Raw genomic sequence first — 115343 nt, forward strand, 5'->3', positions numbered from 1 at the left:
GCTCCGCCTTGCTTTCAGCAGCCCCCACAAAGCCAACGGGAAACCCAAGAATGAGGGCAGGCTTCACCGCCCCTTGGTCGAGCAATTCCAGCAGGCGAAACAGGGCCGTGGGCGCATTGCCAATGGCAATCACCGCCCCTTCCATCTGGCTTGCCCACAGATCAACCTGAGCGGCAGAGCGCGTGGTGCGGTTCCATGCCGCAAGCGGGCGCACGCGCACATCATTCAGCAGGCACACCACCTCATTGCCAGCGGGCAGCAAACGGCTGATAATGCCATGGCGCACCATCTCAGCATCACAGAAAATCTTGGCACCATCGGCCAGCGCCTTTGCGCCCGCTTCAAAAGCACCGTCGGAAAAGACAATATCGTCCGCCACATCCACCATGCCGCAGGCATGGATCAGACGAATGACCAAAGGCTGCATGCTCTCTGGAAACCGCGCCAGATCAGCCTCGCGCCGGATGGTTTCAAAGGACTGACGATAAATCTCGGCCGGATCGCGGATATAATCCAGACGTGATACCGGCGTCTCCTGCGTTGGCTCTTCGGCTGCCAGCACAGTCAAATTTTCATGGCCGATCCCCAAAACCCATCCCTCTTCTTTCAATGCAGCATCCACCTGCGCATCATTCAACATCAATGGGCGCGCAAACAACTCGCCCAACATCCCGGTGACATCAAAGCGCGCAAACTCTTGCGCGACTCGCCGCACCTGGGCCGCGTCTTTAACATCACCATCACTCAATGCCACATCAAACAGCGAGGGATAAATCTCGGCCAGCACCACAGCCTGCGTAAAACCGGTGCAAAACCCTGTTTCAAAGGGCCAAACCGCAATCTCCTTCCGGCTGGGGTGCTGATCGAGAAATGTGGATAGGCGGGCAATGCCCAACAGACTCTGGCTGCCAACCGAACCAGCATAGGCCAATTGCCAAACCGATTTGGCCCCTTTTGCATGATGCTCTGACAGCCGAAAAGCCAAGGGCGGGCCACTCGGTGCAGGCGGTTTGGTGTCAGTTAAACCGTCCAGTAAAAGCGCTCGCGGCCTGCCCCAAAAGCGTGCGCCATCGGGAAAATGGTGCTGGTTCCAGCGTGCCGCCACATCAAACCGGTTGTTGGTGTTGTCGGGACCATCTTGCACCGAACTGGCAATGGCCCGCCACAAGCTTTGCCAATCGGCTTTGCCTGTTATGCGTTCTGCTGTTCCGGCTGGATAACCGAAGGCGAAATCAAATCCGGCCAGCAAACGTCTCTTCGCGGCCAGTGCTTCACTGACCACCTCTTCAAACCGCACCATGAAGGCCGCACGGGTTGGGAAATTCTCCAGCCACAGGATTTCGGGGTCCGTCTGACCCTGCTCAATCAAGCAGGCCCAGATGGAGTTTTTGCCCTTCACCGGCTTGCTGGCCCCAGACCAGTCAACAATCAGGATGCGGTCAAACAACACCTTGGTTTAAGACTTCTTCATTGATTTTGGCCCCAGCGGGTGATCAGCATGGGGATAAGGCGCATGCGTATGCGTGTGTCCATGATCGTGGCTATGACCGTGGTGATGATGTCCATGATCGTGCCCATGACCATGGCTATGCCCGTGATCATGGCCGCAGCCGCAGTTTGGTCCGTGCTCATGGGCGTGGGCTTTACCGCTGGAAGGTGCGTTCATCACGGCATCCAGCGCTGCATCCGGGCTGGCATTCAACAGATGACCATATTTGCCGCCGAGTGTCGTGGAGGCACCATAGTCAAAAACCGGCTCAAGCGACGCGGGCTCTGCGTGGGAATGGAGCGGTGTAAATGGCAGGCCGTGTGTTTTGCAGAATTCCTCACTGCGGCAGGATGCATCACAATCGCCCTTGCACGGACAGTTTTCCAAACCGCCGCCAATACCTTCCACGTGATGGTGATGGCTCTCCTGCGGCTGGCCGATATCGGCTTCGAAGCCAAGAACCTGTTCACGATATTTGCACATCTGACAGTTCATCACCGCCGCACCTTCGAGGATTTCCTTGACCCGATCCTGAAAGGCATCCAGCACCAGCGGATGATCATTGAGATAGCTGGCCTTGACGAACTGAATGTCCGGATGACGCGCGGCCACCTCATCGGTGTAGCTGTAAATGCGCTTTACCAGAACGCCGGTGAAGAGGAAGTAAGGAAATACGATAATGCGCTTGTAACCGAGCTTGGCGGCATGGGTCAGGCCCGGCTCGACCAGAGGAAAAGTCACACCTGAATAGCAGGTCTCGCCCCAGCCAAAGCCCATGCCTTCCCAAAGCATCCGCATCACTTTCGTGGCATTGGAATTGGCATCGGGATCAGACGATCCACGCCCCACCACCATCAACAGCGTATCATGCTTATCCACCACGCCCATTGTGGCGTTGGCCTCATCGACGGCTGCTTGAATGCGATCACCGGCCGCGCGGATCATTTTCAGATCAATGCCAAGCTCGCGACCGTAATTGATCACCATGCCCGGATTTTGTGCCTGATAGGTGTTGAGAACCGATGGAATATCGTTTTTTGCATGGCCTGCCGCAAACAACATGCCGGGCACGGCCAAAACACGGGTTACGCCCTGTTCGCGCAAGCTATCAAGCCCTGCCGAAATCACTGGATTGCAAAATTCGAGATAGCCATATTCCACCGGCATATCGGGGTTTCGCGCGCGCAAGCCCTCTGCAATCACCGCGAATTCGCGTGCTGCATTCTGGTTACGGCTGCCGTGACCGCAGACCATGATTCCGAGTTTTTCTGCCATGAGATAAGGCCTCCATGCTTCGTTTCAGTGCATGTACGAAGCGCCGAAGCCACCCTTTTGGGGTAGCTCCAATGGCCTTTGGGACAGCTCCGGAATTGGCCCCCTGTTTGGGTCAGCCGCACCGGACTATTTCCAGCCTGTCGAACAGGCGCCGTCGCACATCTTGGCGACAGGAATAGCGAAGGCGGCTTGCCGGGTCAAACCAGAATTTTGCCCAACTGCCGTCAGGGCGGTTGCAGTTGCGTCCCACGTGTTGCAAAGAGAGTTTCCCTCCTTCAACGGATAGTCCCGTGGCCGACATTACGCTTCAAATTCTCCTGTTTCTGTTTCTTGCCGCATTTGTAGGTGGCTTTGTTGATTCGATTGCCGGTGGCGGCGGTCTCATCACCATTCCAGCGCTGTTGCTTGCTGGGATTCCTCCGCTCGAAGCCTTGGGCACCAACAAACTCCAAGGCCAGTTCGGCTCGGCGTCCGCCACCATCGCCTATGCGCGCAAGGGTCATGTGCAGCTCAAAACGCAATTGCCCATGGCAACCATGTCGCTGATTGGCGGTGTGATTGGCGCAACCACCGCGACCTACGTGCCTGGCGATGTGTTGAAAGTGATCATGCCGTTTCTGCTGCTGGCCATTGCCCTTTATTTTGCGCTGAAGCCAAATATTTCCGATGTCGACAGCCACCGCCGCATTACGCCCTTTCTTTTCGGTCTGATTTTTGCGCCTTTGATCGGCTTCTATGATGGCCTGTTTGGCCCCGGCACGGGCTCTTTTCTCATGCTCGGCTTTGTGTCCTTAGCAGGCTTCGGCATGCTGAAAGCCACAGCCCACACCAAACTGCTCAACTTCGGCTCCAATGTCGGCGCATTCGCGGTGTTCCTTTTCAACGGGGTTATCCTGTGGAAGGTCGGTCTCGTCATGGGAGCAGGCCAATTTCTCGGCGCGCAAACCGGCTCAAGACTTGCGATGAAAAGCGGTGCCAAAATCATCAAACCGCTGCTGATCATCACCTGCATTGCCATGGCCTGCAAATTGTTGCTTGATCCAGCCAATCCCATCAGAATGTGGATCGGCATCTAAATCAAAAACCTTTAAAATTAGGGGCTTGCAGAACACAACTGGAACATATAGCGTATGTTCTGTATTTGTTTCTCATTCTCAAGGGTTTTAAACGATGCTGACTCGTAAGCAACAGGAGCTTTTGCTGTTCATCCATGAACGCATGAAGGAATCTGGCGTGCCACCCTCGTTTGATGAAATGAAGGATGCGCTTGATCTTGCATCGAAGTCGGGCATTCACCGCCTGATCACCGCCCTTGAGGAGCGCGGATTTATCCGGCGCCTGCCGAACAGGGCGCGCGCGCTTGAAGTGATCAAGCTCCCCGAAGCGATGATGACCAGCATCCCGCCGCGCAAGAGTGGTTTTTCCCCCTCCGTTATTCAAGGCAGCCTTGGCAAACCGCAACCGGTTCCATCGCCCGCCCCCAAGTCGATTGATGACGGCAAAAACGCGGCCTCCATTCCTGTCATGGGCCGGATTGCAGCGGGCGTGCCGATTTCAGCTATTCAAAACAACACCCACGACATCTCCGTTCCCGCTGAAATGCTGGGAAATGGCGAGCATTACGCGCTTGAGGTCAAGGGTGATTCGATGATTGAGGCTGGCATTCTGGATGGTGACACAGTGATTATTCGCAATGTCACCACGGCCAATGCCGGAGACATTGTTGTTGCACTGGTTGACGACGAGGAAGCGACATTGAAGCGTTTTCGCCGTCGCGGTGCATCCATCGCGCTGGAGGCGGCCAATCCGGCCTATGAAACCCGCATTTTTGGACCTGACCGGGTGAAAATTCAGGGCAAACTTGTCGGTCTCATTCGTCGCTATCACTAGAATCGTCAGATTGATCCTCATCATCTTGTGTCGCCGGTTGGAGAGTATGATTTTGCGGCGAAAGATACGTGTTGGTGCGCCAATCGTAATAGCGGTGGCGCGTCCATGGTCTTAGTTCACCATGAAACGTCGTTGCCATTTGCAAAGAGCGAGTTGATCGATCTTGCAGTGTGATTTCAAGAGCCCCCGTTTGGCGCAACATGTCGCGGTCAATAAGCACTGGACCGGGGAGCGCTTGGCCGTTAAGCGCTGGGACAGACAGTGGATGGTCGGGGAGCAAAGCACCAGGTTCGTTGCTCTGGCCGATGCTTGTTGGCTGTAGTGAACTTGTGGATGGGGTGTTCGATGGAGCTGTGCACTTGGCATAAAAGCTCGATTGGGTTGAGACGATAAGATCGGCAAGCGCGCAGGCGGCAGCGCTGTAATCTCGATCCTGAACCTGGACGACAATCCAGTCGTTGCTGAGGGAGGACACGCAAAAGCCACCTGTGCGACAATAAAAGACATCGGGTTTGGCTTTGGCCTTTTCAAGCGCATCCACCATGGCACTCAGAGCGTCGGCGGGGTCGATTCGTGGCTTTTTGTCTTTCTTGTCCTGCTGCTTCCCGTCGGGCGTTTTGTTGGCATTTGCAGGCTTTTTATGGACAGGTTGGGGTAAATTTTCGGCAGCAATCGTTTCGGAAATATCAAGTGCTGTGGCCCATTGGTTGTAGATGAAGCTCGGCGGGCGTTTTTTATTGGTGGCAATTGTCACAGAATCAGAGCTTGAAGCACGCAAAATGCCAACCAGTTGCCCGTCCTCGGTGACGGTCAGTGTCGGCAATGGCGGTTGCTGTTTGAAGGCTTCATAGCCGCATGCGAAGGCAATGATGACGGCACCCATTGTTCGCAAACGTGTTTTGAGCAAGGTCAAAACCAGCAGGCCGATGGATGAGACTGGCAAAAACCACCATTCGAATCGTCCAAACGTAAAGCCCGCTCCCCAGCTTGCCACATGGCTTGCGACCGCCAATACGCCATCGAGGCCAAGGCCCATGAGCCGCAACGGCCATTCTTCCAGCCCAAGCGGCATAAGCAACACGCCAATCATGGCGAAGGGCATGACAATCATCGAAATAATCGGAGAGGCCAGAAGATTGGCCTCAAGGCCGTGCAGGCCAACCCGGTGGAAATGGGCCGCCGAGAACATTGCGGTGGAAAAGCCTCCCAAAGCAGATGTCATCAAAATGCCGCCAACCAGCTTCGTCAAAGGCACGAACGGTTGCAAAATGGCGATGCGGGGCAAGATCGCGGGTAACCTCGGACGCTGCCGCCACAGATCAAAGCCAGCAATGAGGGCGAAAGTCGCGGCAAACGACATTTGAAGGCTTGGTCCCATGACCTGCGAAGGAGAAATCACCACCACCAAAATGGCGGCAAGTGCCGTATTGCGCAAACTGAGAACCGGCCGGTCGAAAAAGGCGGCGGACAGCATGATCACCATCATCAGATAGGCGCGCTGTGCTGCAATTTCATAACCTGAAATCAGGAAGTAGCCGGTTGTTGTTGCAATCGCGCCTGCGGCTGCGATTTTCTTGACCGACAAGATTTCAGCAAGTCCCGGCACCAGGCTGAGTGCTCGTCTGATTCCGACAAAGAACAGTCCGCCCGCAAGCGCCATATGAAGGCCCGATATAGAGATAATATGGGCCAAACCCGAGACACGCAGATCATTATTGGCTTGCTCAGATAGACCACGCCGCTCTCCTGTGACAATGGCCACCCCGAAGGCACCGGCATCGCCGGGCACCCAAAACCGGATGCGCGATGAGATCGCGTTGCGCACCTCCTGCGTCGTATCGCTGAACGCCTGTAGGCTTCTGCTCCAAAGATCCGTCTGCGTGTTTAACTGAGTGTTCCAGGCTGTCGGCGGACGATAAAAATAGCCAATCGCCCCCGTGCCCGTGAAGTAGGAACTTTGCGCAAAGTCATTCAATCCGGGAAGCGCCGGACCAGAAGGCGGGCTCAGGCGCGCGCGACCTTCAATCTGATCACCCGGCTTGAATGGTGCGTGCTTGCCACGCGCCAGCAGCGCAACCTGCTGCGGCATGCGCTTGAGTCGAGGCTTGGCGGTTTCCTGAAGTGCGATCACATATCTTTGATGGCCACTGGCATTGATCTCCGCTGACATCACTCTGCCCCGCACAAGCGTGGTGACGGGTCCATCCAGGATGATGGTATCGAGTCGGTTGGTTTCGACATGGGCCAGAACCATGCCTGCCACTGCCAAAGCGGCAATGCCCAAAGCACCGGCCAGAGCTGGCTGCCGAAAGCGCGTTCGGGTCCAGAGAATCGCGCAAACGCCGCAGATGGAAACAAGCGGCGAGAGAGCCAGATCGTAAGGACGACTAAACCACCATATCGCCCCAAGCCCCAGAAAAACCGGCAGAAACAGAAATGCTCGTCCATAGACCAATTCCTGCTCAGCGCAGGTGCGCACCATAGTGCTGAATCGTTGCCAGGGTGATGTGGCAAGTGACGATGTTGGATAGACATCTGAGTCGTTTGTGTCGCCACCGTGCCCATAATCACGAACCGCCGGTGAGACCGGCAACGGCCATGGCGCTAGGCGGGCGCGCGGCCTTGGCGCTTGCGCTTCGCTGATCTGCTGCCACTCGTCCGCGTCCGGTGCCAAATCTGCCGCTACTCCTTTTTTGAGGCCAGCCAGAGGTGTAATCCCCCCTCAGTTGGCGAATGCACAAGTCCTTAAATCGGGATCAATTTAAGGTGACAATCATCCAGCAGATTTAGAGTGTTACAGCGTCCCTTGTCCGTTTCATAAAACGCAGGGCACTGTAAGCGAAACCACCATCCCTCTTGGCCCTTAAGCCCTCGAACGCCTTGAAATATCCGATATTTGCAAGACATGCGTCACAATATCAATCAAAAGCTGTGGTGGGTAGTGGCGAAAAAAGCCTTTACCATATTGCAAGAGAGATTTGCGTCTGCGGCATATTGCGGCGCACACTTTATCGCATCAATAGCTTGGCATTAACCTTCGGATCATATAGCTAATCCATAACGCTTAACCTGAGGCAAGGCGAAAGCCGCGCCTCCCCGCCTATTATCCGGAGGATCAGCATGACGGAACAAAGCGCAAACTTGAAGATTGATGAAAAGTCGGTTGACCTGACCGTCAAGAGCGGCACGATCGGCCCGGACGTCATCGATATCGCCGCTCTCTACAAGCATACAGGCAAGTTCACTTACGATCCGGGATTTACCTCCACGGCGTCATGCGAATCGAAAATCACCTATATTGATGGTGACGAAGGCGTTTTGCTGCACCGCGGCTACCCAATTGAGCAATTGGCTGAAAAAGGCGACTTCCTCGAAGTTTGCTACCTTCTGCTTTACGGGGAACTGCCAACAGCTGCACAAAAAGCAGATTTTGACCATCGCGTGACTCATCACACAATGGTTCATGAGCAGATGTCCCGCTTCTTCACCGGCTATCGCCGCGACGCCCACCCAATGGCTGTCATGGTTGGCACGGTTGGCGCGCTGTCTGCATTCTATCACGACTCAACAGACATTACCGATCCGCATCAGCGGATGGTGGCCAGCCTGCGCATGATTGCAAAAATGCCAACCATTGCTGCCATGGCTCATAAGTATCACATCGGTCAGCCTTTCGTTTATCCGAAGAACAATCTGGATTACGCCTCCAACTTCCTCCACATGTGCTTTGCCGTGCCTTGCGAGGAGTATAAGGTCAATCCGGTTCTGGCCCGCGCCATGGATCGTATTTTCATTCTGCATGCCGATCATGAGCAGAATGCATCGACATCGACTGTGCGTCTGGCTGGTTCGTCTGGTGCCAATCCGTTTGCATGTATCGCTGCCGGTATTGCCTGCCTCTGGGGCCCTGCTCACGGCGGCGCCAATGAAGCAGCGCTCAACATGCTGAAGGAAATTGGCACCGTTGACCGCATTCCGGAATATATTGCCAAGGCAAAGGACAAGAACGATCCTTTCCGCCTGATGGGCTTTGGTCATCGTGTTTACAAAAACTACGATCCACGCGCCAAAATCATGCAGAAAACCATGTATGAAGTGCTGGAAGCCACAGGCAATAGCGACAATCCGCTGATGCAGGTCGCGCTGGAGCTGGAAAAGATTGCTCTGAACGATCCTTACTTCATCGAAAAGAAGCTCTATCCAAACGTGGACTTCTACTCCGGCATTACGTTGAGCGCTCTTGGCTTCCCAACGGAAATGTTCACCGTGCTGTTTGCTCTGGCCCGCACCGTCGGCTGGATTGCGCAGTGGAACGAAATGATCGAAGATCCGCAGCAGCGCATTGGCCGTCCGCGCCAGCTCTACACGGGTGCGCCAAAGCGCGATTACACCCCTGTTGACAAGCGTTAAAATCGCTTGCCTGCCACATTGTCCAAGCCCGGCGTTTTGCGCCGGGCTTTTTTCATGGCCTTAGAGCTTCAATTTCCCATAAGTTTGCTTTAAGGAACGGCAACTGCTTCGCATCCAGCGAAGGAAATATGATGAGGTTCTCGTTCTGATGCTCGTTTTCCTGAGAAAAACCGCCGGTACATGGTTTGTAAAAGGGCTTCTCCTTCTCCTTGTCGCATCCTTCGGCGTCTGGGGCATTTCTAGCTCTCTGGTGGGGTCAACCTCCAACAAGGTCATCACCGTCGGTCAGCAGAGCGTCAATGTGAATGATTTCCAGCTGGCTTACAGACGCCAGATGTCGGACCTCAGCCGTCGCTTTGGCACCCAGCTCACCACAGAACAGGCGCGCTCGCTTGGCATCGAGCAACAGGTCTATTCGCAACTGGCAGCCGGTGCCGCCCTCGATCAATTGGCGGCAAACATGGATCTTGGTTTGTCGAAAGATCGCCTGGCGCAGTTGATTGGCGATGATCCGGCCTTCAAGAACAGCAATGGCCAGTTCGACAAGCAATTGTTCTCATCGCGCCTGCGCAATTCCGGTATCCGTGAGGAAGACTACATCACCGAACGCTCAAAAGTTGCTGTCCGCAGCCAGATTGTGGATGCGACAGCAGAGGGCTTTGTAGCGCCCAAGGTTCTGGTTGATGCGCTGAAGCTCTATCGTCAGGAAAGCCGCTCGATTGATTATCTGTTGCTGACAACCGCAACAATCGATCCGATCAAGGCCCCGGATGATGCAACATTGAAAACCTGGTTTGATACGGTCAAGGCCCGCTACCGCGCACCCGAGTATCGCAACTTCACGTATGTCAAGCTGGAGCCAGCCGATATTGCCGACACCAAGGCCATCACAGATGATCAGGTGAAAAAGGAATACGAGACCAACCTCAAGCGTTACGAGGTTGCAGGGACGCGCACCGTAGAGCAGCTGACCTTCCAGACCAAGGAACTGGCGCAGGCTGCCGAGCAGGCATTGAAGTCGGGCAAGACATTCGACCAACTGGTTGCCGATCAGGGCAAAACCGCAACAGACGTCTTGCTTGGTGATTTTTCTCAGGCCGACCTGCCTGACCCGGTTATCGCCAAAGCCGTGTTTGCGGTTGCAAAAGACGGAGAAACCACGCCCGTCGTCGAGGGTTCGTTTGGTCCGGTCATTTTGCGGGTCACCAATATCAAGCCGAACCACACCAAGTCCTTGGACGAAGTTAAGGCACAGATCAGGGAAGACCTTGCAGCAACAGCCGCGGCCGCACAGATCAATGACGTCCATGACCGTTTCGAAGATCTGCGCGCTTCGGGCTCAAGCCTGGAAGAAGCCGCCTCCAAGGTTGGTCTGCATGCCGTGAAGGTTGCGGGCATTGATGCGCAGGGCAACGACAAGGCCGACAAGCCCGTCGATGGTATCCCTGAAAAGCCTCAGCTTTTGAAAACCGTGTTTGAAACGGAAGTTGGAGCGGATCCTCTGCCGCTCAATCTCGGCCGCAGTGGCTACCTATGGTTTGATGTCACGTCTGTTGACGCTCCGCGCGACAGAACGCTTGATGAAGTAAAGGCGAAAGTCATTGCGGATTGGACCACTGAGCAGCAAAAGCAGGCCTTGGGCGCAAAAGCTGAAGCCCTGAAAACAAAGATTGAAAACGGCGAAAAGCTGTCGGATATCGCGTCGGAAACCGGAATTACTGTCGAAACCAAGACTGGCCTGCGCCGCCAGACGGATGATCCGGTGCTTGGCCCTGCCGCCGTGCAAGCTGCATTCCGCGGCCCGGTTGGCACAGTTGGTTCTGCGGTTGGTGCCGATCCGCTCACGCAGATTGTGCTGAAAGTAACCGATATTGAAACCCAACCGACAGGCGATGCTCTGGACCCGCAAGAAAAGCAGATCACGGCACTTGCGAACTCCGCTGGCGACGACATCCTTGATCAGATGGTCGGTGAACTCCAGACAAAATATGGCGTGACCATCAATCAGGCGCTGGCTCAACAAGCTATGGTTCGCTAAGTTCGAGCAAGATGACATCAATCCGGCTTTAGGACGAATTCGGATTGAGACATGAAAAAATCAAGCAGGCTTTGGGCTGACCTTCTAGCCTACAGCCTGTTCCATGCATTGGAGAGCGATCCATTATGAACGGGCTGAAACCATTCATAGCCAAAGTTGCCAACGAGCAGTCACTGAGCCGTGAAGAAGCGTCTGCGGCCTTTGAAATTCTGATGTCTGGCGAGGCAACGCCTGCGCAGATTGGCGGATTTTTGATTGCTCTTCGCATGCGGGGTGAGACCGTGCCGGAAATTGCCGGTGCGGTGTCTGTCATGCGGCAAAAAATGCTGCCGGTGATTGCTCCTGCCGATGCCATCGATATTGTTGGCACCGGCGGTGATGGTACCGGCACCTATAATATTTCGACGCTTGCCGCCATCATCGTGGCCGGTGCAGGCGTGACGGTTGCCAAGCATGGCAACAAGGCGCTCAGCTCCAAATCGGGTGCGGCTGACAGTTTGACAGCGCTTGGGGTTAAGCTTGATATCGACCCTGCGTTGATCGGCCGTTGCATCGAGCAGGCCGGAATCGGCTTCATGTTTGCGCAAATGCATCACGCGGCCATGCGCCATGTGGGTGCAGCCCGTGTTGAGCTTGGAACGCGCACGATATTCAATCTCTTGGGGCCACTGGCCAATCCGGCAGGTGTCAAAAGGCAATTGCTCGGTGTCTATGCACCGGAATGGGTCGAGCCCCTGGCCGAGACCTTGAAAGACCTTGGCTCGACCTCTGTCTGGGTGGTTCATGGCAACGGTCTGGATGAAATTACCACCACAGGCACAACAAAAGTGGCAGCCCTTGAAAATGGCGCAATCAGGACATTTGATCTGACACCAGCCGATTTTGGCGTCGAACAGGTGGACCTCGACAAGCTTAAGGGCGGCGACGGCGAATTTAACGCCAAGGCTTTGCGCGCCGTTTTGAATGGTGCGAAAAACCCTTATCGTGATGTTTCTCTTTGCAATGCCGCCGCAGCATTGGTGATTTCAGGCCGCGCTAAAACGCTTCATGAAGGCATGGAAATCGGTGCACAATCTCTGGACAGTGGTTCCGCGCTTCGGACTCTGGATAAACTGATTGCCGTTTCTAACGGAGGTTCTGTGGTATGAGCGACATTCTAACCAAGATCGAAGCCTACAAGCGCGAGGAAATCGCAGCAGCCAAAGCCGCCATTTCTTTTGCTGACATCAAGGCCAAAGCGGCAGATCAGCCGCCTGCACGCGGTTTCTATAACGCTCTAAAGTCGCGGCAAGACAAGGGCCAGTTTGGCTTGATTGCCGAAATCAAAAAGGCCAGTCCATCAAAAGGATTGATCCGACCCGATTTTGACCCGCCAGCCTTTGCCAAAGCCTATGAAGCAGGCGGTGCTGCCTGCCTTTCGGTGCTTACAGATGCGCCGAGCTTTCAAGGGGCACCGGAGTTTCTCGTGGCGGCCAGAGATGCATGTGCCCTTCCCGCTCTGCGCAAGGATTTCATGTTTGATGCCTATCAGGTTTTCGAAGCGCGGGCCTGGGGGGCTGATTGCATCTTGTTGATCATGGCATCTCTCAATGACGCAGAAGCGGCCGAACTGGAAGGTGAAGCGCTGTCACTTGGCATGGATGTGCTGATCGAGGTGCATGACGAAGCGGAATTGGAGCGGGCGTTGAAGCTCACCTCCACGCTGGTTGGCATCAACAATCGCAATCTGCGGACCTTTGAGGTCGATCTTGCTGTGAGCGAGAGGCTTTCCGCCATGGTTCCCTCAGACCGACTTCTGGTCGGTGAAAGTGGAATTTTTACCCACGACGATTGCAAGCGCCTGCAAGCCGCCAACATCACCACCTTCCTTGTGGGTGAAAGTCTTATGCGCAAAGATGACGTGGCGGCAGCCACCCGCGCGCTTTTGACTGGCTCAAGCCAGAGCATTCCGGCAGAATGAGCGGCCTTACCCATATTGGTGCCTCTGGTGAGGCACATATGGTCGATGTCGGTGACAAGGCCGAGACGGTGCGTACCGCAATTGCCGAGGGCCATATCAAGATGGCCCAAAGCACCCTTAGCTTGATCCGTGAAGGCAATGCCAAAAAGGGCGATGTCATTGGCACAGCAAGGCTGGCAGGCATCATGGCGGCCAAACGCACTGCCGATCTTATACCGCTGTGCCACCCCCTGATGTTGAGCAAGGTCAGCGTTGACATTGTTGAAGACGAAACTCTTCCCGGCCTGCGCGTCACAGCAACAGTGAAGCTGACGGGTAAAACCGGTGTTGAAATGGAAGCGTTGACGGCGGTGTCAGTCGCGTGTTTGACCATCTACGATATGGCCAAGGCTGCCGATAAGACCATGGAAATCGGCGGAATTCACGTGGCGAAGAAGACCGGCGGCAAATCTGGAGATTTTCATTTTCCGGAGACACTGTGATGGCATTACTGCCCGTGGAAGAGGCGCAAGCCCGCCTGTTGAGCACAGCAACTCCCATTGCGCGCGTGGAAACCCTGCCCCTGGCTTTAGCGAAAAACCGTATTTTGGCCGAAACGCTCACCGCCCACCTCACCCAACCGCCGTTTGATGCATCGGCGATGGATGGCTACGCACTGCGGGCCGAGGATGCTGCAAGCGTTGGCGCAGAACTTAAGGTGATCGGCGTATCAGCCGCAGGTCATGGTTTTGATGGAACACTCAACGCCGGGGAATGTGTACGAATTTTCACCGGCGCACCGGTACCGGCAGGTGCAGATTGCATTCTGCTTCAGGAAGATGCTGAAAAACTCGATGATGGCGCGCGTATCCGCACTGCATTTTCGGTTTCGAAAGGGCGGCATATTCGGCCAATGGGGCAGGATTTTCGCATAAGCGACGCGCTGCTGCCCGCTGGAGCGCGACTGGATTATACCCGGCTGATGCTGGCGGCTGCGACAAACAATGCCACCGTTAACGTCTATAAGAAGCCGCTGGTGGCAGTTTTGGCAACGGGAGATGAGCTGGTTTTGCCCGGCACCACCCCCGGCCCCAGCCAGATCATTGCTTCTAACAGCTTTGCGCTGCATGCACTGTGCGACGATTTGGGTGCAGACGTGCTGGATCTTGGGCTGGTTGCCGATCAGCATGATGCGATTAAGGCCGCTGTCCGACGTGCTGAACTGGCCGGTGCGGATGTGCTTGTCACCACGGGTGGCGCATCAGTCGGCGATCATGATCTGGTGCAGTCTGCCCTTACTGCCGCTGGCATGGTGCTGGATTTCTGGAAAATTGCCATGCGACCCGGAAAGCCGCTCATGGTTGGGCGGCTTGGCGGCATGCATGTTCTGGGCCTTCCCGGCAACCCTGTTTCCAGCATGGTGTGCAGCCTGTTGTTTCTGGAACCCTTGCTTTGCCATCTGGCCCACCAGCCTCTCCCCAAGCGGCGCGTGAACGTCAAAATCAATGCGCCCCTTCCTGCCAATGATCAGCGGCAGGACTATCTTCGTGCTCGCCTTGAAAGCCAGCAGGATGGTTCCTTTCTTGCCACGCCGTTTGGCAAGCAGGATTCATCGATGATGAATGTCTTGGCCAATGCCGATGCGCTTCTCATTCGCCCGCCCTTTGCACCTGAATTGACGCCCGGCGAGGACTGCACCGCTTTGCTTCTGCGGGTTTGATGGCGAAATAATAATGGCTTGCTCTTGTTGATATGCGCGCAATTCCTATCTCCCGATAAAACAAGGAGATAGGAATTGAAGTTTCTGCCCGTCATTGTCCGCGATAGAATTGAGCCACGCCTTCTTGCGAGCTTAACTGTGCTTGTGGGTCTCGTTTTGCTGTTTATCACGATAGCGGATGAGGTGTTTGAACAAGATACCCATGCATTTGACAAGGCCGTTTTGCTGGCGCTTCGCATCACCAGCGATCCATCCCAGATGATCGGTCCGCAATGGCTGGCACTGGCCTTTCGTGACATCACCAGCCTTGGCGGTTTCACCGTCATTACGATGGTGACATCCCTGAGCGTGCTTTATCTGCTGGTGGCTGGCAAAACGCGCAATGCTATCGTTCTGGCCTTGGCAATTTCACTGGGTGCCGTTGCCGAGAGCAGCCTGAAACTGCTGTTTTCAAGGGCAAGACCCGATGTGGTGCCGCATCTGGTCGAGGTGCAAACCATGAGTTTTCCGAGCGGTCATGCCATGATGTCGGCGATTACCTATCTGACACTGGGGGCGATGCTGGCGCGCGCACAACCCAACCGACGTTTGCGCATCTTCATCATCTCCGTCGGCGTCTTTCTAACCGTATCGATTGGCCTCAGCCGCGTGTTCCTTGGCGTACACTGGCCCACCGATATTCTGGCGGGATGGACGATCGGCGGTGCCTGGGCACTGGCCACATGGATGATCGCCGATGCTTTGTCGCGCCGCAAACCCGATCAACCTCAGCCCATCAACTGATCGATCCAGTCTCGATCAAGCACCGTTTCCAACTCCATCGCGACATCGTCCAGCGCACGCTCGACGCTGTCGCGATAATTTTCCGTGGTGTCGCTCAAACCGAAGCTACGCAGGAGCGCGGTTCGATAGGCGTCATTGGCAAAAAGTCCATGAAGGTAAGTGCCCATCACCCGACCATCAATCGATGTGGCACCATCATTTCGCCCCTGAATGCTCAAGGCGGGGCGTTGGCAATCTGGCCCCGTTGTACGCCCCAGATGAATTTCATAACCACTCAGCGCCACATCATAATCCAGCGCATGGGCGCGGCTATTGCGCACTGTTTTTTCCGGTGCCATTTCAGTCTCGACATCCAACAGACCCAGACCCGTCACCTGACGTGGCTCTCCCTCCAGTCCAAGTGGATCGGACACGGAATTACCCAACATTTGATAGCCGCCGCAAATGCCAATGATGCGCCCCCCACGACGACGGTGCATTTGCAAATCACGATCCCAGCCTTGGCTGCGTAAATCCTCTAAATCTCCAATGGTGGATTTCGATCCTGGCAAAATCACCAGTGCTGCATCTGAAGGCAAAGGTTCGCCGGGCCGCACATAACACAGCTCTACCGCAGGTTCAGAGGCAAGCGGGTCAAAATCATCAAAATTGGCGATGCGAGACAACACGGGAATGGCAATTTTCAACGCGCCATCGGCCCTGCGCGTAAGACGCTCAAGCGCCACTGAATCTTCTGAAGGCAGTCGGCTCGCAGATTTCAGCCACGGCACGACGCCAAAGCAGGACCAGCCGGTGAAACCATCAATGGCAGAGATACCTTCCCGAAACAGGCTTTGATCGCCCCTGAACTTATTGATAATATAGCCCGAAATCATAGAGAGGTCTTCGGCTGGCAAAATGGCATGGGTGCCCACCAGCGACGCAATAACGCCGCCGCGGTCAATATCTCCCACCAGCACAACCGGCACATTGGCCTTTGTGGCAAAGCCCATATTGGCAATATCGCCAGCGCGCAAATTGATCTCGGCAGGTGAACCAGCCCCTTCCACAATCACCAGATCAGCACCGGCCTTGACCTCCTCAAAGCTCTCGAGAACAGAACTCAGCAATTGCGGCTTCAACCTCTGATAGTCCCTCCCCTTGGCCTGACCAAAGACTTTTCCCTGAACGATAATCTGACTGCCCACTTCACTTTGCGGCTTTAGCAGCACCGGATTCATATGCACGGAAGACGGCACGCCGCAGGCCAGCGCTTGCAGCCATTGCGCCCGGCCTATCTCTCCGCCGTCGTCAGAAACCGCAGCATTGTTGGACATGTTTTGCGGCTTGAAAGGCCGCACCACCATGCCTTTCAGGCGAGCCAACCGGCACAATCCGGCCACCAGAACGGTCTTGCCGACATCAGAGCCAGTGCCTTGCAACATCACGGTGCGCGTCATGCTTCACACATCGTATTTCGTTCAAACCAGCATTTTGTCTTCAGCAAAATCATCGGGGCCGCGCACTCCAGAAGGCATTTTCCAACCGTTATGGCCCAGCCCAACAGCCAATGCAATGCGCCTTCGCTCAGCGACCTATCCCCTTGCAGGGCAAGGCAAAGCTGTCGAAACAATGGCTTTTCTGCGACATTATTTTGAATAAAATAACTCAGAGCGGTTGATTTATCTGACAAAACCCCTACCCTTAAAAAGGTCGCAAATAGATGAGGCGGAGTAAATCCCCGTCCGCGCCATTCATGTTGAGGCTATTGATTAGCCTTAACCATCAAACACACTCTGTGATCTGAGGCTGTTCTATCACCTCACGGTCCGTTTGTTATGAGACACTGAAAAAGGATATATCCACGACATGAGGACACTTCTCGTTTCCACAATACTCACCGCAGGATTCATTGGTTTGACCGGCACTGCGCAGGCCGCCGACTGTGGCAAAGTTTCCATTGCGGAGATGAACTGGGCCTCGGCTGGGGTTGCAGCAAACATAGATAAAATCATTCTGGAAAACGGTTATGGCTGCCAGGTAGAACTGGTCACCGGCGACACAATTCCAACATTCACCTCCATGACTGAGAAATCCGAGCCTGACATGGCGCCCGAATTGTGGGTCAATGCTGTTCAGGAGCCGCTTGCAAAGGCCATTGCTGACGACAAAATCGTCAAGGTCACGCAAATTCTGACCGATGGTGGCGTTGAAGGCTGGTGGATTCCGAAGTTCATCGCGGATGCCCATCCCGACATCAAGACCGTTGAGGACGCATTAAAGCATCCAGAGCTGTTTCCAGCACCGGAAGATGCATCCAAGGGCGCTGTTACCAATTGCCCGGCTGGATGGGGCTGCCAGATCACCACGGCTAACCTTTATAAAGCCATCAAAGCGGACACCAAAGGCTTTCAGTTGGTCAGCAGCGGCTCTGCTGCGGGTCTGGATGGCTCGATTGCCCATGCCTTTGAAAAGAAAATCGGCTGGCTTGGCTACTATTGGGCACCCACCGCCATTCTTGGCAAATATGACATGGTCAAGCTGAGCTTTGACACAAAATTTGACAAGGAGGCCTGGGACAAGTGCATCACAGTTGCTGATTGCGCCGATCCAAAGCTGAATTCCTATCCGGTTGCTGAAGTTGATACGGTTGTAACCAAAAAGTTTGCCGATCGCGCTGGCGTGGCCATGGATTACATCAAGGCACGCAAGTGGGATAACGCCACTGTTGGCAAAGTACTCGCCTGGATGAGCGACAATCAGGCCGATAATGCTGATACGGCAAAATACTTCCTGGAGACCTATCCAGATGTTTGGACCAAATGGGTTTCCCCTGAGGTTGCAGAAAAGGTGAAGGCTGAACTTTAAGTCTGAGCCATAGTCGATCAATAGGGAGTGGGCGAATATTTTGCCCACTCTTTTCATTCGAACGCGGTGTGGCGACAAGTTTGAAAAGGTGATGGTCTCGCAAAAAACGGCCTGAAACAGGCGCTTTAGCCCTCTGGCCCGGTGAAAGAACATCGATTTTCCAGACGTTGCCGCCATTGCATGCCTATCAAGCAAACCGCAAATTAATTAGACGCGGCCCCCGCGCGCCCAACATCTTGACGCGCGCCGGGTCTTTACTGAAAAGGAAAGCATATGGCACTTGCTATTTGCAGCTCCCTCCCCGCCGTACTCTGCCAGTTTCCGTCTATCGACAGCGGCAGCATGCGCATTTTCAAAAAAACAGTCGATACGGGGTTTAAAACGTTTGTTCGCGCTTATGGCGATTTTTTAGACAATCTTCTGCACCCGCTACAGCTGTTTCTCAATTGGCTGCAAAGCCTGTTTGTGAACACGCCATGGATCATCATGATCCTCGCGCTCTGCGCAATTGTCTATTTTGTGAGCCGTGATTGGAAAACCACCTTTGGCACAGCCATTGCCATGATGGTGATTGGCCTCACAGGCCTTTGGAAAGACACGATGGTAACCCTGTCCATGGTTACCGTCTGCACGATTTGTTCAATTGTCATCGGCATTCCCGTGGGCATCTGGATGGCCCGTTCCGATCGGGTTCAATCGATCTTCAATCCGGTGCTGGATGTCATGCAGACCATGCCGAGCTTTGTCTATCTCATTCCCGTGGTGATGATTTTTGGTATCGGCAAAGTGCCGGGTCTGATCGCGGTGGTGATCTACGCTGTTGCGCCGATTATCCGCCTGACCAATCTTGGTATCCGGCTTGTCAGCCGGGACGCCATTGAAGCGGCTGATGCCTTTGGCTCTTCCGAGCGGCAAAAGCTGTTCAATGTGCAGATTCCGCTGGCACTACCCAACATCATGGCGGGTATCAACCAAACCATCATGATGTCGCTGGCCATGGTGGTCATCGCCTCCATGATCGGCGTTGGTGGTCTTGGCAAGAATGTGTTGCAGGCGATTACCAATCAGTTTTTCACCATTGGTTTTCTCAACGGCTTTGCTCTGGTGGCCATTGCCATCATCTTTGATCGCACAAGTCAGGCCTATGGCCGTCGCCTGCAAAAACATACGGAGGTGATTCATGGCTAGTCACGGCATACAAATCCGCAATCTCTACAAAATCTTTGGGCCAGACGAGAAAAAGCATATCGACGCTGTTCGAGATGGCATCACCAAAGTCGAGCTCAATGATCGCTATAACCATGTCCTCGGCCTGCGTGACATCAATATCGACATGCCAGCCGGTGAGATTACCGTGGTGATGGGGCTTTCTGGCTCAGGCAAATCCACATTGATCCGCCATATCAATCGGCTGATCGATCCGACAGCGGGCGAAGTGCTCTACGATGGCGTGGATGTGTGCAGCATGAATGCCGCAGAATTGCAAAGCTTTCGCCGCCATAAAACCGCGATGGTGTTTCAGAAATTCGGCCTGCTGCCGCATCGCACGGTGATGGAAAACGTCGTCTATGGGCTTGATATTCAAGGCATGCCCCGCAGCGAAAGCACAAAAAAAGGTCAGCATTGGATTGATCGGGTGGGCCTTGCCGGATTTGAGACCAATTACCCCAACCAGCTTTCCGGCGGCATGCAGCAACGGGTCGGGCTGGCGCGCGCACTCGCCAATGATGCCGATATTCTGTTGATGGATGAGGCCTATTCGGCACTTGATCCACTGATCCGTGTTGATATGCAAACCGTGCTGCTGGATTTGCAGCAAGAGCTTAACAAAACCGTGGTGTTCATTACCCACGATCTGGACGAGGCCTTGCGGCTGGGCGACAAGATCGCAATTTTGCGCGATGGCGAGGTGGTGCAGCAGGGCAGCGGACAGGACATTGTGCTTCGCCCCGCCGACGACTACATCGCTTCCTTCGTTAAGGAAGTGAACCGTGGGCGCGTTATCAAAATTGGCACGGTGATGGAGCCTTTGAACCAGAACACCGGCAATCTTAAACTCTCATCGCGCACCACGCTGGAAGAGGCGGCGCGCACAATGGTAGAGCAATCTGCCATCAGCGCTCAGGTCACGGACCGTACGGGCAAGGTCGTCGGCGCTGTGGACCTATCCCTTATCATTTCAGCGATGGTGTCTCCGGCCAAGAGCCCCGAAATTCCAGTTGCGGCTGAGTGAATGAAGAGCGGGCGGCGGGATACTTGCGCTGCCCGCATTGATAGAATCACGACATAGAAATTGCCTGCCGAAAAAATGTTATATATCGGTCTTTCAAGCCGGCTTGTACGCGATCAATCAAGAGCAATGCCATTTGAAAACGCATGAAGCTGTCGCTTTCTTCCGCGATCATTTCGCACAAATAAAGGCACTCATTATCAAGACCCTGTGGTGCGGCGGATACCCTGCTGATAAAATCAAGCAAAAGACCGGAACTCAGCCGCGCCAACAAAGCCTGCTTCTCGTCCTGAGGTAAATCAACAACCGCCGACGACACCAGAACATAGAGATCAAGATAAACGAACAGGCGATCCCAGCGTGCTGCGGACGGAGGCAATCCGGCACCCACATAAAGATCAATCAACGCCTGCTGCGCTGCGGCAGGATCAGCCCAACGGCCCAGGGTGTAGCTGTAGAGAATTGATGGGTCGTGCAGCATTTTGCCACTTGCCAGCAGTGCCAAAGCCACCGCCCAATCGGTATAACTGCCACGGGTTGGATGATAGGCCGCTATAAATGAGATTGCCTGCAAAAAAGTCTGACGGCGATAGAGGCTGTAATATCCAGTATTATCGCCCTTTGCATTCTCCAGATAGAGCTTCAACCGCTCTGCCGGATCATCGCTCTCGAACCCGCAACCCTTTGTTTTCAAGACCCTGCCATCTTCACCGCGCAATTCGACAAGAGGAACCACGCCAGCAAAATCATTTGAAAGCCCCGTCAAATCAATTGGCATCGACCCAACTGAACTCGATATAAAGTCGTCGTCACCAATCGGCATGACAAAGGGCGTGTTGGCAGCGCTTACCGCGACAAGCAGATTGGCTATCGCCGTTTTTTCCTGGCTTTGAATATAAATCACGCGATCAGAGATTTGCTCATAATAAGCACGCTTTGCAGGGTCGCCGGAATTATCTGCAATCACAAGATAGCAGTTGCGTTGCTGGCAAAATTGCACGGCGCTGTCGATTGATGTTGCGGCCGAAGTCAAGGGCCTGTTGCTCGGCAAGCATAGCGTAAGACTGGTCATAGCTCTAAACTAAGCTCCATTTATCGCAGCTTGAATAAAGGCAATATATTTATCCTTGAGGCCCGGCTGCGCGCGTTCGATCATCAACAAACCAAGCTGAAACTGGGTGAAACTATCGCTTTCATCCAGCACCATTTCAGCGAGCGCACCAATGCCCTCTTCATATTGCTCGGGTGCCTCTGCCACATCGGCAATAAAGCGGGCCAGCAGGATATTAACGGCCACTTTGCCAAGCCGTTGGCGTTCATCAATCGACAGAGGAGATCCGACACGGTTGATCAGGACGAAAACGTCCAGAAACATGAAAAGCCGCTCATATTTCATAGCGCTTTGCGGCAAGCCTGCCCGGGCAAACAAATCTTTGCGATGGGCCAGAATTTCTGCTTTTGTTGCCCACTTGGCCATATTGTAGCGATAATGAATGCTCGGATCACTGGCCATTTTGCCGGAGGTGAAGAGCGAAATCGCCAGTGCCCAATCACTAAAACCTGCTAGCGTTGGATGGAATCGCAAGAACAAATCAAAGGTCGACAACCAGAGATCGCGGCGGAAGATCGAATAGAAGCCTCCGTTTTGCATGGCGGCAAAATCGAAATAGGCCAGCATGCGCTCTGAAGCATCGTCTTGCTCTAACGACAACACACTGACAGGGCCTTGCTGTTCTGGCGATAAGAAGGTCTCGATCGCAGGGAAAACACCAGCATAGTCAAAGGCGATATCCGCGAGATCGAAAGGTGTGCCTCCCTCTTCGGCGATAATCAGATCGTCATCGCCCATAAGCATGATGAACGGCGTTTCAGCCGCCTGCACGGCAAGCATCATATTGTCATTGGCGGTCTGGGCTTCGCTTTTCAGATAGGTAAGACAGGCCGATTTGCCTTCCCAAAAACGTCTCTTCTCATCGTCGCCGGAATTATCTGCAAGGTTCAGACACGCGCCGCGCTTTTCGCAAAAGGCAAGCGCGCTCTCGATTGCAGCAAAGGAGTCCTTCATATTTCGCCGGCTGGGCATGCAAATCGTCAATTCTGACATTCTAAAACTCCAAAGAACAATAAGCGCGCGGTCCGGCTCACTCGTTCAACAATCGAATCTGTTTTATAGCTCAAGATATCGTCAACCGACGGCTAGGGCATTGTCAACTCAGAGGCGACGGTACGGACAAGCTTCGCGCTAGCTTCAGTCGCCAGTTATCAGCCGATTGGAATCCGGGTCTGGTACCGATATGACAAATTCTCTGAAAGCAGCAATAGCACATTATACAGCAAAGGATTTCGAGGCCGCTGTCGCCATTCTCGAACGCTGCCTGCAAGCGAAACCACTGCCGTTGCAAGGCCTGCTGATGCTGGGACAAAGCTACACCAAGCTGGAGCGAAATGCCGAGGCCGCCCAGTGCTTTGTGGCGGCAGCAAAAGAGCCTGGAGCACAACCCGCGCTGCTTTTGTCGCTTGCGCTCGCCTTGCTGCGCCAAGCCGGAGACACCTGGCAGGCTTTTCTGGTCGCCCGTGAACTCCATCGCATAGATCCGCGCGACAAAGAAGCGGCGCATGTTTACCGCCACTTTATCCACCATTGGCTGAACATTGAAGAGCTGCGCCAATCCGATGCCAGACAACGCGAGGGTCTTCAAAGAAACGACGAAATTGCAATGGGCTCGGAAACCCTGCTTAATCACATTGCCTGGTGCGGCGATGAAGCGCTGAACCAAGCCGTGACGCAGATGCAAAACGCAACGCCCTTCACCGAAGACAGCCGGGCAAAACGCCGAGCGAGACCCCATATTTTTGGCGAAAAGCCGCGGATCGGCTATCTCTCGAACGACCTTTCCGATTGCCATGCCACAACAATCCTGATGCAGGGCATGTTTGATTATCACGACAGCGCGGCTGTGGAATTCACTTTCTTTTGTTTCACCTCTGACGCTTTGATTGCTGCCGATGGCCGATTTCGGCAAAGACATGCTTCAAGGATCGTGCAAATCGGCCATCTTTCGACCCAAGAGGCACATGATCTCATCCGCGCCCACAATATTGATATCCTTGTCGACTTGAAGGGGCATACTCTTGGCGCATGGATTGATCTGGTCAACAGCGGCCCTGCGCCCATTCAGGTGGCCTATATTGGTTTTCCCGGCTCCGGCAACGGCATTGATTGTGATTATATTTTGTCCGATGCCATTGTAACGCCGCCAACGAGCGCTCCATACTATCACGAAAAATTCTGCCTCCTGCCGGAGAGCTATCAGCCGAACGACAATATCAATCGGTCACTGTTGCCGCCAACGCCGCGCGCTCATCTCGGTTTGCCCGCGGATAAATTCATTTTCAACTCCAGCAATACGATCCGCAAGATCACGCCGGAAACATTCGATTTATGGATGGAGATCCTGAAAAGAACCGGAAACAGCCTGCTATGGATGATGGGCGAGCGCGAAGAGAGCAACCGCAATTTTCTCGAAAGCGTTGCTCATGCGGGTGTGGACCCGGCACGAATCATCCTTGCCTCCAAAGCCACGTATAATGATCACATCGCCCGCATGCCTGCGGCAGATCTTGGCCTCGACACCTTCCCGTACAATGGCCATACCACCACATCGGATGCGCTATGGGCCGGTCTGCCGGTTCTCACCAAGAAAGGCACCAATTTCGCCTCCCGTGTTTCAGAAAGCCTTCTCAAAGCGCTGGGCATTCCTGAACTGGTTGCCAAGGACGACGAGGATTTCATCAACATCGCCGTAGATTTGAGCCAAAATCGCAACGCGCTGCTGACAATCCGACAGAAAATCCACGATAATCGTTTTATGGCACCTTTGTTTGACAGCGAAAGAAGTGCGCGCCATGTGGAGGACGCCTTTCGCATGATGATTGAGCGCGCATCGCAAGGCTTGCCGCCGGATCATTTGCATGTCGCTGCCCGGCCGCCGCGAACAAAACCATTCATTCCGGGCAAAATGACAAGCTCGGCTCAAGCGTGAGCTGTATAAACGCAATAGATCATATAAAGACAGCAGCTTGAACAAAAAGCAGGAGATCGTCATGCCCACAGCCAACTTTCCAGATCGCGAAACCGTTGCTGCAAAACTCTCGACACTGGGCGACGACGACATTGAATTTCTGAAACTTCTGCTGGAAAATCCCGCTCAGGACGAGTGCCTGACGGAAGGCCTATTTGTATATCTGGAAAATGCTGCACAATCGCGCTTTTTGAACTCGCTCAAGCTCGGGCGTTGTGGTGAATGGCTTGGAAACAACGCCCCTGGACGGTTGCAAATTCGCCTGATGGAAATGGCGCGCTCCAGTCAACATGCCGCCTATCAGGCCTTTCGTGACGGGCTGGTCCGCTCCGGCGGTCTCGAGCGCGCCTACCCTAAATCGGCACTTTGAAACATGGCCCCTTCCAACAGTTTTGTGCAGGCGCTTCAAGCCTATAAAGCCGGCAATCTCACCAAATGCCTCCGTCTGCTGGCACCGCTTTTGAAAAATCGGGTGCTGGACGGCAATATTCTGCTTGTTGCTGCACAATGCCATGCAAAACTGGATCAGAAAATACAGGCCGCCGAGCTGTACATGCGCGCGGCGGAAGCTTTGCCGGACAATAAATCCATGTTTCTGTTGATGGCAGCAAGGCTGTTTCAACAGGCCAAAGACAATGACCGTGCACTGGAGACCGCAAAGGCTGCCGCCGCCAGCGGTCCCTTCTCCGTTGAGGTGCAAAATACTCTCAGGCGTCTGTTGCGCGATCAGCTCGCTCTTGTTGATATTCCGTTGAGCGATGCGGCTGTGATGAATGGGATAGCATCCGGCAATGCCGAATTTTTCGCGGTTGATGATCCTTATGAGCATCTGTTGTGGTGCGGAGACGAAGCAATCAACAGCCAGCAGACCCGAATGGCCGCTGGCACCCCTTTCACGCCTGTTTCAAAACAGCAAAGACGGGCCATGCCGCACCAGCATGGCGAAAAAATTAAGGTCGGTTATCTCTCTGCCGATTATTCGGATCAGCATCCGACGATGCGACTGTTTCAGTCGGTTCTGCTTTCCCACGATCCGACCCGGTTTGACATACATCTCTTTTGCCACACCGAAGCGCCCATCGTTGCCACCGATCGCGGCATGCGTCAAACCTACCCCAATCTGCATGTCATCACAGATATGGATGACGATGCGGCCTGCGCCTACATCCGCAGTTTCGATCTCGATATTCTGGTGGATTTAAAAGGCCACACCAAGGATGTCCGCGTGGATCTGATCAATAGAGGGCTTGCGCCTTTGCAGGCGGCTTACCTTGGCTTTCCGGGCTCGGCCTATGGCATTGATTGCGATTACATCATTTCCGATCCGATTGTGACGCCGGATAGCGCCCGCCCCTATTACCACGAAAAACTGTGCCGCCTGCCGGAATGCTATCAGGCCAATGATAACCGCCACCGGCTGCTGGTCCCGGCTGCATCACGCGCCTCCCTTGGTTTGCCAGAGGATGCTTTTGTGCTGGCATCCTTCAATGCCGCACGCAAGATTTCACCCTTTACCGCGCAATTGTGGGCGCGGGTGATGGCAACTATTCCTGATTCAGTTCTGTGGATTCTGTGCGAAGGTCAGTCGCGACAATCCAACCTGATTGATTTCATGGGAAAAAACGGCATTGCGCCAGACCGCTTGTTTTTTGCCGATACCGCCATCTACAGCGACCACATTGCCAGACTGCAAGCGGCAGACCTCGGGCTTGATACCTATCCCTATAACGGCCACACCACGACATCAGACAAGCTCTGGGCCGGATTGCCGGTGATCACCTTCAAAGGCAGCAATTTCGCCTCGCGGGTGTCTGAGAGCCTGCTGACAGCACTTGGTGTACCTGAACTCGTGGCAAACGACGCTGACCATCTGGTTGATCTTGCTGCCTCCCTTGCACAAGACCGTGCGCGTCTCGAAGCCATTTGGCAGAAAATAGCCGATAATCGCTTTGTCGCACCGCTGTTTGACACCGAGCGCTTCACCCGCCATCTGGAGTGCGCATTTGAGATGATGGTGGAGCGTGAGAAAGCTGGCCTGGAACCAGATCATATCGATGTCGCACCACTGCCGCCAAGAAATGCGCCTTTTCAGTGAGGCTCAATGGGGCACAGTGCCAATCACGGCAATAATCGGCCCCAAAGGATGGGCGTGATCGATACGTCCCTCTGTCGGTTCGGCAAGGCTCGATATGGTGCCATCCAGAAACAGCGCATTCGGTGTATCCAGTGAATCGCGAAAAAATGCGGCCATATCATAGAATCGCACCGGCTGATTGCTCATGACAAAGACAACCTGTTTGTTGCGATCCACGCCCACTCCGTTGCGAATTTTGAGGCTATCGCTGTCCGCTAGAAATTTCGGATGGATCATCCCATCAATCACCAGCATGGGGCCGGATTGGGTGGCAAAGTCTGGCTCGATTGATTTTGTCAGGTAGCTTTGCGTTTCCAGCACGCCAGCCTCGCCCCCTTTGACATAAAAAACACCATTGGGCTTCAAGAAAAAATTGCCCCAACCATCTTCTGTGCGCGCTGGCTTGCGGACTATGCCATAGCTGACAAACAGGCCAACTGGACTGAGATCAGGTTCATACATGCCGCCATTTGTGGCAAACAACAGCGTATGACGCTCTGCCCAAAGCTGGGTTATCAGCGGATAGAACCCACCAAAGGCTTCGCCACCGGGCGCTCTATCATAGATTCGGATGGTTTGCTGTGACGGATCAAATCGGCAGACGCGATAGCTTGCGTCCGAAAAGGTTTCATCGGTGCAGCCATCAGCAAGGGATGCAGAATATGCAGAGCCTGGCGAAACGGCCCACAGAATAGCCAATACAAATGCCGTATTTTTCAATATGCCTCTCTCACATTCGCAGCATGAAGGACACCTTCATCTATCAGGTTTAACGCCCCCTATAAGAGGCGAACATCATGATGGCAGGATGGCAACAAGACGAAAGCAGCGATGATCGTTCGCCAACAGCCCCGGTAAAAATTGCGATTCCTGTTCTTGTCTGCTATCGACCCATAATGATGATGGCAACACGCCATAACAAGGCCCGCAGGATTGATGATTTGCGTTCACAGTCACCGGGGAGGTTCCCGCGTGACGGAGACTGGAATGCTGTTTATTTTGCTGGCCAAGGGCTTTTTACTGGGTATCGCTGTGGCGGCTCCTGTTGGGCCCATTGGCACCCTCTGCATCAACCGCACGATTGAGCGCGGCTTTTGGCAAGGGGTCGCAACGGGAATCGGCGGCGCACTCGGAGACACGCTGTTTGCCATTGCCGCCGCTGCGGGCTTTGCCGCCATGCAGGATATTTTGCGTGAAATCTCACTGCCGTTGAAATTGTTTGGCGGCTTGCTGATCCTGATCATCGGCATTCAAACGCTCAAACCAAGACCCATACGCGCTGTAAAGACAGGCGATGTTGCCAGCGACATTGCAAGGGTTACCCTGTCAACCTTCCTGTTGACCATCACCAACCCAGCAACACTCTTCGGATTTGTGGCTCTGTTTGCGGGGGCAGGACTGGCAGACACCGGAGGCACCAGCCCATTCTTTCTGGTTGCTGGCGTGTTTTTGGGCTCATTGTCGTGGTGCTTTATGCTCTGCGGAGCGGTGCGCTGGATGCATAAAAAATTGCCGGACCATTTCACCGCCTGGATTTCCAAGGGTACGGCAATTTTGCTGATCGGTTTCGGCTTGGTCTCTTTGGCCCTCGCCGCCCGCCAAATGTGGGCGTAAATTCAGGCTGTTGCCTGTGCGCGCTGCTTGGCAAGCTCTGCCAGATCAGCGGCCTTCAACTCCACAGATTCACCGCAGCCACAGGCCGAGGTCTGGTTGGGATTGTGAAAGGTGAAGCCTGAGCGCAATGTTGTGGTTTCAAAGTCAATTTGCGTGCCAAGCAGATAGAGCACAGCGGCTGGCTCCAGCCACACTTTCGCGCCATCATGCTCAATCAGGTCATCCTTGGCATTGGGTTCGCGCACCAAATCGATGGTATATTCCATCCCGGCACAACCACCCTTTTTAATGCCAACGCGAATGCCTTTGGCGTCCGGACCGGAATTTTCGACGATTTCCTTCACGCGGTTTGCCGCCGCGTCGGTCATGGTCATCACTGCAAAGCCCATTGTCTTGTCTCCTTCTCACAACCGGGGTCAAGGTCCGGTGCTTCGATCATCAAGATGTAATGTCGGAAATGCCCACAAACAAGCAGCGCAGCTTAATACCAGCCAACCGCCACTTGTGCCTCTTCCGACATGCGATCTGGAGTCCATGGTGGATCAAAAGTCATTTCGACATTCACGCCCGAAACACCCTCAACCGAGCCGACAGCATTTTCGACCCAGCCGGGCATTTCGCCAGCAACAGGGCAGCCGGGTGCTGTTAGCGTCATCATGATTTTCACCATGCGGTCATCTTCGATATCGATCTTGTAGATCAGCCCAAGCTCGAAAATATCCGCTGGAATTTCAGGATCATACACGGTTTTCAATGCCGAGATGATGTCATCGGACAGGCGCGCCACTTCTTCGGGCGCAAGAGAGGTATGAACGATGCCCTCACGAACATCTGGCTTTTCCTGGTTTTCACTTACCGTCATCATCTTATCCTCAGGCAAAGAAGCCTTTTGCATAGTCCAGCGCATCCGCCAAGGCATCAACTTCTTCGCGGGTGTTGTAAAGCGCAAAGGATGCACGGCAGGTCGAAGTTACACCAAAACGTGTCAGAAGCGGTTGCGCACAATGAGTGCCAGCCCGCACAGCCACACCGCGCCGATCAATGATCGTTGACACATCATGCGCATGTATGCCCTGAAGTTCAAAGGAGAAAATGGCTCCCTTGCCGGGCGCATTGCCAATGATGCGAAGCGAATTGATCGCCGACAACCGTTGGTGAGCATAGGCCGTCAAATCCGCTTCATGGGCGGCAATGGCTTCACGGCCAAGGCTTTCCATGTAATCCAGCGCATGGCCAAGACCGATTGCCTGCACGATAGGCGGCGTACCCGCCTCAAACCGATGCGGTGGCTCATTATAAGTCACATTGTCTTGTGTGACATCAACAATCATTTCGCCGCCGCCCATAAATGGCTGCATCTGGCGCAGACGATCCATCTTGCCATAGAGCACACCAATGCCCGATGGGCCATAGAGCTTGTGGCCGGTCATCACGTACCAGTCACAATCAATATCGCGCACATCTACCGGCATATGCACGGCACCCTGACTGCCATCAATCAGCACCGGAATACCGCGCTCTTTGGCAATGCGGCACACTTCCTTGACCGGAACCACCGTGCCAAGGGCGTTGGACATATGGGTGATAGCAATCAGCTTGGTGCGCTCAGTGAGGCTCTTCTCAAACGCTTCAATGTGAAACGCGCCATCATCATCGACCGGCACCCACACCAGCTTGGCACCCTTGCGCTCACGCAGAAAATGCCATGGCACAATGTTGGAATGGTGTTCCATGATGGTGAGAACGATTTCATCACCTTCGCCGATTTCCTTCATGCCATAGCCATAGGCCACCGTGTTGATAGCTTCTGTGGACGACTTGGTGAACACCACTTCATCCACTGAGCCAGCATTCAAGAACCGCCGCACTTTCTCGCGCGCTGCTTCATAGGCATCCGTGGCAGCATTGGAGAGAAAATGCAGGCCGCGATGAACATTGGCATATTCGTTGGAATAGGCATGGGTGATGGCGTCAATCACGCTCTGCGGTTTTTGCGCCGAAGCACCATTATCGAGGTAAACCAGAGGCTTATTGCCATGCACCATGCGCGACAGGATGGGAAAATCCTGTCGCACTTTTGCAACGTCATAGGTGCTACCGGATGCGAGATGGTCAGCCATGGGTTTCCAGCCAATCGGAAATCACCCCTTCAAGGGCTTCCGTTAGCGCCTCATCTTCGAGTTCCTCGGCAACCTCGGCCACAAATGCCTTGACCAAAAGGCCACGCGCAGGCTTTTGCGGAATGCCACGGGCCATCAAATAATAGAGATGGTTGTGGTCAATATCGGCAACCGTTGCGCCATGCGCGCATTGCACGTCATCCGCAAAGATTTCCAGCTCTGGCTTGACGGAAAACTCGGCATCGTCCGACATCAGCAGCGTGTTGCAGGCCATGCGGGCATCAGTTTTCTGCGCATCCGGAGCAACCCGGATCTGGCCCTGAAACACGCCACGGGCGCGATCATACACCACGCTGCGGATTGTTTCCGTCGATGTAGTGTTTGGCACATCATGGGCGAGTGTCATGGTCACATCAGTGTGGCTTTCGCCAGCCAGAAGATTGACGCCGCGCAGCATGAAATCCGAACCTTCGCCGGCCGTTTTCACATGAATTTCCTGCCGCACCAGCTTGCCGCCAGCGTTGATGAAAAACAGCTTCAGCTTGGCATTTTTGCCAAGCGACACCTTGATCTGGGCAAGATGCGTATCCGACAAGCCTTGCTGCTGCACAATCACCCAGGTGATCTCTGCACCATCGCCCAAGGTCAAATCGCTAACGGTCGAGATAAAGCCCGCCGTATCACCGGCGTTGCGGTGGCGCTCGATAATGGTCGCTTTGGAGTTGGCACCAAAACGAGCGGGGATACGAGTGTGAACATGGCCACCGCCGTGACCCGCCTGAATCTCGATGGACTTTTCAATGTCAGCATCGTCTGCCACTGCCAAAACATAGCCGTCGCGCACAAAGCTACCGTTGATCCGGCCAATGGCATCGTCATTCGACAAGGCAACCAATTCAGGCGCTGCCGATCCATCCCGCAGGGCTTCAGCATAAGACGAAACGCTGACGCCTTCTATCGCCGAAACGTCATGGCTTACACCCTGACGAAGCTCAAACACCCGGCCCGCCTCGACAAGTGGGGAGATCGCTTTAGACACCACCGACGCTTCAGCATCAGGCAGCGCCCGCAGCAAGGTTTTCAGGTCTGTATAATGCCACGCCTCAATACGGCGCGTTGGCAGACCGGCCTTTTTCAAATCATCAAACAGGATATCGCGCTTGCCCAATACGGCACCATCGCCCGGCAAATCGCCGATATGTGCTGCATAGAATTCATTGAGCGCAGCTTCAGCCGGTGTAGACCGGTTGGCAGCTTGAATGTTCATAATAACACTCCCTCTCCCGACCAATCAGGCCGCTTCGCCAATGATATCAGCATAACCGTTTGCTTCCAGATCCAGCGCCAGGCTCTTATCGCCGGTCTTGATAATCTGGCCCTTGTAGAGAACGTGCACCGTATCGGGCACAATGTAATCCAAAAGGCGCTGATAGTGAGTAATCACGATTGTGGCACGATCAGGCGATTTCAGCGCATTCACGCCGTCCGCCACTATCTTCAGCGCATCAATGTCGAGGCCGGAGTCGGTCTCATCCAGAATGCAAAGCTGTGGAGCCAAAAGCGCCATTTGCAGAATTTCTGCGCGCTTCTTCTCACCACCGGAAAAGCCAACATTGAGCGGGCGCTTCAGCATATCCGGGTTGATCTTCAACTCGGCCGCCGCTTCCTTAACCAGACGGATAAAGTCCGGCGTGGTCAGTTCAGCCTCGCCGCGTGCCTTGCGCTGTTCATTCATCGCCACTTTCAGAAACTGCATGGTGGCAACACCCGGAATTTCAACCGGATATTGGAAGGCCAGGAAAATACCCTTGGCGGCGCGCTCGGCTGGGTCCAGCTCCAGAATGCTCTCGCCATTATAAAGGATGTCACCTTCCGTCACTTCATAGTCTTCGCGGCCCGACAGAATGTAGGACAGCGTGGACTTGCCAGAGCCGTTTGGCCCCATGATAGCCGCCACTTCACCGGCCTTTACGGTCAGGTTCAGGCCACGGATGATTTCTGTGCCGTCTTCGGCAATACGGGCGTGCAGGTTTTTGATCTCAAGCATTTTCTATATCCTATCGGACGAACGGTGTTGTGCGCTTTTGCGCAGAAATGGATGCTGGGATGCGCGGTCAGCCCTTAGCCGACCGAGCCCTCAAGGCTGATGCCAATCAGCTTTTGCGCTTCCACGGCAAATTCCATGGGCAATTCCTGAATAACGTCGCGCACAAAGCCGTTGACGATCAGGGCGATAGCCGCTTCTTCTGGAATGCCGCGCTGCAAGCAGTAAAACAACTGGTCTTCCGAGATTTTTGACGTTGTTGCCTCATGCTCGAACTGTGCCGAAGAGTTCTTGGCCTCAATATACGGCACGGTATGCGCACCGCACTTATCACCAATCAGCAAGCTGTCGCACTGGGTAAAGTTACGGGCATTTTCCGCCTTGCGATGGGCCGAAACCTGACCGCGATAGGTGTTGTTGGAAAAGCCTGCCGAAATCCCCTTGGAGATGATGCGGCTCGATGTGTTCTTGCCCAGATGAATCATCTTGGTGCCAGAATCGACCTGCTGGTGACCGTTGGACACGGCAATCGAATAGAACTCGCCGCGCGAACCATCACCCCGCAGGATGCAAGACGGATATTTCCAGGTGATGGCAGAGCCGGTCTCAACTTGAGTCCAGGAAATCTTGGAGTTTTTGCCACGGCAATCGCCACGCTTGGTGACGAAATTGTAGATGCCGCCCTTGCCTTCCTTGTCGCCCGGATACCAGTTCTGGACGGTTGAATATTTGATTTCGGCATCATCCAGCGCCACAAGCTCAACCACGGCGGCGTGCAGCTGGTTTTCATCACGCTGCGGGGCTGTGCAGCCTTCCAAATAAGAGACGTACGCGCCCTCTTCGGCAATGATCAGCGTACGTTCAAACTGACCGGTGTTTTTCTCGTTGATGCGGAAGTAGGTGGACAGCTCCATCGGGCAACGCACACCCTTGGGGATGAACACGAACGATCCATCGGTAAACACCGCCGAATTCAGCGTAGCATAATAATTGTCGGTGACCGGCACAACCGAGCCGAGGTATTTCTTCACCAGCTCTGGATGTTCGCGCACGGCTTCAGAGATCGACATGAAGATCACGCCGGCCTTTTTCAGCTCTTCCTTGAACGTGGTCACAACGGACACCGAGTCAAACACCGCATCCACAGCAATCTTCGGCTTTTCAACGCCCGCTAGAATTTCCTGCTCGCTCAATGGAATGCCAAGCTTTTCATAGACCTTCAAAAGCTCTGGATCGACTTCATCGAGAGACTTTGGCCCGGACGAGCTTTTCGGCGCGGCATAGTAATAAATGTCGTTGAAGTCGATCTTCGGATAATCAACGCGCGCCCATGTGGGTTCTTCCATGGTCAGCCAACGCTGATAGGCGTCGAGGCGCCATTGCAGCATCCATTCCGGCTCGTTCTTCTTTGCGGAAATAAAGCGGACAATATCTTCCGACAGGCCTTTGGGGGCCTTGTCGACTTCGATCATGGTTTCAAAACCATATTTGTACTGATCTACGTCGATCTGGCGGACCTGATCGATCGTTTCCTGTACGGCAGCCATTCGCGTTCTCCAATCTCGCCGGGTCCAAGGTCCGGCAGCTTGTCAACGTTGAAAGCGGGGTTCCGCTTCAATGTAGGTATTGAGGGCGAAGATTTCACCCTTGTTCTTGTTATTTGTGTTTGCGCAATTGTGACATCGCACAGACATTTCGAAACTTTACACGGCTTGGCCGGAGTGCTGGCGGCGCGCGGCAATTTTCGCAAATACCGCCACCACCTTCTCGACATCCGCTTGCGTCGTGGCTGGACCTATAGAGATCCGCAAGCCGCCAACACCCGCATCCAGCCCCATGGCCGTCAAAACATGGCTTTGCCCTACTTTGCCAGACGAACAGGCCGCCCCCGCAGAAAGCGCCACACCCTCCAGATCAAAGGCAATCTGCCCTGTCTCGGCTTTCAGGCCCGGCAGCGTGAAAAATGTTGTGTTGCCAATACGCTCAACACTCTCACCATGGATCACCAGATCATTCGCCGCCCTGCGCATGCCTGCTTCCATTTGATCGCGCAAGGTTTTGATCCCTAAATTGCGATTTATCAAGTCATTTGTCGCATAGTCGGCAGCCGCACCAAAACCTGCGATAGCGCTGAGGTTTTCAGTACCACCACGATGACCCTTTTCATGTCCACCGCCACGGATCAAAGGCTCGGGCATCAGCATTTCGCCACGCGCAATCAGCGCACCTGCCCCTTTGGGGCCGCCAAGCTTGTGCGCGGAGATAATGAGAAAATCCGCATCCAAAGCGTCCATATCAACAGGGATGCGACCTGCCGCCTGCACGGCATCCACCACCAAAACACCACCTTTGGCATGAACCAGCGCGGCAATCTCGGCAACCGGCTGAACAACGCCTGTTTCGTTGTTGGCCAGCATGACAGCAACCATCGGCAAACCGAGCTCAGGCGCATGATCGGCCAACATTGCTTCCAGCGCTGCAACATTTACGATACCGCTGGACAGGACGGGAATTTCAACAACACTGTCAAAACGACCACCCATTCTCACGGCAGGATGCTCGATGGCCGACACATAAAGCCTGCCAATAGGCAAAGCGGAACGCCCCATTTTAAAGCGCGGCGTCAGAACCATATTGGCGGCCTCAGTCGCGCAGGAGGTAAACACGACATTCTGGGCAGCAGCCCCAACAAGCGCGGCCACCTGACGGCGTGCTTTTTCGACCACCGAGCGCGCAGCGCGGCCTTCGCTATGCACCGAAGACGGATTGCCCGGCATGGCCATGGCAGAAAGCATGGCATCTCGCGCCGCTTCAAGCAGCGGAGCCGTGGCATTCCAATCCATATAGATGCGCTCAATTGCCATCTTCTTGTTCGGCTTCCCGTTTATTTGTCGCAATCACGGCCTCTTCAGCCACGAAAAGTGCATTTTTCTTGAATTTCTTACCAAGCTTGTCCTATGACACAATCCAACAACGTCGTTGAGTCATAAAATTTCGAATGGTTCTAAACTGCGTTTTAGAAAAGCTGACTGTCCCCGTCAAGTCATCTAACGGATGCACGTGGGCCTATACGCGAAAAAAAGACACGCAAGACCGGAGTATCTATGCCCGAAGTCATCTTTAACGGACCAGCAGGTCGGCTCGAAGGCCGCTATCAGCCCTCCAAGGAAAAGAGCGCACCGATTGCGATCATCCTGCATCCGCATCCGCAATTTGGCGGCACAATGAACAACCAGATTGTCTATCAGTTGTTCTACATGTTCCAGAAGCGCGGTTTTACGACACTCCGCTTCAATTTTCGCGGCATTGGTCGCAGCCAGGGCGAGTTTGACCACGGTGCGGGCGAATTGTCTGATGCCGCATCGGCACTCGACTGGGTGCAGAGCCTGCATCCTGATTCGAAAAGCTGTTGGGTGGCGGGTTATTCCTTCGGCTCGTGGATCGGCATGCAGCTCTTGATGCGCCGCCCGGAAATTGAAGGCTTTATCTCGGTGGCTCCCCAGCCAAACACTTATGATTTTGCCTTCCTCGCCCCCTGCCCGTCATCTGGCCTGATTATTCACGGCGATGCCGATAAGGTTGCTCCAGAAAAAGACGTTCAGGGTCTGGTGGACAAGCTCAAGACCCAGAAGGGCATTCTGATTACACAAAAGACCATGCCCGGTGCCAACCACTTTTTCGCAGGCCAGGTCGATAATTTGATGGCTGAATGCGAAGATTATCTGGATCGTCGCCTTGAGGGCGAACTGGTGCCAGAGCCAGCGGCAAAGCGCCTGCGCTGATCGCAGGTTGGTCCGCTTTCCGAGAGTCTGTCAGGTTCAGATTAAACCAGACAGACTCATCGTTCCTTTGTTTTCGTTTGTCTGATCAGAAAAACCGGATTCCACTTTTCCCTGACAAACTCGAAAGGACGGGCGGCCCACGCGAGGCAAATATGAATTTGCAGCCTCAAATCTGGAAAAATTGAAGTTTCATTAAGGTTTTCTGCCAGCAACCTGCCCTATTCCTTGACTTTCGCCCGTTTTGGGCCTATTCCGCGCTGGCGTTTACGCCTAATTTTATGGCGCTTCACATCAAGTTCGCAAGAACGGAACGGATATCATTTCCCTTTGACCACATTCGCTGACCTTGGCCTGAGCCAAAAAGTTCTTTCTGCTGTCACCGACGCCGGCTATACAGTGCCGACGCCTATTCAGGCGGGCGCAATTCCGCCAGCCCTGATGCGCCGCGACATTTGCGGCATCGCCCAGACGGGCACCGGCAAAACCGCATCTTTCGTGCTGCCGATGCTGACCTTGTTGGAAAAGGGCCGTGCCCGCGCGCGCATGCCGCGTACGCTGATTCTGGAGCCAACGCGCGAATTGGCGGCGCAGGTTGCTGAAAATTTTGAAAAATACGGCAAAAACCACAAGCTCAACATTGCCCTGCTGATTGGCGGCGTATCCTTTGAAGAGCAAGACAGAAAGCTGGAGCGCGGCGCAGATGTTTTGATCTGCACCCCCGGCCGTCTTCTTGACCATTGTGAGCGCGGCAAATTGCTGATGACCGGCGTTGAAATCCTCGTGATCGACGAAGCTGACCGCATGCTGGACATGGGCTTTATTCCCGATATCGAGCGCATTGCCAAGCTTATTCCATTCACCCGCCAAACCCTGTTTTTCTCGGCCACCATGCCGCCGGAAATTCAGAAACTGGCGGATCGATTCTTGCAAAATCCTGAGCGCATTGAAGTGGCGAAGCCGTCGTCAACGGCGCTCACGGTGACCCAGCGGCTGATTGCCAGCCCGACCAAGGATTATGAAAAGCGCGCTATTTTGCGCGAGATTATCCGCGAACAGACCGACCTCAAGAACGCCATCATCTTCTGCAATCGCAAAAAGGATGTGGCTGACCTGTTCCGCTCGCTGGAGCGCCACGGCTTTTCCGTTGGTGCCCTGCATGGCGATATGGATCAGCGTTCGCGCACCAATATGCTGGCTGGCTTCAAGGATAACCAGATCACGCTTCTGGTCGCGTCAGACGTTGCGGCCCGTGGCCTCGACATTCCAGATGTCAGCCATGTGTTTAACTTCGACGTGCCAATCCATGCCGAAGATTATGTGCACCGCATTGGCCGCACAGGTCGTGCAGGCCGCTCCGGGGCTGCCTTTACGCTGGTGACCAAATCGGACACCAAATACCTCGATGCCATTGAAAAGATGATTTCCAAGAAAATCGAATGGCATAATGGCGATCTTTCCAGCCTTCCAGCCCCGGCTGAAGGCGAAAAGGATGAGCGCCGTGGTCGCGGCAAAGGCCGTGACCGGGACCGTCGCCCGGCAGCAAAAGCCGCTGAGCCAAGTCATAAAGCTGACACGGCAAACGTGCAGGATAGCGTCGAATCGGCTGAAGAGGTCGTTGCAACCAAGGTGGATAGCGTGAAGCAAGAGCGCAAGGCAGACAATCGATCGAATCAGGGCAATCGGGACAAGCGTCATCAATCGCCAAACCCGGCCAACGACGATCATCGCGAGCGCCGTCGCAACCACTATCGCGATCAGGATGATGGTCCGACACCAATTGGTTTTGGCGACGACATTCCAGCGTTCATGCTGATTGTTGCCAACGCAAAGGCATAACGTGAAACCGGGTATTGATTTTCCCGGCGTTGGAGTAGGGCTTGCCATTCTTCGGGACGGCAAGCTTTTGCTTTATAAGCGCATGCGTCCGCCGGAAGTCGGCTATTGGAACATTGTTGGCGGTAAAGTCGACGTGCTGGAGCCTGCCGAATTGGCATCCAAGCGCGAAGCCGAAGAAGAAACCGGCCTCTCCATCGGCAAAATCGAATTCGTCTCTGTGACTGAGCAGATTGTCACGGCTGATCGCCAGCACTGGGTATCGCTGCTCTACAAGACAGATGATGTGACAGGCGAGGCGAAATTGACCGAGCCAGACAAGCTTTCGGATTTTGGTTGGTTTGATCTGGATGATTTGCCGGAGCCGCTCTCAGAGTTCACCAAAGCGATTCTACCGTTTCTTCGCTGAAGCCTTTTTCACATCCGGCTTATGGGTGCGAAAACCTGCCTCATAGGCCAGTGTCACCCATTTTGCCATCACATCCGGATCGTCAAATGCATCATCCGGGATTGTCCAGTAAGGCATGGCAACAGGCTTTTTGCCGTCACGCTGATACACCCATTGACGCGCACCGGCCTTCTCAAACTGCGGCGCTGTCTCTGCATCCGCTTTCAGCATGATCTCGTCAAACAGATCAAGCGCAATTATGACACCGTGGTGATAGATGCCCTTGCCGCCAAACATACGGCGAATGGAAACAGGCCCAAGAGCGCAGAACATCTCTTCAATATCTGCATTGTCCACGGCACTGCCTCTCACTCATTCAACCGTGTGGAAACCTCGATTAAGATAGAGCAAAGAGGCTGACTTGTCGCCCATGGCAAGCGCGACAACCTCGCCAAAAAGCACAGTGTGGGTGGGCGTCACTTTGCGGTCCACCACACGGCACTCGTAAGCCGCAATGGCATCGGTCAGCACGGGTGCACCCGTTGCTCCTGTCGTCCACGTGCCAAAAGCAAACCTTTCTTCGGCGGTCAATTTTCCAAACCCCGCAAAAGCACCCGCCAGCGCCTCGTGCTGCGCCCCCAGCGTGTTGAGCACAAAGCAATCGCTCTCAAAAAACGGCTGATTGTTCTCATTTTGATTGTTAATGCAGGCCAACAGCATGGGTGGCTGGTCAGAAACAGAGCAGGCGGCGGTGATGGTTGTTCCGCGAATGGTCTCGCCAAAGCGCGTGGTAACAAGCTGAACGTGACCGGCATAGCGGCTCATCGCTTCACGATAATCCAAAGCATCGATGGCCATTATGTTTCACTTACCCTTCATCGGAATCAATATCTCACTGGCTATAGAGCATGATGGGCCGTGATTAAACCATAGCGAAATTGCAGCCTCGCAAATTTTCGCTCCCTCTGCACATTTTACATTCACGAGAGCCATTACGCCCAGAGATTGGCTTTGGTTCACTGCGTCTATTGAGTCGTTTTCCGATTAAATCGATTCCGATTTCATACATTATGCAGTAAGATCAAAGGATATTCATCATGATCTGGACCATAATGACCTTTCGCCCTGCTCTATCTATTCTCGTCACAAGCACTTTTCTAAGCGCAGCCCCCGCTTTTTCCATGACAATCGGCTTGGTCGCTCCGCAACACGGCCCTTTCGCACTGCTGGGGCAGCAAATGGAGGCTGGTGCGCGGGCAGCATCACAGGTGGATGGTGACAAGCTGGTGGTGATTGATGAAAGCTGTGAAGCGGGCAGCGGAACGGCCATTGCCGATGCGCTTATTGCGGCCAGGGTGGAGAGCGCCATTGGGTTTCTGTGCAGTGAGAGCCTCGAAACCAGCCTGCCGAAATTGGCGGCGGCCCAGATTCCGGCCCTCACACTTTCCGTGCGCTGGCCAACGATTATGGAAGATGCATTGAAAAAACACTGGCCATTTTACCGGATGGCTCCGAGCAACAAAAATGAGACCAACAAAATTGTTGAGGTGCTTGTCAGCCAATGGCCAGGCTTTGCCTTCGCACTCATTGACGATGGCACGATAAGAGGCCGCGAACTGGTGGATTCGATCCGCTCGCCGCTTGAGCAACGCGGCATGAAAGCAGTGTTCAACGACACCTATCGCCCCGGACAAGAGCAGCAGATTTCGCTGGTGCGACGTCTTCAAAAAGCTGGCGCAACGCATGTTTTTGTTGGTGGCGACCGCGCAGACATCAGCATTATCGCCCGCGATGCCAAGGCTGAGAACATTCCGCTGACGCTGATGGGCGGCGATGGGATGCGGGCTGTGGACAAGCCCGTGCCGCTGGCAGACGGCGTTTTAGCTGTGACCACGCCAAACTACGCTGATCTGCCAAGCGCACAAGCCGTCACCGCAAACTTCCGCAAAACCAATATCGAGCCAGATGGCTATACCCTCCCCGCCTATGCTGCGGTGCAGTTTTTAAACGCTACTGTCAAGCAAGCGGATAACCAGCCGCTGGCTGATGCCATTGCCAAAACAACAGCGCAAACCGTGATCGGCCCTATCAGCTTTGATCTCCATCACGAATTAAGCGATAACCCCTATCAGTTGCTTGAATGGCGGGATGGGGCGTTTCAAACACCCCTCACCCAGTAATCTCACCCCTCATAGGGCCAGACGGGCCGGGTAAATACCCCGCCATCAACCCATAGGGTTTGCCCGGTGACAAAGCTTGCGGCTTCGCTTGCCAAAAACATCACCGGCCCAACAATGTCATGGGGCGTACCAACGCGCCGAAGCGGCGTGACCCTGCCCCAGGTCTCGGCGTAATCTGGCGCTTCTTCAAAGGTGCGCTCTGTCGCAATCGCGCCGGGTGCCACACAATTGACCCTGATTCCATTGGGGCCAAGCTCCACTGCCGCAACCTTGGTAAATTGCTCTACGCCGCCCTTGGAGGCCGTATAATCCACAAGATTGGGAAAGGCCGTCTTGTTGCAGCCAGAACCGATATTGATCACCGCACCACCTTGAGCCGCTGCAACCATGCGCTTGGCCGCAGCTTGGGTATTGAGAAAAGTGCCGCTCAGGTTTGTGCGAATAACGCGATTCCAATCCTCTTCTTTCAGATCCAGCAAACCCGACCATGTTTGCACACCCGCATTGTTAATGAGCACGTCGGGCGCACGGTCTGCCCAGGCACAGGCGGCATCAAAAAACGCCTCAACAGCAGCGCTATCGCCAACATCGGCCACCAGACCAAGCACTTCATGCCCCTCAGCCGCCAATTCGGCCACCAGGCTTTGCGCAAATCCGCTGTCGCCAACATAGCTGAAGGCTACCCGATCACCGCTGTGCGCAAAGGCTTTCACCAATTGCCGTCCTATGCCGGTGCTGCCGCCGGTGATCACAACAAGTCTTTTCATGTCTTCTCCCTTGTCCTGCTCCAGACGCTGTTTTTATCTTGCTCAAAGCGGCCTGTCCAACGAAGCAATTATCGCTTGCGAAAGCGCAACACAAAGCGATCAAACTTCTGCGCAATCAGTTGTCGCACGGGTATGGGAATGCTATGCAGCGGCAACAGGTTCTGCCGTTTCGGAGTATTGCACATATGACCCGCCCGCTGCTCATCGCCCCTTCAATCCTTGCGGCCAATTTTGCCAAACTGGGACAAGAAGTGACTGATGTGGTCGAGGCTGGCGCAGACTGGATTCATCTCGATGTCATGGATGGGCATTTTGTGCCCAATATCTCGTTTGGCCCCGCCGTGATCAAAGCGCTTCGCCCGCACACCAAGGCGGTGTTTGATTGCCACCTGATGATTGCCCCGGCAGACCCCTTTCTGCCCGCTTTCGCTGATGCGGGCTGCGATTATATTACCGTGCATGCGGAAGCAGGCCCACATCTGCACCGCTCATTGCAATCCATTCGCGCCCTTGGCAAGAAGGCAGGTGTTTCGCTTAATCCCGCAACGCCCGTATCCATGCTCGAAAATCTGATTGACGATGTTGATCTGATCCTGATCATGAGTGTCAATCCCGGTTTTGGCGGCCAAAGCTTCATTCCCTTTGCTGCCGATAAAATCCGTCAGGCCAATGCCTTGATTGGATCGCGCCCGATAGCACTTGAGGTCGATGGCGGTATAACTGTCGAGACTGCCCCGATTGTGACAAAAGCCGGTGCAAATGTGCTTGTCGCTGGATCGGCAATTTACAAAGGTGATGGCGTGGACGATTATAAAAAGACAGTATCTGCATTGCGGGTTGCCGCTGAAGGAGGCCGGGCTTGAGTATCTCCTGGCTTCGCGGCACGCTCGTTGCCATTGTCTCATTTGCCGCCCTGCCCGCATTTGCTGGTGATATCGCCAGCGTAAACCCTATTGGTTTTTCAAGCGACGGCAGTGTGTTTGCATTTGAGGAATATGGCATACAGGATGGGTCGAACATAGCCTATTCCAATATTTATGCGATTGATCTGACCAATAACACGTTTCTGCCGGATACACCGGTGCGCATTCGTGCTGACGACGACAAAACCGGGCTTGCTGCCACACGGCAAAAAAGCATGAATCAGGTGACCAAAATCATTCAGCAACGAGACCTGCTGAACCACCCTGGCGAGATTGTGGCCTTTAACCCGATCAGTCAGGTGGGGGTTGATGGTCACACGCTGAGCTATAGGCTGCATAAAGTGCAACCCGCCGTTGGCCAGCCCTATACGTTGAAACTTGAAGAGCTGGATGAAGGTGCGCCCGCCGCCTGCAAGGATCAGGTGCCGACCATCAAGGGCTTTCGCTTGCGCATGACCGAAGCGAACGGTGCAAAGCAGGACAAGGTTGTGTATGAAGACGGCCACGTGCCTGCCAGCCGCCGCTGTCCTACCGGCTACCGCCTTGGAGGTGTCGTGACCTACCAAATTCCGGGTGGTGCTGTGGTGCAGATTGCGCTGGTACTGGTGCTGAACCCATCAACTCAAGGCTCAGATGGGCGCTGGCTGGCTGTTCCCATCAAGCCCTGAATGACAATTCGCATGGCAGGCCGCGCCTGCTTCCAAACCGTTGAGACGGCATTCACCGCAGTATAAGAAGGCAAATTCATGATCCCGCGCTATTCCCGGCCAGAAATGGTCGCTATCTGGTCGCCCGAAACCAAATTCCGTATCTGGTTCGAGATCGAAGCTCATGCGTGTGACGCACTGGCCGAGCTGGGCGTGATCCCGAAAGAAGCGGCTCAGACCATCTGGGAAAAGGGCGGCGCTGCCGAATTTAATGTCGCTCGCATTGACGAAATTGAAGCCGTCACCAAGCATGACGTGATTGCCTTCCTCACCCATCTGGCCGAGTTCATTGGCCCCGACAGCCGCTTTGTGCATCAGGGCATGACCTCTTCTGATGTGTTGGACACCACGCTGAACATCCAGCTGGTCCGCGCTGCCGATCTGTTGCTGGCCGATATGGATCGCGTGCTGGCCGCCCTGAAAGCCCGCGCCTTTGAGCATAAGGATTCGGTGCGCATTGGCCGCAGCCATGGCATCCACGCCGAACCCACCACCATGGGCCTGACCTTTGCCCGCTTCTATGCCGAGATGGAGCGCAACCGCGCCCGTCTCGTCAACGCCCGTGCAGAAATTGCCACGGGTGCCATCTCCGGCGCTGTTGGCACCTTTGCCAACATCGACCCGCGCGTGGAAGAACACGTCTGCGCAAAGCTCGGCCTCGTGCCAGAGCCGGTCTCCACGCAGGTCATCCCGCGCGACCGTCACGCCATGTTCTTCGCAACCCTTGGCGTGATTGCCTCATCCATCGAAAACGTTGCGATTGAGATTCGCCACATGCAGCGCACCGAGGTGCTGGAAGCCGAAGAGTTCTTCTCTCCGGGCCAGAAGGGCTCTTCCGCCATGCCGCACAAGCGCAACCCGGTGCTGACCGAAAACCTCACCGGCCTCGCCCGCCTCGTGCGCATGTCGGTCACGCCTGCCATGGAAAACGTAGCCCTCTGGCATGAGCGCGACATCAGCCACTCCAGCGTTGAACGCGCCATCGGCCCCGACACCACCATCACGCTCGATTTCGCCCTCAACCGTTTGGCTGGCGTTGTTGAAAAGCTGGTGATCTACCCGGAAAACATGTTGAAAAACATGAACAAATTCCGCGGCCTCGTCATGAGCCAGCGCGTACTGCTGGCGCTGACCCAAGCTGGCGTTTCCCGCGAAGACAGCTACCGCCTCGTGCAGCGCAACGCCATGAAGGTCTGGGAACAAGGCAAGGACTTCTTGGAAGAACTGCTGGCTGACGCCGAAGTGCGGGCAGCCCTCACAGAAGAGCAAATCCGCGAGAAGTTTGACCTTGGCTACCACACCAAGCATGTGGACACGATTTTCAAGCGGGTCTTTGGGTAAAAATAGCCCTCAAATGCCGTTAAAATCTTCAAAGCCGCCCCAAATGGGCGGCTTTATGCATTATAGAGCGATCAAGACCGAAATAGCCGAAAAGCTGGAGAAAGCATGAAGTATCTATTGCGCTTGATGGGCATTCTTCTTCTCGTCATCTTGGCTTTGATTGCAGTGATCGCTACAGGGTGGATAACCTTAGCGCTGTGGTATCGCATTCCTGGATCAGACCTCGTGCGTAGTGCAGCTTCTGGTCTGTGGCTGTTGTTTGTACTGGCCATTCTTTCATTGGGTCGAAAATCGCCGCTTACCTCAGTCGTACTGTTTCTAATGAGCTTGGTCGTCGTCGGCATCTGGTGGCAATCGATCAAGCCGAGTCTTGATCGCGATTGGGCGGTGGATGTTTCCAGAACTGTGACGGGAACCGTTGATGACAACATTGTCACGCTCCAGAACGTGCGCAATTTCCACTGGACAAGCGATAGTGCCGCCGATGCCAGATGGGAGACGCGGCAATATGATCTCAATAAGCTGAATGAGGCCGATATGGTCCTGTCCTATTGGGGCATGGATGCCATTGCCCATACGCTGGTCAGTTTCGGTTTTGAGGATGGTCAACGGGTAGTGTTTTCGGTGGAAACGCGGCGCGAGAAGACCGAATCCTATTCATCGATTGCAGGCTTTTTCAAAACCTATGAGCTGGCTTTTCTCGCCGCCGATGAGCGCGATATTCTCTATCTACGCACCAATATGCGCAAGGAAGACACCTATCTTTACCCGCTGGATATTCCCAAACAGGCGATGCGCGCCTTGTTTTTGAATTACGTGAACTCGGCAGATCAGCTTGCGAAGCAGCCCCAATTCTACGACACCATCACCACCAACTGCACCACGGTGGTGTTTGATCTTGCCCGCCAGATTGAGCCGGGCATTCCAACGGATTACCGTGTTTTGCTGTCGGGTTATTTGCCCGGCTATCTCGCAGAGCATGGAGCCTCAGTATGGAAGCTACCGGAGGCTGAACTTCGCAAACGCGCCGCCATCAGCAGCAAAGCACAAGCCGCAGGCAATGAACCGGCTGATTATTCCAGTGTGATCAGGCAGTAAAATTGAAAAAACGTGGCTTTGCAACATTCTGCTTTTTAATGTTCTTGGCAATACTGCTATTGACCTCAACCATGGTTGAGGTTCTATAAACTCGATCAACCCACAACGCGACGTCCAATTCCAATGGCAGCGCAGAACAAGGAGTTGATCATCATGGTCCAAATCAACGGTCTATACGAAACCCACCTGACCGTTTCCAATCTTGAAGAGTCCATCGATTTCTATCGGGATGTTGTCGGACTGGAACTTGCCCATAAAATACCAGCCCGGGATGTCGCCTTTTTCTGGATTGGTGGACGTGAGCGCTCCATGCTCGGCCTGTGGTCAATTCACAGCTCGCCTATGCAAATGAAACTGCATACCGCGTTTCAAACCTCGCTTGAGCAGGTACTACAGGCACCAGACTATTTGCGGTCCAAAGGTGTTATTCCTCTCAATCTGAGCGGAAACGCAGAAATCGATCAGCCTATTGTTTTGCCATGGATGCCAGCAGCCAGCGTCTATTTTCGTGATCCAGACGGCCATTCGCTGGAATATATCGCTATCCTGCCAGAACCACCCCGTCCGGACCTCAGCGCCATGGCGACCTATGCAGAATGGCGTGACCTCCACCAGAACGCACAGCCATAATCATGAATCATACAAAAATGCCGTCGCAAAATCTGATTTTGCGACGGCATTTTCAGTTATTTACAGCTCGAAACCCTTACTCAGGCAACTTCCTTACCGCTCCCAAATCCGCAGAGGTCGCAAACGCCGCATAGGCCTTCAACGCCGTTGTCACCTTGCGCTTACGCACCTCCGCTGGTTTCCAGCCAGCGGCATCTTGCGCCACGCGGCGGGCGGCGAGTTCGCCTTCAGACAGCATCAGTTCAATCGTGCGGTTTGGAATGTCAATGGCGATGGTGTCGCCATTGCGCACGAGGCCGATGGTGCCGCCGTTGGCGGCTTCTGGCGAGACGTGGCCGATGGACAGGCCCGATGTGCCGCCGGAGAAGCGACCGTCGGTGATCAGCGCACAAGCCTTGCCGAGGCCTTTGGATTTCAGGTAGCTGGTTGGATACAGCATTTCCTGCATGCCCGGACCGCCCTTAGGACCTTCGTAGCGGATCACCACCACGTCACCGGCAACAACTTCATTGCTCAAAATGGCTTTTACGGCAGCGTCCTGGCTTTCATAGACCTTGGCAGGACCAGTGAATTTCAAAATGCTTTCGTCAACGCCTGCGGTTTTAACGATGCAGCCGTCCAGCGCGATATTGCCCTTCAGCACGGCCAAGCCGCCATCCTTGGAGAATGGCTTTTCAACCGAGCGAATCACGCCCTCTTCGCGGTCCATATCCAGCTCATCCCAGCGAGATGATTGCGAGAATGCCACCTGCGTAGGCACGCCGCCGGGAGCTGCACGGAAGAATTCGCGAACGCTCTCGGAATTGGTGCGGGTGATGTCCCATTGGTCGATCGCATCGCCCAGCGTCGGGGCGTGAACGGTTGGGCAATCGCGGTTGATCAGGCCACCGCGATCCAGCTCGCCGAGAATACGCATGATGCCGCCTGCGCGGTGTACGTCTTCCATATGCACATCCTGCTTGGCAGGCGCGACCTTGGAGAGGCACGGAACTTTACGCGACAGGCGATCAATATCGTCCATGGTGAAATCCACCTCGCCTTCATAAGCGGCGGCGAGAATGTGCAGAACCGTGTTGGTGGAACCGCCCATGGCAATGTCCAGCGCCATAGCGTTTTCAAACGCGGATTTGGACGCAATGGCGCGCGGCAGCACGTTTTCATCTTCCTGCTCGTAGTAGCGACGCGCCAGATCAACAATCAGATGACCGGCTTCGACAAACAGCCGCTTGCGGTCCGAGTGGGTGGCCAAGGTCGAGCCATTGCCCGGCAAGGACAGGCCGAGCGCTTCGGTGAGACAGTTCATCGAATTGGCGGTGAACATGCCAGAGCATGAGCCACAGGTGGGGCAGGCCGAGCGCTCGATAGTGGCCACGTCTTCATCGGAAATCTTGTCGTCAGCGGCAGCAACCATGGCATCTACGAGGTCGAGTGCGACCTTCTTGCCGTGCATCACCACTTTGCCCGCTTCCATCGGCCCGCCAGAAACGAATACGGTTGGGATGTTGAGACGCAAGGATGCCATCAACATGCCGGGGGTGATCTTGTCGCAGTTGGAAATGCAGACCATGGCATCGGCGCAATGGGCATTGACCATATACTCAACCGAATCCGCGATGATTTCGCGTGACGGCAGCGAATAGAGCATGCCGTCATGGCCCATGGCGATACCATCATCCACGGCGATGGTGTTGAACTCCTTGGCAACGCCGCCAGCGGCTTCAATCTCGCGGGCAACCAGTTGGCCGAGATCTTTCAGATGCACATGGCCGGGCACAAATTGGGTGAACGAATTGACGACGGCAATAATCGGCTTGCCGAAATCGCCATCCTTCATGCCGGTTGCGCGCCAAAGGCCGCGCGCGCCTGCCATGTTGCGGCCGTGAGTCGTGGTTCTGGAGCGATAGACGGGCATGGATGTCACCTCGAAATCTGGTTTTACCGCGAAAGCCTCTTCAACAATGAAGGTTGCGGGCTGGTTTTGAGTTTTTCTAGGCTAATTGGTGGTTTGTGTCACTATCAGCAAGCCCGAAAACGGTACTGTTGCCAATGCACAGGAATGTGAACCGCAAAAACGCGCAAAATTCGAAATCCCCTGTAACATTTTCAATCCAGCGACCGTACTTATGCGTAGAATGCTTTTAAAGCTGATAGGGAGCACACTGACCATGGCCGTATTTCGCCCGCCTCACATCCCCGCCTCCGAGATCACGCCGCAGGGCGTTTATCTGTCTCGCCGCACATTGATGGGCGCTGCCGCAGGCACATTGGGGCTTGCTATTGCAGGCGATGCCCTTGCAGCACCACTCACAGGCAAGCCAACGGCCTATAAAGTACCAGACAAGCTGACGCCGAAAAAGGACGTTACCACCTATAATAATTTCTACGAATTCGGCACGGATAAATCGGATCCGGCCAATAATTCCGGCAAATTCAAGCCGACGCCATGGACGGTCGAAATCGGCGGGTTGGTGGCCAAGCCGCAGAAAATTAGCATCGAGGACATCATGTCGTCTTTCACCATGGAAGACCGCATCTATCGCATGCGCTGCGTTGAGGCATGGTCCATGGTGATTCCGTGGATTGGTTTTCCGCTCTCAGCCCTGTTGGATAAGGTCGAGCCCTTGGGCAGTGCCAAATATGTGGCGTTTGAAACCGTGGTGCGGCCCGATGAAATGCCGGGGCAGAGCGGCTTTTTCCAATCCATCAACTGGCCTTACGTGGATGGTTTGCGGCTGGATGAGGCACGCAATCCGCTGACAATTCTCGCCACCGGCCTCTATGGCGAAACCCTGCCAAATCAAAATGGTGCGCCGCTGCGCCTCGTAGTTCCGTGGAAATATGGCTTCAAGGGCATCAAATCGATTGTCAAAATTACCCTCACCGAAAAGCAGCCGCCCTGCACGTGGAATATTCTGGCCCCCAATGAATATGGCTTCTATGCCAATGTGAACCCCAAGGTCGATCATCCCCGCTGGAGCCAGGCAACCGAGCGGCGCATTGGCGAAAGTGCAGGCCTGTTTGGTGGCGCGCGCATCGATACCCTGCCCTTCAATGGCTATGGTGAACAAGTGGCAAGCCTTTACAAAGGCATGGACCTGACGAAGTTCTATTGATCATGGCTGATTTTAAACTTTCCGCCCGGCAAAAATCACTCAGCATCTGGGCGCTTTACGCCATCGGTTTAGCGCCCGGCCTTTACGCCTTCTACCTTGGTATTTTCGGCGGGCTGGGGGCTGACCCTGTGCGTGAGTTTGAGCATCGTTTGGGCCTTTGGGCTCTGCGGCTGCTCTGTCTGGGGTTGGCGGTAACGCCCTTGCGCGATCTGTTCAAGGTCAATCTCATTGCCTATCGCAGGGCGCTGGGGCTTTTGGCGTTCTACTATGTGCTGGCGCATTTTGCCGTTTATCTGACCCTTGATCGCGGCCTGATCTTCTCGTCAATTCTGGGTGATATTCTGAAGCGTCCCTATATCATGCTGGGCATGTTGGGGCTGGTTTTGCTGATTCCGCTGGCGCTGACCTCCAACCGTTGGTCCATTCGCAAATTGGGCAGCAAATGGAACACACTGCACAAGGCCAGCTATATCATTCTAGCAGCCGGGCTTTCGCATTTCGTTCTCTCGCGCAAATCCTTCACACTGGAGCCAGCAACCTACACGGCTATTGTCTTTGTGCTTTTGGGCTATCGGCTGATCCGCCCCAAAATCATGGACATGAAGCGCAAGAAATCGGCAAGGATGCGGGCGGCATAGTCACCCGGTTGGGGCAAGGTCGGAGCGCTAGCACCATGCATAAACGTGCATGGGGTCTGAGTAGCAACGGAGTAGAAAACCAACATAAGCCACGTTGACCTCACAGAAAGAGCGAGGCGAGAGTTTATCGGCCATAGATTTCTGTAGAGGGACTTGTGAAATTCGATGGCCGTTCCGAGGTTTTCCTGAGAGGCTTTCACGCCTCACATCACACCGGAGTCTTCTGGACGATCTGTGACCGGTAGCCCACATTGCAGGCATGAGCCGAGCAGTGAAGCCGCCGTTTGCCTGGGCAGGGACGTAACGGGTCGATATGAGAGGATTTAAAATGGACGGAGATGCTGGCGTGATCGCTGTGGATCATACGGGGTTCTCGGTCGCCTCGTTGGAGGAGGCGATACAGTTTTGGACTGAGGCGATGGGTTTCGGCCTTGTTCGCCAAGGAGAAATGGGTGGAGAATTCCTACGTGAGGCCACGGGGGTTGACGATCCGCGATGCCGAATGGCGCTGGTGACGGCTCCAAACGGCTACCCTATCGAGCTCCTTGAGTATTCGACAGGCCCTACACTGGGCCAGGCACCTCGTAGCACAGGTGCGATCGGTGCCGCGCACATCGCCCTCACGGTTGCGGATATTCGCATAGCAATCGCCCGGATTGAGAAGGCAGGGTGGGCAGTGAAGGGTTCGCCGCAGCCAATACCAGCCGGTCCCCGATGCGGAACAATGGTCGCGTACATCTCCGGTCCGGATGGCATCACCATTGAGCTGATGCAGCCGCTCGTTTAACATTCCCGCGTCGTGCAACGCCCCTTCGGTCCGGGAAAGCTCCTTGTGTAAGTTTTCTGCTCCGTTAATACCCAACCCTCTAATGGAGACCTACCGACCTTGCTGACTGCCTCGCCAACTTTGACAGACGCCCAAATACTGTATGACAACGGCCAGTATCAGGCTGCTGTTGATATTCTATCAACATTGCTCGCATCCCATCCGGGACCAGAAGCCGCGAAATTGCTGGGCGATGCGCTGCTTAAGATGGATATCCCGGAAGGCGCAGTGCAAGCCTATGAGTTTGCCTCAGATCGCATGTCGGAGCCGGAGCGCGGCGAAATGCTGGCGCAGGCAGCTTTTATTGCGCTTTCAACCCGCAATGTGACGTCCGATTCTCCCCAGTTTCAAAAATATATCGCTGCTCTGGCTGCAAGCCCTGTTCTCATCCACCTTCAGCGGGCTGCTGAAATATTGCTGTCCGATACGCGCAATCCGCTTGCTGTCAGCGTTTTGCAAAAATTGCGGACTGCCTTACCCGACGACAGTTACATTCGCCTCACGCTGCTGCGTTTGGCGCGAGAACATTGCAACTATCCAATCGTTGCAGCAGAAGAGCCACTGCTTTTGACTGAGCTGCTGGAGGGCAAAACAGACTGCCTTCGCAATGAGCCACCGCACAGCAGCATCATGTGGACAGAGAATGAAGAGCTCAATCGCCTTGCGTCGTCAATCGGATCGATCCAGCCAATCACGCCAGAAATGCAGGTCCAACGCCGCGCCCAACCACACATCTGGGGCGATAAAATCCGCATCGGTTATCTCTCCTGTGACCTGTGGGATGATCACGCCACCATGCGCCTGTTTCGCAGCGTGTTGACCGCCCATGATCCCGCAAGATTTGATGTTACCCTGTTTTGCTATACGCCTGAAAAGCTCCTAAGCTTTGATCAGGGTGGGCGGAAAGATTGGGGCAATATCATCAGCATCGAGGCGATGAATGATGATCAAGCCGCATCCACCATTCGCTCAAAAAATATCGATATTCTTGTAGACCTGAAAGGCCACACGCGCGGTACACGCTCGCAACTGATGAACAGGCCGCTGGCTCCTGTGCATGTGCAATGGTTGGGCTTTCCCGGCACCTGTGTTGAGGTGGATTGTGATTATGCCATTGGCGACCGCTTTGTGCTGCCAGACAGTTCAGCCCCGTTTTATCACGAAAAATTCTGTCGCCTGCCGGAATGCTATCAGCCCAATGATCCGGTTCACCGCCCGTTGCCGTCTGCTGCCAAACGCACGGCGCTTGGCCTGCCAGCAGACCGGGTGATTATTGCGGCCTTCAATGCCCAGCGCAAGAACTCGCTCCACACCATGGCGCTCTGGGCAGAGGTGCTGAAAGCCAACCCCAAGGCAATTTTGTGGCTGATGGTGGATGGCAATCACGCCCGTCAAGCTACCGCCGCCCATTTCAAAACCCTTGGCATCAAGCAATCTCAACTGCTGTTTGCGCCCAAAATGGCTTATGCTGGCCATTTGGCGCGGGTGCAGGCCGCCGATTTTGCCATTGATACATTCCCCTGCAATGGTCATACCACCACCTCCGATATGCTTTGGGCCGGACTGCCCGTCATCACCAAACGTGGTGGAAATTTTGCGTCGCGGGTTTCGGAAAGCCTGCTGCATGCCATTGGTCTGGCTGAACTGGTAGCCGAGGATGATGCTGCCTTTGTGGAGTTGGCGACAAGTTTGATCAATTCGCCTGAGCGATTGGCAAATCTGAAAACCCATCTGAACGAGCAGCGCTTCCACTCCCCGTTATTCGATTCAGAACGCCTTTGCCGCCATCTTGAGCGCGCTTTTGAAATGATGGTAGACAGCGCAAAAGCCGGTCTGGAACCACAACATTTTGATGTTCCAGCCCTGCCTTCACGCATTGGTTCCTTTGAATCGATGCGTCCATAATGTCAGAAGGTGTAAGGACGCTGTAACACTTTTAATCTGCTGCATAATTTTCACCTTAAATCGATTCCGATTTAAGGAATTATGCAGTAGACGCTTTGTCGATAAAGAATACTGTAAAACTCTGACTCTATTGATATTGATAGAAATATTGCCTCGCCAAAAGGCGTGAATTGAAAACAGGGGGCGGCAATTGTGCTCGCATGAAACCGAAGAGAGCAGACCATCAGGCACAGGAAAGAGTAAGCTGCTGCTGCGCAGGCTTCGCCTTGTATCGGGTTTGATACTCCTGTTATTTTCGGCAATGCACCTCATCAATCTGGCATTCGGACTGCGCTCCGTGGCGGCACTGGATAGCGCCAGCCAATATCTCATGCGGCCCTGGAGTACAGGGGTCGGCAGCCTTACGCTTTTGACCGCTGTTGTCATTCACATAGGCATGGGTCTCACATCCATCGCTCAGCGGCGCAGTGTGGCGATGAGTCGGACCGATTGGGTGCAGATGGTGCTGGGCATATTGATCACGCCGCTCCTTCTCAACCACGTCATGGTGGTGGGCGTGTTGCGGCAAATAACACCAGATTTCCAGCCGGATTTCGACTTCCTGCTTGTGCTTTACTGGAAATATTCACCCGTTTCCGCCTTGCAGCAAATTCTGGTTCTGGTGATCTTATGGGTGCATGGCGCAATCGGCTTTTATCAGTGGATGGTGCTCAAACGCGTCTGGGTCCGCATTGGTCCAATCCTCACACCCGCTCTGTTTCTCATTCCCATCCTGGCGCTGCTTGGCTTCGTTGAAGGCGGAAAAGATACATTGGCTGTTCTTGAAACAACCCATCAGGGACAGCAGAAAATAAACATGCTCATTGAAATGATGGCCCGTGCAAAACCCGAACTGGCCATGATTCAGAAAAGCATCATTTTAATCTACGGAGTTGTTGTTCTGCTGGCGCTGATCAGCATGACCCTTAAAATTCTGCGCACATACGGCAGGCCTGTAACGGTGTCGTACGACAACGGCGTCACGGCTTCAGGGCAGGCTGGTCTTTCCATTCTGGAAATGAGTTTGTTGAACAACATACCCCATGCCAATGTTTGCGGCGGTCGTGGACGATGCGGTACCTGTCTCATCTCAGTGCAGCAAGAACACGGCTTGCTCACACCAATCAGCGACATTGAAGCCCATACCCTTCGTCGAATAAAGGCTGGCGACAACCAACGTCTCGGATGTCAGGCACGCCTGCTGGCGGGCACCATAAACGTTATCAGGCTTCAACCCGCATTCGTTGATGCAGATGCCTCTCGCAATCCATTTCGAACAGAGATCGATACTCTGCCGCAGTCTGGGGATGTTGCATGACAATGGCTGCGCCTGACCTGAAAACAATGCCGATCCGCAAGGCTTTGACGCTCCTGCTGATCATGGTTTTGCCGAGAACCGCAAGCGCCGAACCGCTGCTTCGTCCGCTGACGATGGATACAATTTCGAGCTTTTTCAGGACGGCAAATTTACGCCTCCTCAACCTCGGATCAGCACTGATGCAGGGGCCAGTGGAGGGGGTGCAGATATGGCACAATCTCACAACATTCATGGCAAGCCGCGAAGGGATTGTGACGCTCGCCTATGCCCTGATTGTGGGAATGATCGGTACCGGCGCTGAATGGTTTTACTGGACCTACGCGGCTCCGGCCCGCCGAGCGATTGATGCCATGGACATTCGCAATCCGCGCCTTGGCCGCCGCTTGGCATTTCGAAGGACAGCGCTGTTTCTCTGTGGTTTTTTATTGTTTTCTGTTGCAACACTTGGAAGCCTCGCCTTTTTTGATTGGCCAGAAGGCGCAGAGCATCTGGTTCTCGCACCAATCATGATAATCCTTCTGACACGCTTCATGTGGATTGTTGCAGATAGTCTTTTTGCACCGGGACATCACCAGCGCCGTTTGCTGGATGTTGGACCCGCGGAGGCCCGCATCTGGGTCACCGTCATCGTTGGCCTCACAATTCTGGTGGGTGGAGCCACCATTTACGCTCCGTTAATCCAGCAAGCTGGCAGCGCCAATGCCGCAGAGGCGTTACAAACCGTCTCCGTTACGCTCAGTGCCATATTGATCATTGTTGCAGTATCGGCATCCAGAAAGCATAGAGACAGCACACAGGCGCGGACCATGCCGCGTTCAACCCTGCCTGTGCCGTTTTTGCGCATGGCAATTATTATCGCGATCTACGGTCTTTGGCTTTTCAGCGGCGACGTCATTGCAACTTTGGCCGTCATCATTGTGCTGGCAGTCTCATCTCAATTGCATTTGCACCGTGCTGTCATGTTTTTATGGTCAGATGAGCCTGACCATGATCTGACGGAACCCCATGCCCACGGGCAAGAAACTGGCACCGCGCAAGTGGACAGTCTGGCACCATCGATCATTCTGACGCTAGCACGCTACGTCTTTGTCATTATCGCCATCATCGCCGCAATCCTCGCTTTGGACATTCCAATGATGGAAATGGCCACAAGCTCCAATCCGTTGCGTCAATTCATCGTGCGGCTCAGTGAAATTGCATTGATTGCTCTGATCAGCCATATCGTGTGGCTGGCTGTGCGCTTACCCATCGATCATCGGCTACAAAAGCTGATAGCAACATCAGACCCCCATGGAAGCGTCAACGCCAATGCCAGGCTGCTCACACTCCTGCCGCTGATGAGAACAACTGGCGGAGTGATCCTGCTGGCCTTTTTCGTCATCTCCTCGCTCTGGTCTTTGGGTATCGACATTGGCCCACTGCTTGCCGGTGCGGGTGTCTTCGGTTTGGCATTGGGCTTTGGTGCACAGGCCTTGGTGCGCGATGTTATCTCCGGGATTTTTTATCTCGTCGAAGATGTTTTTCGTATTGGCGAATATATTGAGGCTGGCACGCACGCCAAAGGAACAGTTGAGCGCATCACGCTGCGAACCGTCGCCCTTCGGCACCAAAATGGTCCTCTCTATTTCGTACCATATGGATCGCTTGGCAGTATCAAAAACAATTCCAGAGATTGGTCGATCGACAAATTCAACATTCCATTGCCCGTCACCACCGATAGCGAACAGGTGCGAAAGATTATCAAGAAAGTGGGCGAGCAGATGATGCAGGATCCAGAAATCGGGTCCAAGATTGTCGAACCACTCAAGAGCAAAGTCTATGGTATCGAGCCGGGCATAAAAATCTTCCGCTGCAAGTTCCGCTGCGCGCCCGGCAATCAATTTGAAATTCGTGTGCAGGCTTACAAACGCATCGAAGCCGCATTGAGAGATGCGGGCATTCCCTTTGCTGCCGGAACACAAGTTTTGATGCCGCTGCCACCCCACGGGCAAATGCCAACAACAACCAGCACACCGGCGGAAGCGTCACCATCAACACCGTAATAAGCGGAATGGGCATTCCGGATGCCGGCTTTCGAAAACTTCGATATAAAAGTTACTGCATAATTCCTTAAATCAGAATCGATTTCAGGAGAAAATTATGCGGTAGAACCTACTGCGTAGGTTCTACCGCACGGCGCATCAGCGTGCCTCGTAGGCGAAGCGCTCGAAATCAGCGGGCGTTCCCTGCCCGGTTAAGTCGAAGGCAAAAACGCCAGCAAAAGCGCCGGTGAACGAGCCGTGCTCGCCACGCCCTCCTTCATCGGAAATCACACCGGCATCCAGCGCTTCACCAATATCTTGCCAAGGCCCATCTCCCGCAGGCCGCCAGAAGAAATGCAGGTCGTTCTCCATGACCTCCATGGCCAAATCCAGCGCGCCGTCTGGCACAGAAATGCCTGAGCCAATGGGAAAAACCAGCTTACCAGCCGGATAGTCTCCCGGACAAGACAGGATTGTGAGCGCCCTGCCCAGTGTCTCATGCCAGGTTACGGCCAAAGCATGGAGTTTATAGCGATTATAATAATGGGTCAGGCCTGCGACCTGCTGGTACGTATCGGGCGCAAACTCAATCCGCGTCTCAGCGCGGAACCTGTGGTGCTCCTGCCTGCGGGCCACCAGAGCCTGCTCAAACCACGCGCCAATGCTTTCACGACCATAAAGTCTTAAAAATCCTGGGCGCTCAGAAAGAGAGAAAATCCGCTCAGGCTCTGGCGTGCGCAACCATTGAAAATCCATTGGCAATTTTGGTTGATCAAATAGATAATCAACGCGCTGCGGCTTGAACTTCAGCTCTGTTGGTACCGGCGGCGTTACCTCCACGGCGGGCACAGGGCTTTCGCCAATCAAATAGAGCCAATCATCCTTCCAAATACACTTTTGCAAAGCCGTTTCACGCCCCAGCGTGCACCGCCGATAAGGCGACAATGGACGGCCGCACAAATGGGTGTGATAGGCTTGGCCGTCAGGGGTCTCGACATATTGACCGTGACCGGCGCGCTGAAGCGGGGCCTTGGGGCTGTCTTTGGAGGTGATGAGATATTTTTCCGGATGGGTCTCATAAGGCCCTTCAATGGTGCGCGAGCGCGCCATGGTCACGGCATGATCATAACCCGTGCCGCCCTCTGCGGTGGTGAGATAATACCAGCCATTGCGCTTGAAAAGATGCGGCCCCTCTACCAATCCAAGCTCTGTGCCGCGATAAATATTATGCACAGGCCCAACCAGCTTTTTGCTGGCAGCGTCCCACTGTTGCAAGAGAATGCCATCAAAGGCCGGGTTATCGCCCTCAGTGTTATGGGCCTCAGGCCGGTGGTTCCAATGCATGTTGACGAACCACTTGCGGCCATCATCATCGTGAAACAGCGACGGGTCAAAACCAGAGGAATTGACATAGACCGGATCGGACCACTCGGCCTCAATGCTGGGAGCGGTCACAATATAATTGGGCGCATCCTTGAAGCTGCCGTCGTAGCGCTTCACATCGGTATACACCAACCAGAACAGCCCATCGGCATAGGACAGGCAGGGAGCCCAGATGCCGCAGCTATCGGGATCGCCGCGCATATCCAGCTGGCTTTTGCGCTCCAAAGGTCGGCGGATCAAGGTCCAGTTGACCAGATCGCGCGAGTGATGGATCTGCACACCCGGATACCATTCAAACGTCGATGTCGCGATGTAATAATCATCGCCCACCCGGCAAATCGACGGGTCCGGGTTAAAGCCCGGCAGAATAGGATTGATGATCATGGTCTCTCCTCCCAGAAAAACAAACCCTGCGCCACGGTTTTGCGGCGCAGGGTAGAAATTACAATCAATCCCGCTCGGCGGATTTGGCCCAGAGATTGATGTCGGCTTCTTTGGCGTACAGATTGATTTCGGCCAGTTCTGCGTCGGTAAAATCACGATTGTCGAGCGCTTTGACGCAATCTTCGATCTGCGAAACCCGGCTGGCACCGATCAGGGCGGAGGTTACACGCCCGCCACGCAGCACCCAGGCAATGGCCATTTGCGCCAGCGTCTGACCGCGCTTTTCGGCAATGGTGTTGAGCTTGGCGATATTGTCGATAATCTCCGGGCGGATAAATTCCGTCTTCAGCGACTTGCTTTGCGCGGCCCGGCTGCCTTCTGGGATGCCCTGAAGGTATTTGGTGGTCAGCATGCCTTGCGCCAAGGGCGAAAACACGATGGAGCCCATGCCAACATCATCCAGCGTATCCAGCAGCTTGTCATCTTCCACCCAGCGATTGAGCATGGAATAGCTTGGCTGGTGAATGATCAGCGGCGTTCCCAGACCCTTCATGATCTCCACCGCCTCACGGGTGCGCTGCGAATTATAAGAGGAGATGCCAACGTAAAGGGCCCGGCCAGAGCGAACGATATGATCCAGTGCTCCGCAGGTTTCTTCCAACGGTGTATCGGGGTCAAAACGGTGCGAATAGAAAATATCGACATAGTCGACACCCATGCGCTTCAAGCTCTGATCGCAGGACGAGATCAGATATTTGCGGCTGCCCCATTCACCATATGGGCCGGGCCACATGCGATAGCCCGCTTTAGACGAAATCACCAATTCATCACGCAAGCCATGGAAATCCGTCTTAAGGATTTCGCCAAAGGCCAGCTCCGCCGAGCCCGGCAGCGGGCCATAATTGTTGGCGAGGTCGAAATGGGTAATGCCCAGATCAAAGGCCGCGCGGCACATATCGCGCTTGGTCTGATGCGGGGTATCATCACCAAAATTATGCCAGAGACCCAGCGAAATGGCCGGAAGTTTGAGGCCGGTATTGCCGCAGCGATTATAAGTCATTCGCTCATAGCGATTTTCAGCCGGTAGCCAGCTCATGGTTATCTCCCTTTGTTGGTGATGGGGCGATTGGTCTCGCCCCATCGTCAAACACCTACTTTAACAAGGCACGTGCCTCTTCTACGCCAAGTGCAGCAGGTTGGGTACATGTCGTGGAAAGTGTAATGAACTCGCCCGTCGCGCCAGACTTGAGAATGGCCGTCATCACATCCACACCATGCAGCACGCGATCGAGCGAGCAGCGGGCGTCGCGCCCTTCCAGAATAGCCAGCGCCATATCGGCAAGGCCCGCTGTGCGGTAATTGGCGCGTGGACCTTGCAGGCTTTCCTGATTGTCAATGCCGAACGGATGATCCCACACGTCGAGCGGCTTGATTTCCTTGTTGCGGCCCGTGGCTTCCACCACGCCGCCAAAGAAATTCGGATCGGGCACAAACAACGAGCCCTCCGTGCCGTAAAGCTCCATATTGGCATGGCGGTGGCACCAGACATCCCAACTGGCCGAGAGCGTGATGGTCGCACCGTTTACAAACTCCAGCAGCGCATGGATATTTGTAGGGGTTTTGACCGGGATGGTCTCACCATTGCGCGGCTCGCTGGTGATGGTGCGTGTTTCGCTGGCCATGGACGTCAAAGCACCAACGCGCTTTACCGGACCAATCAGGTTGATCAGATTGGCGATATAGTAAGGCCCAAGATCAAGAATTGGTCCGCCGCCGGGCAGGAAGAAAAAGTCCGGGTTGGGATGCCACATTTCCATACCGGGGCTCATCACATGGCAGGTACCGGAGGTGACGCGGCCAATGCCACCCTGGTCGATATATTGACGGGCAAGCTGGTGGGAGCCGCCCAAGAACGTATCGGGAGCGCAGCCAACAGACAGGCCCTTTTCCTTGGCGATACGGCGCAAATCCTCGCCCTGTTCAAGACTGAGCACCAATGGTTTTTCAGAATAGACGTGCTTGCCTGCTTCCAGAATTTGTTTGGAGACCGGATAATGGGCATCTGGAATGGTGAGATTAACCACCACATCCACTTCCGGATTGGCCAGCAATTCATCTACCGTCTGCGCTTTGACGCCAAATTCTTCAGCCCGCAGCTCAGCTGCATTCATATTGATATCGCTGCATGCCACCACTTTGATTCCCTTGAACAAGGGCGCAAGCGTGAAGTAAGCCGTCGAGATATTGCCGCATCCTATGATGCCGACACCAAGTTCGCGTTCCATCTAATGAAACCTCTTTAATATTTTGAAATCAATAGGAATTGAAGGATGCGATTGAACGCGTGATCAATCGGTCAATGTCACTTGGGTTGTCGTGTTCAACCACATAATGATCGACATTGAATTTGCTAAGAGCGTCAACAAGCCCCTTCCAGTCGACGGTGCCGTGACCCACGTCGGCCCAGCCGTCCTCATTGGTGTTTTCGCCCGCAGGCGCAATATCCTTGACGTGAACTGCGGTGATACGTTTGCCGTAGCTTTCAATCCACGCGAATGGATCGGCACCACCGCGCACAACCCAGGCAAGATCTGCTTCCCATTTCAGGCTTGGGCCACCGGCAAAAATCTGCTCCTGCGGCGTGGAGCCATCCGATAGCGTGGCAAATTCAAAATCGTGATTGTGCCATCCAAAGGTCAGGCCCGCCTCAACGAAAGGCTTGCTTGCCGCTTCCAGCCGCTGACCAAAGGCAAACCAGCCAGCGGCATCACCTGGACGTTGATCAGGCATCAGATAAGGGCAATAGATCGCCTTAATGCCCAGTGTTTCGGTAATTTCAAAAACCCGTCCTGTGTCATTTTCCAGCATATCAATGCCGAAATGGCCGGTTGGCATGGTCAGGCCGTTCCCATCCAGCTCTGCGCGCAGCGCTTTAAGCCCGGCTGCATCCATGTCACCATACATGCCACCAAAACCCTCAACGTGGCTGTAGCCCGCAGCGCCAAGCTTTTTCATAACGCCCGAATAGGGCTGAAAATTGCGCGCACTATACATTTGAAATCCAAGCTTCGTCATTGGTATTCCTCCTCAAATCGGCCACGCGCCTCCCGCGACGCATGAGCAGAACATTGCAACAGTCTTTAGCCAGCCAATCAGCGCATGGCCTGACACGAATAAAGGTCGTATAGAGTGAATTCTGGCACAGTCCCTGAAGGCAAACGCATGGCAGGCGTGAAGATCACTCGTCTCTGCGCACCCGCAGTCAGATCAAATGCATTGTCGCTGTAGCGTCCAGCCGTGTGGCTCTCGATCATCACAAACAAGGCAAGACCGCGAGCGCCAACAACCAGCTCGAAAGAGCCGTCGTCCATGAGTTTCACATCGAGCATCAGCCCTGAGGGCGCAAGATCAAGCGCCTTGTAGGTGCTTTTACAATGATGCCCCTCGCCGCTCATGCCGTTAGATGTCGAAAACACCCAGAAAATTAGCGTATCATCAGCAATATCGCTGACACTCAGGCTGGTCAGTGTCTCTGCCTTGTCAGGCCCGCACAATCCTTCAACAGAGCTGATTTGCTTGCGTTCTCCATCCAGCGTTACCGCAAACACTGACAGATCGATCGTCACGGCATCGGCTGTGTCATTGACCACGGAGAAGTGCAGCTTTGCGCCATCCTCGCTTGGAATAGCAGCAACGGCCACTGGCTGAAAGAAACGCCGCGTCATGTAATGCATGGCCTTCCAGCCACCGCCGTAATCGAGGCTGGCCCACGAGGCGACCGGCCATGTATCATTGAGCTGCCAATAGAGCGTGCCCATGCAATGGGGTTTGAGCGAGCGCCAATAGTCCACCGCTGTCTTGATCGCCAAGCCCTGCTGGATCTGACTGAGATAGACAAAATTGGCAAAATCTTTCGGAAAGCGGAAGTAGCGGAACATGGTGCCAGCAATCCGCTCATTACCGCCTGCGTTTTTCTGGTGCAGCTCGATCACCGGCGAAGCAATGTTCATATCTTCCGGACGCGCAAAGGTCTCGATCACCGGCAAAGAGGTGTAGGATTGAAAGCCGAACTCCGAGCAAAAGCGCGGTTTGACGCTGCGGTAATTGTCGAAGCTCTTGTTTTCGTGCCAGACGGACCAATAGTGCATATCGCCAGAGCCATCGGCGTGCCATGCATCGCCATAATCGAGATAGCCCGATGCCGGGCTGGACGGCCACCAGAGACCTTGCGGAAAAGCACGTTTGACGCCCTGCTCTATCACTCTATTGAGCCGATCATAGGCCACAAGATAGCGGTCGCGATTGTTGCGGCTTTCCTCAAACCATGTCAGTGCGCCCACCAATTCATTATCACCACACCACAGCGCAATAGAGGGATGTGACGACAGACGGCGGACCTGATATTCCACCTCATGACCAACGTTTTCGAGAAAATCCTCAGTGCAAGGGTAGAGGTTGCAGGCAAACATAAAATCCTGCCAAACCAAGAGCCCCATGCGGTCACACAGATCATAGAACCAGTCCGGTTCATAAAAACCGCCGCCCCAAACGCGGATCATGTTCATGTGAGCATCAACAGCCGATTGCAGCAGGTCTTCGGTTTTCGCGGGCGATGATCTGGAAAAAACAGCGTCGGCGGGAATCCAGTTGGCACCACGACAAAAAATCTCGCGTCCATTGATCTTGAAGGCAAAACGGCTGCCCGCCTCGTCCGCGTCGGTCAAAAGCTCAATGGTGCGAAGGCCAATCTGCTTTTCAACCTTTTCTCCCGGCACTTCAACGCTCAGGCTATAAAGCACCTGCTCACCGCTGCCTGCGGGCCACCAGAGTTTTGGATCCTCAATGTCAAACACATGGGTAATGTTGGTTTCACCGGCATTGATCCCGCAATCCAGCCGCACCCGCTCACCATCAAGGGTAAAATACACCGGGGTCACGGCGGGCTGGCTGGCAAAGAGGGTTGCCTTGACCTTAAGCGTCACCCGGCCATCGCTGTGGTGATATTGCTCTGTCTCCACATGTTCGATGCGCGCCGGGTCGAGCTTGCGAATGGCAACGGTGCCATAGAGGCCAAGCGGTGCTATCGCGATGTTCCAGTCCCAGCCAAAATGGCATTGCGGTTTGCGCAGCATATTGCCATTGGCAATCGGTGAATTTCCGGTGGAATAGGGCACGTAAAACGGCTGTCGCGCCTGCCGCTCGGCCCCAGCCTTGATGCTGGAATGAATGACAATTCGAATGGTATTTTCACCGGGCTGTAATGCAGCGCTGATATCCGGGCGGTAGCGGCGAAAGCAATTGTCTGCTGACAGCACTGGAATATCATTGATGAACACCACGGCCACAGTATCGAGATAATCAATATCCAGATACCAGTCACCCTCCAGATGATCGATGCTAAAGCTGCGCGTCAGCACCCAATCGGCTTCAGCCACCCATTGCACGTCATTTTCATTGCGGCCAAAGTAGGGATCGGGAATGATTTTGGCGACATGAAGTGCGCTGTGAACATCGCCGGGAATAGCGGCAATGCAGGCATGTTTGCCATCCGATGTGGCAAGCTGCCAAAGGCCGGATAGATCGAGAGCCGTCTCAGACATTCTGCGTTTCCTTGAAAATCAGGCGGATGGAGTTTGAAGCAAAGGAGAGAAACACCTCCTTCGCCCTCAAAGCCTTTCTTCGGTCTTCGCATCAAACAGCGAGGCGACGGACATATCAAAAGCCAGATTGACAGAGCTGCCCGGCGCGTAACGCCGCGTTCCTGCGATGCGCACCGACAGGCTTTGCCCGGCGAGTTTCAGCCACAGCAGGTTATCTGCCCCCATCGGCTCTTCAATATCCACTGTCGCCGAATGGGTTTGCTCAACCGAGGCAATGTCGCCATCAACCGCAATATGCTCGGGCCGGATACCCAAAACCACCTCGCGCCCCGCCACCAGCGACGTTTCCGCATCATAGCCGCGCAGATCAAAATCAACGCCACCGCTGGAAAACACCACCGCGCCGTTCTTTTCTTTCAATACGCCGCGGAAAAAATTCATCGATGGCGAGCCAATGAAGCCTGCAACAAAAAGATTACGAGGCCGATTATAAATCGTCATCGGATCAGCCAGCTGCTGAATAACCCCGCTTTTCATAATGGCAATGCGGTCTGCCAGCGTCAGGGCTTCAATTTGATCATGGGTCACGTAGATCATGGTGTTTTTCAGCTGTTGATGCAGCCGCTTGATTTCCACCCGCAGTTCAGCACGCAATTTGGCGTCAAGATTGGAGAGCGGCTCGTCAAACAAAAACACATCAACATCGCGCACCAATGCGCGGCCAATGGCGACACGCTGGCGCTGACCACCGGAGAGCTCGGCGGGCTTACGCTTCAGAAGCGGGCCGATTTGCAAAATTTCGGAGGCTTTCGCCACCCGTCGATCAATCTCATCCTTGGGCATTTTTGCCACTTGCAGACCAAAGGAGAGGTTTTTCTCCACTGTCATCTGCGGATAGAGCGCATAGGACTGAAACACCATGCCGATGCCCCGGTCTTTGGGCTCTTCCCATGTGACGTTTTTGTCCTTGATGAAAATCTGGCCTTCCGACACATCCAGAAGACCGGCAATGCAATTGAGAAGCGTGGATTTGCCACAGCCGGATGAGCCGAGCAACACCAGAAACTCGCCATCGCCAATGTCGAGATTGAGGTCTTTCAGCACCGTCACGGCACCAAAGCTCAAAGAAAGATCGCGGATAGAAACACTGGTATTCATAACTTACCCCTTCACAGCGCCAGCGGCGATACCGCGCACAAACAGGCGCCCAGAGACGAAATAGATAATCAGGGGAACGGCACCCGTTAAAATCGTCGCCGCCATGTTGACGTTATATTCCTTCACGCCCTGAACGGAGTTGACGATATTGTTGAGCTGCACCGTCATCGGGTAATATTCTGGCCGGGTGAACACCACGCCGAACAAGAAGTCGTTCCAGATGCCTGTGACCTGCAAAATCATGGCCACCACGAAAATCGGCAGTGACATGGGCAACATGATGCGGAAATAAATCTGCCAGAACCCTGCCCCATCCACGCGCGCCGCCTTGAACAATTCCTCCGGCAGCGAGGAGAAATAGTTGCGAAACAGCAATGTCAGGATCGGCATGCCGAAGATGCTGTGAACAATCACCAATCCCGTCAAAGTGCCATAGACGCCCATTTCCCGCAGAATGATAACAATCGGATAGATCATCACCTGATAGGGAATGAAGGCACCGACCACCAGCATGGCAAAGAACAGATTGGCCCCTTTAAAGCGCCAGTTGGCAAGGGAATAGCCGCTGACCGACGCGATCAAAATCGATACGACGACGGAAGGAAGGGTAATGCGCACAGAATTCCAGAACCCGCGTGACAGGCCATCACAATTGAGACCCGTGCAGGCTTCGCTCCACGCCTTGACCCAGGGCTCGAAGGTAATCTCCACCGGCGGCGAGAAAATATTGCCCAAACGAATTTCCGGCATGCCCTTGAGTGAGGTTACCACCATCACATAGAGCGGCAAAAGGTAATAGACCGCGGCCACAAACAGGATGCCGTAGAGCATGATGTTGCGCGCAGAAAGTATTCGCTTTGGCTTTGCCCCTTGCGGCCCGTCTTTCAGGCGTTTTTCAGGGCTGATATGATCGGATAATTTGATAACGGAACGGTCAGCCACGCTTGCGCCCTCCAAATTCCAGATAGGCCCATGGGATGACAATAATGGCCACAGTGAGCAGCATCATGGTGGAAGCGGCAAAGCCCTGCCCCAGATTTTGCGCCTGAAACATATAGTCATAAACATATTTGGCAGGCACTTCCGAGGCGATGCCGGGACCGCCGCTGGTTTGCGCCACCACAAGGTCATAGACCTTGACAATACCACTGGTGATGATGACCAGCGTGGTGATGAAAACCGGCCGCATCATCGGAATAATAATCAGAACATAGGTTTTCCAGGTAGGAATGCCATCAACGCGGGAGGCCTTCCAGATATCCTCATCAATGCCGCGCAAACCCGCCAGCATCAGGCACATCACCAGACCTGTTCCCTGCCACAGCCCGGCAATCAGAATCCCATAAATGACGATGGAAGGATTATAGAGCGGATCAAAATTGAAACTGGTAAAGCCAAGCGCGCGGATGATCGACTGAATGCCGAAATCGGGATTGAGAATCCATTGCCATACCAGACCGGTGACGATGAAAGAAAGGGCAAAGGGATAGAGAAAAATCGTGCGGAACACGTTTTCAAAACGGATTTTCTGATCCATCAGGGCCGCCAGCACAAAGCCGATGACGAGGCTGAAAATCAGCGACAGCACGCCATAAATGGCCAGATTCTCGATCGACACGATCCAGCGCGCCGAACTCCAAAGGCGATCATATTGATCGAGACCAACAAATTTCAGCCTCGGCAACAATTTTGAATTGGTAAAGGAATAAACAACCGTCCAGATACTGCCGCCGAAGAAGATCACTGTTGCGATCAGGATCATCGGTATCGATGCAACTTTTGCATTCAGATTGCGCAGCCATCGGCTTGGTCGTGCGGTTTGGCCCTTGGCCATCATCAGAGCAAGCTCCTCTTCTCACAGCCTCAACATGCAAACATCTTGAAACAAGCGGGCACTAAGGCCAAAGCGAGGAACGCCCGCTTTGGCTTTTTTATGCTATCGCCCGTTTCGCAATATGCCGCGTTAGTCGGCGTCCGCCAGAATTTCAGCAAAGCGCTTTTGCGCAGCCTCAGGCGTCATTGAAGGGTTGGCGAAGAACTGCGAGAACAGGTCTTCTTTCTGCTTTTGTGTGTCAGCAGAGAGCATCTGGTCTGTGCTTTGCAGCACATTGCCCTTGCCCAGAATAGCAAGGCCCTTCTTCATGCAGTCGTTGGCAGAGGCCAAATCCACATCGCCACGAATGGGCAGAGAGCCTTTCTTGAGGTTGAAAGCGACTTGCACCTTTGGATCAACAATGGTTTCAGCCAGCACGTCCTGCGCCTTCGATTTTGCCTCATCTTTCAGCTTTGGAAAATAGAAAGCATCACCACCCGCCGTCAGATATTCATTCAAACCAAGACCCGGCAAGCAGGAATAATCCTTGCCAGCCACCTGGCCAGCGAGCTGGAACTCACCTTGCGCCCAGTCACCCATAATCTGGCCTGCGGCCTTGCCGGTAATGACCATGTTGGTGGCCTGATTCCAGTCCTGAACATTGCTGCCTTTCGCCATCTTGCGGGCATCATCAGCAGCCTTGAAAACTTTGGCCATCTCCGGGCCTGAAATCGTTGCGGCATCCTTATCCTTGAAAACCTTCATATAAAGGTCTTTGCCACCCAGCGAAATCAACAGCGTATCGACCAGACCGGAAGCCTGCCATGGCTGACCGCCGAGAGCCAAAGGCTGAATGCCGGCCTTCTCCAAGGCTGGCGCTGCCGCCACGAACTCGTTCCAGTTCTTCGGCATCTCGACGCCAGCCTTTTTGAAGGCAGCATTGGAAAGCCAGAGCCACTGCCACGAATGGATATTCACCGGCGCGCAATAGATTTTGCCGTCAATAGTGCAACTATCGAGCAGGCTTGCGGGCTTGATCACATCTTTCCAGTGGCCTTTTGTCGCCACATCCGTCAAATCACGCATCAAACCGGCCTCCACCAGTTCCTGCGCCTGACGGCCGTGGTTGAATTGCGTGGCACCCATCGGGTCGCCACCGGTAATGCGGCTGATCATGATTGGCCGGGCCGTACCACCGGAACCGGCAATGGCACCGTCCACCCAATGATTGCCCGTGGCGTCAAACGCCTTGGCCAGTTCGGCCACCGCTGCGGCCTCACCGCCAGATGTCCACCAATGGGTTACTTCAAGATCGGTAGCTTTGGCCGCGCCAAACGGCATTGCCACGGTAGCAGCCAAAACAGCCGCGATGCACCGGAAATTCATTAGGTCTCCTCCCCAACTGAAACGTTGCAGTAAAAACCTATGTCAAACTTTCAGATCACGCAACCATGAAGATAGAAAAAATTCATTTTTTATTCACGCTGTGGATTTTTTTGGCTGCAAGCAGGGCGCAAAGGCAAAAAATTTGAGAAAACTTGCGCTGCAACACGATAAAAAAGCGATATTCTTGAGCTATTTGCGGAAAATTGACACAATGCAGCATCGCAATCGCAACAATAACAATCTCCTAAAAACACCCTCAATAAGTGTTCGAACTGCAATTCAAGCACTGGACTTTCGAACTGTAACGTTTCAGATTATCTCTCTTTTCCGTCGATTGAGCAGTCGCGTCACCCCTTGCATAAAACTGCTCGACCCGTGTAAACACAGCTTTCTTCAGGTGGAATTTCGATGGACGACGATCTGAAACAAAGCACAAAGGCCATAGAATCCAGCGCCCCTGCAAAGGAGCGCCCTACCCTGAAGACCATTGCCTTCATGACGGGCTTAGGCATCACCACCGTATCGCGTGCCTTGAAGGATGCACCCGACATTGGTGCGGACACCAAAGAACGTGTGCGTATGGTGGCAAGGCAGCTTGGCTATCAGCCCAACCGCGCCGGTGTGCGCCTGCGGACTGGCAAAACCAATGTCATTGCCTTGGTGCTCAGCATTGACGAAGAGATCATGGGCTTTAGCAGCCAGATTATTTTCGGTGTCTCAGAGGTGCTGTCCAACACGCCCTATCATATCGTGGTCACACCGCACTCGCACAGCAAAGATCCGATGCAAGCCGTGCGTTATATTCTGGAAACAGGCTCTGCGGATGGCGTCATTATCTCGCGCACCGAGCCGGATGATGCGCGTGTCAAATTGCTGTTGGAGCGGGGCATGCCTTTCGCAGCCCATGGACGCACAGCATCCAGCGCCGTGCACCCCTATCATGATTTTGACAATGAAACCTTCGCCAGACAAGCCGTAGAGAAACTGGCCCAGCGGGGGCGTCGGCGTATTGCACTGCTGGCCCCTCCCAGCAAGCTGACCTATTACACCCACACGCGGGATGGATTTCGCGCAGGGCTTCGCGCCCATGGCCTTATGGAAATGCCCTTTGATATCGATATTGACGCCTCGCTGGAAACAATCCGCAGGGCTACCGAGGAGTTGATGCGCCTGCCGGATGCGCCGGATGGCATTGTCTGCTCCGCAGGCAGCGCTGCTATTGCTGTGCATGCCGGTATTGAGGCGGCCGACAAGCAGCTTGGGCGCGATCTCGATCTCGTATCCAAGGAATCGATACCGATTCTCAATTGGATCAGCCCGCAAATCATCACCGCACGCGAAGATTTCCGCATTGCTGGCCGTGAACTCGCAAAAGCGGTCATTGCCAGCATTGATGGTACTGAGCCCGAAATGTTGCAAAGCGTAAGCCAGCCGGTGTGGGAAGATTGATCTCTTCAAGCAAGGGAAATGGACAGTCCATCCTTACCGATCACCAATTCGCCAGACCATGTTTCTGCCAAAGCCGAACGCCAGTGACCTTCCGTGAAATCCGGATCGTCCGCAGGTATCAGATGATTGAGCACCAGGCAGCGCACATTCGCAGATGTTGCAATGCGGCCTGCATCGGCGGCCAAAGTGTGCGAGGCCAGCAGATGTTCGCGCAGCCGTGCCCCATTGCCGGTGCGACGAATAATGCTTTCCACCCCGTCTGGCAGCATGGCTTCATGCACTAGAATATCCGCGCCTGAGGCAAAATCGGCAAGCGGCGGAAAATAGGCGGTATCAGACGAAAACACCACACAGCGGCCTTCAGCCTTTAAGCGCAGAGCAAAACAATCCGTCACAGGCGGATGATCAACCCGAAGAGCATCCACCCGCAATCCATCTGCGTCTAAGACCAGTCCGGGACCATACTCTATCAACTCGACCAACGCGCTTAAATCGGGGCGTCCCTCGTCAGCAATGCGGGTTTCAATGTCGTAAGACATTGAGGCCAGAAACCCATCCCAAAGGCGCTTGATGCCGGGAGGACCAAATACAGTCACCTTGTGCGCAAGGCCGGTGGTCCAGGCAGTGTGAATCAGCGGCCCAAGCTCCAGCACATGATCTGAATGCAAATGGGTGATGAAAATCAGGTCCAGCTCTTTCAAAGACAGGCCCGCCTCAACCAGACCGCGGGCGACACCCAAACCGCAATCCACCACCATGCGACGCCCGCCGAGTGTCAACAGCATCGAGGTGGGGTTTGGTCCAGCGGGACGGATGGCGGGGCCACCCTTGGTGCCAAGAAGCGTGAGAGAATTTGTCATGTCGCTATCCATAGAAAAACGGCTCAATCCGTTGAAGAATTGAGCCGTCATAGTGTTCAAAGCACTTAGTAAATCGCAGCACCGCTGCCCCATGGGCCGTGGTGATATTCCTTGCCATCCACACGATCAAAGCCATGCGCGCCAAAGAAATCACGCTGCGCCTGAATGAGGTTGGCTGTGCCACGACCACGGCGGTAGCTGTCGAAATAGGACAGCGCCGAGGACAGGGCCGGAACTGGCAGGCCGGAAAGTGCCGCATAAGAGACCACGCGACGCAATGCACCGTCGGTTTCCTTGACCATCTGCGCGAAGGCAGGCGTGATCAACAGGTTGGCCACATCCGGCTCCTTGGTGAAGGCCGAGGTGATTTCATCGAGGAACTGCGAGCGGATAATGCAGCCTTCACGCCAGATTTTGGCAATGGTTGGCATGGGCAAGGACCAGTTAAATTCTCTGGAGGCTTCCGCCATCACTGCAAAGCCCTGCGCATAGGCGGCAATTTTGGCAGCCAGCAAAGCGCTTTCAAGATCTGCCAGGAAGGCCATGCCATCGTGTGGCTTATCAGCAGGCTTTGGCAGGCCAAAAATGCCTTCCGCAGCCACACGCTCTTTCTTTTGCGATGACAACACGCGCCCCGCAACGGCAGCTTCAATGCCGGTTGCGGCCACGCCCATGTTCTGCGCCTCGATCACCGACCATTTGCCGGTGCCCTTCTGGCCAGCAGCATCGACAATCATGTCCACCATCGGGTTGCCGGTAATCGGGTCCGTCGCCTTCAGGACTTTTTCGGTGATTTCAATCAGGTAAGAGTTCAAACGACCCTTGTTCCATTCGCCAAACACACCGCCGATTTCGCTGGCAGACATGCCAAGGCCGTCACGCAGAATGCCGTAAATCTCGGCAATCATCTGCATGTCAGCATATTCAATGCCGTTGTGAATGGTTTTGACGAAATGGCCTGCACCGTCCGTGCCGAGCCAAGCCACGCAAGGCTCACCCTTGAATTTGGCAGAGATCGACGTCAGCACGGGCTCGACGCGCTTCCAGCTTTCTTCCAGACCACCAACCATGATGGAAGGTCCGTGGCGCGCACCCTCTTCGCCGCCCGAAACACCCATGCCGATAAAGGTCAGGCCGGAATCCTTCAAGGCGTCGAAGCGCCGGATGGTATCGCGGAAATTGGCATTGCCAGCATCAATCATGATGTCATTGGCTTCAAGATAAGGCTTGAGCAATTCCATCTGCTGATCCACAGCGTCACCAGCCTTGATCATGATGATGATCGGGCGCGGCGGGCGAATGGCGGCAACAAATTCTTCAATTGTGTCGCAACCAATGATGTTGCTGGCCAGATCACCCGCCTCTGCCAAAAACTCGTGGGTGCGGGCGGGGGTGCGGTTAAACACCGCAATGCGATTGCCCTTCTCGGCAATGTTCAGCGCGAGGTTTGACCCCATCACGCCAAGGCCGATCAATCCGATTTCCGCCTGTTGCATGTGAATGCTCCAATTCATCTACCAAAAATCAAGGAGGCTGTTTTGGCACTCCTTTGGTCATCCGGCAAGGCGAAAGGCAACGTCAGGCGTCAGGTTTGTCGTCATCTTGTGCAATCACCCGCCAGGCTGCACCATCCATATCGTCATATTGCCCGGATTTAAGCGACCAGAGAAAAGCCGCCAGGCCGATACCGCCCATAAACAGGGCGATAGGAATGAGATAGATCAGCATATTCATAGGGCAAGGTCACTTTTTTGAGAGAATGCACCGTTACTGCCACCCAGCCGGTTCAGCCGCAGCGCATTGACCACCACCAGCATGGACGAGGTGGACATGGCCACTGCCGCAATCAAGGGTGACGCATAGCCCAAAAGCGCGATCGGCACTGCCAGAATATTATATCCGATTGCCAGAATAAAGTTTTCGCGGATCAACCGCCCTGCCCGGCGCGACACATCAAGTGCGAAGGAAACGGCATCCAGACTGTCGCGCAAAAACACAAAATCGGCGGCCTGACGGCCCACATCCGAGGCTGTGGCCGGTGCCATGGACACATAGGCCGCCGTCAGTGCAGGCGCATCATTAATGCCATCACCCACCATCAGCAAATGCTGGCCTCTGGCGTCAACGACCTTGCAAAACTCCACCTTCTCCGCAGGTTTAAGTCCTGCATGATACTCCGCAATACCAAGCGTGCTTGCCAAAGCCGCGACAACCGAGAGCCGATCTCCCGACAGGATTGCCATGCTCAATCCTTCGGCTTTGAGCTTTGCAACAGTTTGCTCCACACCGGGGCGCAAACTGTCCTCAAACAGGAAGCTGGCGAGTTCATTGCCGTTGAGAGACAAGACGACCTCTGATGCCTGCGCGTTTGTTGCGCCGTCGCCGTCCTGCGCCACGGCAAAGATGCGATTGCCAAGACGATACCGGCCTTGTGCAGTTTCCGCCTCTACACCACAGCCCGGAAGCTCCTGCACCGCATCAAAATGCCGAGGCGCGCCCGGAACCGCGCGGCAGAGCGCGCGCGACAAGGGATGGTGCGAATGAGTTGCAAGCCCGCTGGCAATGACTAAGATCTCTGCGCTTGCGCCACCGTCACTGATAAGGCGCGGGTGGCCAATGGTGAGCGTTCCGGTTTTGTCAAAGGCAACAGCATCGGCCTTTGCCAGCCGCTCCATGGCGGCACCGTCCTTGACCATGATACCCTTTTGAAACAGCCTGCCCGCCGCAACCACCTGCACCACCGGCACCGCCAGGCCAATGGCGCAGGGGCAGGTGATGATCAGCACAGCAATGGCCACCATCAGTGCATGTTTCCAATCGCCATCATAAAGCCCCCACACCACAAAGGAGGCCAGCGCCAGAAGATGCACAACCGGCGCATAGAGCTGGGCAGCGCGGTCTGAAATGCGACGATAATGTGCTTTGCCGCCCTCAGCAGCTTCCATCATGCGGATAACTTCAGACAGAAAGGAATCCCGTGCCTGCGCGGTGCTTTCAATGGTCAGCGAGCCGGTGAGGTTCAAGGTGCCTGCCTGTACCGCATCGCCCACACCAATTGGCTGCGGCACGCTCTCGCCATTGACAATCGAGCGATCAAGATCGCTGCGGCCAGCCAGGACCACACCATCCACCGGAATACGCTCGCCAGCCGCAATAGCAATGTGCTCACCAACACGAATATCATCCACCAGACGATAATCGCGGCTGCCATCGTCACCCACCACCGTTGCGCCGCGCGGATTGAGCCGTGCCAAACCACTGATGGCCGAGCGCGCCCGATTGCGCATCATATGATCCAGTGTTCGACCAATCAGCAGAAAGAACAATAAAGATGCGGTAGCATCGAAATAGGCATGTTCACCGTGATGAAGGGTTTCCCACAGCGACGAAAAATAGGAAAGACTGACGCCAATGGCGATGGGCACATCCATATTGCTGCGGCCATGTTTGAGCGCATTCCACGCCGACACATAAAAGAAACGCCCGGCATAGATCAAAGCCGGTGCCGCAATCAGCGCGGAAATCCAGTGAAACAAATCGCGCGTGGCATCATCGGCACCGGACCAGACGGAGATAGACAAAAGCATGATGTTGACGGCAGCAAAGCCCGCGACCGCAACGGCACGGATCAATTGCTTCAGCTGCTGGTCAGCGGCCTCTTCCTGTGCACTGAAAAGATGGCAGGCATAGCCCTGGCCCGCAATCGCACGAGCAAGGTCTGCGGGATCAAAGCCCTGTTCATCCGCACCCTTCCACACCACACTGACACGGCGGGTGGAGAGATTGACCCTTGCTTTTTCAACAACCGGCAGCCTCTTCAATGCGGTTTCAATCGTGGTAATGCAGGCACCACAATAGACGCCGGGGACGCTGAAATCGACCTGAAATACATCATCGCCCAAGGGGCGACGCGCCAGCTTTATCTCGTCGCTCGAAGGCAAAAGCGCAGCCGACTGCGCAAGATCAAGTGTTGCTTCCGTTCCGGCTGCACAGCAGCTCATTGCTGCCCCCTGATCACCGCAATGCGGTTTGCTTCATGCATCACCAGTTTGCCATCACGTTTGGCAATGGTTTCGACAATCCAATGACCATCATCAACAGGATGGCTGCCAGCGAAATGGCCGGGCGCAGTTGGCAAAAGGGTGAGGGAAAAATCCTGATGCTCGCCCACCGGGCGCCTGAAATTCGCAACCACTTCATCGGCCACCACTGGCCCCTGATCAGGAATTGAAAGATCATAGGCAATGTGGCCTTGATCGATTTTTATCGTACCCCGGATTCCCGTGGCCAGCAATTTGCCGATTTCAGCCGTTTTACGATTGAACTGCTGACTGGCCACATAGGTATTTCCCACCACCATGCCGCTCCAGCTATGGCTGGCATAATAGGCCATGGTCAGATTGACCGTGATGATCACACCAAAAAACGTGCAGATTGTTGCCAGCATGTGCCAGCCGGTAAAGACAAATTGCTTTTTCACTCTTGCTGTCATCACTTGCCCCCGGGTGCGTTGAATGTGGCTTTGTTCACGGCTTTTTCGCCCGACAATGGATCACTGACCACGAATTGGAAGGTTTCCGATTGTTCCGTGATCTGCCCTTTGGGCAATGTCACATAAACTTTCAATGTGGTGGCTTCATCTGGTTCCACGGACACAACAATCGAGCGGGTTGGTGTCTCCTGCATGCCATTCACCTTCATGGTGGCCTCCGGCAAGCCGTCCAGTGTCACCGTCAAATCGCGAGGCTCAGGGATCATGTTGAGCAGGCGCACGGTGTAACCATTGCGGATCGATCCATTGGATTCGAGCACATATTGCGGATTGCGGTCGTGAAGCACATTCAGATCCAGCCGCTCGCGCGTCAAAAGTGCCACGAGAAGGCTGATGCCAACAGCTGACCAGACTCCGATGTAAAGCAGCGTGCGCGCCCGAAAAATCACCCGCCAGTTAAAGTGGCGAATCGTGTCGACAAATGTGCCATCCGCATTGCGCACCTTGGCGGGATCAATGCTGCTTGCACCATTGCTGGTGGCCAGCGCCATATTGCCATTATATTCCGCAAGCGTTGAATAGGCGATCAAACCGCGCGGCTTGCCGGTCTTATCCATTACGCCATCACAGGCATCGATGCACAGAGCGCAGGTAATACATTCCAGCTGTTGACCATCGCGAATGTCGATGCCCATGGGACAGACCACCACGCAAGCATTGCAATCCACGCAATCGCCTACCGGCTGGCCAGCGGCAGCCATTTTTTTGGCGTGGCGCGAACGCGGCTCACCGCGCCAATCATTATAGGTCACCACCAGCGAATTTTCGTCCAGCATTGCACCTTGAATACGTGGCCATGGGCACATGTAAATGCAGACCTGCTCGCGCATCAGCCCACCAAACACATAGGTGGTGGCTGTCAAAATCGCGACCGTCATATAGGCAATCGGTGCTGCCTCGCCGGTGACCAAATCTTTGAGCAAATCGCGTGCATCGGCGAAGTAGAAAATCCAGGCACCGCCTGTGAGCACACCAATGCCAATCCACACAAGATGCTTGGTCACCCGACGCCACAGCTTGTTGAAACTCCACGGCGCGCTATCCAGCTTGATGCGGGCGTTGCGATCTCCCTCAATGGCGCGCTCCACCACCAGAAACAAATCAACCCACACCGTTTGCGGACAGGTATAGCCACACCACGCCCGCCCAACGGCAGAGGTGATCAAAAACAGCCCGAAACCTGCCATCACCAGCAGGCCAGCCACAAAGAAAAATTCCTGCGGCCAGATTTCGATGAAGAAGAAATAGAAGCGACGATGGGCCAGATCAATCAGCACGGCCTGATCCGGCGCATAGGCACCGCGATCCCAGCGCAGCCATGGCGTGAGATAATAAATGCCCAGCGTAATGGCCATGATCAGCCATTTAAACCGGCGAAACCGGCCCGATGCCCGCTTTGGGAAAATTTTCTTGCGCGCAGCGTAGAGCGGTTCTCGTTTTTTTGCCGAGTTTACGGCTTCGGCGTTAAACTGCTCAACACCCCCCGGTGCCAATTCAGTCGGAGTGTGTTCAGCCGGCTTTGGTTCAGCCAAATCAGGTTTCATGAAAATACCCCCTGTTGCAGGAGTCATTCCACGAACAACGCTTGCGAGCCTTGACTTAAGTCAAGCTGCGTCGATCCGCCTCAATTGGCGAAATGCAATGCCATCCATAAAGACGGCTGAAAATTATCTTGGTGATTGCCCTTGACCTTCCCCCTGTGGGAAGCCCTATCTATAGCAGGCACTCCTCAAACAAGGACAACGCCTATGACTGCCAATGCCTTCACCGAAACCACCATTGCCATTGATGGCATGAGCTGCGCATCCTGCGTTCGGCGCGTGGAAAAAGCGATCAGCAGCGTACCTGGGGTTGAGAGCGCATCCGTTAATCTCGCCACAGAAAAGGCAAGCGTACGCTTTGTTGAAAAGCCGGAACTGGAAAATGTTCTGAGCGCCATCACCAAAGCCGGCTACACACCTCGGGTCGAGACCAGCGAGTTTGACATCGAAGGCATGACCTGTGCGTCTTGCGTTCGCCGCGTTGAAAAGGCACTCACCGCCGTTACAGGCGTGACCTCGGCATCCGTGAATCTCGCAACCGAGCGGGCAACGGTTACCAGAACAGCGGACACCGACATAGCAACATTGGAAGCCGCGATCACCAAAGCTGGATATACGGTGCGCCATCCGGCTGTGCATGAGACAAGCGATGCTTCCTCCGAGGATCACCGGGATGCTGAAACCAAAAAGCTGACCCGGCTTACCATTCTCTCAATCCTTCTCACGCTGCCGGTGTTTGTCATTGAGATGGGCTCACACATTATTCCCGGCATGCATATGTGGGTGATGCAAACCATTGGCATGGATCATAGCTGGCAATTGCAATTTTTGCTCACCACTGCGGTGCTGTTTGGCCCAGGCCTCGGCTTTTTTCAAAAAGGCCTGCCCAATCTTGCCCGCCTCGCGCCGGATATGAATTCGCTGGTGGTCATGGGTGCCTCTGCCGCCTGGGTCTATTCGGTGGTTGCCACCTTCGCTCCAGGGCTGATGCCTGCCAATGCGGTGCATGTCTATTACGAAGCGGCCGCCGTGATTGTCACCCTTGTGCTACTCGGCCGCACGCTGGAAAGCCGCGCCAAGGGCAAGACCAGCCAGGCCATCAAACGCTTGATCGGCCTGTCGCCAAAGACCGCGCGGGTGATCCGCGATGGTGCGATAACGGAGATCGAGATCAGCGCGGTAAAGGTAGGCGACGTGATCGATATTCGTCCCGGCGAGAAAATTCCGGTAGATGGCACACTGATTGAGGGCCAGTCCTACGTTGACGAATCCATGATCACCGGCGAGCCGGTGCCAGTGGAGAAGGTCAAAGGTGGCAAAGTCACCGGCGGCACTATCAATAAAAACGGAGCCTTTCGTTTCAAGGCGGAAAAAGTCGGCGCGGATACCGTGTTGGCCCAGATCATCCGTATGGTCGAGAGTGCGCAAGGCTCAAAACTGCCGATTCAGGGCATGGTTGACGGTATTACCGCATGGTTTGTGCCCGCCGTCATTGCCGCCGCTGTGGTCACATTTATCCTCTGGATGCTGCTTGGTCCTTCGCCTTCCCTCAGCTATGCGCTGGTCAATGCGGTTGCGGTACTGATCATCGCCTGCCCCTGCGCCATGGGACTTGCCACGCCAACCTCCATCATGGTCGGCACTGGCCGCGCCGCAGAATTGGGCGTGTTATTTCGCAAAGGCGAGGCTTTGCAGACCCTGAAAGACGTTAAAATCATCGCTTTTGACAAAACCGGCACGCTGACAAAAGGCAAACCCGAACTCACCGACCTGATCGTCGCTGACGGCTTTTCCCGTCGTGATATTCTCACCCTCGCAGGCAGTCTGGAAATGCGCTCGGAACACCCCATTGCTGCCGCCATTGTGGCCGCCGCCAAAAGCGAAGGCGCAGATGGTGCGGAGGTTACAAACTTCAAGGCAGAGCCCGGCTTTGGCGTGAGCGGCACCGTTCGCGGCCAAACCATTGTCATTGGTGCCGACCGCGCTCTAGCGCGGAATGGCATTAATGTAAGTGCCTTTGAGGAGGAGGCCAAACGGTTGGCGCTCGCTGCCAAAACGCCGCTTTACGTGGCAGTGGATGCCAAGCTTGCTGCCTTGATTGCTGTTGCTGATCCGATCAAGGACAGCACACCTGAGGCCATCAAAGCCCTGCATGATCTGGGGCTGAAAGTGGCAATGATCACCGGCGACAACCAAAAAACCGCCGAAGCCATTGCCAGCCAACTTGGCATTGATACCGTGGTGGCGGAAGTGCTGCCCGATGGCAAGGTCGCGGCCATTGAAACCTTGCGCCAGAAATTTGGCAAAATTGCCTTCACCGGTGACGGTATCAACGATGCCCCGGCCCTGTCGTCCGCCGATATCGGCCTTGCTGTCGGCACCGGCTCGGATATCGCCATTGAAAGCGCCGATGTGGTTCTGATGTCTGGTGATCTCAATGGCGTCGCCCGCGCCATAGGCATCAGCCATGCCGTGATCCGCAATATCGGCCAAAACCTGTTTTGGGCATTCGGCTATAACGTCTTGCTGATCCCCATTGCCGCAGGGGCGCTTTACCCTGTCAATGGCACATTGCTGTCACCGATGTTTGCGGCAGCAGCCATGGGCCTCTCCAGCGTGTTTGTGCTGTCCAACGCCTTGCGCTTGCGCTCTTTCAGCCTCTCTTAAAAAAACACCCCGCTCGGCAGAACCGAAGCGGGGCAACTGGAGATTTGAGACATCTTTCTAGCGAAACCTTGGGGCGTCAATTGGGCGCTTCCATGGTTCTATTATGGCGCATTTTAAGTCGTTATTTACGGGTAGTTCACCACCCTCGCTTATACTTCATTAAGATGGCAGATTTACTTTAGATCTACAAAAAACAAAGTACCCTTTCATAAAGGGAGGAGGATTCATGTCAAAGCCAGCCTTTCGCTTTACCCATTATGATCTGAAAGAACTGCGCGGCGGCACAGTTCTGGAAATCTCACTCTCAGCGATCAATAATGTGCGGCTGATGACTGCACCCAATTTCCAGCGCTTCAAAGAGGGGCTGGATTATAAATATGCGGGCGGCGTGGCCAAAAAGGCCCCGGTGAAAGTTGTCGTTCCTGAATCCGCCCATTGGCATCTGATTGTGGATATGGAGGGACATCACGGGTTGGCTGAATCCTCGGTCAAAATGGTCAGCCCACCCGCGAAAGTGCGGAAAACAGCCTGATTATACAGGCTCAAGTGGCTGGTGGGATGTGTCAGGCAGAACAATATTGATCTTGTCGCCGGGACAAACACGCCCACCTTCCAGCACGATGGCCATGACACCGGCTTTGCGGATCAATTTTCCGTCCGCATCATAATCAAGCACCGCCTGCATCAATCCTTGCTGGAAGTCATTGATCTGCTTGCAAGGATTGCGAAGGCCCGTCACCTCAACAATTGCGCTCTCGCCTAAATGCAGCCTTGCGCCACGCGGAAGTGAGAGCAAATCGACGCCGCGGGTCAAAATATTTTCGCCCATATCGGCAGGCGCAACGTGAAAGCCCTTCTCGGCCAATTCATCCAGCAGTTCAGCATGGATGAGATGCACCTGGCGCAAGTTTGGCTGGGTGGGGTCTTTTGCCACCCGTGAGCGATGCTGCACCGTCACACCCGAATGGGTGTCCCCCTCTACCCCCAATCCTTCCAGCAGGGTAATTTCCGACTGACACTCTTTGCTGAAAGCGTGACGTGGCGACAGGCTGACCGATTGAACACTGCTCACTCTAAATTCTCCCCAACTTTGCTAGCCGCGCTCGCGTCTAAGCTTCGACCACCATTCCAAACGCTTGCGAATATCGCGCTCAAACCCGCGCTCTGGCGGATCGTAAAATGTCTTGCGACCCATTTTTTCCGGGAAGTAATCCTGTCCTGAAAACGCATCCGGCTCGTCGTGGTCATAGCGATAGCCATCACCATAGCCTTCGCCCTTCATCAGCTTGGTGGGAGCGTTGAGAATATGCTTTGGCGGCAGCAGCGAGCCATGCTCTTTAGCGGCCCGCATCGCCGATTTATAGGCCGTATAGACGGCGTTGGATTTGGGAGCTGTGGCCAGATAGACGCAAGCCTGCGCCAGTGCCAACTCCCCTTCGGGCGAGCCGAGATAATCATAGGCGTCTTTGGCGGCATTGCAGATCACCAGCGCCTGCGGATCGGCAAGGCCGATGTCTTCGACTGCCATACGCACCAGCCTGCGGCCCAGATAAAGTGGGTCTTCGCCAGCATCGAACATGCGGCAGAGATAGTAGAGGGCAGCATCGGGATCAGACCCGCGCACGGATTTATGCAAAGCCGAAATCAGATTATAATGCCCGTCCTGCCCCTTGTCGTAGACCGGGGCGCGGCGCTGCACAATGCGGCCCAAGCCTTCGGTATCAAACACCTCACCGGTACGGGCAGCGCGCCAGACCTCTTCCGCAAGGGTGAGTGCAGCGCGGCCATCACCATCGGCCATGCGGATCAGCGTTTCACGCGCGGCATCATCCAAAGGCAGGGGTTTTGCCTCAACCTCTTCTGCCCGCGTGAGCAGGGTCTTGATGCTGGCCTCATCATGGGGCTTGAATGTCAGCACCCGCGCCCGGGATAACAGAGCGGCATTCAGCTCGAAAGACGGGTTTTCGGTGGTGGCTCCCACCAGAATAACCGTGCCATCTTCCATCACCGGCAGAAAACTATCCTGCTGGCTGCGGTTAAACCGGTGTATCTCATCGACAAACAATAGGGTTTGCCGCCCCGACATGCGCCGTGTGCGAGCACTTTCAAACACCCGCTTGAGGTCGGCAACGCCTGAGAAAATTGCTGAAATCTGCTCAAAGGCCAGATCGGCCTCGCCAGACAAAAGCCGTGCCACCGTGGTTTTTCCGGTGCCGGGCGGTCCCCAGAAAATCATCGAGCCAAGTGATCCCGATGCGATCATCCGGGCCAGCACACCGTCTGCCCCGGTCAAATGATCTTGCCCCGTCACCTCGGCCAGCGTTTTTGGCCGCAGCCGATCCGCCAGCGGCCGTTTGGCCGCCATATCCTCATCCAGCTTCGGGGCAAACAGATCACTCATCGAAACATCTGCCGAATGCGTTGGCCGTTGCGGTCAATTTCCACCCGCCAGAAGGCCGGGTTGCCCTTGGCAATTTCAGCCATCTGCTTGGTGGATTCAATCGGCGTGCCATTGATGGCAACCACGATATCATGCGGCTGAAACCCAAGGCGCTCTGCCACGGACCCTTCATCAATGGTGGTAATCACCACACCGGTGGCATCGGTCTGCATGCCGAGATCATAGGCCAGCCGCGGCGAAAGATTACCAACCGTTGCACCATCGAATGGAATATTGCCATGCAGGGTGCGCTCGTCACGCGGGCGGGTTTCTGGTGCCGTTTCCAGCTTCAGCGTGATCTCTTTTTGCTTGCCGTTTTCAATCACGGTCAGCACCACGGGCTTGCCAAGACCTGCTGTGGTCAGCCGGTAATTCAGCGCATCCGGGTGCTCTACAACCAGACCATTGACCGCCGTGATCACCTGACCTGCCTTGATACCAGCTTTTTCGGCAGGGCCGCCGTCAACCGTCTTGACCACAAGAGCGCCCAGAACGTTTTTCAGGCCAAGCGCGTCAGCAACGTCAGATGTCACCGGCTCAAAAGTTGCGCCCACATAAGGCGGCTGGAAAACCTTCTCCCCCTTATCGGCCGCAGCCACAAACACTTTGACCAGATTGGCAGGAATGGCAAAACCAATACCGTTCGAGCCACCGCCCCTTGAGAAGATTGCGGTGTTGATACCAATTAGCTCACCATTCATGTTCATCAAGGCCCCGCCGGAATTGCCGGGATTGATCGACGCATCCGTCTGAATGAAAAAGCCGAAATCGCCGTCGGTGACCTGATTGCGGGCAAGACCCGAAACAATGCCGCTGGTCACGGTTTGGCCGACACCAAAAGGATTGCCGATGGCCAGCACCAGATCACCAACGTCGATCTTGTCCGAATCGGCAATTTTCAAAGTTGGCAGGGCTTCTTTGGCATCAATTTTCAACACGGCGAGATCCAGCCGCTTGTCTTTCAACACGACTTTGACCGGATATTCCCGCCCATCCGACAGCGACACCTTGATGTCGTCGGCCCCTTCAATAACGTGATTGTTGGTCACAACCGTGCCGTTGGATTCAACAATCACCCCAGAACCAAGCGAGGTTTGCTTTTCTGTACGATTGGGAAAACGCTGGCCAAAAAACTGCTGAAAAAACGGATCGCCCGCGAAGGGATTGGTGCGGCGCTGCACAATGCGCTCGGCATAGACATTGACCACCGCGCCATGGGTCTTTTTGACCAGCGGCGCGAAGGACATCTGCATTTCCTGCCGACTTTCGGGCACGATTTTGGTTTCTTGCGCCACGACCAGCGGCGCTGTCAGCACAATCACGGCCATAACCGCCGGGATAAAGGTTTTCAGGCCACGCATACAAGCATCCTCTTCATTCTTGCGAACTGTTCTATGGGAGGTTCCAGTCAAGGAAAATAGGTCGATGGGTGAAAATTGTGGCAAATAACCATGATTTCAAGTCATAAGATGCGTGATCAGATTAAGAGTGTGTAATGTCGATGAAATTGTCATGAAACGGGAACAATTGAGGTGCCTTTTCGTTAAAGAGGGATTTCAAATTGGAAAACGGTGACGGCAATGAAAACCTATCTCTTTTTAGCATCGGCTGCACTGATTCTCGGCCTTGGCATGTTGCTTCCACAATCCAGCCATGCGGCCAGCTTTGATTGCAGCAAGACCGACCTGAAGGCCGATGAGAAAGCCATTTGCGATAATCGCCCGTTGAATGACCAGGACGTCAAAATGGTCACAACTTTTGATCTGATTTCCGGCCTTTTGCCCATGGGCAATCGCGGCGAGTTGCAAGACCAGCAAACGGCATGGCTGAAAACCCGCCAAGCCTGCAATGCCGATGTGGCCTGCATTGGAAAAGCTTATGATGCGCGGCTGAAGCAATTGATGAGCGTTTACGACAACATCGAGCGCCCAAGATAACGCCTGACAAGATAACGCTTGAGATAATCTGCGCAGGAAACGGGTGGTTTGTGAATATGATCTGATGACATGTCTGGCTACATTCTCAACAGGAGCCAGACCATGCCCTCAATTATCTTCACCCCCATGCCCTCCGGTCTCGCCAAAAATTACCGCGCTTTTGCACCTGACGCTTATGGCTTGACGCCAGAGCACCGCCTTAGCCCCGGCGGCTACCCATGCCGCCATTGCCTCTCTCCCATTGCAGCAGGCACCCCCTATCTGACGCTGGCTTACCGGCCCTTTCCCACTCTTCAACCCTATGCCGAAACGGGGCCGATTTTTATCCATGCCGATGAATGTGAAGCCTATGATAAAGGCGATACCCTGCCACCCATGCTTGATAGCCCTAACTATATTGTTCGCGGATATGGCTACGATGACCGCATCGTCTATGGCACAGGTGCGGTGACGGCTACGGATAACATCATTACCCGCGCGGGGGAGCTTCTCGAAAGCGCAGAAATCGCCTATGTGCATGTGAGATCCGCACGCAACAACTGCTTTCAATGCAGGATCGATCGTGCAACGGCAGGGGCCACATCTGCCGGATAATAAAAGCTTAGGGAGAGTACCTTGAAAATTGCTGTTATCAACACCGGTGGAACCATCAGCTGCGTTGGCAATCCACTGGCCCCCATGACCAGCACGGAATTCAAGGCCGCCTGCCAAAGCCATCTTGATCCCATCATCCGCCAAAAGTTTCCGGATCTGGTGCTGGATTACATCACCGATCTGGCCTTTCCCGAAAGTGAGAGCGGCATGCTGGACAGCACCAATCTACAACCCACGGACTGGTGCCTGATTGCCCGCTATATTCTGGAGCATTACACCGAAGCCGATGGCTGGATTGTGTTGCACGGCACCGATACGCTTGATTTCAGCGGCACCGCGCTGCCCATGCTGCTGTCGCGCTTTGATGCGGATGGCACTGTGACCGCGCAATTGAGCAAACCGGTTGTTCTTACCGGTTCGCAAGTGCCGTTGTTTCATTCGCCGCAACCGGGTAAAATCTCAGGCGTGAGCTTTCACACCGATGCGTTTGAAAATGTCTGCGGCGCAATCGCCGTGGCCAGAGTGGGGATTCCCGCCGTTTCGGTGTTCTTCGACAATCAGTGGATGCGCTCATCGCGCGTGATCAAGGCCAATACCAGCCAGTTTCGCGCCTTCGCATCGCCCAACTTTCCCAATCTCGGCCAATATGGCATTACGCTAACGCTCTCACCGGAATATATGCCGCCCGGCCCCGTCAGCGAGGCTGTCAGCCTAGACAACTCCGACACCCGCGCCGCAACACTTGCCCAGCTCGATGCCATTTTTGCTGCCATCAACACCCGGCCAGTGGTGCAGCTCAACGCTTTTCCGGCGAGCTACAACCCTGAAACCGGCACGGCCGTGCTGGCCGACATGATCCGCGCGGTCACCGCACAGGGCATTGGCGGGCTGGTGCTCGAATCCTACGGTGCGGGCAATTTCCCAAGTGGCAATGCCAATACACCGGAACGGGGAGCCATTTATCAAGCGCTCAAAGATGCCAATGACGCAGGTATCGTGATTGTGGACAACACCCACGTACAGCAAGGCGCTGTGGATTATAACGCCTATGCAGCCGGCGCGTGGTTGCCAACCATTGGCGCGTTAAACCCTGTCGATATGACACCAAGCGCGTCGCTCGCCAAACTGACGGTGCTGCTGGCGGCACAAGAGGCCAATGGCTGGTGGCTGGAGGATGTCAAATTTCTGATGCAGACGCCTTTGGTGGGTGAAATGGCCGACCTTGCCCGCCTCGATAGCCGCACCAGTGCAACGCTCTTGCCCGGCCAATCGCTTTCAACCTTCAACGGCAGCGCCATGCTTGTCAACGACCCAGAGCTTGGCCCCTTGTTGAAAAACAGCAAAGGCATGGTGCTTTGGTCCATGCTGTCTGACGCTGAGATAAGCGCCCTGCCCGGACAATTGCGCATCAGTGATACGGGAAATCTGGCTTTTTATAACCGCAACAATCAGCAGCTCTGGAGCAGTGACACCAATGGTGGTGACGGCATCGCCGCACAATTACGCTTGCGGCAAACGGGCAGTGAGGTGTGCTTGAGCCTCTATGATCTCGCCAATCAAACCGCGCTATGGAGCATCCGCAAAGCCGTTTCGTGAGCACCAATTTAAGAATACGTTCAGGAGCATATTGACGTGCCTATTGCCAAAGACACCGTATTAACAGCCGATAATCGAAGTGTTGATCGTAGCCGGGTGCGCATGGACAGCAATGTGCGGTTCATGAAGCAGCTTGCCAATTGCCGCATTATCAATATTTCCCGCAAAGGTCTGGCGGTGGAGCTTTACACCGCCTTTCACGCTGCAACCGGCAGCACAATTCAGGTCGAGAATGACGACATTGGTCTGCTGGAAGGTATTGTCTGCTGGAACAAGGGCGGCAGGCTTGGGATTCAGTTTCGCCAAAACAGCAAATCGGTGGCGCAAGTGACCGCTTATTTTCGGCATTTTCACCAGGAAGTCATTCCGGTGCTGAAATCGTAATGCACAGAACGAAATGATCACCATCAATTGTTTTCAGCAATTTGCTGTTTAGCATCATCAGACTGTCATGATAGGAATGCAACTGATTTGCGATGATAACGCTTGCCAGGAGCCTTTCCATGTCGTCTCTCGTTGACCTGCATCCTATTACCCGTCGATCTTTGCTTGGTGGCTTTGCCGCGGCCAGCGCGCTGGTGGTTTTGCACCCCTTTGCTGCGCGTGCCAACAGCAATCAGGCCCATTTGCGCCTGATGGAAACCACCGACATTCACGTCAACCTGATGCCGTATGACTATTATGCCGACAAGCCAAACGACACTTTGGGGCTGGCGCGCACAGCATCGCTGATTGATTCGATTCGCGCCGAAGCGGGCAATTCCATGCTGATCGACAACGGCGACCTTTTGCAGGGTAGCCCGATGGGCGATTACATGGCCTATAAAAAAGGCATCAAGGCTGGCGATCTCCACCCCGTCATGAAAGCCATGAATGTGCTGGGCTATGATTGCGGCACACTGGGCAATCACGAATTCAACTATGGTCTGGACTTTATGTTCAACACGCTGGCAGCGGCAAAATTCCCGATTGTCTGCGCCAACCTGACCAAGGGCGAGCTGGCCTCCGACCCCAAAAATGACAAGCTTTATTTCAAGCCCTTCACCATCATTGAAAAGAAAATCAAGGATGGCGCGGGTGCGGAAAACACCATCAAGGTCGGCTTTATCGGTTTTGTGCCACCGCAGATCATGATGTGGGATGCCAGCCATCTGGAAGGAAAAGCCCAGACCCGCGACATCGTGGAAGCGGCCCGCGCATGGGTGCCGGTGATGAAAGAACAGGGCGCGGACATTATCATCGCCCTCTCCCACTCTGGCATTGATGGCGCTGGCCAGACCGATAAAATGGAAAATGCCTCGCTCTATCTGGCGGGCGTCGATGGCATTGATGCGATTTTCACCGGCCACCAGCATCTGGTCTTCCCCGGTCCAAAAACCTGGGACGGCATCAAGGGTGCCGATCCGGTCAAGGGTACGCTGATGGGCAAGCCCGCCGTCATGGCTGGCTTCTGGGGCTCGCATATGGGTCTGATCGACCTGATGCTGGAAAAGGATGGCAAGAGCTGGAAGATCGTTGATTTCACCTCTGAGGCCCGGCCAATCTATCACCGCGATGATGCCAAAAAGATCATTGCCGATGTCAAGGACGAGCCAAAAATTGTTGCGGCTGTGAAAGACGAGCACGAGGCAACGCTCACTTACGTGCGCACACCGGTGGGCAAGACCTCGGCACCGCTTTATTCTTACTTTGCTCTCGTGGCCGATGATCCATCGGTGCAAATCGTGTCCAATGCCCAGACCTGGTACATCAAGGACATGTTGAAGGATACGAAATTCAAAGACTATCCCGTGCTCTCGGCTGCCGCCCCGTTCAAGGCCGGTGGACGCGGCGGTGCGGATTATTACACCGATGTTCCAGCTGGCGACATTGCCATCAAGAACGTCTCTGACCTCTATCTCTACCCGAACACGGTGCAGGCCGTGCTGATTACCGGCGCACAGGTGAAAAACTGGCTGGAAATGTCGGCAGGCATGTTCAATCAGATCAAGCCCGGCTCCAAGGATGAAGCCCTGCTCAATCTGGACTTCCCATCCTATAATTATGACGTGATCGACGGCGTGACCTATGAGATCGATCTGTCACAACCGGCCAAGTACGATAAGGATGGCAAGGCGATCAACCCTGATGCCAACCGCATCAAAGACCTGAGCTTTAACGGCAAACCTATTGATCCTGCGCAAAAATTTGTGGTTGTGACCAACAATTATCGTGCAGGCGGTGGTGGTCACTTCCCTGATATTGCCAGCGATAAGGTGATCTTTGTTGGCCCGGACACCAACCGCGACGTGATTGTGCGCTACATCATCTCCAAAGGCACCATTGATCCGGCAGCTGATGGAAACTGGAAATTTGCAGCCTTGCCAGACACCACAGCTACCTTCCAGACGGGTCCGAAAGGCCGCGCCTTTGCATCACAGGTCAAGGGTGCGAAAATTGAAGATGCGGGCAATGGTACCGACGGTTTTGCCAAGTACCGTCTGATCCTGTGATCTGTCACCACATGAATGCCCGCCGGATTAGATTCCGGCGGGTTTTTGCATTCAAAACACCGCAAGCATAATGGCACCCGCCGCAATCAGCGAGACTGCGGCCCAATGCACGGCTGAGACTTTCTCGCCCAGAAAGATCACGCCGAAAATCACCACCAAAACGATGGACAGCTTATCCACCGGGGCCACTTGGGAGGCGTTGCCGAGCTTCAAGGCGCGGTAATAGGCAATCCATGATGCGCCGGTTGCAAGGCCGGAAAGTGCGAGAAAAATCCATGTTTTGGCATTGATGGCCGATGGTGCCTGCCATTGGCCGGTGGCGGTCACAATACCCATCAACACCACAAAAATGATCACCGTGCGGATCAGGGTGGCGAGGTCGGAATTGACGCCTGCCACGCCGACTTTGCCAAAAATGGCCGTGAGGGCAGCAAAGCCTGCCGACAGAAAAGCCCAAAACGCCCAATGTTGGGTCATCAGAACTCCACGCCCAATTGAGCCTTGATGCCGGAGCGGAAAGGATGCTTGATCAGCTCCATTTCGGTCACCAGATCGGCCAAATCGATTAGCTCTTCCTTGGCGTTGCGGCCGGTGAGAACCACATGGGTCATGGCCGGTTTTTCATCGCGCAAGAATGCAACGACCTCGCCCAAGTCGATGTAGTCATAGCGAATGGCAATGTTGATTTCATCCAGCAGCACCATGGAATTTGCCGGATCGCGAATCAAATCCTTGGCCTTTTCCCATGCCGCTTTGGCCATGGCCATATCGCGAGCCTTATCTTGGGTTTCCCAGGTAAACCCCTCGCCCATGGTGTGAAATTCGCACAGGTCCGAAAAATGCCGCAGGATCAGATCGCGCTCGCCGGTCGACATGGCCCCTTTGATGAACTGCACCACAGCACATTTTTTGCCATGGGCAATGTGGCGAAAAATCATGCCGAAGGCGGCCGATGACTTGCCCTTGCCTTTGCCAGTGTGGACAATGATCAGGCCCTTTTCGCCGGTTTTAGTGGCCATGATTTTGTCGCGGGCGGCTTTTTTCTTGGCCATTTTCTCCGCATGGCGGGCGAGATCTTCCGGAGATGTAGGTGTTGTGTCTTCAGTCATGGGTCATCTCCAGAGGGGGCAGTTTTGACAGATTGAATTTTGCAGAATTGCTTTTTGGGGTCCAGAGGCCACGCTCAATGGCTTCCAACAACCGAGCTGACATTTCCTCAAATGCCGCCCGGTTTTTCTCCAGCATAAAGTCGCGCACCCGCTCATCCAAGACAAAAGCGCGGTACACCGCCTCAAAATGCGGCTGGCGCACGGCACCCGTGGTGGCCGAAAAAGCAAACAGATAATCAACCGTTGCTGCAATCTCAAACGCGCCCTTATAGCCGTGGCGCATCACGCCTTCGATCCATTTGGGATTGACCACACGGGCGCGCACCACGCGGGCGATTTCCTCTTCCAGCGTGCGGATAATCGGCTTTTCCGGGCGCGAGTGGTCGTTGTGATAAATGGCAGGCCGCGTGCCTGAGAGCTGCTCCACCGCTGCCGTCATGCCGCCTTCAAACTGGTAATAATCATCACTATCGAGCAGATCATGCTCGCGATTGTCCTGATTTTGCACCACGGCTTCAATGCTTTGCAGGCGCTCTTCAAACAGGCCGCGCTCGGCCTTACCCTCTTCGCCAGCACCATAGGCATAAGCGCCCCAGACCAGATAGGCCTCGGCGAGATCAGCACGGCGCTCCCAACCTTTTTCGTCGATCAGGGCTTGCAAACCAGCGCCATAAGCGCCGGGTTTGGAGCCAAACACGCGGTAGCCTGCCCGCCTTGTCGCTTCTTTGGCACTCAATCCTTGGGCTTCAAATGCCGCTATTTCTTTACGAATGCGGGCGGCAATCGGATTGTCGCTTTCCTCTTCATCCAGTGCGCCAACTGCCCGCACGGCCTTATCATAGAGCGCGATTTGCTCTGGAAAGGCATCGCGAAAAAAGCCGGAGATGCGCAAGGTGACATCCACTCTTGGGCGGCCAAGCCTGGCTTGTGGGATGATTTCATAGCCCGTCACCCGGCGCGAGGCATTGTCCCACAAGGGCTTAACGCCAATCAGGGCTAAGGCTTGGGCAATATCATCACCGCCGGTGCGCATATTGGAGGTACCCCAGGCCGTCAGCCCAAACGAGGTTGGCCATTCGCCATGGTCTTGCACGTAACGGGCAATCAAAAGCTCGGCTGATTTCCTGCCCAACGCATAGGCCGCAGGCGTTGGCACGGCGCGGCAATCGACCGAGTAAAAATTGCGTCCGGTTGGCAACACATCGGGTCTGCCGCGCGTCGGCGCACCCGATGGGCCGGGCGGCACGAACTCACCGGAAAGGCCTTTGAGCAATCCGGCAATTTCGGCAGGGCCGGATTTGACCACCGAAGGCTTTAAACGCGCTTCAATCTCATCCAACACGGCGCGGGTGCGAGGCCAACCCTCAGGACAGGCCATTTCACCGGAGACGAGTTTTCCGGCAAGCACTTCAATACGCTCAACCGTATCGCCCTTGATGCGCCAAGGGGCATCAAGCACCTCAACGAGCGGAGCGGGCTTGGGGCCTTTCCATGGATCAGAAAAGGCGCAATCGAGCGGATCAAAATCGGTTAGCCTAACATCGAGCGCAATGGCGCGCTGCAAGCTGGCATCGCCACCCTGCCCCAAGCCTCGCGGCACGCGCGCTAAGGCCACCACCAGATCGGTCAGCAATCGACCTTCTGGTGCCACGCCAAAAATATGCAAGCCATCGCGGATCTGCATTTCCTTGAGATCACAGAGATAGGCATCCAGTTTGGAAAAGGCCATGTCATCGACATCGCCCTTGGCAATGCCTGCATCCTCATCCAGCCCGATATCGGCCACCAGATCGAGAATCTGCTGTTTCAGCAATTTCAGCCGTCGCGGATCGCCACCGGCGGCCTGATAATATTCATCCACCAAGGCTTCAAGGTCTTTCAAGGGACCATAGGTTTCGGCCCGCGTCAGCGGTGGTGTGAGGTGATCGATAATCACGGCACTTGTGCGGCGCTTGGCCTGCGTGCCTTCGCCGGGATCATTGACGATAAACGGGTAGAGATGCGGCGTGGGGCCAAAGATAGCTTCAGGATAGCACGTTTCAGACAGCGCCAACGCCTTGCCGGGCAGCCATTCAAGATTGCCGTGCTTGCCCATATGGATCACAGCATGCGCCTGAAATTGCCCCCGCAAAAAAGCGTAAAAGGCAAAATAGCCATGGGGTGGCACCAGATCGGGAGAGTGATAACTCTCTTTCGGATCGATATTATAGCCTCTGGCGGGCTGAATACCGATCATGATCTTGCCAAACCGCATCAGTGGCAGAGCAAAAGCGCCGTTGAGAAAGAAAGGATCATTCTCTGGCGCGCCCCAGCGCGTGGCAACGTCTTTTTGCAGTTGATCGGGAAGAGACGCAAAGAAAGCATTGTAATCGTTTAAAGAAAGTCGTTCCCTTATAATTCGGCCATCTGTTGCCGCATTGGTTGGCCCTTCCATCAGCGCGGTCATCAATGCATCGCCGTGTGATGGTAAGCCATCAACCACATAGCCTTCAGCTTTCAGCGCCCGAAGCACTTCCATGCTGCCCGCTGGCGTATCCAGCCCAACGCCATTGCCCAAACGGCCATCGCGATTGGGATAATTCGCCATGACCAAAGCAACATTTCGCTCTGAAGCGGGTGTGGTCCGAAGCCTTGCCCAGTTGGCGGCAAGCTTTGCCACAAAATCCACCCGGCCCAAATCCGGCACATGGCTGACCAGATTGGCCTCCACCCGCGCATCATAGCGCGCCGCCGATTTGAACGATACTGCCCGCGTCAGCACCCGACCATCCACCTCCGGCAGCGCCACATTCATCGCCAGATCCCGCGCTGTCAGGCCTTGGGAGGACTCCTCCCAAACACTTCGCTGCGAAGATGAAAACAATGTTTGCAGCACCACAGCTCCGCCCTCGTCCAACACAGTGGATGGGTTTTCAGAACCGGGCGCAGAAACCGCAAAGCCAGTGGCATTCAGCACCACATCGGGCTTGGCGTAATGAAAAATCGAGCGCAGGGTTTCGACTGAAACGGCATCTTTGAGGCTGGAGACGAAAACCGGGAGTGGGTTGAGACGTTGAGCTTTTAGCGCCTCTATCAGCGCTTCAACGGGTACTGTTTCGCCGCTTTGCACCAGAGCACGGTAGAAGCAGATGGCGACTGTGGGCCTTGGAGCAAGGATACCCCCCTCTGTCCTGCCGGACATCTCCCCCTCAAGGGGGGAGATCAGGGAGGAAATCTCCCGCGCATATCCATCGGTCCTGCTTGAGGCCAAGGTAGAGGTGAGCGATCTCGTCTTGCCAATCTCCCCCCCTGAGGGGGAGATGGCTGGCAAGCCAGAGGGGGGTATCTCTCCAGCAACGGCCGCCGTCCATTCCTCCACCCCAATCGCCCCGCGACCCGGCCACCAAAGCCCTGCCTTCAGCAAAGGTGTTGCCATTTCCGGCTTTTCAGCGCCCTGCACCATCGCTTCGGCATAAGCAATAAAATTCAGCGCGTTGCGATCTCCGCCTTCAACCAGATAGGCCCAAAGGGCCGAGACATCAACCGCATCAGCATTGCAAAAGCCATCCAACCCGGCATCCGGCTTGTCATCGCCAGGCAGCACGATAATCTTTGCGCCACGTTGCTGCGCACAGGCAAAAAGCCCTTCCAGCACATAGTGAAAATAGCTCGCCCCACCCAACGCCCGCACAACAATCAGTTTGGCGTGGCATGCCGTGCGCTCAATGTAAGTGTCCACCGACATTGGATGTTTGAGCGCCATCAGGCTGGCCAGCCGCCAGCGCAAAGATGTGTCGCGCCGCGACAAGGCCGAGGCCAGCGCCGAAAGCTCGGTATCGGCAGCCGACAGAAAAAGAATATCCCCCGGCGTCTGGCCGAGGTCTATCGCTTCATCTCCATCCACAATCGAGCCTTGCTGGGCAAGCAGAAGGTGCATGGCTTAGGCTGCCGCCTGCACGGCTTCCACCACCGCGCCAAAATCCCAATCATGCAGGCCAATCACCACCAAGCGGGTCTCGCGCTTTTCGCCAGATGCCCATGGCCGGTCAAAATAGGTGTCAATGCGCGAACCAACGGCCTGAATCACCAGCCGCATCGGCTTGCCGGGAACATCGACAAAGCCTTTGAGCCGCAGCACGTCATGAGCCTCGATCACTGGCTTCAAGCGATCAACAAAACCGGATGGGTCAGAGATACTGCCGAGATTGAGGGCAAAGCTCTCAAACTCGTCGTGATCATGATGATGCTCATGCTCAACACCGTTTTCATGCAGCGCTTCATGCTCCAACTCATGGTGTGATTTGCGGTTTTCAATATCGGTTTCTGTGCCAGCACCAATGCCCAGCAACACCATGGAAGGCACCTGCCCGTTTTTGGCCTGCACCATTGTCGGTTTGCGGGCAATGCGGCTGAAAATTTCGTCACGCACCCGCTCGATGCCTTGCGCATCCAAAAGATCGGCTTTGTTGAGAACAATGAGATCGGCGCAGGTGAGCTGATCTTCAAACAATTCCTCAATCGGGCTTTCGTGATCGAGGCTTTCATCGGCAGCCCGCAGCGCATCCACCTTGTCGTGATCATCGGCAAAGCGGCCAGCGGCCACCGCCGCACTATCCACCACCGTAATTACTCCATCCACAGTGACGCGGGTGCGAATATCTGGCCAGTTAAACGCCGCCACCAGCGGCTGCGGCAAAGCGAGACCAGAGGTTTCAATCACGATATGATCAGGCTTTACATCGCGCTCCAGCAAACGTTGCATGGTTGGCACAAAGTCATCGGCAACTGTGCAGCAGATACAGCCGTTGGTCAGCTCGATAATGTCATCTTCGGTGCAATTTTCCGCTCCACAGCCCTTCAACACCTCGCCATCGACGCCGAGATCACCAAATTCATTGATAATCAGAGCGATTTTTTTACCGCCAGCATTCATCAGCATGTTGCGGATGATGGTGGTTTTGCCCGCGCCCAGAAAGCCGGTGATAACGGTGGCTGGAATTTTTTGCTGCAACATGCCCTTAACCTTTCATTTTCAGCGGCAAGCCAGCCGCAACAAAATAGACGTCTGCGACTTCCGCCGCGATCATTTGATGAAGCCTGCCAGCATGGTCGCGAAATTCCCGCGCCATTTTATTCTCTGGCACAATGCCAAGGCCGACTTCGTTGGAAACAAGAATGACGGAGGCCGAAAGCTGCGGCAAAAGCGCCGCCAACGCAGCACTTTCCGCTTTGATATCGCAGGTCTCTTCCATCATCAGATTGGTAAGCCAAAGTGTGAGGCAATCCACCAGCACCACGCGGCTTGGCGCATCAATGCGCTTCAAGGTGTCTGCCAGCGCCAATGGCTCTTCATGGGTGGTCCAAAGCGGGCCACGGTCATGCTTGTGCTGCGCAATGCGCGCGCGCATTTCATCATCCCAGGCGCGACCCGTGGCAATGTAATGCCGCTCCAGACCGCTGTTTTGGGCCAGATTTTCCGCAAACCGGGATTTGCCAGACCGCGCCCCTCCGAGAACGAAGGTGCTTTTTACATTGTGATGGGACATGGCTTAATTGCCGCCTTCTGGTGCAGCAAACAGGCTGCGTGACCTCACATCTGGCCTGCTCTGTGCCATTTTCCCACCAAAGGTCGAGGATCCGGACAATGAGGATTCGGACGAGGCAGGAACGCTCACTTCAGGAGAGGCTGTTGATGAAGAATCACTCACGTGATGCGCGCGCTGCGGCCACGCGGCAAAAACCACGGCAGCGACAGCCAGCGCAAAAAAGCCAGCCGCAATGGTGCGCGATGTGGAAGACATCACCACAGTGACACTCCCTCACGCAAAAGAGAGCGGTTTTTCTGGGTGCAATACACACCCCTGCGGCACCAGATGGCTCCGCTTAAAATCTGTTGCGCCACGACAACCTCCGTGCTGGCGTCAGGGATTTCTCCCCCAATTGGGCACATGCCCGTCACGGACGGCAGGTCTCCTGGCTCGCAGCTGCGAACCAACCGATCAGGTTGGCTCTCGGATTTTCCTCACCTTCCCGGAGCATGCGGCACAAGCGAAAAGGCGGACGATTCGTAGATAAAGAGGCGTCCAACCCCGGCAGATCGCTTTGCCACTCCAGTGGCTTTTCCGGTCTCTTCATTCTCCGCACCGGCCACACCATGCGGCCCGCCATGCAAATCACTTCAAAACCGGATGGAAAACCCTCGCTGCTCTACAGTCGCGGGGTCGGCTGCGTTTAGCGTGCCCTGAAGGGGTCCACGCCTTCGCATTCCCTTTTGCTTTCCGCCTCAAACCTCTTCAAAGCAGAAACCATCCACGTTTATGGTTAGGCGCAAGACAAATATATGTCAATCGCACACCTGTTTCTATCTGGCATTCCTGCCAGTGGCACACCAGATCCGTGGACAGGGAGAAACCTCACTGCACTGGTGGGCGCTGGAGATAAAACAATGAGCGAAGACGAGCAGAAACCTCTTCAGCCAGGCTCTCGGCGGCAAGGCTGGCATTGCCAGTCTCGGTCAAGACCTTGAAATCACCTTCAGCGACAAGCTCTCCCGTTTCGACGGATGCCGCCGAGACCTTGACCTCTGCTTCGTTCTTGTTGTTGTCCAGCCCGATGGAAATACCAACCTGCTCCAGACGCACGGTCAGGATAACCCGGGGTAAGACCTCGGACCTCACCGTGGCTGCAACCGCATCGGACATGCGCCGTTCCACCCCTTGCACCAAAGCCAAAGGCACCTTTGGTCCAGCCACAACAACCACGGCGCGGACATCATAGAAGAATTTTTTGGGGGCGGGATCGACGATTCGCGACACGCAGCCCGCCAGCAAGAGCGCACAAAAAACACCAGCAGCAAGACGTAAAAGGCGCGACAGCATAAAACCCCGCAAGCACAAAACACTGGCAATGAGAACAGAATTTAGCCATTGTTCAGCCTGCGGGAAATGTCAATAACATTGTCGTGACTTTAACGCGGACCTTACCAATCCGCGTCACCGACAAGACCGAAAAACATTGAAAATCAGAATTTTAACCCCATAAAGCCATGCCCGGAAAGTTTAGAGAAAGCAAGAACCATCAATTCATAGTTGCTTTCAAAACCAGATAAGCCGACTGCATGTCCACAAACCGTACATTGCGACGCGCCAGGGCTTCAGAATCAGTGCCCCAATGCTCATCGGTCCAGTTTTCGTCGAGATGCGCAATTTCCCAGCCCTCTTCCAGCGAAAGATGACCATCGGCGATGGCAAGCGCCAGAACGGCAGATCCCGTGAGGGATGTCATGACATGCAGACTGGCAAGCGCAAAGGCGTGGTTATAGGTGCCCACGGCCTGCCGAAATGCATCCGTGGCCTGCTTTGGCTGCTCCACATGCATAATACCGCTGGTTTGGATGAAACGCGCACCATGGCGGTCAGCAAGCCATGTCAAAATACCGTCCCATTGCCCGCTCTGGCGCGCCACCAACTCTTGCGGACCATCTGCGCGATAGCACAGCAGATCGGAGCCGGAAAAGCGGACGATGTCGTCCAACACCTCATCCATGCTCAAGGCCACCGCATCAAGCGCCGTATTGACCAAGCGGGTGATCGGCATGGTGCCGGGGTCAATCACCTCTGCTTGCGCCTGCCATTCAGCCATGACCAGCTCTGCTGCCGCTTTTGTCGGCAAAACCAGACTATTGCGCGCCGGCGTTTTCACCGTCTTGCCATCCAGCAGCACGGCAAAGCCGCCATCCACCGGCCCGACCGTAACCGTCTTGTAAAACCGCTTGGGCAGCGGCTTTTTCATCTGGATTTGCGCCCGCCGGATCGGATCAGCGTCGCTCATCTCTGGCGCATCACTCTTTTCCCCAAATGGCTGGGCACCCTCAAAAATATCGCGCATCGTTTCACTCACAGAATATGATCAAGAAGGTCATGGGGCTGGTGAACAACAATATCGGCACCGGTTGCCAGCAATTGCTCAACGCTGGCGCTGCCCCAACTGACGCCGATGGCCTTGGCCCCGGCACTTTTTGCCATTTGCATATCGTAAATGGCATCACCAATCACAATGGTCTGCTCTGGCCGCATACCCGTTTCATCGCAACACTCGGTCACCATGGCGGGGTGTGGCTTGGAGGGGCAATCATCCGCTGTGCGCGAGACGATGAAATGCGGGCGAAACCCGTGCACATCAAGAATGGCATCCAGCCCGCGCCGGGATTTTCCGGTAACGGCACCAATCAAAATCGCCTCTTGCGCTGCCAGCCGCTCAACCACATTGCGAATACCATCAAACAGCGGTGGTTCACGATAATCGGATGCCTGGCGCACTTCGGTAAACAATGACTTGTAATAGGCCATCATCGCCAGCGCTTCATCATCGACATGCGGCTTATTGTCCATGCGGGCAATAGCGATGTCGAGCGTCAAACCCATGATGGATTTTGTCGCGCTCAATGCCGGTTCCGGCTTGTTGAAATGCAAAAACGTCCGCCGCATGGTCTCATGGATGGTGCTGGCACTATCGACCAGCGTTCCATCGCAATCAAACAAGACAAGCTTCATTCAAAATCTCCGCCATTTTCCATATCCAGACCCAGCAGGTTCCACGTCTGCACCATATGCGGCGGCAAAGGCGCGGTTACGCGCAGGCGACCGCCACTGGGGTGGGGAATATCGATGTGGCGGGCGTGAAGATGCAGGCGCTTTTGCACACCACCAGGAAAGTCCCAGTTCGGATCATCAATAAAATATTTCGGGTCGCCAATAATCGGATGGCCGATATGAAGCGCATGAACGCGAAGCTGATGGGTGCGGCCCGTGTAGGGTTCCATCTCCAGCCAAGCGAGGCTTTGGGCTGCTGTTTCCAGCACGCGATAATAGGAAATGGCGTGATCGGCCCCGTCATCACCATGCTTGGCAATGCGCATGCGATCACCATCCTCGGTCTGTTCTTTCACGAGCCATGTGGAAATCTTGTCGTCCTGCTTGCGCGGCACGCCCTTCACCAAGGCCCAATAGGTCTTTTTGGTATCACGCTCACGAAAGGCAGCGGTGAGTTTTTGCGCCGCCCCACGGGTGCGGGCCACGACCAAAACGCCCGAAGTATCACGGTCAAGCCGGTGCACCAACCGAGGCTTTTCGCCTTTTTTGCTGGTCCATGCTTCCAGCATTTTATCAATATGTCGGGTCAGGCCAGAGCCACCCTGCACGGCTAAACCGGCAGGCTTATTGAGAACGAACACCTTGTCGTCTTCATGCAAAAGCATCCGCGACAGCAGTTCCGCATCATCGGAGTGCTTCAGATCCTTGATACCGATCGGGCCGGTTTTGGCCGCCTTTGCATCAACATCCAAAGGTGGAACCCGCACAACCTGCCCCGGCTGCACGCGGGCATCGGTTTTGACACGGCCACCATCGACGCGCACCTGGCCGGAGCGCAAAAGCTTTTGCAAAGGGCCAAAGCCGAGACCCGGATAGTGGATCTTGAACCAGCGATCGAGGCGCATACCGGCCTCATCCGCATCCACGGTGATATGTTCTATTCCTGCCATAAGGACGTCTTTCGTTCCCTTGGGCGCGAGACGCGCCAGCCTTAAAACCTGTGCAGCCAAAGCCAAAAGCCGCGTAACGCGGTGGCAAACTCTGCTTCTTGGGGTGGCTTTAGCGTATTTTAACGGATGTGGGAAACGGCAGATCGAAAAAAACAGACGAACAGCTTAAAATATCGCACGCCCCAAGGCCAGGCCACCAAACACGGCAACAATACCAAGGCCCAAAGTTGCAAGCGCATAGGCCATGGCCCAAGCCAGTTCGCCACGCTCTGCAAGGCTGATCACATCCAGCGAAAACGATGAAAACGTGGTGAAGCCACCCATAACGCCGGTCACAAGAAAGAGCTGCATATCGGTTGAGGCATTCAGCTTGCGCGCAATCCACTCCATCAGCAAACCAATGCAGAAAGATCCGACAATATTGACCGTAAATGTGCCCCACGGCAAAAACGGACCAAAAAGCCGGATGGCGGCCATGCCGACGAGATACCGCAAAACAGACCCAAGCGCTCCGCCAAGTGCCACATACGCCGCGTGTTCCATTCTGCCTCTTGCATTCTCCATGTTCCGAATCTGATCGGCACAAACGCTGTCCAGACAATAACAATGATATAGCGCGAAACATTTTGCGAGGGCCGCGCGCGAAATTCTGACGCTGTTGAGCACTTTCGCCCCAAAATTATGCAAATAAGGCAAAACAATCTCAAATTGGAAATGCCTGTTTAAAGCTTCGTATATTTAAATATGTTGAGATGGTGTGGAGCAAATAGATCTGGTGAGCAACATGACCCAAGTGCTGTCGGTTTCGGCCACAACAGCTGGCTACGTAACAGATACGTTGAGACCCGTCCAAAGAGGGACGCGGTCGCCTTATGTTGAGCAAATAAGCCAGCAAATCGAAGCAAAGAAAGAGCTTAACAAGGCTGAGGGCATTACCCGCACTGCCATTGCAACATTGAAAGATTCAACCGCCATTGGTCTGCATTTCATGAAGGCCGGAGAGCATAGACAACCCCGTGCCAGCCTGGAAGAAACCAGACAGGCCTATCGCGAAGCCGAAGATCTGGCGGATGAGCAGGCTGACTAATCCAACCTGCTCAAATGCATTCTTATTTCTTTCCGGCTGCTGTCACCGGCAATAGCATGTCCACCTTGCCCGCCTTCTCAAACACCAGCGTTACAGGCACTTTATCTCCAGCGGCAAACGGCTTTTTCACGCCCATAAACATCAGATGATAGCCACCGGGCTGCATTTCCAGCCGACCACCGGCCTTGACGTCCAAACCGCCATCCACTTTGCGCATCTTCATGACATTATTGGTCATCGACATCTCATGAAGCTCGACTTTTTCGGCATCCGTCGATGAAACCGATAACAGCTTATCATCGGCTGCACCGGTGTTTTCAATGGTGACGTAACCACCACCAACAGGCTGCCCTGGCAACATCGCTTTTAAAAAGCCCGCCGACAATTTCAATGCACCGACATTGGCTGACCCGGAATCAGCTGGCAGCTGTGTGGCTTCCATCATGGCGGCGTGATCATGGCTGGCACCCCCCATCGCCATGCCCGCATGGGGATCATCGCCTGCGGCAACAATTGTCAACGTAGGGGCCGGATGTTTCAAGCTGTGCGCATCAACACCCGCTGCCGGAATTTCATCCCAGGCCACCTTGGCATCGGTGCCGCACAGTTGCGTAACCGCAAACGGCAGCTTTGTGCCGGGTGCCACACCCGACACTTTTCCATAAATGACAAAGGTATCATAAAACGCATCGGGCAAATCCCCACCTGTCCAGCGTATTTCAACCGGGCCTTCGGTCAGTTGTGTGCCGTGGTTATCGTAGGATTTCTGATATTTTCCTTTTACAACCTCCAGCTTCCAGCCAGCTTTTGGCTGTGGTTTGGCGGCAATAAAGCCTTCTGGCAGTTTGACAAAAACGTCAGTGGTGGCGCGGCCATCGCAACCGTGCGGCACTTGCAAGGTGGCGGCAATGTAGCCTTCTGCCTTGGCGTCCTTATTGGCAAACGTCGCATGGGCATAAGCAGATGTGGATGCAACAGCCAGCGCAAAGGCTGCTGACGACAACAGAATGATAGATTTCACGGAATGTCTCCTGGCGAACCAAAGCGTCGGTTCGAGATCAAAATGCTTGATAAAAGTGGAAATTCAGCGCGTCAGGAAAAAAACGGCGGTCCTCGAGACCGGGGCAAAGGTTCCAGCCATCCGGTAAGCGCTGAGGCAGAGGACACCCATGGACGCGACAGGCTTGCGAAATTGCCCAGCAGCCATTCATCACTCTGAGGTTCTGGCAAAACCATGGAAGCGCAAACAATGCACGCCTCACAAAATTGGTTGGCTAAAGGGTGCTTGATCCCCTTATCGGCCACGCAAAGATCGGCATAGCTGCCGTCGGGCAGTTGCAGCGAGGCGGCCTCAATTGGGGCCGCGTAGAGTTGTGGCGCTTTATGAGCAAACCCCAGGCACAAAAGCGCAATCACGCACAAAATGCGGATTATAAGCCTCGATGCAGGTTGCGACGTCCTCATGCTTTACTCCCCCAACAGTGAAGCTATTCAAATTTTTGTGAAATGCAAGCGCTCTCAATGATCGAAATATGCAAAAAAACATCCAGAGGATGCAGCCTTTTTATGCCCGTCCTCATTGGGGACGACAAATATTTAGCTGATAACGACGAAGACCTCTTGCCAACCCACCGAGCCTGACGATAATGCCATTATTACCTTGTTGGGAGAATCCGGTTCAATCCGGTGCCGAAGGAGCAACCGCCCCGGAAACTCTCAGGCAAACGGACCACAAGGGGTAGACTGCACTCTGGAGAAAAGCCTTGCGTAACATGCAAGGGCCGCGCCGAAGGGATAACAATCTCAGGCAAAAGGACAGAGGGGGCTCATGAACCGGCACGCCTGTGCCTTATTTTGAGCCTATGTGCCTATGCGCATGACAGTGGAGACGCCTCTTGGACGACCATCTCGCCCTGAAACGCACCCCTCTTTACGATCTTCACATTGCCCTCGGTGCCCGCATGGTACCCTTTGCAGGCTATGACATGCCGGTGCAATATCCGGCGGGCGTTTTGAAAGAACATTTGCACACCCGTGCCAGTGCTGGCCTGTTTGACGTGTCGCATATGGGGCAAGTGCTACTCAAGCCCAAATCCGGCAAGGTGGAAGATGCGGCTTTGGCGCTTGAAACACTGGTGCCGGTGGACATTCTGGCCCTTAAGGAAGGTCGCCAGCGCTACGGCTTTTTCACCAATAGTGAGGGCGGCATTCTGGATGATCTGATGATCACCAACCGCGGCGATCATTTGTTTGTGGTGGTCAATGCCGCTTGCAAAGAGGCCGATATTGCCCATATGCGTGCCCATCTCAGCCACGCTTGCGCCATTGAGGTTCTGGAAGACCGCGCCCTTCTGGCGCTGCAAGGCCCACGGGCCGAAGCCGTTTTGGCCGAGCTTTGGGCTGGTGTCTCCGGTATGAAGTTTATGGATGTGCGCGAAATTCCGCTTTTGGATACGCCCTGCATCGTGTCGCGCTCCGGCTATTCAGGCGAAGATGGTTTTGAAATCTCGGTGCCTGCCGATATGGCAGAGGCTTTGGCCAAAGCACTTTTGGATCACCCTGATTGTCAGCCGATTGGCCTTGGTGCCCGCGATTCGCTGCGGCTGGAAGCGGGCCTTTGCCTCTATGGCAATGACATCGACACCTCCACCAGCCCGGTGGAAGGCGCAATTGAATGGGCCATGCAAAAGGCAAGACGCGCAGGTGGCGACCGCGAAGGTGGTTTTCCCGGCGCTGAGCGCATTCTGGCGGAACTGGCAAACGGCCCTACCCGCCGCCGCGTCGGCCTGAAGCCCGAGGGTAAAGCCCCGGTGCGTGGCCATTCAAAACTGTTTGCTGATGCCGATGGCACGCTCGAGATTGGCGAAGTCACCTCCGGCGGCTTTGGCCCCACGGTCGAAGGTCCGGTGGCCATGGGCTATGTGCTTGCCAAATACGCCAGCAATGGTACGCAAGTTTACGCCGAAGTGCGCGGCAAGTTTCTGCCTGTGGCCGTCACTGCCCTACCGTTCATTACGCCCACGTACAAACGCTGATTGGTACGCGATGAGCAAGGTTTTACCCCCCTCTGTCCTGCCGGACATCTCCCCCTCAAGGGGGGAGATCGGACGGGGTTGGTCGGCTCGTCCCAATTTATCCGTTCAAGTATTTACCTTTTGCCATGAGGCAAACGGCTGCAATCCATCGGAAACATCCCTGATCTCCCCCCTTGTGGGGGAGATGGTCGGCAGACCAGAGGGGGTACCCCACGGCACACCATTTTCAAACCTATCCCAGCTCCCACAAAGGATCTCCCATGTTGAAATTCACCTCCGAACATGAATGGCTGCAAATTGAAGGCGATGTCGCCACTGTTGGCATTACCGCCCACGCTGCCGAACAGCTTGGTGATCTGGTGTTTGTTGAACTGCCGGAAGTTGGCAGCACCTTTGCAAAGAACGGCGAAGCAGCCACCGTTGAAAGCGTCAAGGCGGCTTCCGACGTCTATTGTCCGCTGGATGGCGAGATCACAGAGATCAATCAGGCGATTGTTGATGATCCGTCGCTGGTCAATTCCGACCCGCGTGGCGCTGGCTGGTTCTTCAAGCTGAAGCTCGCCAATGTCGCCGACGCAGACGCCCTGCTGGATGAAGCCGCCTACAACGAGCTGATCGCATGACCACGCCAACAGAATTTCAGTTTACCGATTACCAGCCCTACGATTTTGCCAATCGCCGCCACATAGGCCCATCGCCGAGTGAGATGGACGCGATGCTGAAAGTGGTGGGCTATGACAGCCTCGACGGGTTGATTGCCGCCACAGTGCCAAGCTCGATCCGCCAAAGCATTCCGCTGGTGTGGGGTGCGGCTATGAGCGAGCGCGAAGCGCTGGACAAGCTGCGCGAGACCGCCAACAAAAACAAGGCTCTGACCTCGCTGATCGGTCAGGGCTATTACGGCACCATCACCCCGCCGGTTATTCAGCGCAATATTCTGGAAAACCCGGCCTGGTACACGGCCTATACGCCTTACCAGCCGGAGATTTCTCAAGGGCGATTGGAAGCCTTGCTGAACTTCCAGACCATGGTGTGCGATCTCACCGGTCTTGATGTTGCCAATGCATCCTTGCTGGACGAAGCAACGGCAGCCGCTGAAGCCATGGCCATGGCCGAGCGCGTGTCAAAATCCAAGGCCAAGACCTTCTTTGTCGATGCCAATTGCCATCCGCAAACCATTGCGGTTATCCAGACCCGTGCCGAGCCGCTTGGCTGGCAGGTGGTGGTCGGCAATCCCTTCTCCGATCTCAACCCCGGCGAAGTGTTTGGCGCGCTATTTCAATATCCCGGCACGCACGGCCATGTCAGCGATTTTACCCCGCTGATCAATGCGCTGCACAATGCGCAAGCAATTGCGACGGTTGCTGCCGACCCCATGGCGCTGCTTTTGCTGAAATCGCCCGGCGAAATGGGCGCTGATATTGCCATCGGTTCCACCCAGCGCTTTGGCGTTCCGGTGGGCTATGGCGGCCCGCACGCAGCCTATATGGCGGTAAAAGATGCCATCAAGCGCTCCATGCCGGGCCGTCTTGTTGGCGTTTCGGTCGATGCCCGTGGCAACCGCGCCTATCGCCTCTCGCTTCAAACCCGCGAGCAGCATATCCGCCGCGAAAAGGCCACATCCAACATTTGCACAGCACAAGTGCTGCTGGCGGTGATGGCGTCAATGTATGCGGTGTTTCATGGCCCGCAAGGCCTGAAGGCCATTGCCCAGCAGGTGCACCAGAAAACCGTGCTGCTGGCCAAGGGGCTGGAAAAGCTCGGCTTTACCATTGAGCCGGAAACCTTCTTCGACACCATTACGCTCGACGTTGGTCATATGCAGGGCCTTATCCTGCGGGCGGCTGTTGCCGAAGGCATTAACTTGCGCAAAGTGGGCGACACCAAAATCGGCATTTCGCTGGATGAGCGGACCCGTCCCGCCACAGTTGAAGCCGTTTGGCGCGCCTTTGGCGGCAATTTCGCAGTGGCCGATTTCTCTCCCGATTATCGCTTGCCGAAGAACTTGCTGCGCACCAGCCCTTACCTGACCCATCCGATCTTCCACATGAACCGGGCGGAGAGCGAAATGACACGCTACATCCGCCGTCTGTCAGATCGGGATCTGGCGCTGGACCGGGCGATGATTCCGCTTGGCTCCTGCACCATGAAGCTGAACGCAACCGCAGAAATGCTGCCGATCACCTGGCCTGAGTTTTCGGACATCCACCCCTTTGCCCCTGCCGATCAGGCCTTGGGCTATAAGGAAATGATCGACGATCTCTCGGAAAAGCTTTGCGCTGTGACTGGCTATGACGCCATTTCCATGCAGCCAAACTCCGGTGCGCAAGGCGAATATGCAGGCCTGTTGACCATTCGCAATTATCATATTGCCAATGGCGATGCCCATCGCAATGTCTGCCTCATTCCAACATCGGCCCATGGCACCAACCCCGCATCGGCGCAGATGGCGGGCATGTTGGTGGTACCGGTCAAGGCACTGGACAATGGCGATGTCGATCTGGATGATTTTCGCGCCAAAGCGACCCAGCACGCAGAAAACCTGTCGTGCTGCATGATCACCTACCCATCCACCCATGGCGTGTTTGAAGAAACCGTGCGGGAAATCTGCGAGATCACCCATGCCCATGGCGGGCAGGTTTATCTTGATGGTGCCAATATGAACGCCATGGTCGGCATTGCGCGGCCCGGCGATATTGGCTCGGATGTATCGCACCTTAACCTGCACAAAACCTTCTGCATTCCTCATGGTGGTGGTGGTCCCGGCATGGGGCCAATTGGTGTTAAAGCCCACTTGGCTGCTTACCTGCCCGGCCATGTTGAAACCGATGGTCGCCCCGGCGCTGTATCTGCCGCGCCTTACGGCTCGCCTTCGATTCTGCCAATCAGCTGGTCTTACTGCTTGATGATGGGTGGCGAAGGCCTGACGCAGGCCACCAAAGTTGCCATCCTCAACGCCAACTATATCGCTGCCCGCCTGAGCGGTGCCTATGATGTGCTCTACACCTCCGCTAACGGCCGGGTGGCGCATGAATGCATCATTGATACCCGTCCACTGGTTGATAGCGCCGGTGTGACTGTCGATGACGTGGCCAAGCGGTTGATCGATTGCGGCTTCCACGCGCCAACCATGAGTTGGCCGGTGGCGGGAACGCTGATGATCGAGCCAACCGAATCGGAGACCAAAGCCGAGCTGGACCGCTTCTGCACCGCCATGCTGGCGATCCGCGAAGAAGCCCGTGACATCGAAGAAGGCCGGATGGACAAGACCAACAACCCGTTGAAAAACGCACCCCACACGGTGGAAGATCTGGTCGGCGAATGGGACCGTCCCTACAGTCGCGATCAGGCCTGCTACCCACCGGGCGCGTTCCGGGTGGACAAATATTGGTCTTCGGTCAATCGCGTCGATAACGTCTATGGTGACCGCAATCTGGTCTGCTCCTGCCCGCCGATGACCGACTATGCCGAGGCTGCGGAGTAATAAGCGCTTGCTTTCCTCCCCACCTTGGGGAGGAAACTCTTTTGCAGCGCCGTGCGTTTTGACAACCGTGCGGCGTTGTCTTATTGTATTTTCGCGTTATGATCCGCATAACGTGGCGTGAACTGTGTCAGGTTGCGGCACATCATGCAGCGCTGAAAAACTTTATTCATCGCAAATCTTGCCGATTTTCTAACAAAATACCTATAGAAAATCACAAGCTTTGTTCTTGAGGGTATTGGCATGAGCATCTCGGGTATCACAAACACAGCCACATCCGGCATGTTGGCGCAGCAAAAGCGCGTGGCCAATATTGCCAACAATGTCGCCAATGTGGACACCCCCGGCTATCAACGCCTCAACACCAATCTTTCTTCCACGACCCCATCCGGCGTCGCTGCCACAACGACGGTTTCCGACACACCAGCATCGACACCTGACACATCCAACGTTGATCTGCTGGATGAAATGACCGGTCTGATCGGCTCCGAGCACGCCTTTGCCGCCAATGCAAAGGTGTTTGAGACGGGCGCGGACATGTGGGACATGCTGATGAGCATCAAGAGAGACTGATACAAAGCAAGTTTCCGCACACCAGTCCAAAGACGTATTTTACCCCTTTTCGTGTTTGAGAAGGGTGAAATGCATTCCTCTGTCGCGGACACAGCATAACCGTCAACGCTGCAATACAGCGATCTAATTTTGATGGATAATTTCCACCTGCAATCGACCCAATTTACAGCGCCGTGCGCCATATATGGCGCACAAAGGCTCAAAGTGACACTTTTAATCTGCGGCATAATTTTCACCTTAAATCGATTCCGATTTAAGGAGTTATGCAGTAAGGCGTGGTGCGGAAAAATTTCTCGCGCCATAAGGCTATAGAGATTGGCCAGGGACGAAGGCTATCCTCCCCCATCCGCTCTTCAACCAAAGCAGTTTAAGGGAAAAATTCGCGCAGTATAGACCGAGCAATACTGCAAATTGCCCAGCGCCAAAGATGGCGCAGGGCGCTGCGTTCAGGTTTCTACCTTGACCTCAAGCTGCCGAAATCGCCGCAGCAACAGCTTCGATAGCTTCATCAGCCTTCGCACCGTCAGGGCCGCCAGCCTGTGCCATGTCTGGGCGTCCACCGCCGCCCTTGCCGCCGAGAGCGGCTGAGGCGATGCGAACCAAATCAACAGCCGATACCTTGGCCGTCAAATCGCCGGTCACACCGACAACTGCACTGGCCTTGCCATCGTCTGCAACGGCCACCAAAAGCACCACGCCGGAGCCGAGTGCTGTCTTGGCATCATCAACCATGCCTTTCAGATCCTTGGCATCGATACCAGAGAGCTGTTTGCCGATAAATTTCACACCATTAATGTCGCGCGGCGCTTCCGCTTCCCCGCCTGCGCCACCGCCCATGGCCAGCTTGCGCTTGGCATCTGCCAACTCGCGCTCCAGCTTGCGCCGCTCATCAACCAAAGTTTCAACGCGGGCAATGACTTCGCTCGGCTGCACCTTCAATGTGCCAGCCAGCGCTTTCAGGCGCTCGTCCTGTTCCGCCAAATAGGCCCGTGCTGTTTCCCCGGTCAGCGCCTCAATTCGGCGAACACCCGCGCCCACGGCACTGTCAGACAGCAGACGAACCAAGCCGATATCGCCGGTTGCCGAGACATGGGTACCGCCGCAAAGCTCGGTCGAATAGGACTTGCCAGCTTTCGGGCCCCGAATTGCGGTGCCCATCGAAACCACGCGCACTTCATCGCCATATTTTTCACCAAACAGCGCCATGGCACCTTCGGCAATCGCATCATCGACAGCCATCAACCGGGTGGTCACCGGTGAATTTTGCAAGATGATCTCATTGGCCATATCTTCAACGATCTTCAGCTCTTCCGCAGTGATCGGCTTGGGATGAGAAATATCGAAGCGCAAACGCTCAGGCGCAACCAGCGACCCCTTCTGCGCCACGTGGGTGCCGAGAACTTCCCGCAAAGCTTCGTGCAGCAAATGGGTCGCCGAGTGGTTGGCACGCAAACGAGAGCGGCGCGCATTCGACACATTCAGCACAACAGCAGCACCACTGACGACCGTACCTTCGCGCACCGTCGCGATATGGACATGCAGCCCCTCACCGCGCTTTTGCGTATCCGTCACATCCAGCACAAAGCCTTCACCAATGATCTCACCGGTGTCGCCCATCTGACCACCAGATTCGGCATAGAATGGTGTCTGGTTGACCACCACCTGAACGCTCTCGCCCGCCGTCGCTTTTTCAATCACCGCGCCATCACGCACCAAAGCCTGCACTTCGCCTTCAGCGCTCTCAGCCGAATAGCCAAGGAACTCCGTCGCGCCGTGCTTGTCTTTCACTTCAAACCAGATGGTTTCTGCGGCTTTATCGCCAGAGCCAGACCAGCTTGCGCGGGCTTCAGCCTTCTGACGTTCCATCGCGTCGGTAAAGCCGGAAATGTCCACACCAATGCCACGGGCGCGCAGCGCATCCTGAGTCAAATCCAGCGGAAAGCCGTAGGTGTCGTAGAGTTTGAAGACAGTTTCACCGTCGAGGCTATCGCCCTTGGAGAGATTTGCCGTTGCATCGGACAGCAACGACAGACCGCGCTCCAGAGTTTTACGGAAGCGGTTTTCTTCCAGCTTCATCGTTTCCGAAATCAGCGATTCGGCGCGCACCAGTTCAGGATAAGCGCGGCCCATTTGCTGAACCAGAACAGGCAAAAGCTTGTAAATGATCGGCTCACGCGCACCCAGCAGTTCTGCATGACGCATGGCGCGGCGCATAATGCGGCGCAGGACATAACCGCGACCTTCATTAGATGGCAAAACACCATCGGCAATCAAAAATGCCGAAGAGCGCAAGTGGTCGGCAATCACCCGGTGGCTGGCGCGGCGTTCGCCCTCGGCAGCAACACCCGTGAGATCGACAGAAGCGTCAATCAATGCCCGGAAGAGATCGATGTCGTAATTGTCGTGCTTGCCCTGCAACAGAGCCGCAATGCGCTCAAGACCCATGCCGGTATCAATCGACGGACGCGGAAGATCGACGCGCTCTTCCTTGGTGATCTGCTCATATTGCATGAAAACCAGATTCCAGATCTCGATGAAGCGATCACCGTCTTCATCGGCTGAACCTGGAGGGCCACCCCAGATATGGTCGCCATGGTCGTAGAAAATTTCTGAACAAGGACCGCAAGGGCCGGTATCACCCATGGCCCAGAAATTGTCGCTGGTCGGGATGCGAATAATTTTGTGATCCGGCAGACCGGCAATTTTTTTCCAAAGATTAAAGGCCTCATCATCGGTGTGATAGACCGTCACGCACAGCCGCTCGCGATCGACGCCAAATTCCTTGGTGATCAGGTTCCATGCCAGTTCAATGGCATTTTCCTTGAAATAGTCACCAAAGGAAAAGTTACCCAGCATTTCAAAAAACGTGTGGTGGCGCGCGGTATAACCGACATTGTCGAGGTCATTGTGCTTGCCGCCAGCGCGGACGCATTTTTGAGCCGTGGCTGCTGTTGAATAGGGGCGCTGTTCAAGACCGGTGAAAACGTTTTTAAATTGCACCATCCCAGCATTGGTGAACATCAACGTCGGATCATTGCGCGGCACCAACGGAGACGATGCGACGACTTCATGTCCGTTGGACTTGAAATAATTGAGGAATGTCGATCGAATGTCGTTTACGCCGCTCATGGGGTGCCCTTGGAAATAAGTGTCCGCTCGCGGACAAACGTCAGAAAACAACGGCTTTTATCGCCCGTCGCCTCGCCTGTCCAGTCTGTGTCAAAAAAACGGCCGAAGATAAACTCCGGCCGTTTGACATCTTCCAACGTGATAAAAAAATCAGCCCTCGTCGCTCTCGACACCATCATTGGCATCAGGGCCACCGTTTTCCAGGAACCGCTCGGCAATCAAGCCAGCGTTTTGACGCAAGGCCAATTCAATTTCCTCGGCCACCGCCGGATTGTCACGCAAAAACGTCTTGGCATTTTCACGTCCCTGCCCAAGGCGCTGACTGTTGTAAGAGAACCACGCGCCCGACTTCTCTACGATGCCGGCCTTAACGCCAAGATCCACCAACTCGCCTGTCTTGGAAACGCCTTCGCCATACATGATGTCGAATTCGACCTGCTTGAAGGGAGGCGCCATCTTGTTCTTGACGACCTTCACGCGGGTCTGGTTACCAACCACCTCTTCACGATCCTTGACGGCACCGATACGGCGAATATCCAAACGCACAGATGCGTAGAACTTCAGAGCGTTACCGCCTGTGGTGGTTTCTGGCGAACCAAACATCACACCAATCTTCATACGAATCTGGTTGATGAAAATAACCATGCAATTTGAGCGCGAGATAGAGCCTGTCAGCTTACGCAGCGCCTGGCTCATCAAACGGGCCTGCATGCCTGGCAGGCTATCACCCATTTCGCCTTCAATTTCGGCCTTCGGCGTCAAAGCCGCCACTGAGTCAACAACCAACACATCGATAGCACCAGAGCGGACCAGCGTATCAGTGATTTCCAACGCCTGCTCACCCGTGTCTGGCTGTGAAATCAACAGACCCTGAAGGTCTACGCCCAGCTTGCGGGCATAAACCGGATCAAGCGCGTGTTCGGCATCGACAAAGGCGCAAACGCCACCTTTTTTCTGCGCTTCGGCAATTGTTTGCAGCGCAAGTGTGGTTTTACCAGAGCTTTCCGGGCCATAAATTTCTACAATACGGCCCTTAGGCAGGCCGCCAATACCAAGCGCAATATCGAGACTGAGGGATCCAGTTGATACCGTCTCCACTTCGACAATTTTCTCGTTTGCGCCGAGTTTCATGATCGAACCCTTGCCGAATGAGCGTTCGATCTGCGCCAGGGCCGCTTCCAATGCCTTGCTTTTATCCACCGTTTTGTCCTCTACGAGCCGCAAAGAATTTTGTGACATTTTAAACACCTTTAGGTTATTGAAGCCGCGTAGGCAACGAAACTGAAGACATGGAATATGTACATGTTTTGTTCCGTTTTGACAACCCCCATCTAACCAATTGTGTTCACTCCTTAATCTATCGTTTGTTCTCTTAATGTTTCCATGGACTTATTTGAGCCACATGGTTTGAGGAATCAAGGTATGGGTTATCGTAAACGTCTCAAAAGGCGATTCGAATTTCAATGAATCTGAAGAGGTCGCAGGTGGAAATCGACATACTTGTGTTTGGTGGCGCGCACATTGATCGCCGTGGCCGAATCGACGCTGAGACGATGCCGGGTGCGAGCAATCCCGGACGATGGATTGAAGAGCCGGGCGGCGGCGGATTTAACGCAGCACGCTCGCTTGCCCGGCTTGGTCTTCGTATCGCAATGATATCGCCGCGCGGCGGTGATGCGATTGGTCAGCGTGTAGCCCAAGCGGCACTAGACGCGGGCATCGATGACCGGCCATTTACCTTTCTGGATCGAGCAACCCCGAGCTACACCGCCATTTTGGAGCGCGATGGCAACCTTGTGATTGCGATTGCCGATATGGATCTTTATCGGCTCTTCACGCCGCGTCGGTTAAAAATCAGAGCGGTGCGGGACGCCATTTTGAATGCCGGTGCATTGTTGATCGACGCCAATTTGCCAGCGGACACCCTCGAAGCTCTGGCGAGACAAGCGCAGGCGCTTGGAAAGCCCGTGGCTGGCATCGGAATTTCGCCCGCGAAAGTGGTGCGCTATCGCGATTGCCTGGGCGCAATGGACTATCTGTTTTTGAATGCCGCCGAGGCCAGAACACTAACAGCCGCCTCACCGTCTGATCCTTCCGCGTGGCCAGCACTTTTGCGCAATATTGGCCTTAAAGGTGGGGTTGTTACCAATGGTTCAGGCCCTGTCATCGCCTTTAATCATGAGGGCGATTTCGCGCTGACACCGCCAAAACTTGAGACTCTGGTAGACGTGACGGGTGCGGGTGATTCGCTCTGCGCCGGTACGCTATCGCAATTGGTGAAGGGCCATGGTTTGGCTCATTCACTAAAGCATGGTGTTGCCTTGGCGGGGCTGACCCTGCTATCTCCTCATGCGACTGCCGAGGATCTGACACCAGAGCGCCTTTCAGCCCATCTCGATGACATTCCAGAGCCGCATGCTCTGAGCCAATAAACAAGTGGACACTTCATGACCCGAGCTATCTCCCCGCTTCTGCCAATCGTTTATTCCCATGAAGTTGCCGCAGCCAAGGCGCGCAACGCGCCCATCGTGGCACTCGAATCGACCATCATCACCCACGGCATGCCTTATCCCGCCAATGTTGAAATGGCCAAAAGTGTCGAGGCGATCATTCGCGAAGGCGGCGCGACACCTGCCACCATCGCCGTGATTGAAGGCGTTTTGCACATTGGGCTTGAAGAAGACCAGCTGCAGAAGCTGGCGCAATTGAAGGACGTGATGAAAGTGTCGCGTGCGGATCTGGCTTTTGCCATTGCCGAGCGTCGCTCTGGTGCCACAACGGTTGCTGCCACCATGATTGCTGCGGCCCGCGCCAATATCGCTGTTTTTGCCACAGGTGGCATTGGCGGCGTGCATCGCGGTGCAGAAGAGAGTTTTGACATCTCGGCGGATCTGCAGGAGCTGGCGCGCACGCGCGTTGTTGTGGTTTGCGCCGGTGCGAAATCAATTCTGGATGTGCCGAAAACATTGGAAGTGTTGGAAACGGCGGGTGTTCCGGTTGTTACCTATGACAGCCATGAATTCCCGGCGTTCTGGTCGCGCCAGTCTGGCCTGAAAAGTCCGCTGACACTGGAAAGCCCGGCTGCCATTGCCAATTTCCAGAAGGTTCGCGATCAATTGGGGATCGATGGCGGCATGTTGATTGCCAATCCAGTGCCGGAGGAACATGAAATCTCTCGCGAAGAGATGGAAATTTACATTGGCCGCGCGCTTGCCAGCGCCGAACGCGAAGAAATCTCCGGAAAGGAAGTGACACCCTTCCTGCTGGACGCCATTTTCCAATTGACAGAAGGCCGCAGCCTCAAGACCAATATTGCTCTGGTGGAAAATAACGCCCGTTTGGCGGCAGAAATTGCCGTGGCCATGGCATAATTAGTGCCTTAAGAACAGTCTCATCCATCTGCATTGGGAAATGAGACGGTTCCCATCAATGTTCTGTAAGAACCACAAAAGCCCGGAATTTCTTCCGGGCTTTTGTTTCATCCAACACTGTTGTTTTTAACCCGCGCGGGCGGCAGATGTTGCCACAAACGCCTTTCGCGTTGCTTCATCACGGTTATAGATGTCATCATAGTAACGCACGACGCCATCTTTATCCGGCCATGCGGTAAAATACGCCACATAGACGGGGAACTTCTGCGGCACTTGTACTGCGCGGTTCTGGCCAGAGGCGATCTGCTGGTTGATATCAGCAACAGTGGTGTTCATAACCGCGGCCGCCATTACGCGCGGCTCCGAAAGACGAACACAGCCGTGGCTGAGTGCGCGCATATCACGCTTGAAGAAGCTCTTGGCGGGCGTGTCATGCATATAAATCGCATGGGCATTCGGGAAGAGAATCTTCAAATCACCCAGAGCATTATCGCTGCTTGGCGGCTGGCGCACATCAACATCGCTGGTGGTGTTCCAGTTGATGTCCGAGGAGCGAACGCGGCGGCCCTTGTAGCTGACCTCATAGCCAAGACGGTCAAGATAGCTTGGGTCGCGGCGCAACTTTGGCAGCATCTCATTGACGATGATGGACCGTGGAACACCCCAATAGGGATTGAATTCCACAGTCTGGATCATGTTCTGGAAGAAATATGTCTGGTGGCCGGGACCGCCAACAACAACGCGCATGGCGAGTTGCTGCTGCCTGTCATTGTAATAATAGGCTTCAAAAGCCGCAGCATTGATCAAGACATAGCGCGGACCCAGATCGGCTGGCAACCAGCGTAGCTCTTCCATGGCCACGACCAGCTTTTCGATTTTTTCCGCATCGGAATGACCAACCATGGTGCGGACGGTGGCCGGGCCAATCACACCATCAGGCTTCAAGCCCTGTTCTTTCTGATAGGCTTCAACCAGGCTCACCAACTCAGGCGTATAGTCTGGCGTGCCGGTGTAATTGGTCAAGGTCAGAGCATTGTCGGTTTTCAGCGCATCGCTGCCATAAGCTTTTATGCCTGCGATAATATTGGCAAGCTCCGGATTTGAGCCACCCGGCTTCAAAATACCCTTGAGATCAATCTTGACGGTCTGGGCCTGCTGCGCCTGATTTTCGTCCATCATTTTTTTCAGCTCGGCCTTCAAAGCCAGAAACTGCGGATTGGAAGGATCTTTGCTGCGCAGATAGGCCGCGACATCCGGGCTGGTGCGCAAAAGATCAAGCACTGGCTCAAGTGGCACAGATTTGCGCTTGAAATCGTAATAGCCGGAAATGCGATTTGGATCGATGCGGCCGCGCACCGTATCCTGCACATAGGTCAGCATCTTGGCGGACAATTCGAGCTCAAACTTCATCAGCGCTTGCTGGCGAGCCTGATCGTCCATGCCAGCGACATCTTCCGGCAATTTGACCGCATAATCAGCAGGGTCCAAACCGACAGTATCGGCCAGCGCAAGCGCATCCATGGCGGTTTTGGCCTTATCGACAACACCTTTGCCGTCGGTCCAAATCAAAGCGCCGTTGTTATTGTAATAATTCTGGACAGCCTCGGCCACATCGGCTGATGCCGAAACCTTGACCTGAGACATGGCCAAATGCGCCACGGCAAGATCATGATCTGCGCCAAAGGCGGCAATTGGCGTTTCTGGTGCCTTGATGGAAATAGCCTTCCGGCTATCCGGCTTGTAGGTATAGTAGCGCGGGGATGCGATTTTCGAGATAGGTTCCGGGTCAGCCAATTGCGCGGGAGGAATAACCTCGGCAGGGCGGGTTTCCTGCCGCTTTTCAGGGCGGCCTCGCAGCAAATCCATCAAAGTGGTCGCGCCCGCTGTTTGTGGCAGGCACACGGCAAAGGTCGCAGTGGTCATAAGGGCCACCGTCAGCGCCCTGCGAAGTAAAGGTTTTTGCAATTGCTTCCCCATTCAGAAAGTCGCGTACCGGAATCAGGCATTGATCCCTGTTGATTTTGGTGGCTTCCCTAGCTGATTGCATCAGTGTTGGGAAGAT

Annotated in this window: 97 protein-coding genes and 2 riboswitches (1 of these 99 only partly in view); of the genes, 46 read left to right on the forward strand and 51 right to left on the reverse strand. The window is 54.7% G+C overall.

The window, feature by feature from the left end; translation table 11 throughout:
* Together E6C51_RS20120 and E6C51_RS04285 are read right to left on the reverse strand one after the other, a co-directional pair.
* A protein-coding gene (locus E6C51_RS20120) for a precorrin-8X methylmutase (RefSeq protein ID WP_230987085.1) crosses the window boundary here: on the reverse strand, nt 1–517 show its 5' portion. The gene continues 116 nt to the left of window position 1, outside the view; the window shows 517 of its 633 coding nt (coding positions 1–517); the start codon lies at nt 515–517; its stop codon lies beyond the left edge, outside the window.
* Nucleotides 518–1456: 939 nt separating this feature from the next.
* Nucleotides 1457–2764 (reverse strand): sirohydrochlorin chelatase, encoded by a 1308-nt coding sequence (locus tag E6C51_RS04285; protein WP_190235159.1) that lies wholly within the window; start codon nt 2762–2764, stop codon nt 1457–1459.
* Between the two features lie 290 nt (nt 2765–3054).
* On the opposite strand from E6C51_RS04285, the gene E6C51_RS04290 reads away from it, so the two are divergent.
* Nucleotides 3055–3840 carry a TSUP family transporter gene (locus E6C51_RS04290; protein ID WP_190235160.1) on the forward strand — a complete coding sequence of 262 codons (786 nt, stop codon included), beginning with the start codon at nt 3055–3057 and terminating at the stop codon, nt 3838–3840.
* Between the two features lie 94 nt (nt 3841–3934).
* Nucleotides 3935–4654, forward strand: coding sequence for a transcriptional repressor LexA (lexA, locus tag E6C51_RS04295; protein ID WP_146929731.1), 720 nt, complete (start codon nt 3935–3937; stop codon nt 4652–4654).
* On the opposite strand, the gene E6C51_RS04300 is transcribed toward lexA, so the two are convergent.
* The gene (locus tag E6C51_RS04300) at nt 4635–7328 is read right to left on the reverse strand and encodes a ComEC/Rec2 family competence protein (RefSeq protein ID WP_190235161.1); all 2694 of its coding nucleotides are present in this window, start codon (nt 7326–7328) and stop codon (nt 4635–4637) included. The two genes, lexA and E6C51_RS04300, sit on opposite strands and share 20 nt — an antisense overlap.
* Before the next feature lie 446 nt (nt 7329–7774).
* Here E6C51_RS04300 and gltA point away from each other — a divergent pair, with 446 nt between their 5' ends.
* From gltA to E6C51_RS04335, 7 genes are all read left to right on the forward strand, one after another.
* Nucleotides 7775–9064 (forward strand): citrate synthase, encoded by a 1290-nt coding sequence (gltA, locus tag E6C51_RS04305; RefSeq protein ID WP_190235162.1) that lies wholly within the window; start codon nt 7775–7777, stop codon nt 9062–9064.
* Between the two features lie 148 nt (nt 9065–9212).
* Nucleotides 9213–11102 carry a peptidylprolyl isomerase gene (locus E6C51_RS04310; protein ID WP_146929723.1) on the forward strand — a complete coding sequence of 630 codons (1890 nt, stop codon included), beginning with the start codon at nt 9213–9215 and terminating at the stop codon, nt 11100–11102.
* Between the two features lie 125 nt (nt 11103–11227).
* Entirely contained in the window at nt 11228–12250 is a 1023-nt protein-coding gene (gene trpD / locus E6C51_RS04315) for an anthranilate phosphoribosyltransferase (RefSeq protein ID WP_190235163.1), read from the forward strand.
* Entirely contained in the window at nt 12247–13062 is an 816-nt protein-coding gene (trpC, locus tag E6C51_RS04320) for an indole-3-glycerol phosphate synthase TrpC (protein WP_190235164.1), read from the forward strand. Before trpD ends, trpC begins: the two co-directional genes overlap by 4 nt.
* Nucleotides 13059–13544: a cyclic pyranopterin monophosphate synthase MoaC gene (gene moaC, locus E6C51_RS04325; RefSeq protein ID WP_190235165.1), complete on the forward strand. Its 486-nt coding sequence runs from the start codon at nt 13059–13061 to the stop codon at nt 13542–13544. The genes trpC and moaC overlap by 4 nt, the downstream gene beginning before the upstream one ends.
* The gene (locus tag E6C51_RS04330; protein WP_190235166.1) at nt 13544–14761 is read left to right on the forward strand and encodes a molybdopterin molybdotransferase MoeA; all 1218 of its coding nucleotides are present in this window, start codon (nt 13544–13546) and stop codon (nt 14759–14761) included. Before moaC ends, E6C51_RS04330 begins: the two co-directional genes overlap by 1 nt.
* Before the next feature lie 75 nt (nt 14762–14836).
* Nucleotides 14837–15544, forward strand: coding sequence for a phosphatase PAP2 family protein (locus E6C51_RS04335; RefSeq protein ID WP_230987060.1), 708 nt, complete (start codon nt 14837–14839; stop codon nt 15542–15544).
* On the opposite strand, the gene E6C51_RS04340 is transcribed toward E6C51_RS04335, so the two are convergent.
* On the reverse strand, nt 15529–16983 hold the full coding sequence (locus tag E6C51_RS04340; protein WP_190235167.1) for a cobyric acid synthase: 1455 nt from the start codon (nt 16981–16983) through the stop codon (nt 15529–15531). The genes E6C51_RS04335 and E6C51_RS04340 overlap by 16 nt on opposite strands.
* A gap of 409 nt (nt 16984–17392) precedes the next feature.
* Here E6C51_RS04340 and E6C51_RS04345 point away from each other — a divergent pair, with 409 nt between their 5' ends.
* The 3 genes from E6C51_RS04345 (at nt 17393) to E6C51_RS04355 (ending at nt 20624) form a co-directional block, all read left to right on the forward strand.
* Nucleotides 17393–18391 (forward strand): ABC transporter substrate-binding protein, encoded by a 999-nt coding sequence (locus tag E6C51_RS04345; RefSeq protein ID WP_146929706.1) that lies wholly within the window; start codon nt 17393–17395, stop codon nt 18389–18391.
* Between the two features lie 273 nt (nt 18392–18664).
* Nucleotides 18665–19579 carry an ABC transporter permease gene (locus E6C51_RS04350; protein WP_146929703.1) on the forward strand — a complete coding sequence of 305 codons (915 nt, stop codon included), beginning with the start codon at nt 18665–18667 and terminating at the stop codon, nt 19577–19579.
* A complete protein-coding gene (locus E6C51_RS04355; protein ID WP_190235168.1) occupies nt 19572–20624 on the forward strand; it encodes a quaternary amine ABC transporter ATP-binding protein in 1053 nt (350 codons plus the stop codon). Before E6C51_RS04350 ends, E6C51_RS04355 begins: the two co-directional genes overlap by 8 nt.
* 46 nt (nt 20625–20670) lie before the next feature.
* On the opposite strand, the gene E6C51_RS04360 is transcribed toward E6C51_RS04355, so the two are convergent.
* Nucleotides 20671–21654: a glycosyltransferase family protein gene (locus E6C51_RS04360; protein WP_190235169.1), complete on the reverse strand. Its 984-nt coding sequence runs from the start codon at nt 21652–21654 to the stop codon at nt 20671–20673.
* A 48-nt stretch (nt 21655–21702) separates the two neighbouring features.
* A complete protein-coding gene (locus tag E6C51_RS04365) occupies nt 21703–22686 on the reverse strand; it encodes a hypothetical protein (protein ID WP_190235170.1) in 984 nt (327 codons plus the stop codon).
* 229 nt (nt 22687–22915) lie between these two features.
* Here E6C51_RS04365 and E6C51_RS04370 point away from each other — a divergent pair, with 229 nt between their 5' ends.
* The 3 genes from E6C51_RS04370 (at nt 22916) to E6C51_RS04380 (ending at nt 26798) form a co-directional block, all read left to right on the forward strand.
* Nucleotides 22916–24664, forward strand: a complete 1749-nt coding sequence (locus E6C51_RS04370; RefSeq protein ID WP_190235171.1) for an O-linked N-acetylglucosamine transferase, SPINDLY family protein — start codon at nt 22916–22918, stop codon at nt 24662–24664.
* Between the two features lie 61 nt (nt 24665–24725).
* Nucleotides 24726–25073: a hypothetical protein gene (locus tag E6C51_RS04375; RefSeq protein ID WP_190235172.1), complete on the forward strand. Its 348-nt coding sequence runs from the start codon at nt 24726–24728 to the stop codon at nt 25071–25073.
* 3 nt (nt 25074–25076) lie between these two features.
* Nucleotides 25077–26798 carry an O-linked N-acetylglucosamine transferase, SPINDLY family protein gene (locus E6C51_RS04380; protein WP_190235173.1) on the forward strand — a complete coding sequence of 574 codons (1722 nt, stop codon included), beginning with the start codon at nt 25077–25079 and terminating at the stop codon, nt 26796–26798.
* A 3-nt stretch (nt 26799–26801) separates the two neighbouring features.
* Here E6C51_RS04380 and E6C51_RS04385 read toward each other — a convergent pair whose 3' ends face one another.
* On the reverse strand, nt 26802–27557 hold the full coding sequence (locus tag E6C51_RS04385; protein WP_230987061.1) for a phosphodiester glycosidase family protein: 756 nt from the start codon (nt 27555–27557) through the stop codon (nt 26802–26804).
* A 252-nt stretch (nt 27558–27809) separates the two neighbouring features.
* Between E6C51_RS04385 and E6C51_RS04390 the strand changes: the two genes are divergently transcribed.
* The gene (locus E6C51_RS04390) at nt 27810–28451 is read left to right on the forward strand and encodes a LysE family translocator (RefSeq protein WP_330999747.1); all 642 of its coding nucleotides are present in this window, start codon (nt 27810–27812) and stop codon (nt 28449–28451) included.
* A gap of 2 nt (nt 28452–28453) precedes the next feature.
* Here E6C51_RS04390 and sufA read toward each other — a convergent pair whose 3' ends face one another.
* The 7 genes from sufA to E6C51_RS04425 all read right to left on the reverse strand — a co-directional run bounded on the left by sufA (nt 28454) and on the right by E6C51_RS04425 (nt 35479).
* Complete coding sequence (gene sufA / locus E6C51_RS04395; RefSeq protein ID WP_190235174.1) at nt 28454–28840, reverse strand: Fe-S cluster assembly scaffold SufA; 387 nt, start codon at nt 28838–28840, stop codon at nt 28454–28456.
* Between the two features lie 92 nt (nt 28841–28932).
* Entirely contained in the window at nt 28933–29313 is a 381-nt protein-coding gene (locus E6C51_RS04400; RefSeq protein ID WP_146929680.1) for an SUF system Fe-S cluster assembly protein, read from the reverse strand.
* 10 nt (nt 29314–29323) lie between these two features.
* The gene (locus E6C51_RS04405) at nt 29324–30571 is read right to left on the reverse strand and encodes a cysteine desulfurase (protein WP_190235175.1); all 1248 of its coding nucleotides are present in this window, start codon (nt 30569–30571) and stop codon (nt 29324–29326) included.
* A complete protein-coding gene (sufD, locus tag E6C51_RS04410; RefSeq protein ID WP_190235176.1) occupies nt 30564–31838 on the reverse strand; it encodes a Fe-S cluster assembly protein SufD in 1275 nt (424 codons plus the stop codon). Before sufD ends, E6C51_RS04405 begins: the two co-directional genes overlap by 8 nt.
* Nucleotides 31839–31862: 24 nt before the next feature.
* Nucleotides 31863–32618, reverse strand: a complete 756-nt coding sequence (gene sufC, locus E6C51_RS04415; RefSeq protein WP_146929671.1) for a Fe-S cluster assembly ATPase SufC — start codon at nt 32616–32618, stop codon at nt 31863–31865.
* Nucleotides 32619–32692: 74 nt separating this feature from the next.
* Nucleotides 32693–34162, reverse strand: a complete 1470-nt coding sequence (sufB, locus tag E6C51_RS04420; protein ID WP_190235177.1) for a Fe-S cluster assembly protein SufB — start codon at nt 34160–34162, stop codon at nt 32693–32695.
* A gap of 156 nt (nt 34163–34318) precedes the next feature.
* Nucleotides 34319–35479, reverse strand: a complete 1161-nt coding sequence (locus tag E6C51_RS04425) for a cysteine desulfurase family protein (RefSeq protein WP_190235178.1) — start codon at nt 35477–35479, stop codon at nt 34319–34321.
* Between the two features lie 240 nt (nt 35480–35719).
* Between E6C51_RS04425 and E6C51_RS04430 the strand changes: the two genes are divergently transcribed.
* From E6C51_RS04430 to E6C51_RS04440, 3 genes are all read left to right on the forward strand, one after another.
* Nucleotides 35720–36397, forward strand: coding sequence for an alpha/beta hydrolase (locus E6C51_RS04430; protein WP_146929663.1), 678 nt, complete (start codon nt 35720–35722; stop codon nt 36395–36397).
* A gap of 327 nt (nt 36398–36724) precedes the next feature.
* Complete coding sequence (locus E6C51_RS04435) at nt 36725–38233, forward strand: DEAD/DEAH box helicase (protein ID WP_190235179.1); 1509 nt, start codon at nt 36725–36727, stop codon at nt 38231–38233.
* A 1-nt stretch (nt 38234) separates the two neighbouring features.
* Complete coding sequence (locus tag E6C51_RS04440) at nt 38235–38639, forward strand: NUDIX domain-containing protein (RefSeq protein WP_190235180.1); 405 nt, start codon at nt 38235–38237, stop codon at nt 38637–38639.
* Here the strand turns inward: E6C51_RS04440 and E6C51_RS04445 are convergent.
* Together E6C51_RS04445 and E6C51_RS04450 are read right to left on the reverse strand one after the other, a co-directional pair.
* Nucleotides 38622–38975, reverse strand: a complete 354-nt coding sequence (locus E6C51_RS04445) for a TfoX/Sxy family protein (protein ID WP_190235181.1) — start codon at nt 38973–38975, stop codon at nt 38622–38624. The genes E6C51_RS04440 and E6C51_RS04445 overlap by 18 nt on opposite strands.
* Nucleotides 38976–38990: 15 nt before the next feature.
* On the reverse strand, nt 38991–39476 hold the full coding sequence (locus tag E6C51_RS04450; RefSeq protein WP_230987062.1) for a flavin reductase family protein: 486 nt from the start codon (nt 39474–39476) through the stop codon (nt 38991–38993).
* Between the two features lie 239 nt (nt 39477–39715).
* Between E6C51_RS04450 and E6C51_RS04455 the strand changes: the two genes are divergently transcribed.
* The gene (locus tag E6C51_RS04455; protein WP_230987063.1) at nt 39716–40798 is read left to right on the forward strand and encodes a branched-chain amino acid ABC transporter substrate-binding protein; all 1083 of its coding nucleotides are present in this window, start codon (nt 39716–39718) and stop codon (nt 40796–40798) included.
* Nucleotides 40799–40800: 2 nt separating this feature from the next.
* Here E6C51_RS04455 and E6C51_RS04460 read toward each other — a convergent pair whose 3' ends face one another.
* Nucleotides 40801–41565, reverse strand: coding sequence for an SDR family NAD(P)-dependent oxidoreductase (locus tag E6C51_RS04460; RefSeq protein ID WP_190235182.1), 765 nt, complete (start codon nt 41563–41565; stop codon nt 40801–40803).
* A gap of 185 nt (nt 41566–41750) precedes the next feature.
* On the opposite strand from E6C51_RS04460, the gene rpe reads away from it, so the two are divergent.
* The 5 genes from rpe (at nt 41751) to E6C51_RS04485 (ending at nt 46264) form a co-directional block, all read left to right on the forward strand.
* Nucleotides 41751–42428 carry a ribulose-phosphate 3-epimerase gene (gene rpe, locus E6C51_RS04465; RefSeq protein ID WP_146929648.1) on the forward strand — a complete coding sequence of 226 codons (678 nt, stop codon included), beginning with the start codon at nt 41751–41753 and terminating at the stop codon, nt 42426–42428.
* Nucleotides 42425–43156 (forward strand): DUF2259 domain-containing protein, encoded by a 732-nt coding sequence (locus E6C51_RS04470; protein ID WP_146929645.1) that lies wholly within the window; start codon nt 42425–42427, stop codon nt 43154–43156. The genes rpe and E6C51_RS04470 overlap by 4 nt, the downstream gene beginning before the upstream one ends.
* A 78-nt stretch (nt 43157–43234) precedes the next feature.
* On the forward strand, nt 43235–44536 hold the full coding sequence (gene purB / locus E6C51_RS04475; protein WP_190235183.1) for an adenylosuccinate lyase: 1302 nt from the start codon (nt 43235–43237) through the stop codon (nt 44534–44536).
* 105 nt (nt 44537–44641) lie between these two features.
* Entirely contained in the window at nt 44642–45634 is a 993-nt protein-coding gene (locus tag E6C51_RS04480) for an Lnb N-terminal periplasmic domain-containing protein (RefSeq protein WP_146929639.1), read from the forward strand.
* A 153-nt stretch (nt 45635–45787) separates the two neighbouring features.
* The gene (locus tag E6C51_RS04485) at nt 45788–46264 is read left to right on the forward strand and encodes a VOC family protein (protein ID WP_190235184.1); all 477 of its coding nucleotides are present in this window, start codon (nt 45788–45790) and stop codon (nt 46262–46264) included.
* Between the two features lie 76 nt (nt 46265–46340).
* On the opposite strand, the gene ilvD is transcribed toward E6C51_RS04485, so the two are convergent.
* On the reverse strand, nt 46341–48176 hold the full coding sequence (gene ilvD, locus E6C51_RS04490; RefSeq protein WP_146929633.1) for a dihydroxy-acid dehydratase: 1836 nt from the start codon (nt 48174–48176) through the stop codon (nt 46341–46343).
* Nucleotides 48177–48429: 253 nt separating this feature from the next.
* Here ilvD and msrP point away from each other — a divergent pair, with 253 nt between their 5' ends.
* From msrP to E6C51_RS04520, 6 genes are all read left to right on the forward strand, one after another.
* Entirely contained in the window at nt 48430–49377 is a 948-nt protein-coding gene (gene msrP, locus E6C51_RS04495; RefSeq protein ID WP_146929630.1) for a protein-methionine-sulfoxide reductase catalytic subunit MsrP, read from the forward strand.
* A gap of 2 nt (nt 49378–49379) precedes the next feature.
* Nucleotides 49380–50015 carry a protein-methionine-sulfoxide reductase heme-binding subunit MsrQ gene (gene msrQ / locus E6C51_RS04500; RefSeq protein ID WP_190235185.1) on the forward strand — a complete coding sequence of 212 codons (636 nt, stop codon included), beginning with the start codon at nt 49380–49382 and terminating at the stop codon, nt 50013–50015.
* Nucleotides 50016–50343: 328 nt separating this feature from the next.
* Entirely contained in the window at nt 50344–50802 is a 459-nt protein-coding gene (locus E6C51_RS04505; RefSeq protein WP_190235186.1) for a VOC family protein, read from the forward strand.
* A gap of 99 nt (nt 50803–50901) precedes the next feature.
* Nucleotides 50902–52746, forward strand: coding sequence for an O-linked N-acetylglucosamine transferase, SPINDLY family protein (locus tag E6C51_RS04510; RefSeq protein ID WP_230987064.1), 1845 nt, complete (start codon nt 50902–50904; stop codon nt 52744–52746).
* Nucleotides 52747–53245: 499 nt separating this feature from the next.
* Nucleotides 53246–54103, forward strand: a complete 858-nt coding sequence (locus E6C51_RS04515; protein WP_230987086.1) for a 2Fe-2S iron-sulfur cluster-binding protein — start codon at nt 53246–53248, stop codon at nt 54101–54103.
* Nucleotides 54100–56145: a mechanosensitive ion channel family protein gene (locus tag E6C51_RS04520; RefSeq protein WP_190235188.1), complete on the forward strand. Its 2046-nt coding sequence runs from the start codon at nt 54100–54102 to the stop codon at nt 56143–56145. Before E6C51_RS04515 ends, E6C51_RS04520 begins: the two co-directional genes overlap by 4 nt.
* A gap of 138 nt (nt 56146–56283) precedes the next feature.
* Here E6C51_RS04520 and E6C51_RS04525 read toward each other — a convergent pair whose 3' ends face one another.
* From E6C51_RS04525 to E6C51_RS04565, 9 genes are all read right to left on the reverse strand, one after another.
* Nucleotides 56284–57891 carry a glycoside hydrolase family 43 protein gene (locus E6C51_RS04525; RefSeq protein ID WP_190235189.1) on the reverse strand — a complete coding sequence of 536 codons (1608 nt, stop codon included), beginning with the start codon at nt 57889–57891 and terminating at the stop codon, nt 56284–56286.
* 64 nt (nt 57892–57955) lie between these two features.
* A complete protein-coding gene (mgrA, locus tag E6C51_RS04530) occupies nt 57956–58987 on the reverse strand; it encodes an L-glyceraldehyde 3-phosphate reductase (RefSeq protein WP_146929611.1) in 1032 nt (343 codons plus the stop codon).
* Nucleotides 58988–59042: 55 nt separating this feature from the next.
* Nucleotides 59043–60176, reverse strand: coding sequence for a Gfo/Idh/MocA family protein (locus E6C51_RS04535; protein ID WP_190235190.1), 1134 nt, complete (start codon nt 60174–60176; stop codon nt 59043–59045).
* A 28-nt stretch (nt 60177–60204) separates the two neighbouring features.
* Nucleotides 60205–60966 (reverse strand): sugar phosphate isomerase/epimerase family protein, encoded by a 762-nt coding sequence (locus E6C51_RS04540; protein WP_190235191.1) that lies wholly within the window; start codon nt 60964–60966, stop codon nt 60205–60207.
* A 77-nt stretch (nt 60967–61043) separates the two neighbouring features.
* A complete protein-coding gene (locus E6C51_RS04545; RefSeq protein WP_190235192.1) occupies nt 61044–63491 on the reverse strand; it encodes a beta-mannosidase in 2448 nt (815 codons plus the stop codon).
* A gap of 66 nt (nt 63492–63557) precedes the next feature.
* Nucleotides 63558–64649, reverse strand: coding sequence for an ABC transporter ATP-binding protein (locus E6C51_RS04550; RefSeq protein ID WP_190235193.1), 1092 nt, complete (start codon nt 64647–64649; stop codon nt 63558–63560).
* A 3-nt stretch (nt 64650–64652) separates the two neighbouring features.
* Nucleotides 64653–65573 carry a carbohydrate ABC transporter permease gene (locus E6C51_RS04555; protein ID WP_186827668.1) on the reverse strand — a complete coding sequence of 307 codons (921 nt, stop codon included), beginning with the start codon at nt 65571–65573 and terminating at the stop codon, nt 64653–64655.
* A gap of 10 nt (nt 65574–65583) precedes the next feature.
* Nucleotides 65584–66486, reverse strand: coding sequence for a carbohydrate ABC transporter permease (locus E6C51_RS04560; RefSeq protein WP_190235194.1), 903 nt, complete (start codon nt 66484–66486; stop codon nt 65584–65586).
* A 126-nt stretch (nt 66487–66612) separates the two neighbouring features.
* Nucleotides 66613–67848, reverse strand: coding sequence for an ABC transporter substrate-binding protein (locus E6C51_RS04565; protein ID WP_146929589.1), 1236 nt, complete (start codon nt 67846–67848; stop codon nt 66613–66615).
* Nucleotides 67849–68256: 408 nt separating this feature from the next.
* Between E6C51_RS04565 and E6C51_RS04570 the strand changes: the two genes are divergently transcribed.
* Complete coding sequence (locus E6C51_RS04570) at nt 68257–69297, forward strand: LacI family transcriptional regulator (RefSeq protein WP_146929586.1); 1041 nt, start codon at nt 68257–68259, stop codon at nt 69295–69297.
* Between the two features lie 5 nt (nt 69298–69302).
* Here E6C51_RS04570 and E6C51_RS04575 read toward each other — a convergent pair whose 3' ends face one another.
* The 6 genes from E6C51_RS04575 to ccoG form a co-directional block, all read right to left on the reverse strand.
* A complete protein-coding gene (locus E6C51_RS04575) occupies nt 69303–70157 on the reverse strand; it encodes an MBL fold metallo-hydrolase (protein ID WP_190235195.1) in 855 nt (284 codons plus the stop codon).
* 65 nt (nt 70158–70222) lie between these two features.
* Nucleotides 70223–71653, reverse strand: a complete 1431-nt coding sequence (gene gndA / locus E6C51_RS04580) for an NADP-dependent phosphogluconate dehydrogenase (RefSeq protein ID WP_146929580.1) — start codon at nt 71651–71653, stop codon at nt 70223–70225.
* Between the two features lie 82 nt (nt 71654–71735).
* Nucleotides 71736–71891: a cbb3-type cytochrome oxidase assembly protein CcoS gene (gene ccoS / locus E6C51_RS04585; RefSeq protein WP_146929577.1), complete on the reverse strand. Its 156-nt coding sequence runs from the start codon at nt 71889–71891 to the stop codon at nt 71736–71738.
* The gene (locus tag E6C51_RS04590) at nt 71888–74158 is read right to left on the reverse strand and encodes a cation-translocating P-type ATPase (protein ID WP_190235196.1); all 2271 of its coding nucleotides are present in this window, start codon (nt 74156–74158) and stop codon (nt 71888–71890) included. Before E6C51_RS04590 ends, ccoS begins: the two co-directional genes overlap by 4 nt.
* Complete coding sequence (locus E6C51_RS04595) at nt 74155–74649, reverse strand: FixH family protein (protein ID WP_190235197.1); 495 nt, start codon at nt 74647–74649, stop codon at nt 74155–74157. The genes E6C51_RS04590 and E6C51_RS04595 overlap by 4 nt, the downstream gene beginning before the upstream one ends.
* Nucleotides 74649–76253, reverse strand: a complete 1605-nt coding sequence (gene ccoG / locus E6C51_RS04600) for a cytochrome c oxidase accessory protein CcoG (RefSeq protein WP_190235198.1) — start codon at nt 76251–76253, stop codon at nt 74649–74651. Before ccoG ends, E6C51_RS04595 begins: the two co-directional genes overlap by 1 nt.
* Nucleotides 76254–76457: 204 nt before the next feature.
* Between ccoG and E6C51_RS04605 the strand changes: the two genes are divergently transcribed.
* Together E6C51_RS04605 and E6C51_RS04610 are read left to right on the forward strand one after the other, a co-directional pair.
* Nucleotides 76458–78917 (forward strand): heavy metal translocating P-type ATPase, encoded by a 2460-nt coding sequence (locus E6C51_RS04605; protein WP_190235199.1) that lies wholly within the window; start codon nt 76458–76460, stop codon nt 78915–78917.
* Nucleotides 78918–79143: 226 nt separating this feature from the next.
* Nucleotides 79144–79449 (forward strand): DUF1883 domain-containing protein, encoded by a 306-nt coding sequence (locus E6C51_RS04610; RefSeq protein ID WP_190235200.1) that lies wholly within the window; start codon nt 79144–79146, stop codon nt 79447–79449.
* On the opposite strand, the gene E6C51_RS04615 is transcribed toward E6C51_RS04610, so the two are convergent.
* From E6C51_RS04615 to E6C51_RS04625, 3 genes are read right to left on the reverse strand one after another with little or no spacing between them, the layout of a single operon-like run.
* Complete coding sequence (locus E6C51_RS04615; RefSeq protein ID WP_190235201.1) at nt 79450–79989, reverse strand: MOSC domain-containing protein; 540 nt, start codon at nt 79987–79989, stop codon at nt 79450–79452.
* A gap of 21 nt (nt 79990–80010) precedes the next feature.
* Nucleotides 80011–81318, reverse strand: coding sequence for a replication-associated recombination protein A (locus E6C51_RS04620; protein WP_190235202.1), 1308 nt, complete (start codon nt 81316–81318; stop codon nt 80011–80013).
* Nucleotides 81315–82718 carry a DegQ family serine endoprotease gene (locus E6C51_RS04625; protein ID WP_190235203.1) on the reverse strand — a complete coding sequence of 468 codons (1404 nt, stop codon included), beginning with the start codon at nt 82716–82718 and terminating at the stop codon, nt 81315–81317. The genes E6C51_RS04620 and E6C51_RS04625 overlap by 4 nt, the downstream gene beginning before the upstream one ends.
* Nucleotides 82719–82988: 270 nt before the next feature.
* Here E6C51_RS04625 and E6C51_RS04630 point away from each other — a divergent pair, with 270 nt between their 5' ends.
* The 5 genes from E6C51_RS04630 to E6C51_RS04650 all read left to right on the forward strand — a co-directional run bounded on the left by E6C51_RS04630 (nt 82989) and on the right by E6C51_RS04650 (nt 87976).
* Nucleotides 82989–83294 (forward strand): lysozyme inhibitor LprI family protein, encoded by a 306-nt coding sequence (locus E6C51_RS04630; protein WP_230987088.1) that lies wholly within the window; start codon nt 82989–82991, stop codon nt 83292–83294.
* Between the two features lie 102 nt (nt 83295–83396).
* Entirely contained in the window at nt 83397–83888 is a 492-nt protein-coding gene (locus tag E6C51_RS04635; RefSeq protein ID WP_190235205.1) for a DUF1203 domain-containing protein, read from the forward strand.
* A gap of 21 nt (nt 83889–83909) precedes the next feature.
* On the forward strand, nt 83910–85484 hold the full coding sequence (locus E6C51_RS04640) for an asparaginase domain-containing protein (protein WP_190235206.1): 1575 nt from the start codon (nt 83910–83912) through the stop codon (nt 85482–85484).
* Nucleotides 85485–85520: 36 nt separating this feature from the next.
* The gene (locus E6C51_RS04645; protein WP_230987065.1) at nt 85521–85868 is read left to right on the forward strand and encodes a PilZ domain-containing protein; all 348 of its coding nucleotides are present in this window, start codon (nt 85521–85523) and stop codon (nt 85866–85868) included.
* 119 nt (nt 85869–85987) lie between these two features.
* Nucleotides 85988–87976: a bifunctional 2',3'-cyclic-nucleotide 2'-phosphodiesterase/3'-nucleotidase gene (locus E6C51_RS04650; protein ID WP_190235207.1), complete on the forward strand. Its 1989-nt coding sequence runs from the start codon at nt 85988–85990 to the stop codon at nt 87974–87976.
* A gap of 51 nt (nt 87977–88027) precedes the next feature.
* On the opposite strand, the gene E6C51_RS04655 is transcribed toward E6C51_RS04650, so the two are convergent.
* The 11 genes from E6C51_RS04655 to crcB form a co-directional block, all read right to left on the reverse strand.
* Nucleotides 88028–88453, reverse strand: coding sequence for an EamA family transporter (locus E6C51_RS04655; protein ID WP_190235208.1), 426 nt, complete (start codon nt 88451–88453; stop codon nt 88028–88030).
* Complete coding sequence (cobO, locus tag E6C51_RS04660) at nt 88453–89085, reverse strand: cob(I)yrinic acid a,c-diamide adenosyltransferase (RefSeq protein WP_190235209.1); 633 nt, start codon at nt 89083–89085, stop codon at nt 88453–88455. The genes E6C51_RS04655 and cobO overlap by 1 nt, the downstream gene beginning before the upstream one ends.
* Nucleotides 89078–93001: a cobaltochelatase subunit CobN gene (cobN, locus tag E6C51_RS04665; protein WP_190235210.1), complete on the reverse strand. Its 3924-nt coding sequence runs from the start codon at nt 92999–93001 to the stop codon at nt 89078–89080. The genes cobO and cobN overlap by 8 nt, the downstream gene beginning before the upstream one ends.
* A gap of 3 nt (nt 93002–93004) precedes the next feature.
* The gene (gene cobW / locus E6C51_RS04670; protein ID WP_190235211.1) at nt 93005–94078 is read right to left on the reverse strand and encodes a cobalamin biosynthesis protein CobW; all 1074 of its coding nucleotides are present in this window, start codon (nt 94076–94078) and stop codon (nt 93005–93007) included.
* Nucleotides 94079–94082: 4 nt separating this feature from the next.
* Nucleotides 94083–94610 carry a bifunctional adenosylcobinamide kinase/adenosylcobinamide-phosphate guanylyltransferase gene (gene cobU / locus E6C51_RS04675; protein WP_146929524.1) on the reverse strand — a complete coding sequence of 176 codons (528 nt, stop codon included), beginning with the start codon at nt 94608–94610 and terminating at the stop codon, nt 94083–94085.
* A gap of 3 nt (nt 94611–94613) precedes the next feature.
* The gene (locus tag E6C51_RS04680; protein WP_190235212.1) at nt 94614–94871 is read right to left on the reverse strand and encodes a hypothetical protein; all 258 of its coding nucleotides are present in this window, start codon (nt 94869–94871) and stop codon (nt 94614–94616) included.
* 139 nt (nt 94872–95010) lie between these two features.
* Nucleotides 95011–95389, reverse strand: a riboswitch (cobalamin riboswitch).
* An 88-nt stretch (nt 95390–95477) separates the two neighbouring features.
* Nucleotides 95478–95879 (reverse strand): hypothetical protein, encoded by a 402-nt coding sequence (locus E6C51_RS04685; RefSeq protein WP_230987066.1) that lies wholly within the window; start codon nt 95877–95879, stop codon nt 95478–95480.
* 262 nt (nt 95880–96141) lie between these two features.
* Nucleotides 96142–96951 (reverse strand): ATP12 family chaperone protein, encoded by an 810-nt coding sequence (locus tag E6C51_RS04690; RefSeq protein ID WP_190235214.1) that lies wholly within the window; start codon nt 96949–96951, stop codon nt 96142–96144.
* An 8-nt stretch (nt 96952–96959) separates the two neighbouring features.
* Entirely contained in the window at nt 96960–97616 is a 657-nt protein-coding gene (locus E6C51_RS04695; RefSeq protein ID WP_190235215.1) for an HAD-IA family hydrolase, read from the reverse strand.
* Nucleotides 97613–98605: an RluA family pseudouridine synthase gene (locus E6C51_RS04700; protein ID WP_190235216.1), complete on the reverse strand. Its 993-nt coding sequence runs from the start codon at nt 98603–98605 to the stop codon at nt 97613–97615. Before E6C51_RS04700 ends, E6C51_RS04695 begins: the two co-directional genes overlap by 4 nt.
* Nucleotides 98606–98770: 165 nt before the next feature.
* Nucleotides 98771–99148 (reverse strand): fluoride efflux transporter CrcB, encoded by a 378-nt coding sequence (crcB, locus tag E6C51_RS04705; RefSeq protein ID WP_146929506.1) that lies wholly within the window; start codon nt 99146–99148, stop codon nt 98771–98773.
* Between the two features lie 241 nt (nt 99149–99389).
* Here crcB and E6C51_RS04710 point away from each other — a divergent pair, with 241 nt between their 5' ends.
* Nucleotides 99390–99692, forward strand: coding sequence for a hypothetical protein (locus tag E6C51_RS04710; protein WP_146929503.1), 303 nt, complete (start codon nt 99390–99392; stop codon nt 99690–99692).
* Nucleotides 99693–99714: 22 nt separating this feature from the next.
* Here the strand turns inward: E6C51_RS04710 and E6C51_RS04715 are convergent, their stop codons facing one another.
* The gene (locus E6C51_RS04715) at nt 99715–100713 is read right to left on the reverse strand and encodes a DUF1775 domain-containing protein (RefSeq protein WP_190235217.1); all 999 of its coding nucleotides are present in this window, start codon (nt 100711–100713) and stop codon (nt 99715–99717) included.
* A 633-nt stretch (nt 100714–101346) separates the two neighbouring features.
* Nucleotides 101347–101434: riboswitch (glycine riboswitch) on the forward strand.
* 153 nt (nt 101435–101587) lie between these two features.
* Here E6C51_RS04715 and gcvT point away from each other — a divergent pair.
* From gcvT to E6C51_RS04735, 4 genes are all read left to right on the forward strand, one after another.
* Nucleotides 101588–102727 carry a glycine cleavage system aminomethyltransferase GcvT gene (gene gcvT / locus E6C51_RS04720; RefSeq protein WP_190235218.1) on the forward strand — a complete coding sequence of 380 codons (1140 nt, stop codon included), beginning with the start codon at nt 101588–101590 and terminating at the stop codon, nt 102725–102727.
* 260 nt (nt 102728–102987) lie between these two features.
* Nucleotides 102988–103350, forward strand: coding sequence for a glycine cleavage system protein GcvH (gcvH, locus tag E6C51_RS04725; protein WP_146929492.1), 363 nt, complete (start codon nt 102988–102990; stop codon nt 103348–103350).
* Entirely contained in the window at nt 103347–106211 is a 2865-nt protein-coding gene (gene gcvP, locus E6C51_RS04730) for an aminomethyl-transferring glycine dehydrogenase (protein ID WP_190235219.1), read from the forward strand. The genes gcvH and gcvP overlap by 4 nt, the downstream gene beginning before the upstream one ends.
* 240 nt (nt 106212–106451) lie before the next feature.
* A complete protein-coding gene (locus tag E6C51_RS04735; protein ID WP_146929486.1) occupies nt 106452–106781 on the forward strand; it encodes a flagellar basal body rod protein FlgC in 330 nt (109 codons plus the stop codon).
* A gap of 465 nt (nt 106782–107246) precedes the next feature.
* On the opposite strand, the gene alaS is transcribed toward E6C51_RS04735, so the two are convergent.
* Together alaS and recA are read right to left on the reverse strand one after the other, a co-directional pair.
* On the reverse strand, nt 107247–109910 hold the full coding sequence (gene alaS, locus E6C51_RS04740; RefSeq protein ID WP_190235220.1) for an alanine--tRNA ligase: 2664 nt from the start codon (nt 109908–109910) through the stop codon (nt 107247–107249).
* A 150-nt stretch (nt 109911–110060) separates the two neighbouring features.
* A complete protein-coding gene (gene recA / locus E6C51_RS04745) occupies nt 110061–111149 on the reverse strand; it encodes a recombinase RecA (RefSeq protein WP_146929480.1) in 1089 nt (362 codons plus the stop codon).
* A gap of 245 nt (nt 111150–111394) precedes the next feature.
* On the opposite strand from recA, the gene E6C51_RS04750 reads away from it, so the two are divergent.
* Complete coding sequence (locus E6C51_RS04750; RefSeq protein ID WP_190235221.1) at nt 111395–112342, forward strand: carbohydrate kinase family protein; 948 nt, start codon at nt 111395–111397, stop codon at nt 112340–112342.
* A 15-nt stretch (nt 112343–112357) separates the two neighbouring features.
* Nucleotides 112358–113281 carry a pseudouridine-5'-phosphate glycosidase gene (locus E6C51_RS04755; RefSeq protein ID WP_190235222.1) on the forward strand — a complete coding sequence of 308 codons (924 nt, stop codon included), beginning with the start codon at nt 112358–112360 and terminating at the stop codon, nt 113279–113281.
* Nucleotides 113282–113407: 126 nt separating this feature from the next.
* Here the strand turns inward: E6C51_RS04755 and E6C51_RS04760 are convergent, their stop codons facing one another.
* Complete coding sequence (locus tag E6C51_RS04760) at nt 113408–115204, reverse strand: L,D-transpeptidase family protein (protein WP_190235223.1); 1797 nt, start codon at nt 115202–115204, stop codon at nt 113408–113410.
* Nucleotides 115205–115343: the final 139 nt, after the last annotated feature.

It is taken from the genome of Gillisella terrae, from assembly GCF_004801395.1.
In the GTDB taxonomy this organism is placed as follows: Bacteria; Pseudomonadota; Alphaproteobacteria; order Rhizobiales; family Rhizobiaceae; genus Allorhizobium; species Allorhizobium terrae.

Excerpts from the sequence above, each read along its gene's own strand:
- E6C51_RS04285 (WP_190235159.1), bottom strand. The coding sequence starts at position 2,764 with ATGGCAGAAAAACTCGGAATCATGGTCTGCGGTCACGGCAGCCGTAAC.
- lexA (WP_146929731.1), top strand. The coding sequence starts at position 3,935 with ATGCTGACTCGTAAGCAACAGGAGCTTTTGCTGTTCATCCATGAACGC.
- gltA (WP_190235162.1), top strand. The coding sequence starts at position 7,775 with ATGACGGAACAAAGCGCAAACTTGAAGATTGATGAAAAGTCGGTTGAC.
- E6C51_RS04310 (WP_146929723.1), top strand. The coding sequence starts at position 9,213 with ATGCTCGTTTTCCTGAGAAAAACCGCCGGTACATGGTTTGTAAAAGGG.
- trpD (WP_190235163.1), top strand. The coding sequence starts at position 11,228 with ATGAACGGGCTGAAACCATTCATAGCCAAAGTTGCCAACGAGCAGTCA.
- trpC (WP_190235164.1), top strand. The coding sequence starts at position 12,247 with ATGAGCGACATTCTAACCAAGATCGAAGCCTACAAGCGCGAGGAAATC.
- moaC (WP_190235165.1), top strand. The coding sequence starts at position 13,059 with ATGAGCGGCCTTACCCATATTGGTGCCTCTGGTGAGGCACATATGGTC.
- E6C51_RS04330 (WP_190235166.1), top strand. The coding sequence starts at position 13,544 with ATGGCATTACTGCCCGTGGAAGAGGCGCAAGCCCGCCTGTTGAGCACA.
- E6C51_RS04340 (WP_190235167.1), bottom strand. The coding sequence starts at position 16,983 with ATGACGCGCACCGTGATGTTGCAAGGCACTGGCTCTGATGTCGGCAAG.
- E6C51_RS04345 (WP_146929706.1), top strand. The coding sequence starts at position 17,393 with ATGAGGACACTTCTCGTTTCCACAATACTCACCGCAGGATTCATTGGT.
- E6C51_RS04350 (WP_146929703.1), top strand. The coding sequence starts at position 18,665 with ATGGCACTTGCTATTTGCAGCTCCCTCCCCGCCGTACTCTGCCAGTTT.
- E6C51_RS04355 (WP_190235168.1), top strand. The coding sequence starts at position 19,572 with ATGGCTAGTCACGGCATACAAATCCGCAATCTCTACAAAATCTTTGGG.
- E6C51_RS04365 (WP_190235170.1), bottom strand. The coding sequence starts at position 22,686 with ATGAAGGACTCCTTTGCTGCAATCGAGAGCGCGCTTGCCTTTTGCGAA.
- E6C51_RS04370 (WP_190235171.1), top strand. The coding sequence starts at position 22,916 with ATGACAAATTCTCTGAAAGCAGCAATAGCACATTATACAGCAAAGGAT.
- E6C51_RS04375 (WP_190235172.1), top strand. The coding sequence starts at position 24,726 with ATGCCCACAGCCAACTTTCCAGATCGCGAAACCGTTGCTGCAAAACTC.
- E6C51_RS04380 (WP_190235173.1), top strand. The coding sequence starts at position 25,077 with ATGGCCCCTTCCAACAGTTTTGTGCAGGCGCTTCAAGCCTATAAAGCC.
- sufA (WP_190235174.1), bottom strand. The coding sequence starts at position 28,840 with ATGGGCTTTGCAGTGATGACCATGACCGACGCGGCGGCAAACCGCGTG.
- E6C51_RS04400 (WP_146929680.1), bottom strand. The coding sequence starts at position 29,313 with ATGACGGTAAGTGAAAACCAGGAAAAGCCAGATGTTCGTGAGGGCATC.
- E6C51_RS04405 (WP_190235175.1), bottom strand. The coding sequence starts at position 30,571 with ATGGCTGACCATCTCGCATCCGGTAGCACCTATGACGTTGCAAAAGTG.
- sufD (WP_190235176.1), bottom strand. The coding sequence starts at position 31,838 with ATGAACATTCAAGCTGCCAACCGGTCTACACCGGCTGAAGCTGCGCTC.
- sufC (WP_146929671.1), bottom strand. The coding sequence starts at position 32,618 with ATGCTTGAGATCAAAAACCTGCACGCCCGTATTGCCGAAGACGGCACA.
- sufB (WP_190235177.1), bottom strand. The coding sequence starts at position 34,162 with ATGGCTGCCGTACAGGAAACGATCGATCAGGTCCGCCAGATCGACGTA.
- E6C51_RS04425 (WP_190235178.1), bottom strand. The coding sequence starts at position 35,479 with ATGGCAATTGAGCGCATCTATATGGATTGGAATGCCACGGCTCCGCTG.
- E6C51_RS04430 (WP_146929663.1), top strand. The coding sequence starts at position 35,720 with ATGCCCGAAGTCATCTTTAACGGACCAGCAGGTCGGCTCGAAGGCCGC.
- E6C51_RS04450 (WP_230987062.1), bottom strand. The coding sequence starts at position 39,476 with ATGGCCATCGATGCTTTGGATTATCGTGAAGCGATGAGCCGCTATGCC.
- E6C51_RS04455 (WP_230987063.1), top strand. The coding sequence starts at position 39,716 with ATGATCTGGACCATAATGACCTTTCGCCCTGCTCTATCTATTCTCGTC.
- E6C51_RS04460 (WP_190235182.1), bottom strand. The coding sequence starts at position 41,565 with ATGAAAAGACTTGTTGTGATCACCGGCGGCAGCACCGGCATAGGACGG.
- rpe (WP_146929648.1), top strand. The coding sequence starts at position 41,751 with ATGACCCGCCCGCTGCTCATCGCCCCTTCAATCCTTGCGGCCAATTTT.
- purB (WP_190235183.1), top strand. The coding sequence starts at position 43,235 with ATGATCCCGCGCTATTCCCGGCCAGAAATGGTCGCTATCTGGTCGCCC.
- E6C51_RS04480 (WP_146929639.1), top strand. The coding sequence starts at position 44,642 with ATGAAGTATCTATTGCGCTTGATGGGCATTCTTCTTCTCGTCATCTTG.
- E6C51_RS04485 (WP_190235184.1), top strand. The coding sequence starts at position 45,788 with ATGGTCCAAATCAACGGTCTATACGAAACCCACCTGACCGTTTCCAAT.
- ilvD (WP_146929633.1), bottom strand. The coding sequence starts at position 48,176 with ATGCCCGTCTATCGCTCCAGAACCACGACTCACGGCCGCAACATGGCA.
- msrP (WP_146929630.1), top strand. The coding sequence starts at position 48,430 with ATGGCCGTATTTCGCCCGCCTCACATCCCCGCCTCCGAGATCACGCCG.
- msrQ (WP_190235185.1), top strand. The coding sequence starts at position 49,380 with ATGGCTGATTTTAAACTTTCCGCCCGGCAAAAATCACTCAGCATCTGG.
- E6C51_RS04505 (WP_190235186.1), top strand. The coding sequence starts at position 50,344 with ATGGACGGAGATGCTGGCGTGATCGCTGTGGATCATACGGGGTTCTCG.
- E6C51_RS04515 (WP_230987086.1), top strand. The coding sequence starts at position 53,246 with ATGGTGCTGGGCATATTGATCACGCCGCTCCTTCTCAACCACGTCATG.
- E6C51_RS04520 (WP_190235188.1), top strand. The coding sequence starts at position 54,100 with ATGACAATGGCTGCGCCTGACCTGAAAACAATGCCGATCCGCAAGGCT.
- E6C51_RS04525 (WP_190235189.1), bottom strand. The coding sequence starts at position 57,891 with ATGATCATCAATCCTATTCTGCCGGGCTTTAACCCGGACCCGTCGATT.
- mgrA (WP_146929611.1), bottom strand. The coding sequence starts at position 58,987 with ATGAGCTGGCTACCGGCTGAAAATCGCTATGAGCGAATGACTTATAAT.
- E6C51_RS04535 (WP_190235190.1), bottom strand. The coding sequence starts at position 60,176 with ATGGAACGCGAACTTGGTGTCGGCATCATAGGATGCGGCAATATCTCG.
- E6C51_RS04540 (WP_190235191.1), bottom strand. The coding sequence starts at position 60,966 with ATGACGAAGCTTGGATTTCAAATGTATAGTGCGCGCAATTTTCAGCCC.
- E6C51_RS04545 (WP_190235192.1), bottom strand. The coding sequence starts at position 63,491 with ATGTCTGAGACGGCTCTCGATCTATCCGGCCTTTGGCAGCTTGCCACA.
- E6C51_RS04550 (WP_190235193.1), bottom strand. The coding sequence starts at position 64,649 with ATGAATACCAGTGTTTCTATCCGCGATCTTTCTTTGAGCTTTGGTGCC.
- E6C51_RS04560 (WP_190235194.1), bottom strand. The coding sequence starts at position 66,486 with ATGATGGCCAAGGGCCAAACCGCACGACCAAGCCGATGGCTGCGCAAT.
- E6C51_RS04565 (WP_146929589.1), bottom strand. The coding sequence starts at position 67,848 with ATGAATTTCCGGTGCATCGCGGCTGTTTTGGCTGCTACCGTGGCAATG.
- E6C51_RS04570 (WP_146929586.1), top strand. The coding sequence starts at position 68,257 with ATGGACGACGATCTGAAACAAAGCACAAAGGCCATAGAATCCAGCGCC.
- E6C51_RS04575 (WP_190235195.1), bottom strand. The coding sequence starts at position 70,157 with ATGACAAATTCTCTCACGCTTCTTGGCACCAAGGGTGGCCCCGCCATC.
- gndA (WP_146929580.1), bottom strand. The coding sequence starts at position 71,653 with ATGCAACAGGCGGAAATCGGATTGATCGGCCTTGGCGTGATGGGGTCA.
- ccoS (WP_146929577.1), bottom strand. The coding sequence starts at position 71,891 with ATGAATATGCTGATCTATCTCATTCCTATCGCCCTGTTTATGGGCGGT.
- E6C51_RS04590 (WP_190235196.1), bottom strand. The coding sequence starts at position 74,158 with ATGAGCTGCTGTGCAGCCGGAACGGAAGCAACACTTGATCTTGCGCAG.
- E6C51_RS04595 (WP_190235197.1), bottom strand. The coding sequence starts at position 74,649 with ATGACAGCAAGAGTGAAAAAGCAATTTGTCTTTACCGGCTGGCACATG.
- ccoG (WP_190235198.1), bottom strand. The coding sequence starts at position 76,253 with ATGAAACCTGATTTGGCTGAACCAAAGCCGGCTGAACACACTCCGACT.
- E6C51_RS04605 (WP_190235199.1), top strand. The coding sequence starts at position 76,458 with ATGACTGCCAATGCCTTCACCGAAACCACCATTGCCATTGATGGCATG.
- E6C51_RS04610 (WP_190235200.1), top strand. The coding sequence starts at position 79,144 with ATGTCAAAGCCAGCCTTTCGCTTTACCCATTATGATCTGAAAGAACTG.
- E6C51_RS04620 (WP_190235202.1), bottom strand. The coding sequence starts at position 81,318 with ATGAGTGATCTGTTTGCCCCGAAGCTGGATGAGGATATGGCGGCCAAA.
- E6C51_RS04625 (WP_190235203.1), bottom strand. The coding sequence starts at position 82,718 with ATGCGTGGCCTGAAAACCTTTATCCCGGCGGTTATGGCCGTGATTGTG.
- E6C51_RS04630 (WP_230987088.1), top strand. The coding sequence starts at position 82,989 with ATGTTGCTTCCACAATCCAGCCATGCGGCCAGCTTTGATTGCAGCAAG.
- E6C51_RS04635 (WP_190235205.1), top strand. The coding sequence starts at position 83,397 with ATGCCCTCAATTATCTTCACCCCCATGCCCTCCGGTCTCGCCAAAAAT.
- E6C51_RS04650 (WP_190235207.1), top strand. The coding sequence starts at position 85,988 with ATGTCGTCTCTCGTTGACCTGCATCCTATTACCCGTCGATCTTTGCTT.
- E6C51_RS04655 (WP_190235208.1), bottom strand. The coding sequence starts at position 88,453 with ATGACCCAACATTGGGCGTTTTGGGCTTTTCTGTCGGCAGGCTTTGCT.
- cobO (WP_190235209.1), bottom strand. The coding sequence starts at position 89,085 with ATGACTGAAGACACAACACCTACATCTCCGGAAGATCTCGCCCGCCAT.
- cobN (WP_190235210.1), bottom strand. The coding sequence starts at position 93,001 with ATGCACCTTCTGCTTGCCCAGCAAGGCTCGATTGTGGATGGAGATGAA.
- cobW (WP_190235211.1), bottom strand. The coding sequence starts at position 94,078 with ATGTTGCAGCAAAAAATTCCAGCCACCGTTATCACCGGCTTTCTGGGC.
- cobU (WP_146929524.1), bottom strand. The coding sequence starts at position 94,610 with ATGTCCCATCACAATGTAAAAAGCACCTTCGTTCTCGGAGGGGCGCGG.
- E6C51_RS04690 (WP_190235214.1), bottom strand. The coding sequence starts at position 96,951 with ATGCGCGATATTTTTGAGGGTGCCCAGCCATTTGGGGAAAAGAGTGAT.
- E6C51_RS04695 (WP_190235215.1), bottom strand. The coding sequence starts at position 97,616 with ATGAAGCTTGTCTTGTTTGATTGCGATGGAACGCTGGTCGATAGTGCC.
- E6C51_RS04700 (WP_190235216.1), bottom strand. The coding sequence starts at position 98,605 with ATGGCAGGAATAGAACATATCACCGTGGATGCGGATGAGGCCGGTATG.
- crcB (WP_146929506.1), bottom strand. The coding sequence starts at position 99,148 with ATGGAACACGCGGCGTATGTGGCACTTGGCGGAGCGCTTGGGTCTGTT.
- E6C51_RS04710 (WP_146929503.1), top strand. The coding sequence starts at position 99,390 with ATGACCCAAGTGCTGTCGGTTTCGGCCACAACAGCTGGCTACGTAACA.
- gcvH (WP_146929492.1), top strand. The coding sequence starts at position 102,988 with ATGTTGAAATTCACCTCCGAACATGAATGGCTGCAAATTGAAGGCGAT.
- gcvP (WP_190235219.1), top strand. The coding sequence starts at position 103,347 with ATGACCACGCCAACAGAATTTCAGTTTACCGATTACCAGCCCTACGAT.
- E6C51_RS04735 (WP_146929486.1), top strand. The coding sequence starts at position 106,452 with ATGAGCATCTCGGGTATCACAAACACAGCCACATCCGGCATGTTGGCG.
- alaS (WP_190235220.1), bottom strand. The coding sequence starts at position 109,910 with ATGAGCGGCGTAAACGACATTCGATCGACATTCCTCAATTATTTCAAG.
- recA (WP_146929480.1), bottom strand. The coding sequence starts at position 111,149 with ATGTCACAAAATTCTTTGCGGCTCGTAGAGGACAAAACGGTGGATAAA.
- E6C51_RS04755 (WP_190235222.1), top strand. The coding sequence starts at position 112,358 with ATGACCCGAGCTATCTCCCCGCTTCTGCCAATCGTTTATTCCCATGAA.
- E6C51_RS04760 (WP_190235223.1), bottom strand. The coding sequence starts at position 115,204 with ATGACCACTGCGACCTTTGCCGTGTGCCTGCCACAAACAGCGGGCGCG.